At 62.2% G+C, this 114,103-nt stretch carries 99 protein-coding genes, 3 tRNA genes and 3 rRNA genes (2 of these 105 only partly in view); 49 read left to right on the top strand and 56 right to left on the bottom strand.

What is annotated here, in order from left to right:
• Positions 1–84: the end of a bifunctional DNA-formamidopyrimidine glycosylase/DNA-(apurinic or apyrimidinic site) lyase gene (gene mutM / locus FHR27_RS20030; RefSeq protein WP_042555938.1), read on the top strand. It extends 729 nt beyond the left edge of the window; the window shows 84 of its 813 coding nt (coding positions 730–813); the start codon falls outside the window, past its left edge; the stop codon is at positions 82–84.
• Between the two features lie 116 nt (positions 85–200).
• Complete coding sequence (locus tag FHR27_RS20025; RefSeq protein WP_042555939.1) at positions 201–542, top strand: hypothetical protein; 342 nt, start codon at positions 201–203, stop codon at positions 540–542.
• Positions 543–624: 82 nt separating this feature from the next.
• Here the strand turns inward: FHR27_RS20025 and ggt are convergent, their stop codons facing one another.
• The 9 genes from ggt to FHR27_RS19980 all read right to left on the bottom strand — a co-directional run bounded on the left by ggt (position 625) and on the right by FHR27_RS19980 (position 9,822).
• Positions 625–2,319, bottom strand: coding sequence for a gamma-glutamyltransferase (ggt, locus tag FHR27_RS20020; RefSeq protein WP_179539373.1), 1,695 nt, complete (start codon positions 2,317–2,319; stop codon positions 625–627).
• Between the two features lie 2 nt (positions 2,320–2,321).
• Positions 2,322–2,573 carry a YfhL family 4Fe-4S dicluster ferredoxin gene (locus FHR27_RS20015; RefSeq protein WP_042555940.1) on the bottom strand — a complete coding sequence of 84 codons (252 nt, stop codon included), beginning with the start codon at positions 2,571–2,573 and terminating at the stop codon, positions 2,322–2,324.
• Between the two features lie 152 nt (positions 2,574–2,725).
• Entirely contained in the window at positions 2,726–3,208 is a 483-nt protein-coding gene (gene coaD, locus FHR27_RS20010) for a pantetheine-phosphate adenylyltransferase (RefSeq protein WP_042555941.1), read from the bottom strand.
• Positions 3,209–3,329: 121 nt separating this feature from the next.
• Positions 3,330–4,757 (bottom strand): coniferyl aldehyde dehydrogenase, encoded by a 1,428-nt coding sequence (locus tag FHR27_RS20005; RefSeq protein ID WP_042555942.1) that lies wholly within the window; start codon positions 4,755–4,757, stop codon positions 3,330–3,332.
• Positions 4,758–4,768: 11 nt separating this feature from the next.
• Positions 4,769–5,797, bottom strand: coding sequence for a hydrolase (locus tag FHR27_RS20000; RefSeq protein ID WP_042555943.1), 1,029 nt, complete (start codon positions 5,795–5,797; stop codon positions 4,769–4,771).
• A 22-nt stretch (positions 5,798–5,819) separates the two neighbouring features.
• A complete protein-coding gene (locus FHR27_RS19995; RefSeq protein WP_179539372.1) occupies positions 5,820–6,386 on the bottom strand; it encodes a hypothetical protein in 567 nt (188 codons plus the stop codon).
• On the bottom strand, positions 6,379–6,984 hold the full coding sequence (rsmD, locus tag FHR27_RS19990; protein WP_042555945.1) for a 16S rRNA (guanine(966)-N(2))-methyltransferase RsmD: 606 nt from the start codon (positions 6,982–6,984) through the stop codon (positions 6,379–6,381). The genes FHR27_RS19995 and rsmD overlap by 8 nt, the downstream gene beginning before the upstream one ends.
• Positions 6,984–8,474, bottom strand: a complete 1,491-nt coding sequence (locus FHR27_RS19985) for a M16 family metallopeptidase (protein ID WP_179539371.1) — start codon at positions 8,472–8,474, stop codon at positions 6,984–6,986. The genes rsmD and FHR27_RS19985 overlap by 1 nt, the downstream gene beginning before the upstream one ends.
• Positions 8,467–9,822: a M16 family metallopeptidase gene (locus FHR27_RS19980; RefSeq protein WP_042555947.1), complete on the bottom strand. Its 1,356-nt coding sequence runs from the start codon at positions 9,820–9,822 to the stop codon at positions 8,467–8,469. Before FHR27_RS19980 ends, FHR27_RS19985 begins: the two co-directional genes overlap by 8 nt.
• Before the next feature lie 265 nt (positions 9,823–10,087).
• Here FHR27_RS19980 and ftsY point away from each other — a divergent pair, with 265 nt between their 5' ends.
• The 4 genes from ftsY to rpoH all read left to right on the top strand — a co-directional run bounded on the left by ftsY (position 10,088) and on the right by rpoH (position 14,168).
• Positions 10,088–11,497, top strand: a complete 1,410-nt coding sequence (ftsY, locus tag FHR27_RS19975) for a signal recognition particle-docking protein FtsY (protein ID WP_042555948.1) — start codon at positions 10,088–10,090, stop codon at positions 11,495–11,497.
• Positions 11,497–12,168 (top strand): cell division ATP-binding protein FtsE, encoded by a 672-nt coding sequence (gene ftsE, locus FHR27_RS19970; protein ID WP_042555949.1) that lies wholly within the window; start codon positions 11,497–11,499, stop codon positions 12,166–12,168. The genes ftsY and ftsE overlap by 1 nt, the downstream gene beginning before the upstream one ends.
• Positions 12,165–13,181, top strand: coding sequence for a permease-like cell division protein FtsX (ftsX, locus tag FHR27_RS19965; protein WP_179539370.1), 1,017 nt, complete (start codon positions 12,165–12,167; stop codon positions 13,179–13,181). Before ftsE ends, ftsX begins: the two co-directional genes overlap by 4 nt.
• A 132-nt stretch (positions 13,182–13,313) precedes the next feature.
• The gene (gene rpoH / locus FHR27_RS19960; protein WP_042555951.1) at positions 13,314–14,168 is read left to right on the top strand and encodes an RNA polymerase sigma factor RpoH; all 855 of its coding nucleotides are present in this window, start codon (positions 13,314–13,316) and stop codon (positions 14,166–14,168) included.
• A gap of 370 nt (positions 14,169–14,538) precedes the next feature.
• On the opposite strand, the gene mtgA is transcribed toward rpoH, so the two are convergent.
• Positions 14,539–15,261 carry a monofunctional biosynthetic peptidoglycan transglycosylase gene (mtgA, locus tag FHR27_RS19955; RefSeq protein ID WP_042555952.1) on the bottom strand — a complete coding sequence of 241 codons (723 nt, stop codon included), beginning with the start codon at positions 15,259–15,261 and terminating at the stop codon, positions 14,539–14,541.
• Between the two features lie 149 nt (positions 15,262–15,410).
• On the opposite strand from mtgA, the gene FHR27_RS19950 reads away from it, so the two are divergent.
• The 4 genes from FHR27_RS19950 to trmB all read left to right on the top strand — a co-directional run bounded on the left by FHR27_RS19950 (position 15,411) and on the right by trmB (position 17,709).
• Positions 15,411–15,782, top strand: a complete 372-nt coding sequence (locus tag FHR27_RS19950) for a DUF423 domain-containing protein (protein ID WP_179539369.1) — start codon at positions 15,411–15,413, stop codon at positions 15,780–15,782.
• 82 nt (positions 15,783–15,864) lie between these two features.
• Complete coding sequence (thiS, locus tag FHR27_RS19945; protein ID WP_042555954.1) at positions 15,865–16,065, top strand: sulfur carrier protein ThiS; 201 nt, start codon at positions 15,865–15,867, stop codon at positions 16,063–16,065.
• A 45-nt stretch (positions 16,066–16,110) separates the two neighbouring features.
• Positions 16,111–16,905: a thiazole synthase gene (locus FHR27_RS19940; protein ID WP_179539368.1), complete on the top strand. Its 795-nt coding sequence runs from the start codon at positions 16,111–16,113 to the stop codon at positions 16,903–16,905.
• Between the two features lie 87 nt (positions 16,906–16,992).
• Entirely contained in the window at positions 16,993–17,709 is a 717-nt protein-coding gene (gene trmB, locus FHR27_RS19935; protein ID WP_179539367.1) for a tRNA (guanosine(46)-N7)-methyltransferase TrmB, read from the top strand.
• Positions 17,710–17,813: 104 nt separating this feature from the next.
• On the opposite strand, the gene FHR27_RS19930 is transcribed toward trmB, so the two are convergent.
• Positions 17,814–18,698, bottom strand: a complete 885-nt coding sequence (locus tag FHR27_RS19930) for an EamA family transporter (RefSeq protein WP_042555957.1) — start codon at positions 18,696–18,698, stop codon at positions 17,814–17,816.
• Positions 18,699–18,851: 153 nt separating this feature from the next.
• Positions 18,852–19,631 carry an exodeoxyribonuclease III gene (locus tag FHR27_RS19925; RefSeq protein ID WP_042555958.1) on the bottom strand — a complete coding sequence of 260 codons (780 nt, stop codon included), beginning with the start codon at positions 19,629–19,631 and terminating at the stop codon, positions 18,852–18,854.
• A 93-nt stretch (positions 19,632–19,724) separates the two neighbouring features.
• On the opposite strand from FHR27_RS19925, the gene pyrE reads away from it, so the two are divergent.
• Both pyrE and FHR27_RS19915 read left to right on the top strand, forming a co-directional pair.
• Positions 19,725–20,366, top strand: a complete 642-nt coding sequence (gene pyrE, locus FHR27_RS19920; protein WP_042555959.1) for an orotate phosphoribosyltransferase — start codon at positions 19,725–19,727, stop codon at positions 20,364–20,366.
• Between the two features lie 27 nt (positions 20,367–20,393).
• Entirely contained in the window at positions 20,394–20,987 is a 594-nt protein-coding gene (locus FHR27_RS19915) for a hypothetical protein (protein ID WP_042555960.1), read from the top strand.
• A gap of 48 nt (positions 20,988–21,035) precedes the next feature.
• On the opposite strand, the gene FHR27_RS19910 is transcribed toward FHR27_RS19915, so the two are convergent.
• Positions 21,036–21,437 (bottom strand): acyl-CoA thioesterase, encoded by a 402-nt coding sequence (locus FHR27_RS19910; protein WP_179539366.1) that lies wholly within the window; start codon positions 21,435–21,437, stop codon positions 21,036–21,038.
• A 302-nt stretch (positions 21,438–21,739) separates the two neighbouring features.
• Here FHR27_RS19910 and FHR27_RS19905 point away from each other — a divergent pair, with 302 nt between their 5' ends.
• The 6 genes from FHR27_RS19905 (at position 21,740) to FHR27_RS19880 (ending at position 29,666) form a co-directional block, all read left to right on the top strand.
• Positions 21,740–22,708, top strand: coding sequence for a PstS family phosphate ABC transporter substrate-binding protein (locus tag FHR27_RS19905; RefSeq protein WP_042555962.1), 969 nt, complete (start codon positions 21,740–21,742; stop codon positions 22,706–22,708).
• 167 nt (positions 22,709–22,875) lie between these two features.
• Positions 22,876–25,161 (top strand): ABC transporter permease subunit, encoded by a 2,286-nt coding sequence (locus FHR27_RS19900; protein WP_042555963.1) that lies wholly within the window; start codon positions 22,876–22,878, stop codon positions 25,159–25,161.
• Between the two features lie 34 nt (positions 25,162–25,195).
• Positions 25,196–26,851 (top strand): phosphate ABC transporter permease PstA, encoded by a 1,656-nt coding sequence (pstA, locus tag FHR27_RS19895; RefSeq protein WP_444964388.1) that lies wholly within the window; start codon positions 25,196–25,198, stop codon positions 26,849–26,851.
• Positions 26,852–26,954: 103 nt separating this feature from the next.
• Positions 26,955–27,788: a phosphate ABC transporter ATP-binding protein PstB gene (gene pstB / locus FHR27_RS19890; RefSeq protein WP_042555964.1), complete on the top strand. Its 834-nt coding sequence runs from the start codon at positions 26,955–26,957 to the stop codon at positions 27,786–27,788.
• A 103-nt stretch (positions 27,789–27,891) separates the two neighbouring features.
• On the top strand, positions 27,892–28,620 hold the full coding sequence (phoU, locus tag FHR27_RS19885) for a phosphate signaling complex protein PhoU (protein WP_042555965.1): 729 nt from the start codon (positions 27,892–27,894) through the stop codon (positions 28,618–28,620).
• A 143-nt stretch (positions 28,621–28,763) separates the two neighbouring features.
• Positions 28,764–29,666: a response regulator gene (locus FHR27_RS19880; protein ID WP_042555966.1), complete on the top strand. Its 903-nt coding sequence runs from the start codon at positions 28,764–28,766 to the stop codon at positions 29,664–29,666.
• Positions 29,667–29,736: 70 nt separating this feature from the next.
• Here FHR27_RS19880 and FHR27_RS19875 read toward each other — a convergent pair whose 3' ends face one another.
• Positions 29,737–31,155, bottom strand: coding sequence for a DASH family cryptochrome (locus tag FHR27_RS19875; RefSeq protein ID WP_042555967.1), 1,419 nt, complete (start codon positions 31,153–31,155; stop codon positions 29,737–29,739).
• 171 nt (positions 31,156–31,326) lie between these two features.
• Between FHR27_RS19875 and FHR27_RS19870 the strand changes: the two genes are divergently transcribed.
• Positions 31,327–31,920 (top strand): MarC family protein, encoded by a 594-nt coding sequence (locus FHR27_RS19870; RefSeq protein ID WP_042555968.1) that lies wholly within the window; start codon positions 31,327–31,329, stop codon positions 31,918–31,920.
• The gene (locus tag FHR27_RS19865; protein WP_179539364.1) at positions 31,917–32,699 is read left to right on the top strand and encodes an N-acetylmuramoyl-L-alanine amidase; all 783 of its coding nucleotides are present in this window, start codon (positions 31,917–31,919) and stop codon (positions 32,697–32,699) included. The genes FHR27_RS19870 and FHR27_RS19865 overlap by 4 nt, the downstream gene beginning before the upstream one ends.
• 56 nt (positions 32,700–32,755) lie before the next feature.
• Here the strand turns inward: FHR27_RS19865 and FHR27_RS19860 are convergent, their stop codons facing one another.
• Both FHR27_RS19860 and algB read right to left on the bottom strand, forming a co-directional pair.
• Positions 32,756–34,540 (bottom strand): KinB sensor domain-containing domain, encoded by a 1,785-nt coding sequence (locus tag FHR27_RS19860; RefSeq protein ID WP_179539363.1) that lies wholly within the window; start codon positions 34,538–34,540, stop codon positions 32,756–32,758.
• On the bottom strand, positions 34,537–35,880 hold the full coding sequence (algB, locus tag FHR27_RS19855) for a sigma-54-dependent response regulator transcription factor AlgB (protein ID WP_042555971.1): 1,344 nt from the start codon (positions 35,878–35,880) through the stop codon (positions 34,537–34,539). The genes FHR27_RS19860 and algB overlap by 4 nt, the downstream gene beginning before the upstream one ends.
• A gap of 227 nt (positions 35,881–36,107) precedes the next feature.
• Between algB and FHR27_RS19850 the strand changes: the two genes are divergently transcribed.
• The 6 genes from FHR27_RS19850 (at position 36,108) to FHR27_RS19825 (ending at position 40,027) form a co-directional block, all read left to right on the top strand.
• A complete protein-coding gene (locus FHR27_RS19850) occupies positions 36,108–36,959 on the top strand; it encodes a BON domain-containing protein (RefSeq protein WP_042555972.1) in 852 nt (283 codons plus the stop codon).
• An 85-nt stretch (positions 36,960–37,044) separates the two neighbouring features.
• The gene (locus tag FHR27_RS19845) at positions 37,045–37,476 is read left to right on the top strand and encodes a PA2169 family four-helix-bundle protein (protein ID WP_042555973.1); all 432 of its coding nucleotides are present in this window, start codon (positions 37,045–37,047) and stop codon (positions 37,474–37,476) included.
• Between the two features lie 218 nt (positions 37,477–37,694).
• Complete coding sequence (locus FHR27_RS19840) at positions 37,695–37,970, top strand: hypothetical protein (RefSeq protein ID WP_179539362.1); 276 nt, start codon at positions 37,695–37,697, stop codon at positions 37,968–37,970.
• A gap of 61 nt (positions 37,971–38,031) precedes the next feature.
• The gene (locus FHR27_RS19835; RefSeq protein WP_013789335.1) at positions 38,032–38,196 is read left to right on the top strand and encodes a DUF1328 domain-containing protein; all 165 of its coding nucleotides are present in this window, start codon (positions 38,032–38,034) and stop codon (positions 38,194–38,196) included.
• 3 nt (positions 38,197–38,199) lie between these two features.
• The gene (locus tag FHR27_RS19830; protein WP_082045883.1) at positions 38,200–38,664 is read left to right on the top strand and encodes an inhibitor of vertebrate lysozyme family protein; all 465 of its coding nucleotides are present in this window, start codon (positions 38,200–38,202) and stop codon (positions 38,662–38,664) included.
• Positions 38,665–38,797: 133 nt separating this feature from the next.
• Positions 38,798–40,027 carry a nucleoside recognition domain-containing protein gene (locus tag FHR27_RS19825; protein WP_042555976.1) on the top strand — a complete coding sequence of 410 codons (1,230 nt, stop codon included), beginning with the start codon at positions 38,798–38,800 and terminating at the stop codon, positions 40,025–40,027.
• Here FHR27_RS19825 and FHR27_RS19820 read toward each other — a convergent pair.
• From FHR27_RS19820 to FHR27_RS19810, 3 genes are all read right to left on the bottom strand, one after another.
• Entirely contained in the window at positions 40,009–40,614 is a 606-nt protein-coding gene (locus FHR27_RS19820) for a hypothetical protein (protein WP_257026956.1), read from the bottom strand. The two genes, FHR27_RS19825 and FHR27_RS19820, sit on opposite strands and share 19 nt — an antisense overlap.
• Positions 40,553–41,662 (bottom strand): DUF2914 domain-containing protein, encoded by a 1,110-nt coding sequence (locus FHR27_RS19815; RefSeq protein ID WP_264650101.1) that lies wholly within the window; start codon positions 41,660–41,662, stop codon positions 40,553–40,555. The genes FHR27_RS19820 and FHR27_RS19815 overlap by 62 nt, the downstream gene beginning before the upstream one ends.
• 188 nt (positions 41,663–41,850) lie before the next feature.
• Positions 41,851–42,750, bottom strand: coding sequence for a LysR family transcriptional regulator (locus tag FHR27_RS19810; protein ID WP_179539361.1), 900 nt, complete (start codon positions 42,748–42,750; stop codon positions 41,851–41,853).
• Between the two features lie 158 nt (positions 42,751–42,908).
• Between FHR27_RS19810 and FHR27_RS19805 the strand changes: the two genes are divergently transcribed.
• Both FHR27_RS19805 and FHR27_RS19800 read left to right on the top strand, forming a co-directional pair.
• Positions 42,909–44,090, top strand: coding sequence for an acyl-CoA dehydrogenase (locus FHR27_RS19805; protein WP_179539360.1), 1,182 nt, complete (start codon positions 42,909–42,911; stop codon positions 44,088–44,090).
• A gap of 91 nt (positions 44,091–44,181) precedes the next feature.
• Positions 44,182–45,405, top strand: a complete 1,224-nt coding sequence (locus FHR27_RS19800) for a CaiB/BaiF CoA transferase family protein (protein WP_042555980.1) — start codon at positions 44,182–44,184, stop codon at positions 45,403–45,405.
• A 24-nt stretch (positions 45,406–45,429) separates the two neighbouring features.
• Here the strand turns inward: FHR27_RS19800 and hmpA are convergent, their stop codons facing one another.
• On the bottom strand, positions 45,430–46,611 hold the full coding sequence (hmpA, locus tag FHR27_RS19795; protein ID WP_179539359.1) for an NO-inducible flavohemoprotein: 1,182 nt from the start codon (positions 46,609–46,611) through the stop codon (positions 45,430–45,432).
• A 156-nt stretch (positions 46,612–46,767) separates the two neighbouring features.
• Between hmpA and norR the strand changes: the two genes are divergently transcribed.
• From norR to rrf, 6 genes are all read left to right on the top strand, one after another.
• Complete coding sequence (norR, locus tag FHR27_RS19790) at positions 46,768–48,330, top strand: nitric oxide reductase transcriptional regulator NorR (protein ID WP_179539358.1); 1,563 nt, start codon at positions 46,768–46,770, stop codon at positions 48,328–48,330.
• Between the two features lie 628 nt (positions 48,331–48,958).
• Positions 48,959–50,495: ribosomal RNA gene (locus FHR27_RS19785) — 16S ribosomal RNA — on the top strand.
• 64 nt (positions 50,496–50,559) lie between these two features.
• Positions 50,560–50,636: transfer RNA gene (locus tag FHR27_RS19780), tRNA-Ile, on the top strand.
• A gap of 31 nt (positions 50,637–50,667) precedes the next feature.
• A tRNA-Ala gene (locus FHR27_RS19775) sits at positions 50,668–50,743 on the top strand.
• 257 nt (positions 50,744–51,000) lie between these two features.
• Positions 51,001–53,891 (top strand): 23S ribosomal RNA (locus FHR27_RS19770).
• Positions 53,892–54,029: 138 nt separating this feature from the next.
• Positions 54,030–54,145: ribosomal RNA gene (gene rrf / locus FHR27_RS19765) — 5S ribosomal RNA — on the top strand.
• Together the 16S, 23S and 5S rRNA genes with 2 tRNA genes alongside form the textbook arrangement of a ribosomal RNA operon.
• 537 nt (positions 54,146–54,682) lie before the next feature.
• Here the strand turns inward: rrf and FHR27_RS19760 are convergent.
• From FHR27_RS19760 to FHR27_RS19720, 9 genes are all read right to left on the bottom strand, one after another.
• Positions 54,683–55,468 (bottom strand): HpcH/HpaI aldolase family protein, encoded by a 786-nt coding sequence (locus FHR27_RS19760; RefSeq protein WP_042552900.1) that lies wholly within the window; start codon positions 55,466–55,468, stop codon positions 54,683–54,685.
• Positions 55,469–55,477: 9 nt separating this feature from the next.
• Positions 55,478–56,281, bottom strand: a complete 804-nt coding sequence (locus FHR27_RS19755) for a carbon-nitrogen hydrolase family protein (RefSeq protein WP_179539357.1) — start codon at positions 56,279–56,281, stop codon at positions 55,478–55,480.
• Between the two features lie 275 nt (positions 56,282–56,556).
• On the bottom strand, positions 56,557–57,555 hold the full coding sequence (locus tag FHR27_RS19750) for a TRAP transporter substrate-binding protein (protein WP_179539356.1): 999 nt from the start codon (positions 57,553–57,555) through the stop codon (positions 56,557–56,559).
• Positions 57,556–57,580: 25 nt separating this feature from the next.
• On the bottom strand, positions 57,581–58,864 hold the full coding sequence (locus FHR27_RS19745) for a TRAP transporter large permease (RefSeq protein WP_042552903.1): 1,284 nt from the start codon (positions 58,862–58,864) through the stop codon (positions 57,581–57,583).
• Positions 58,864–59,403, bottom strand: a complete 540-nt coding sequence (locus FHR27_RS19740; RefSeq protein ID WP_179539355.1) for a TRAP transporter small permease — start codon at positions 59,401–59,403, stop codon at positions 58,864–58,866. The genes FHR27_RS19745 and FHR27_RS19740 overlap by 1 nt, the downstream gene beginning before the upstream one ends.
• Before the next feature lie 537 nt (positions 59,404–59,940).
• Positions 59,941–61,221, bottom strand: a complete 1,281-nt coding sequence (locus tag FHR27_RS19735; RefSeq protein ID WP_179539354.1) for a TRAP transporter large permease — start codon at positions 61,219–61,221, stop codon at positions 59,941–59,943.
• Positions 61,222–61,830, bottom strand: a complete 609-nt coding sequence (locus tag FHR27_RS19730) for a TRAP transporter small permease subunit (RefSeq protein WP_042552906.1) — start codon at positions 61,828–61,830, stop codon at positions 61,222–61,224. It abuts the gene before it with no gap.
• 71 nt (positions 61,831–61,901) lie between these two features.
• Positions 61,902–62,957 (bottom strand): TRAP transporter substrate-binding protein, encoded by a 1,056-nt coding sequence (locus FHR27_RS19725; RefSeq protein WP_179539353.1) that lies wholly within the window; start codon positions 62,955–62,957, stop codon positions 61,902–61,904.
• 132 nt (positions 62,958–63,089) lie between these two features.
• Positions 63,090–63,761, bottom strand: a complete 672-nt coding sequence (locus FHR27_RS19720; RefSeq protein ID WP_179539352.1) for an RraA family protein — start codon at positions 63,759–63,761, stop codon at positions 63,090–63,092.
• 108 nt (positions 63,762–63,869) lie between these two features.
• Here FHR27_RS19720 and FHR27_RS19715 point away from each other — a divergent pair, with 108 nt between their 5' ends.
• Positions 63,870–64,793 (top strand): LysR family transcriptional regulator, encoded by a 924-nt coding sequence (locus tag FHR27_RS19715; protein ID WP_042552909.1) that lies wholly within the window; start codon positions 63,870–63,872, stop codon positions 64,791–64,793.
• Between the two features lie 161 nt (positions 64,794–64,954).
• On the opposite strand, the gene FHR27_RS19710 is transcribed toward FHR27_RS19715, so the two are convergent.
• Both FHR27_RS19710 and FHR27_RS19705 read right to left on the bottom strand, forming a co-directional pair.
• Entirely contained in the window at positions 64,955–66,241 is a 1,287-nt protein-coding gene (locus FHR27_RS19710; RefSeq protein WP_179539351.1) for a HipA domain-containing protein, read from the bottom strand.
• Positions 66,238–66,489: a helix-turn-helix domain-containing protein gene (locus FHR27_RS19705; protein ID WP_179539350.1), complete on the bottom strand. Its 252-nt coding sequence runs from the start codon at positions 66,487–66,489 to the stop codon at positions 66,238–66,240. The genes FHR27_RS19710 and FHR27_RS19705 overlap by 4 nt, the downstream gene beginning before the upstream one ends.
• 295 nt (positions 66,490–66,784) lie before the next feature.
• On the opposite strand from FHR27_RS19705, the gene FHR27_RS26985 reads away from it, so the two are divergent.
• Entirely contained in the window at positions 66,785–66,955 is a 171-nt protein-coding gene (locus FHR27_RS26985; protein ID WP_257026953.1) for a hypothetical protein, read from the top strand.
• A gap of 208 nt (positions 66,956–67,163) precedes the next feature.
• On the opposite strand, the gene FHR27_RS19695 is transcribed toward FHR27_RS26985, so the two are convergent.
• The 4 genes from FHR27_RS19695 to FHR27_RS19680 all read right to left on the bottom strand — a co-directional run bounded on the left by FHR27_RS19695 (position 67,164) and on the right by FHR27_RS19680 (position 68,742).
• The gene (locus FHR27_RS19695) at positions 67,164–67,445 is read right to left on the bottom strand and encodes a hypothetical protein (protein WP_052493760.1); all 282 of its coding nucleotides are present in this window, start codon (positions 67,443–67,445) and stop codon (positions 67,164–67,166) included.
• Between the two features lie 453 nt (positions 67,446–67,898).
• The gene (locus tag FHR27_RS19690; RefSeq protein WP_179539349.1) at positions 67,899–68,228 is read right to left on the bottom strand and encodes a hypothetical protein; all 330 of its coding nucleotides are present in this window, start codon (positions 68,226–68,228) and stop codon (positions 67,899–67,901) included.
• Positions 68,225–68,422, bottom strand: a complete 198-nt coding sequence (locus FHR27_RS19685) for a helix-turn-helix transcriptional regulator (protein WP_257027135.1) — start codon at positions 68,420–68,422, stop codon at positions 68,225–68,227. Before FHR27_RS19685 ends, FHR27_RS19690 begins: the two co-directional genes overlap by 4 nt.
• Positions 68,423–68,505: 83 nt before the next feature.
• A complete protein-coding gene (locus tag FHR27_RS19680; RefSeq protein WP_179539347.1) occupies positions 68,506–68,742 on the bottom strand; it encodes a helix-turn-helix domain-containing protein in 237 nt (78 codons plus the stop codon).
• 264 nt (positions 68,743–69,006) lie between these two features.
• On the opposite strand from FHR27_RS19680, the gene FHR27_RS19675 reads away from it, so the two are divergent.
• Both FHR27_RS19675 and FHR27_RS19670 read left to right on the top strand, forming a co-directional pair.
• Positions 69,007–69,819 carry an NYN domain-containing protein gene (locus tag FHR27_RS19675; RefSeq protein ID WP_179539346.1) on the top strand — a complete coding sequence of 271 codons (813 nt, stop codon included), beginning with the start codon at positions 69,007–69,009 and terminating at the stop codon, positions 69,817–69,819.
• 113 nt (positions 69,820–69,932) lie between these two features.
• Positions 69,933–76,526, top strand: coding sequence for a hypothetical protein (locus FHR27_RS19670; protein WP_179539345.1), 6,594 nt, complete (start codon positions 69,933–69,935; stop codon positions 76,524–76,526).
• Between the two features lie 131 nt (positions 76,527–76,657).
• Here FHR27_RS19670 and FHR27_RS19665 read toward each other — a convergent pair whose 3' ends face one another.
• The 3 genes from FHR27_RS19665 to FHR27_RS19655 all read right to left on the bottom strand — a co-directional run bounded on the left by FHR27_RS19665 (position 76,658) and on the right by FHR27_RS19655 (position 78,977).
• A complete protein-coding gene (locus FHR27_RS19665; protein ID WP_179539344.1) occupies positions 76,658–77,548 on the bottom strand; it encodes a hypothetical protein in 891 nt (296 codons plus the stop codon).
• Between the two features lie 273 nt (positions 77,549–77,821).
• Positions 77,822–78,733 (bottom strand): tyrosine-type recombinase/integrase, encoded by a 912-nt coding sequence (locus tag FHR27_RS19660; RefSeq protein ID WP_179539343.1) that lies wholly within the window; start codon positions 78,731–78,733, stop codon positions 77,822–77,824.
• A gap of 167 nt (positions 78,734–78,900) precedes the next feature.
• Positions 78,901–78,977: transfer RNA gene (locus FHR27_RS19655), tRNA-Arg, on the bottom strand.
• A 348-nt stretch (positions 78,978–79,325) separates the two neighbouring features.
• Here FHR27_RS19655 and gabD point away from each other — a divergent pair.
• The 7 genes from gabD to FHR27_RS19620 all read left to right on the top strand — a co-directional run bounded on the left by gabD (position 79,326) and on the right by FHR27_RS19620 (position 89,749).
• Positions 79,326–80,774, top strand: coding sequence for an NADP-dependent succinate-semialdehyde dehydrogenase (gene gabD / locus FHR27_RS19650; RefSeq protein ID WP_179539342.1), 1,449 nt, complete (start codon positions 79,326–79,328; stop codon positions 80,772–80,774).
• 257 nt (positions 80,775–81,031) lie between these two features.
• Positions 81,032–82,312 (top strand): 4-aminobutyrate--2-oxoglutarate transaminase, encoded by a 1,281-nt coding sequence (gene gabT, locus FHR27_RS19645; RefSeq protein ID WP_042554202.1) that lies wholly within the window; start codon positions 81,032–81,034, stop codon positions 82,310–82,312.
• Positions 82,313–82,441: 129 nt separating this feature from the next.
• Complete coding sequence (locus FHR27_RS19640) at positions 82,442–83,656, top strand: HDOD domain-containing protein (RefSeq protein ID WP_179539341.1); 1,215 nt, start codon at positions 82,442–82,444, stop codon at positions 83,654–83,656.
• A 192-nt stretch (positions 83,657–83,848) separates the two neighbouring features.
• Complete coding sequence (locus tag FHR27_RS19635; protein ID WP_179539340.1) at positions 83,849–84,931, top strand: FAD-dependent oxidoreductase; 1,083 nt, start codon at positions 83,849–83,851, stop codon at positions 84,929–84,931.
• A 188-nt stretch (positions 84,932–85,119) separates the two neighbouring features.
• Entirely contained in the window at positions 85,120–86,685 is a 1,566-nt protein-coding gene (locus tag FHR27_RS19630) for a methyl-accepting chemotaxis protein (protein WP_179539339.1), read from the top strand.
• Positions 86,686–87,028: 343 nt separating this feature from the next.
• Positions 87,029–88,393: a glutamine synthetase family protein gene (locus tag FHR27_RS19625; RefSeq protein WP_179539338.1), complete on the top strand. Its 1,365-nt coding sequence runs from the start codon at positions 87,029–87,031 to the stop codon at positions 88,391–88,393.
• Between the two features lie 54 nt (positions 88,394–88,447).
• The gene (locus FHR27_RS19620; protein WP_179539337.1) at positions 88,448–89,749 is read left to right on the top strand and encodes an NAD(P)/FAD-dependent oxidoreductase; all 1,302 of its coding nucleotides are present in this window, start codon (positions 88,448–88,450) and stop codon (positions 89,747–89,749) included.
• 338 nt (positions 89,750–90,087) lie between these two features.
• On the opposite strand, the gene FHR27_RS19615 is transcribed toward FHR27_RS19620, so the two are convergent.
• Positions 90,088–92,043: an isoleucyl-tRNA synthetase gene (locus FHR27_RS19615; protein ID WP_042554208.1), complete on the bottom strand. Its 1,956-nt coding sequence runs from the start codon at positions 92,041–92,043 to the stop codon at positions 90,088–90,090.
• A gap of 111 nt (positions 92,044–92,154) precedes the next feature.
• Positions 92,155–92,832 carry a Crp/Fnr family transcriptional regulator gene (locus FHR27_RS19610; RefSeq protein WP_179539336.1) on the bottom strand — a complete coding sequence of 226 codons (678 nt, stop codon included), beginning with the start codon at positions 92,830–92,832 and terminating at the stop codon, positions 92,155–92,157.
• A gap of 87 nt (positions 92,833–92,919) precedes the next feature.
• Between FHR27_RS19610 and FHR27_RS19605 the strand changes: the two genes are divergently transcribed.
• Positions 92,920–93,441 carry an Mpo1 family 2-hydroxy fatty acid dioxygenase gene (locus FHR27_RS19605; RefSeq protein ID WP_179539335.1) on the top strand — a complete coding sequence of 174 codons (522 nt, stop codon included), beginning with the start codon at positions 92,920–92,922 and terminating at the stop codon, positions 93,439–93,441.
• A gap of 197 nt (positions 93,442–93,638) precedes the next feature.
• On the opposite strand, the gene FHR27_RS19600 is transcribed toward FHR27_RS19605, so the two are convergent.
• The 5 genes from FHR27_RS19600 to oscA all read right to left on the bottom strand — a co-directional run bounded on the left by FHR27_RS19600 (position 93,639) and on the right by oscA (position 97,798).
• Complete coding sequence (locus tag FHR27_RS19600) at positions 93,639–94,631, bottom strand: sulfate/molybdate ABC transporter ATP-binding protein (RefSeq protein ID WP_179539334.1); 993 nt, start codon at positions 94,629–94,631, stop codon at positions 93,639–93,641.
• 61 nt (positions 94,632–94,692) lie between these two features.
• Positions 94,693–95,559: a sulfate ABC transporter permease subunit CysW gene (cysW, locus tag FHR27_RS19595; protein WP_042554212.1), complete on the bottom strand. Its 867-nt coding sequence runs from the start codon at positions 95,557–95,559 to the stop codon at positions 94,693–94,695.
• 10 nt (positions 95,560–95,569) lie between these two features.
• The gene (gene cysT, locus FHR27_RS19590) at positions 95,570–96,382 is read right to left on the bottom strand and encodes a sulfate ABC transporter permease subunit CysT (protein ID WP_042554213.1); all 813 of its coding nucleotides are present in this window, start codon (positions 96,380–96,382) and stop codon (positions 95,570–95,572) included.
• 80 nt (positions 96,383–96,462) lie between these two features.
• Positions 96,463–97,464, bottom strand: a complete 1,002-nt coding sequence (locus FHR27_RS19585; RefSeq protein WP_042554214.1) for a sulfate ABC transporter substrate-binding protein — start codon at positions 97,462–97,464, stop codon at positions 96,463–96,465.
• A 151-nt stretch (positions 97,465–97,615) separates the two neighbouring features.
• Complete coding sequence (gene oscA, locus FHR27_RS19580) at positions 97,616–97,798, bottom strand: sulfur starvation response protein OscA (RefSeq protein ID WP_042554215.1); 183 nt, start codon at positions 97,796–97,798, stop codon at positions 97,616–97,618.
• A 316-nt stretch (positions 97,799–98,114) separates the two neighbouring features.
• Here oscA and FHR27_RS19575 point away from each other — a divergent pair, with 316 nt between their 5' ends.
• A complete protein-coding gene (locus tag FHR27_RS19575) occupies positions 98,115–98,696 on the top strand; it encodes an alpha/beta hydrolase (protein WP_042554216.1) in 582 nt (193 codons plus the stop codon).
• A gap of 101 nt (positions 98,697–98,797) precedes the next feature.
• Positions 98,798–99,748 (top strand): sigma 54-interacting transcriptional regulator, encoded by a 951-nt coding sequence (locus FHR27_RS19570; protein WP_042554217.1) that lies wholly within the window; start codon positions 98,798–98,800, stop codon positions 99,746–99,748.
• Between the two features lie 169 nt (positions 99,749–99,917).
• On the opposite strand, the gene modC is transcribed toward FHR27_RS19570, so the two are convergent.
• The 7 genes from modC to FHR27_RS19535 all read right to left on the bottom strand — a co-directional run bounded on the left by modC (position 99,918) and on the right by FHR27_RS19535 (position 107,054).
• Positions 99,918–101,012 (bottom strand): molybdenum ABC transporter ATP-binding protein, encoded by a 1,095-nt coding sequence (gene modC / locus FHR27_RS19565; RefSeq protein WP_179539333.1) that lies wholly within the window; start codon positions 101,010–101,012, stop codon positions 99,918–99,920.
• The gene (modB, locus tag FHR27_RS19560) at positions 101,009–101,692 is read right to left on the bottom strand and encodes a molybdate ABC transporter permease subunit (RefSeq protein WP_042554219.1); all 684 of its coding nucleotides are present in this window, start codon (positions 101,690–101,692) and stop codon (positions 101,009–101,011) included. Before modB ends, modC begins: the two co-directional genes overlap by 4 nt.
• A gap of 262 nt (positions 101,693–101,954) precedes the next feature.
• Entirely contained in the window at positions 101,955–102,713 is a 759-nt protein-coding gene (gene modA, locus FHR27_RS19555; protein WP_179539332.1) for a molybdate ABC transporter substrate-binding protein, read from the bottom strand.
• Positions 102,714–102,910: 197 nt separating this feature from the next.
• Positions 102,911–103,771, bottom strand: a complete 861-nt coding sequence (locus FHR27_RS19550; RefSeq protein WP_042554221.1) for a glycine betaine ABC transporter substrate-binding protein — start codon at positions 103,769–103,771, stop codon at positions 102,911–102,913.
• A gap of 215 nt (positions 103,772–103,986) precedes the next feature.
• A complete protein-coding gene (locus tag FHR27_RS19545; RefSeq protein WP_042554222.1) occupies positions 103,987–104,931 on the bottom strand; it encodes a choline ABC transporter substrate-binding protein in 945 nt (314 codons plus the stop codon).
• A 43-nt stretch (positions 104,932–104,974) separates the two neighbouring features.
• Positions 104,975–105,856: an ABC transporter permease gene (locus FHR27_RS19540; RefSeq protein ID WP_042554223.1), complete on the bottom strand. Its 882-nt coding sequence runs from the start codon at positions 105,854–105,856 to the stop codon at positions 104,975–104,977.
• Between the two features lies 1 nt (position 105,857).
• Positions 105,858–107,054, bottom strand: coding sequence for a quaternary amine ABC transporter ATP-binding protein (locus FHR27_RS19535; protein ID WP_179539331.1), 1,197 nt, complete (start codon positions 107,052–107,054; stop codon positions 105,858–105,860).
• Positions 107,055–108,328: 1,274 nt separating this feature from the next.
• On the opposite strand from FHR27_RS19535, the gene FHR27_RS19530 reads away from it, so the two are divergent.
• Positions 108,329–109,429 (top strand): GlxA family transcriptional regulator, encoded by a 1,101-nt coding sequence (locus tag FHR27_RS19530; protein ID WP_042554225.1) that lies wholly within the window; start codon positions 108,329–108,331, stop codon positions 109,427–109,429.
• A gap of 457 nt (positions 109,430–109,886) precedes the next feature.
• On the opposite strand, the gene FHR27_RS19525 is transcribed toward FHR27_RS19530, so the two are convergent.
• From FHR27_RS19525 to dgcB, 4 genes are all read right to left on the bottom strand, one after another.
• Positions 109,887–110,135, bottom strand: a complete 249-nt coding sequence (locus FHR27_RS19525) for a hypothetical protein (protein WP_042554226.1) — start codon at positions 110,133–110,135, stop codon at positions 109,887–109,889.
• Positions 110,136–110,174: 39 nt separating this feature from the next.
• A complete protein-coding gene (gene etfB, locus FHR27_RS19520; RefSeq protein WP_179539330.1) occupies positions 110,175–110,948 on the bottom strand; it encodes an electron transfer flavoprotein subunit beta in 774 nt (257 codons plus the stop codon).
• 77 nt (positions 110,949–111,025) lie between these two features.
• Positions 111,026–112,255 carry an electron transfer flavoprotein subunit alpha gene (etfA, locus tag FHR27_RS19515; RefSeq protein ID WP_179539329.1) on the bottom strand — a complete coding sequence of 410 codons (1,230 nt, stop codon included), beginning with the start codon at positions 112,253–112,255 and terminating at the stop codon, positions 111,026–111,028.
• A 124-nt stretch (positions 112,256–112,379) separates the two neighbouring features.
• On the bottom strand, positions 112,380–114,103 hold the 3' portion of the coding sequence (gene dgcB, locus FHR27_RS19510) for a dimethylglycine demethylation protein DgcB (RefSeq protein ID WP_179539328.1). Its footprint extends 235 nt past the window's final position; the window shows 1,724 of its 1,959 coding nt (coding positions 236–1,959); the start codon falls outside the window, past its right edge; its stop codon occupies positions 112,380–112,382.

Below are 114,103 nucleotides of genomic sequence, written 5' to 3'. Positions count from 1 at the left end.
TTCTGCAAGGTTTGTGGCAGCACGCTACGCGAGGTCAAGTTGGGGCAGCGGGCCAGCGTCTATTGCCCAAAGTGTCAGCGCTAGCCCATTCGTTCCTATGGAATGACCAGTTGCTCAGCGATTGACGGCCATCACGCGACAATCGCCCGCTCACTGATATAGTTACCTACATTGTCCGTATACCTTCGAAGGATCGCCCCATGAAACTGTTTCGCTCTTGCGCTGCTGTTGTGGCGCTGACTGCTGCCTCGCTGGCGCTGACTGCCAACGCGCAAGAAGTGCAGCAGAACGTCAGTGGAGACCCGCTTTACACCGTTCAGGCCCCGGATGGTTTCGCCATGATCGGTGACCTGCTGATCGCACGCCCGCTGCTGATCGGCGCTACGGCCATCGGCGCAGTCGCTTTTGTCGTCGCTCTACCGTTCACCGCGATGGGCGGCGGCATCGGCGCCACCGGTCGTGCGCTGGTGGTCGAACCTGGCAAGGCGGCTTTCGTGCGTTGCCTGGGCTGCACCGGGGATGGTTACAACCAGCGCCAGTAATTTTATGCGCGCGAACCAGAAGCCCCCTGACTCTCATCGAGTCAGGGGGCTTTTTGTTGAGTTTCGATCTGCCGGCTGAGCGTTACCGTGCCTTTTGCACGTCGCTGCTGCCGACGCCACGGGGGTCGCTGGCCGCTTCCACCTTGCCGCTGGTCTTGTTCCAGCGCAGCACCTGCTGATTGCCGTATGTCCGCTCCAGCGCCTTCAGGCTGTAGCCACGGGCCTGCAGATCGGCGATCTGCTCGGCGCTGAAGGTCTGCGGTTCGTGTTCGATGACGTCCGGCAGGTACTGGTGGTGATAGCGCGGTACCGCTGGCCAGCGCTCGATCGGTTGGCCGTCGAGGTACTCGAGGATCGACAGCAGCACCATGCTCGGAATACGGCTGCCGCCTGGCGTGCCGAAACTGGTGAATTCGCCGGGACTTTCCACGAAGGTCGGGCTCATGCTCGACAGTGGTCGCTTGCCGGCGGCGATGGCGTTGGCGTGGCTGCCGGTCAGGCCGTAGGCGTTGGCACCTGCCAGATCGGCGGCGAAATCGTCCATTTCATCGTTGAGCAGCACGCCGGTGCCGGGCACGGTGAAGGCGGCGCCAAACGGCAGATTGATCGACAGGGTGGCGCTTACCGCGTTACCGCTGGCGTCCAGTACGGTGAAGTGAGTGGTGTGGTCGCCTTCCTTCCAGGTACCGGCGGGCGGCAGTTCGCTGCTCGGCGTGGCCCGCTGCGGGTCGATGCCGTCACTCAGGCGCTGCAGATAGTCCGGGTTGAGCAGGCTGGCCGTTGGGCTGTCGACGAAATCCGGGTCGCCCAGCAGGCCGCGGTCGCGGTAGACGCGGCGCAGGGTTTCCACCACCAGATGGCTGCGCTGCACCGGTTCTGCCTCCCGCCAGGGCAGGCGCTGCAGAATCAGCAGGCTCTGAGCCAGAGCCAGGCCGCCGGCCGAGGGGGGCGGTGCGCTGATCAGCTCGCGGCCTTCGGCCAGCGGTACACGAATGGGTTGGCGCTGCACGGTTCGGTAGTCGGCCAGGTCCTGCAGCGTCCAGATCCCACCCGCAGCACGCACGCCGGCCACCAGCCGTTCGGCCAGTGGCCCGGCATAGAAGCCATTGCGGCCTTCGCGCGCAATTATCAGCAGGGTGTCGGCCAGCTCCGGCTGGCGCAGCAGCGTGCCCTCTGCGGGCACCGCGCCGTCGCTCAGGAACAGCCGTGCGGTTTCTGCATCGTCACGCATGGCCGCCAGGCGCATTTCGGCACGCTCGCGGTATATGCGGTCGACCGGAAAGCCTTCGCGGGCCAGGCGGATCGCCGGGGCCAGGCTGTCGCGCAACGGCAGGCGACCGTGTTGCTCAGCCAGTTCCACCAGCGCCGCAGGCAGGCCCGGGATGGCTGCTGCCAGGGCGCCATCGCGGGACAGCGCCGCCTGCACTTGCCCATCGCGTCGATAGAGGTCGGCATGGGCAGCGCCAGGCGCGCGTTCGCGGGCGTCGAGAAAATCGTAACTGGAGTCGGCCTTGCGCAGCAGGAAGAAACCACCGCCGCCGAGGCCCGAACCATAGGGTTCGACCACTGCGAGAGCCGCACTGATGGCGACTGCAGCGTCGAAGGCATTGCCGCCCAGTGCCAGGGTTTCTCGGCCAGCTACCGTGGCTGCCGGGTGCGCGGTGGTGATGGCGCTGCGCCCAGGCTGCTCGCTGGCCTGCAGGCCGAGGCTGCACAGCAGGAACAGCGTACTGAACAGCGCCGAGATGGCGTTCCGGCCGCGGGTGGAGCGGCCCACACTCACGCCTTGCCGGTAAGGATCTGGTACTTCTCCATCAACTGCTCCTTGCTCTCGACGTTGTTTTCGTCGAGGGGAATGCAGTCCACGGGGCAGACCTGCTGGCACTGGGGCTCGTCGTAATGGCCCACGCATTCGGTACACAGGTTGGGGTCGATCACGTAGATCTCCTCACCCTGGGAGATCGCCGCGTTCGGGCACTCAGGTTCGCAGACGTCGCAGTTGATGCAATCGTCGGTGATGATCAGGGACATGAAAGGCAAGCTCCTGCCGGGCCACTGGCCGCGACACATTCAAACAGGAATGCAGGATTGTGCCGGATTGTCGTCGCCAGCGCACGCTCGGGCGCCGTACGGAATGACGCCCCTGCGCAGCGTGTGGGATTGCCCGCGCGCTGCTTCAGGGATCACTGCGCCTTGAAGCGTTCGCTCAGGGCCTGTGCCACGGCGGGGTGGACGAACTTGGTGATGTCGCCGCCGAGGTTGGCGATTTCCCGCACCAGGGTGGAGGAAATGAACGAATACTTCTCCGATGGGGTGAGGAACAGGCTTTCCAGGTCGGGCGCCAGTTGGCGGTTCATGTTCGCCAGCTGGAACTCGTACTCGAAGTCCGATACCGCACGCAGGCCGCGCAGCAGGACGTTGGCCCCCTGTTCCTTGGCGAAGGAGGCGAGCAGCGTGGAGAAGCCGATCACTTCGACGTTGGGCAGGTGCCTGGTGACTTCACGGGCCAGCTCCACGCGTTGCTCGAGGGAGAACAGCGGGTTCTTCTTCGGGCTGGCAGCGACCGCGATGACGACACTGTCGAACAGGCGCGAGGCGCGCTCGACCAGATCGCCGTGCCCCTTGGTAATGGGGTCGAAGGTGCCTGGGTATAACACTCGATTCATCGTGACGTCCTGGCGGGAGCGTTGGGGATTGGGATGGTAGCGCAGCACGCCGGGGCGGGCCAAGTCGACGGTCTGCCGAGCGCTGCGGATGTGGGCGTTAATCGCGCTGCTGAACGGCGCATCAGCGGATGAACAGCTTGTAGACCAGCCTCTGCAGCGCCTTGCCATAGGGCGGGTAGATCAGGCGGGCGGGGTTGAAGCGTTGTTTGGTCAGTACGCCCTTGGCCTTGCTGAAGGTCAGAAAGCCCTCGTGACCGTGGTAGTGGCCCATGCCCGAGGCACCGACGCCGCCGAAGGGCATGTCGTCCTGAGCGACATGCAGCAGGGTGTCGTTCAGGCATACGCCGCCGGAGTGGCTGTGGTGGAGCACGTGTTGCTGCTCGCGGCGGTCGTAGCCGAAGTAGTAGAGCGCCAGCGGCCTTGGGCGCGCGGCGATGTACGCCAGCGCGTCGTCGAGCCTGTCGTAGGGCACGACTGGCAGCAGCGGGCCGAAGATTTCGTCCTGCATCACCTGCATGCTGTCGTCGACATTCAGCAGCAGGCTATGGGGCATGCGCCGGTCCGCGCACTCGGCGGCCAGCGGAATCACCATCGCGCCCTTGTCACGGGCGTCGTCCAGATAACCGAGCAGGCGCTGCCGCTGGCGGGCGTTGATGATGCTGGTGTAGTCCGGGTTGCCCTCGATCTGTGGATAGAAACGCTGCACCGCACGGCGATAGGCGTCGACGAAGCCCTCCATCCGCTGGCGCGGCACCAGCACGTAGTCAGGAGCCACGCAGGTCTGGCCAGCGTTCAGGGTCTTGCCGAAAGCGATGCGTTCGGCAGCGTGCTCCAGCGGGACGTCGCTGGACACGATTGCGGGTGATTTGCCACCCAGCTCCAGGGTAACCGGGGTAAGGTTCTCGGCGGCGGCTCGCATCACGTGGCGGCCGATGCTGGTGGCGCCGGTGAACAGCAGATGGTCGAACGGCAGTTTCGCGAAGGCCATGCCGACATCGGCTTCGCCGAGTACCACGCTGACCAGGTCTTCCGGGAAGATGCTCGCCAGCATGTCCTTGAGGCGCTGCGACGTCTGCGGGGTGGCCTCGCTGAGCTTGAGCATCACCCGGTTGCCGGCGGCCAAGGCGCCGACCAGCGGTGCGATGGCGAGAAATAGCGGGTAGTTCCACGGCACGATGATGCCGACCACCCCCAGCGGCTGATAGATCACCCGCGCCGAGGCCGGCATGAAGGGCAGGCCGACATGCCGACGCGAAGGCTTCATCCAGCGGCGCAGGCGTTTGCGGGTATAGCGGATGCCGTGCACGGTGGGGAGCATTTCGGCGAGCAGGGTTTCATCGGCGCTGCGATTGCCAAAGTCCTCGCTGATGCAGCGAACCAGCTCATCCTGATCGCTGAGCAGGCGAGCCTTGAGGCTGTCGAGCCAGGCGATGCGCTGATCGGCCGAGGGCATCGGGTTGGCCACGAAGGCCTCGCGCTGTGCCTCGAAGCGCTGGTGCAGCGCGTCGATTTGCTGCTCGTTCTGCACGAAACCTGGGTTGTCGGCCATACCTGGCTCCTCTACGAACCGATCGGGATGGCGGGTCGGGGTTGGATACTCCGATCCATCGCCAGCAGCCAGGCGGGGATGCGGCGCTCCAGGTAGTAACCGGGCTGGCGCGCGGTGCCATCGACGAAACCCACGTGACCGCCCCGGGCGTGCAGCTCGAAGGTGATGCAGGGCGCCAGCTCATCGGCCTCGGGCAGGCTGTGGGGGTATACGAACGGGTCGTCGCTGGACTGGATCAGCAGCGTCGGTGTCTGGATGCGCCCCAGGTAATAGCGGCTCGAGGAACGGCGATAGTAGTCGTCGGCGTTTTCGAAACCGTGCAACGGCGCGGTGATGCGGCCGTCGAAATCCCAGAAGGTACGCATGCCGTCCAGCGGGCCGAGCTTTTCCAGGATCGACAGGCGGTCTGCCTGGCCCTGATGGGCGAACAGACGCTGCTTGTCCTTCACGTAGGCGACCATGGCGCGCATGAAGTGCGCCTGATACACCCGAGAGAAACCGACGCCGATGCGATCCGCGCACTGATCGAGGCGAAAGGGCACCGACACCGCGGTGGCAGCCTGCAGGCCGCTTTCGGCGCCACTCTCGCCGAGGTACTTGAGCAACACGTTGCCGCCCAGCGAGTAGCCCACTGCATAGAGCGGCGCCATGGGGCGCTTGGCGCGCAGGTGACGCACGGTTTCGGCAAGGTCTTCGCTGGCCCCGGAGTGATAGCCGCGCGGCAGCAGGTTCGGTTCTCCCGAGCAGCCACGCCAGTTCAGCGCCACGCTGGCCCAGCCCTGGGTTGCCAGCTGGCGCTGGAGGCCGAGTACGTAATGGGAGCTCGATGAGCCGGTCAGGCCATGCAGCACCAGTACCAGAGGTGCATGGGCGTCGTGAGGGCCGTGCCAGTCGAGGTCGAGGAAGTCGCCGTCCTCCAGCCACAGACGCTCGCGTTGGCGTTCGAGGACCGGTGGGCGGCGGCATAGCGAGCCCCACAGCGTTTGCAGATGCGGCCCCGACAGCCACCAGGCGGGGGCGAAGCGCGGTGTGCTGGTCATCGGCAGACGCCTGGTACGCTCATTACCAGCCGAACTCTTCAGCCAGTGACCGTGCGGCAGCGCGCTCACCCAGCAGCGGCTGCAGAGCCGCGACCAGACGCTCGCGGTGCACCGGGTTGACGCTGAAGTCGTCGAGAAAGATGTCGTCGCCAGCGCTGTTCCATACCGCATCGAAGCAGGCCAGGCAGGCAAGCATCTGTTCCAGCCCGCTGAACACCGGCGAAGGCTGCCAGCCGCCAGCCCCGTGGCGATCGTGCAATACCTTGCCGCTGCTTATCTCGAAAATGAACGGGTCACCACCCTGATCGGCTACTACCAGCCAGTCATCGTGCCAGTCCGTCAGGCGCTCGCCGCTCACGCCATGCCAGCGGTAGCCCGCCTGCAGCCTCCACAGACGCGCCAGCGAAGGAATGAAGAACGGGTTGCCGCTGGTTTCCAGTGCGCAGTCATGCGGGCCGATCTCGCGGTAGAAGCGCGCGAGATCGGCAGGCAGGGGAATTTCCCCCTGCCACTCGTCAGCGCCTTGCTCACGCAGGTTCAGGCCCTGATCGACAAGGGCCTGGCGCAGTGCTCGAGTGGCCTCATGCATGGCTGCGCTGCCACAGTGCGTAATGCACCTGGCCGGCTTTCTGTTCACGGTGCAGGCGCCAGTTGCCGGGCATGCCCAGGCTCGACGGCGGCTGCTCGCTCTCGGTATAGACCCAGGCATCGTCGGCCAGCCAGCCGCGCCGTTCGAGCAGCTCGCAAGCAGGCAGGAGCAAGTCCTGGCTGAACGGCGGGTCGAGAAACACCAGATCGAAAGGCACTGCCGGCTGGCCTTGCAGGTAGGCGATGGCATCGCTCTGCAGCACCTGGCCGTTATCGCAGCGCAGGGTCGCCAGATGACCGCGCAGGCTGTTCACCGCTGCCGGGTTGAGATCCAGCGCCAGGGCGCTGCCCGCTCCACGTGACAGGGCCTCGAGAAACAGCGCGCCGCTGCCGGCGAACGGATCGAGGACCTTGGCCGCTTCGACGTAGGGGGCCAGCCAGTTGAACAGGGTTTCCCGCACGCGGTTGGGCGTCGGGCGCAAGCCGTGGGCCATGGGAAAGCCGAACTGCCGGCTGCGCCATTGACCAGCGATGATGCGCAACTGCCCGTCGCCACCATGGGCGACGGGTGGCTTGGCGGGAGTGGGTCGTCTGGCCATCAGTGCTCCGGAACGCCGGTCGGCAATTCGACTGGCTTGTCGGTGGGCGGCGGCAGCTCCTTCTGTTCGACCTCTGGTCCTGCCGTGACGATCACCAGCGCTTCGGGGTCGAGGTGCTTGGCCATGGCGGTTTTCACCTGCTCGACGCTGAGCGCCTGCACCTGGGCCATGAAGTCTTCCAGATAGGTCAGCGGCAGATCGTAGAAGCCGATGGCGCCGAGCTGGCCGACGATGGCGGCGTTACTCGCGGTGGACAGTGGGAAGCTGCCGGCCGTCTCGCGCTTGGCCGCGTCCAGCTCCTCCCGGGTCGGACCGTTGGCGATGAACGCGCCGAGCAGGTCCTTGACCAGTTGCAGGGTGCCATCGCTGAGCTCGGCACGGGTTTGCAGGTTGATCATGAACGGGCCGCGGGCCTGCATGGCACTGAAGCCGGAGTAGACACCGTAGGTCAGGCCGCGCTTCTCGCGCACTTCGGTCATCAGCCGGGTACCGAAACCACCACCGCCGAACACCTGATTGCCCAGGTACAGCGCGGCGTAATCCGGATCCAGGCGGTCGATACCGAGCTGGGCGATCAGCAAGTGGGTCTGGTTGGACGGAAAGTCGATGTGGGTCAGGCCGGCTTTCGGTTCCTCGGGAGCGATGGTCTTGGCCAGCGCCGGGCCCTTGGGCAACGCTGCGGAGACCTCCGCGGCCATCGCCTCGGCTTCTTCCCGAGACAGATCGCCGACCAGCGCGATCACCGCATTGCCGGCGGCATAGGCCTTGGCGTGGAAGGCCTGCAGCTGTTCGCGGCTGATGCCGGGAACCGAAGCGGGGGTGCCTTCGCTGGGATGACCATACGGGTGGTTGCCGTAGAGGCGCTCGAACAACTCGAGGCTGGCCAGCTTGCCGGGGTTCTGCTTCTGGAACTCGAAGCCCGCGAGTACCTGATTCTTGATGCGCACCAGGGAGTCGGCGGGGAAGGTCGGCTGGCCGATCACCTGCTCGAACAGCTTCAGGGCAGGCTGGCGCTGCTCGGCATCGCTGAGGCTACGCAGGCTGGTCACGGCCATGTCGCGGTAAGCACCATTGCCGAATTCGGCGCCTAGGCTTTCGAAGCCCGCTGCGATGGCGCCGACGTCCTTGCCGGGTACGCCTTCGTTGAGCATGGCGTTGGTCAGCATGGCCAGGCCCTGCACGTCACCATCCTGGCTGCTGCCAGCGGCATAGGTCAGGCGCAGGTCGAACATCGGCAGCTCGCGGGCTTCCACGAACAGCACCTTGGCGCCTTCGGCGGTCTGCCAGCTCTGGATGTCCAGCTTGCGCCGCTCGGGCGCCTTGCCATCCAGCTCGGCCAGGGATTGCAACTGGGTGTCATCGGTCTTCGGCGCGTCGGCGGCGGCCGGTGCGGCGTCGGGAGAGCGCTGCACGGTGAAGGTCAGGGCCACCAGCAGGGCGATCAGGAACAGCCCCAGCAGGGCGTAGCGCGGGCCGTTACGCTTACTCATCGCGCTTCTCCTCGGGCAGTACGTGGGCGACGCTGAGGCGGTCGCGGGTGAAATAGGTCTTGGCGGCATTCTGGATATCGGCCGGGGTCACGGCCTCCAGTTCGGCCAGTTCCTGGTCGATCAGTTGCCAGGACAAACCAACGGTTTCCAGTTGGCCGATCGCGGTGGCCTGGCTGGTGATCGAGTCGCGGTCATAGACCAGTTCGGCGATCAGCTGGGCACGCACACGGGCCAGCTCTTCGGCCGACGGCGGGTTCTTCTGCAGGTCTTGAAGCTCGCGCCAGATGCCTGCTTCGGTCTGCTCCAGAGTCTTGCCGGTTTGCACGTTGGGTGTGGCGGAGACCATGAACAGGCTGTCGCCGCGGGTGTAGCCGTTGTACCAGGCGCCTGCCCCGGAAACCAGTTCCTCGCCGCGCTCCAGGCGGGTTGCCAGGCGCGCGCTGTAGCCGCCGTCGAGCAGGGCGGCGATCAGGCGCAGGGCATGCACGTCGCGTGGCGCCTTGGCGGTGGGCAGACCAGGTACGTTGAAGCCCATCATCAGGCTCGGCAACTGGGTCTTGAGGTGCAGGGTGATGCGTCGCTCGCCCGGCGCCGGCAGTTCCAGCGGAATCTTGGCCGCCGGTACCTCACGCTTGGGAATCGCGCCGAAGTAGCGCTGGGCGAGGGCCTTGACCGCATCCGGGGTCACGTCGCCGACCACCACCAGGGTGGCGTTGTTGGGTACGTACCAGGTCTGGTACCAGTGGCGCAGTTCGTCCACGGTCATGCGATCGAGGTCGGCCATCCAGCCGATGGTCGGGATGCTGTAGCCGCTGGCCGGGTAGGCCATGGCCTTGAAGCGCTCGAAGGCCAGGCCCGAGGGCTTGTCGTCGGTGCGCAGGCGGCGCTCTTCCTTGATCACCTCGATCTCGCGGGAGAACTCGTCGGCCGGCAGGCGCAGGCTGGCCAGGCGGTCCGCTTCCAGTTCGAAGGCGACACCCAGGCGATCGCTGGCGAGCACCTGGTAGTAAGCGGTGTAGTCGTCGCTGGTGAAGGCGTTCTCTTCGGCGCCCAGATCGCGCAGCACCCTTGAGGCTTCGCCCGGGCCGAGCTTGCGGCTGCCCTTGAACATCATGTGTTCCAGGGCGTGGGACAGCCCGGTCTGGCCGGCGGTCTCGTAGCTCGAGCCCACCTTGTACCAAAGCTGAGAAACTACCACCGGGGCGCGGTGATCCTCGCGCACGACGACCTTGAGGCCGTTGTCGAGGGTGAATTCATGGGTCGGTTGCGGCGCCGCGGCCTGGGCTGCCAGGGGCAGGGCGCAGACTAGTAGCAGGCCGGCGAGATGGCGGGCGAGTGAACTGGACAAACCTCTCTCCTCGTTGAACCACGGCAAGCGTGGCGATTGCGGCAAGGGTGGGCCGCGCTGATGCAGTGTGCTCGCGCATCGCCGGACGGCGTGCTTGGCTTGGCCGTGAGCGGCGCGGAGGTGCTAGGATACGCATCCGTTTTACCGGCGACCACGTCTGTGCAGCGATGGTGTGCGAATCCCCCGTGCGCCTGCCGCCAAGCACCGCCCTCAGCCCGACCGTGCGAGGGCCATGGCGTTCGCCCCTCTGAGATAGCCGTCCTCCATGTTTGGTTCAAAAGACGACAACAAGATCCCGGCCCCTGATGCCAGCGCCGAACAGGGCGCAGAGAAAGCTACCGAGAAGCGCGGCCTGTTTGGCTGGTTGCGCAAGAAGCCTGTGGAACCCGCGCCTGCAGCGCCTCAGGCAGAGCCTGAACCACAGCCCGCTCTGGAGGCTCCCGAGCCGGTCGTGGCCGAGGTGCCTGCACCTGTAGAGCCGGTGATCATCGCCGAGCCAGAGCCAGAGCCAGAGCCAGAGCCAGAGCCAGAGCCAGTGGCCAGCGATCCGCTGCCGACCCGCCATGGCCCCGAGGCGCTGGACGAGCCGGTTGCCGAGCAACCGGCCGCCGCGCGTGCGCACCCGGTCGAACTGGCCAGCGGTAGCGACGTGCATCACGCTGTGCCGGCGACCCCGGCCGCCGTGCTGGCAGCGCCTGTCGAAGTGGCCGCGCCGGTCGCCGAGCAGAACAAGCCGTCGGACAACAAGGGCGGCTGGTTTTCCCGTCTGCGCCAGGGCCTGTCGAAGACCAGCGCCAGCCTGGGCGAGGGCATGGCCAGCCTGTTCCTTGGCAAGAAGGCCATCGACGACGATCTGCTCGACGAGATCGAGACCCGTCTGCTCACCGCCGATGTGGGTGTCGAGGCCACCACGGCGATCATCCAGAGCCTGACCCAGAAAGTCGCGCGCAAGCAGTTGACCGACAGCGAGGCACTGTACAAGTCCCTGCAGGAGGAGCTCGCCGCGCTGCTGCGCCCGGTCGAGCAACCCCTGCGCATCGATACCGGCAAGCAGCCCTTCGTGATTCTGGTGGTCGGCGTGAACGGCGCCGGCAAGACCACCACCATCGGCAAGCTGGCCAAGAAACTCCAGGGCGAGGGCAAGAAGGTCATGCTCGCCGCCGGCGATACCTTCCGCGCCGCTGCCGTCGAGCAGTTGCAGGTGTGGGGTGAGCGCAACAAGATCGCGGTGATCGCCCAGCACACCGGTGCCGATTCCGCTTCGGTGATCTTCGACGCGGTGCAGGCTGCCAAGGCCCGTGGCATGGACGTGCTGATCGCTGATACCGCCGGTCGTCTGCACACCAAAGACAATCTGATGGAAGAGCTGAAGAAGGTGCGCCGGGTAATCGGCAAGCTCGACGACACCGCGCCTCACGAAGTGCTGCTGGTACTGGATGCCGGTACCGGTCAGAACGCGATCAGCCAGGCCAAACAATTCAACCAGACGGTGAACTTGACCGGCCTGGCCCTGACCAAGCTGGATGGTACGGCCAAGGGCGGTGTGATTTTCGCCCTGGCCAAGCAGTTCGGCCTGCCGATTCGCTATATCGGCGTTGGTGAGGGCATCGACGATCTGCGCACCTTCGAGGCCGAACCCTTCGTTCAGGCGCTTTTCCAGCAACGGGAGCAGTGATGATCCGATTCGAGCAGGTCGGCAAGCGTTACCCCAACGGTCATGTCGGGTTGCATGAGTTGAGTTTCCGCGTCCGTCGCGGCGAGTTTCTGTTCGTCACCGGCCACTCCGGCGCCGGCAAGAGCACACTGTTGCGTTTGCTGCTGGCCATGGAGCGACCGACGTCGGGCAAGCTGTTGCTCGCCGGCCAGGACCTTTCGCAGATCACCAACGCGCAGATCCCCTTTCTGCGTCGGCAGATCGGCGTCGTGTTCCAGAACCATCAGTTGCTGTTCGACCGCAGCGTGTTCGACAACGTGGCCCTGCCGTTGCAGATTCTCGGCCTTTCCAAGAGCGATATCGGCCGCCGTGTCGGCGCTGCACTGGAACGGGTTTCCCTCAGCGACAAGGCCGAGCTGTACCCGGGCGACCTGTCCACCGGCCAGCAGCAGCGCGTCGGCATCGCCCGCGCCATCGTTCATCGTCCGGCCCTGCTGCTGGCCGACGAACCCACCGGTAACCTCGACCCGCGTCTGGCGGCGGAAATCATGGGCGTATTCGAAGACATCAACCGCCTTGGCACCAGCGTGCTGATCGCCAGCCACGACCTGGCCCTGATCGCTCGCATGCGCCATCGCATGCTCACCCTGCAGCGTGGCCGCCTGATTGGTGACGGGGAGGCCGCGGAATGAGTGCCTCTCGCGTACCACCACCCCAGCCAGCCCAGCGTGTCGGCGCGGCACCGAAGAACGCCGAGCCTCAAGGCCCGAACGATGAACCGGATTTCCGCACCCTGGCGCGCGCCTGGGCGGAAAACCACCGTGCCAGCCTGGTCGACAGCCTGCGCCGTCTCGGTAAGCACCCGATCGGCAGCTTCTTCACCTGCCTGGTGATGGCCGTGGCGCTGAGCCTGCCCATGGGCCTGTCGCTGCTGCTTGGCAATGTCGAGCGTCTTGGCGGCACTTGGGAGCGTGCCGCGCAGATTTCGGTGTTCCTCACCATCGACGCCAGCGATAGTCAGGGCCAGGCCCTGCGCGAAGAAATTGCCGGCATTGACGACGTCGCCGAAGCCGAATGGATCAGCCGCGACAAGGCCCTGGAAGAGTTCCAGCAGCAGTCCGGGCTGGGCGAAGCCCTCAAGGAACTGCCTAACAACCCGTTGCCCGGCGCTGTGCTGGTAACGCCCAAGGAAGTCGACAAAGCCACGCTCGAGGCGTTGCGTTTGCGGTTGGCAGAGCTGCCCAACGTCCAGCAGGCACAGCTGGACTTGGTGTGGGTCGAGCGTTTGAGCGCGATCCTCAAGTTGGGTGACCGTTTCGTTTTTGGTCTCACGGTTTTGCTGATCATGGCGCTGCTGCTGGTGATCGGTAACACCATTCGCCTGCATATCGAGAACCGTCGTACCGAGATCGAAGTGATCAAACTGGTCGGTGGTACCGACAGCTACGTGCGTCGGCCCTTTCTTTATATGGGCGCGCTCTACGGCCTGGGCGCCGGTGTGCTGTCCTGGCTGGTGCTGGCCTTCGGGTTGAACTGGTTGAACGATGCCGTGGTACGCCTGTCCGGTTTGTACGGCAGCGACTTCGCACTGGCCGGCGTACCACCGGCAGACGGCTTTTCCCTATTGCTGGGAGCGGTGCTGTTGGGGTATATCGGTGCGTGGCTGGCGGTGGCGCGACACTTGAGGGAGCTTGCGCCCCGCTGAGGCGCTAGCTTGACGCCTCGCCAAGTTATTGATTTGGTTGATATTGACTATTGACCGGGGAACCAGGATGGTGGCTTCCGGTCATATTGCGCAGTGCTACACTGCGTACGTTACGTGAATCGGAGGATTCAAATGTCCACTTCCTTGCAACCTGTTCATGCTCTGGTTCCAGGCGCAAACCTGGAAGCATACGTGCATGCGGTCAACAGCATTCCGCTGCTGACGCCCGAGCAGGAGCGCGAACTGGCCGGCAATCTCTTCTACAGCCAGGATCTCGAGGCCGCCCGCCAGATGGTGCTGGCCCACCTGCGTTTCGTCGTGCACATCGCGCGCAGTTATTCCGGCTATGGCCTGGCTCAGGCTGACCTGATCCAGGAAGGCAACGTCGGCCTGATGAAGGCGGTCAAGCGCTTCAACCCGGAAATGGGCGTGCGCCTGGTGTCCTTTGCCGTGCACTGGATTCGTGCCGAAATCCACGAGTTCATCCTGCGCAACTGGCGCATCGTCAAGGTCGCGACCACCAAGGCTCAGCGCAAGCTGTTCTTCAACCTGCGCAGCCAGAAGAAGCGTCTGGCCTGGTTGAACAACGACGAAGTCAATGCCGTGGCCGAAAGCCTGGGCGTCGAGGCCCGTGAGGTCCGCGAGATGGAAAGCCGTCTGACCGGTCATGACATGGCGTTCGATCCGGCTGCCGATGCCGACGACGACAGTGCCTTCCAGTCGCCCGCTCAGTATCTGGAAGACCATCGCTACGACCCGGCCAAGCAGATGGAAGACGAGGACTGGAGCGATACCTCCAGTGCCAACTTGCACGAGGCCCTGGAAGCGCTCGACGAGCGCAGCCGCGATATCCTCCAGCAGCGCTGGCTGGCTGAGGAAAAGGCCACGCTGCATGAACTGGCGGCCAAGTACAACGTCTCTGCGGAGCGTATCCGTCAGTTGGAGAAGAACGCGATGAACAAGCTCAAGGGCTCCATCGCCGCCTGATTCCGGCCTGCTGAACCCAAAACGCCCCGACATCGCTCGGGGCGTTTTCGTTTGTAGGCCGTTTGCGGATTGGCGCAAAGTGGCGGTAGCGGACATCGCCGAACTTTGTGGGAGCGCGCCATGCGCGCGAAGTCACGGGCATGGCCCGTTCCCACAAAAGCTCGGCGACAGCCCCACGCTCTCCGTTCGATCGCGTAGGGTGGGCTTCAGCCCACCATCACAACGCCCACAGCCCGCGGCGCTGAACCGCATGCGCTGTCGTCGGGTTGAATGGCTTTGGTGGGCTGAAGCTCCACCCTAGGGTTCATGCTCCTGGGGGCTTCGGCGCACCCATTGCACGCATCACGCTCATTAGGTATCCCGGTCCAGCCTACTTCTGCCACCAGCTTGGCCGTGGTGCCTGTAGCTGGTTCAGGTAGTGGCTGCCGCCGAGTTGGCGCATCTGCCGGCGGATCCAGTTGGCGCGCTGGTTGACGTAGCCGCTGGGGCGGCCTGCATCCAGCTGCCGCGGGTTGGGCAGTACGGCAGCCAGCAGGCTGGCCTGACGCGCCGAGAGGTACGACGCGCCGGTATTGAAGTGATGCTGCGCCGCCGCTTCCGCGCCGAATACGCCATCGGCCCATTCGGCGCTGTTGAGGTAGACCTCGAGAATGCGCTGCTTGGGCCACAGCAGCTCGATCAGCCCGGTGAACCACACCTCGAAACCCTTGCGCAGCCAGCTGCGGCCGGACCAGAGAAAGAGATTCTTCGCCACCTGCTGGCTCAGCGTGCTGGCACCGCGCACCGAACCACCCTGCTGGTTGTGCGATACCGCGGCCTTGATCGCGTCGACATCGAAGCCCCAGTGCTGGGCGAACTTCTGGTCTTCACTGGCGATGACGGCGATCTTCAGGTCGTCGGGCAACTGCTCCCAGGAGCGCCAGCTGCGCTGCAGGTCAATGGGCTGGCCGTCGATCCAGGATTCGATCTTGCGCTCGACCATCAGCGCCGTGCCCGGTGGCGGAATCCAGCGAAAGGCGAGCACCAGCAGGACCGAGCCGGCGATAGACCAGAACAGCAGCTTCAGCAGAACGCGGCGAATGGATCGGAGCATGCGCGGGGAGCCAGGCTTGATTGGCCGACCATTATACGGCTCCCTGCGCCGTTGCGGGCAACGCTGCGGGCGCTGCGGCAATCGGGAGCGCGCGTGGGGGCGGTCGAGGGCGTAAACTGCCTCATCCCTTGATGATCGGTGAGGACGTTATGGTTCGTCTGTGGTTGCTGCTGTCGGCCTTTGCCGGCTTTTCCGGGGTCGCTCTGGGGGCGTTCGCTGCCCATGGCCTGAAGAGCAGGCTGAGCCCCGAGTACCTGGCCGTGTTTCAGACCGGCACCCATTATCAGCTGATCCATGCCCTGGCATTGCTCGGTGTGGCGGTTCTCGCCCTGCTGGTGCCAGGCCGTCTGGTGAATCTGACGGGTAGCTTCTTCGCCCTGGGCATCGTGCTGTTTTCCGGCAGTCTTTATCTGTTGACCCTCAGTGGTGTCAGCAAGCTGGGTATCGTCACCCCGTTCGGCGGCCTGGCTTTTCTGGCTGGCTGGGCCTGCCTGGGGCTGCTCGCCTGGCGCATGGCCTGAGACGAATGGCCGGCCAGCGCCTTGGTCATCGCCGGTGATCGGGCTAGAATGCCGGCCCTTTCTCCTGTTGTGACGTGTCGCCATGCATATCCAGTTGAACGGTGAAGCCCTCGAGCTGCCCGACGGTGCCAGTGTCGCCGACCTGATCGAGCACCTGCAGTTGGCAGGCCGCCGCGTTGCAGTCGAGCGCAACCTCGATATCGTTCCGCGCAGCCAGTACGCCAGCACCGCGCTGGCCGAGGGTGACAGCCTCGAAGTGGTACATGCCATCGGCGGCGGCTGAGCCCTGCGCCACGCCCTTCCAACTCTCCCGTGCAGAGGAATCCCCATGAGCCACGTTGTCAGCGACAAGCCCTTCACCCTGGCTGGCCGTACCTATCAGTCGCGCCTGCTGGTCGGTACCGGCAAATACAAGGATCTCGACGAGACCCGTGCCGCCATCGAGGCCTCGGGCGCGGAGATCGTTACCGTGGCGGTGCGTCGTACCAACATCGGTCAGAACCCGGGTGAGCCCAACCTGCTCGACGTGATTTCGCCGGATCGCTACACCATCCTGCCGAACACCGCCGGTTGCTACGACGCGGTCGAAGCCGTGCGTACCTGTCGCCTGGCCCGTGAACTGCTCGATGGTCACAAACTGGTCAAGCTGGAAGTGCTGGCTGATCAGAAGACCCTGTTCCCCAACGTGATCGAAACCCTCAAGGCCGCCGACGTGCTGGTCAAGGAAGGGTTCGACGTGATGGTGTACACCAGTGACGACCCGATCATCGCCCGACAGCTGGCGGAAATGGGCTGCATCGCGGTGATGCCGCTGGCCGGTCTGATCGGCACCGGGCTGGGTATTTGCAACCCTTACAACCTGCGCATCATCCTTGAGGAGGCGACCGTTCCGGTACTGGTGGACGCCGGCGTTGGCACGGCCTCCGACGCCACCATCGCCATGGAGCTGGGCTGCGAGGCGGTGCTGATGAACAGCGCCATCGCCCATGCCCAGCAGCCGGTGCTCATGGCCCAGGCCATGAAATACGCCATCGAGGCCGGCCGCCTGGCCTACCTGGCAGGGCGCATGCCGAAGAAACTTTATGCCAGTGCGTCGTCGCCCCTGGAGGGCATGATCCGCTGAGCACAGCCTGCCGTACAGGTATCGAACGGGGACCGGCAGTCCCCGTTCGCGGTTTTCTCTTTCCCTATTCCGTGTCCCGAGTACTCCATGAGCGATATCGAACGAACCCCAGCCGAAGAAACCCCACGGCACATGCGCGCCATCAAGAGCTTCGTGATGCGGGCCGGGCGCATGACCGAAGGCCAGCAGCGCGGCTTCGATCAGGGCCTGCCGAAGTTCGGCCTGGCGTTGAGCGATGGCCTGCAGGATTTCGACGCGGTATTCGGGCGCAAGGCGCCGCGCACCTTCGAAATCGGTTTCGGTATGGGCCACTCCACTCTGGAAATGGCCGCCGCAGCGCCTGAGCAAGACTTCATCGGCGTGGAAGTGCACCGGCCGGGTGTTGGTGCGCTGCTCAACGGGGTGATGACCCAGAACCTCAGCAACCTGCGGGTGTACAGCTGCGATGCGCTGGAAGTGTTGCGTCAGTGCGTGGCCGACGCCAGCCTCGACCGCGTGTTGTTGTTCTTCCCGGACCCCTGGCACAAGGCGCGTCACAACAAGCGCCGTATCGTTCAACCGGCGTTCGCCGAACTGGTACGTCAGAAGCTCAAGGTCGGCGGTGTGCTGCACATGGCCACTGACTGGGAACCCTATGCCGAATACATGCTGGAAGTGATGAGCGTCGCACCTGGCTATCGCAACCAGGCAGCCGATGGCCGCTGCGTGGAGCGCCCGGCCGAGCGCCCGGTGACCAAGTTCGAGCGCCGTGGTGAGCGCCTGGGGCACGGCGTGTGGGACCTGAAGTTCGAGCGCATCGACTGATCGGGCCGATCAGTCGGATCGCCTGGTCCTTGCCGTCGATACCGTTGGCGGAGGCCGCGCGGAGCTGAAGGTTCAGCTCGGTCGCTGCCCCAGCGGTGTCCCCGTCAGGCCGAAACGCCGCGCAACTGCTGCAACAGGCGTGCGCCGAACACATTGATCAGCAACCCCAGCATGACCACGGCCGCTCCAATCCATTGTGCCGTGCTCAGGCCTTCGCCCAGCAGCAGCCAGGCCGAGCTGAGGCCGACCACCGGCACCAGCAGCGAGAAGGGCGCCACCTGGCTGGCCGGGTAGCGTGACAGCAGGCGGCTCCACAGGCCGTAGCCCAGCAGGGTGGCGATGAACGCCAGGTAGGCGATGGCCAGCAGCGAGTTGAGGGAAATCGTGCGCAGCGCCGTTTCGATCTGCGCCGGGCCCTCGAGCATCAGCGACAGCGCCAGGAATGGCAGCGGTGGAATCAGGCTGCCCCATACCACCAGGCTGACCAGATTCACCTTGCCGATGCGCTTGGTGACGATATTGCCCAGCCCCCACATCGCCGCCGCGCACAGGGTCAGCACGAAGCCGGCAAGGGTGAAGCTGCGCCCGCTTTCACTGCCGATCAGCAACAGCCCTGCGGCCGCCACGACCAGTCCGATCAGGCTGCTGCGACGCACCGTTTCGCCGATGAACAGCGCAGCGAAACCCAGGGTGAAGAAGGCCTGTGCCTGCAGTACGAGCGATGCCAGGCCGGCGGGCATGCCGACGTACATCGCCGAGAACAGAAAGGCGAACTGCCCCAGGGAGATGGTCAGGCCATACGCGAGCAGCCAGCGCAGCGGCATGTCCGGGCGGCGGATGAAGAGAATCGCCGGAAACGCCGCCAGCGCGAAACGCAGGGCGCCGAGCAGCATTGGCGGTACGCCTTCGAGGCCGACCTTGATGATCACGAAGTTGACGCCCCAGGCGACGATCACCACGGCAGCCAGCAGTATGTCCTTGGGTGTCATCGGCGCGGCCTCGTGTGGTGGTATGCGGACGCGCAGGCTAGCGCGGATGGTTCACGCTGGCACGTCACAGTTGGCGGCGTTTTTCCCAATACAGAACAGCGCAAATGAAAACGCCCCGAACAGGTCGGGGCGTTTTCGTGTCAGCGGCATCGATCAGACGGTCAGCGTCCAGTCGTAGTCGACGATCAGCGGCGCATGTTGGGAGAAGCGCGGCTGACGTGGCAGGCGAGCGGTGCGAACACTGCGACGCATGCCCGGGGTGAGCAACTGGTAGTCGAAGCGATAGCCCAGGTTGAGCATCTCCGCCTGTTCGTTGTCCGGCCACCAGCTGAACTGGTCAGCCTCGCGGTTGACCTCGCGCACGGCATCGACATAACCCATGGTGCCGGTGATCTCGTCCATCCAGGCGCGCTCGGGCGCCATGAAACCGGGTGATTGCTGGCAGTCGCGCCAGTTCTTCACGTCCAGCTTCTGATGGGCGACATACAGCGAGCCGCAATAGATGTAGTCACGGCGCTTGCGGCGCTGCTTGTCCAGGTACTTGGAGAAATCGTCCATGAACTTGAATTTCTGATTCAGGTTCTCGTCACCGCCCATGCCCGAAGGCAGCAGCAGCGTGGCGATACTCACTTTGTCGAAATCTGCCTGCAGGTAGCGCCCGTAGCGATCGGCCGTTTCAAAGCCGAGTCCGCTGATTACCGCCTTGGGTTGCAACCGCGAGTAGAGTGCCACGCCACCTTGGCTTGGCACTTCTGCATCGCAGGCATAGAGGAAATAGCCATCCAGTTGGAGGGCTTGGTCGTCCAGCTCAAAGGCGGAGGCACGGGTATCCTGCAGGCAGATCACGTCGGCATTCTGTGCTTGCAGCCAACTGAGCAAACCGCGCTCGACTGCAGCATGAATACCATTCACGTTCACACTGATGATCCGCATAAATGGCCCCCAAAAACACGTGCGTGTATGATACCTGAGCTAGACGCCATTTAGTAATTCCAAGCCACATCCAGTGCCGCCTCAGGGTCATTAATGCAAACGTATCAGCGCGATTTCATTCGTTTCGCCATCGAGCGAGGCGTTCTTCGCTTCGGCCAGTTCACCCTCAAGTCGGGACGCGTCAGCCCTTACTTCTTCAATGCCGGGCTGTTCGCCAGTGGCCTGGCGCTGGCCCGCCTCGGGCGCTTCTATGCGGCCGCGGTGGTCGACAGCGGCATCCCCTTCGACGTGCTCTTCGGCCCGGCCTACAAGGGCATTCCGCTGGCCGCCAGCACAGGCGTGGCGCTCGCCGAGCACCATGACCTCGACCTGCCCTGGTGCTTCAACCGCAAGGAAGCCAAGGATCATGGCGAAGGCGGCACGTTGGTCGGCGCGCCATTGGAAGGCCGCGTGCTGATCATCGATGACGTGATCACCGCTGGTACCGCGATCCGTGAGGTGATGCAGATCATCCAGGCGCAGAACGCCCAGGCGGCCGGTGTACTGATCGCGCTGGACCGTCAGGAGCGCGGTCGTGGCGAGCTGTCGGCGATTCAGGAAGTGGAGCGCGACTTCAATATTCCGGTGGTGAGCATCGTTTCTCTGCAGCAAGTGCTGGAATATCTGGCCGATGATGCTGAACTGAAGCAATACTTGCCTGCTGTGGAGGCCTATCGGGCCGAGTACGGCATCTGAGTCTGACGAGCCGAGAGAGCGCGCTCCATGTTCAAATCGCCCATCATGCGTCGCACCCTCTGGCTTGGTCTGCTGCTGCCGCTATGGGCGAGCGCCAGCGAGATGTATCGCTACACCAATGCCCAGGGCATCACGGTGATCGACCGCCAGGGTGTGCCCAGCGAGTTCATCGGCAAGGGCTATGACGTGCTCAACGAGCAGGGGCGTGTCGTGCGTGTGGTGCCGCCAGCGCCGACGGCCGATGAAATGAAGAAGCTGTTGGCTGACCGCGAGCGGGCCAAGTCCGATACCCAGTTGCTGCGTCTATATAGCAGCCCCGAAGACGTCGACCGTGCCCGCGCCCGCAAGTTGGCCGAATTGGATGGGCTGATCGGTGTGGCCAATGGCAACCTGCAATCGGTTCGCTTGCAGCAGGCCAACCTGCAGAAGCAGGCGGCGGATCAGGAGCGGGCAGGGCGTCAGGTGCCGGAGCAACTGCTTGCCCAGATCAACGGTCAGCGTGATGAGCAGGTTCGTCTGAAGAAGGACATCGAGCGTCACCAGGCGGCGCGCAAGCAGGCGGAGAGCAGCTTCGCAGCGGATCGCGCGCGGGTCAGCGAGCTGATCGGGCAGGGCCGCTAAGGACTGAAGAAGCGGTCATGCAGTGGGCTTACGCGCGGTCGGTTGCACTCAGCGGCGCGGTGGCACCGAGCGGGTGCGGCCACTGCCGTCGATGGCGACGAACACGAATACCGCTTCGGTGACCTTGCGCCATTCGCTGGAAAGCGGGTCATCGCTCCACACTTCCACCAGCATCTGGATCGAGCTGCGGCCGATCTCCAGTGCCTGGGTATAGAAGGACAACTGCGCACCCACCGCCACCGGAACCAGAAAGGCCATGCGATCGATGGCCACGGTTGCCACGCGGCCGGCAGCGACCTTGCTCGCCATTGCCGTGCCGGCCAGATCCATCTGCGAAACCAGCCAGCCGCCAAAGATATCGCCGAAACCATTGGTCTCGCGTGGCAGAGCGGTGATCTGCAGTGCCAGATCGCCCTGAGGTATCGGGTCTTCCTGTTCGAAGTCTTTCATCTGTTCACGGCTCGCGGCGCTGTGGTGGGCCCGTTGATGGGGCCGGGAAAGTATACCGACTGGGTGGTCGCCCCGCGACCTTAGCGCGTTGCGCCCGCCCATGCACCCGTATTCGCATCGCCGACGTCCCTCCTGCGCCGTCATCCAACTGTCATATTGGTTACATAGAGTGGTCACATGGGCTGACGATACTGAGCCCCGTTCCAACCAACACGACCCCAATCGTGAGAAGGCGGTAAATCGGGCGCTACGACCACGGCACGCCGGCCTTCCAATGATTACCACTCTGCTAGGAGCAAGGCATGAAACTGAAGCGTTTGATGGCGGCCATGACATTTGTTGCAGCTGGCGTCGCCACTGCCCATGCGGTTGCCGCTGTCGATCCGGCTCTGCCGACCTATGAGAAGACTTCGGGCGTATCGGGCAACCTGTCCAGCGTTGGCTCCGATTCCCTGGCCAACCTGATGACCCTGTGGGCTGAGAACTACAAGCAGTCCTACCCGAACGTGAACATCCAGATCCAGGCCGCCGGTTCCTCCACCGCGCCACCTGCGCTGACCGAAGGCACCGCCAACCTCGGCCCGATGTCGCGCGCCATGAAGGACAGCGAAATCCAGGCTTTCGAACAGAAGTACGGCTACAAGCCGACTGCCGTTCCAGTCGCCATCGATGCCCTGGCCGTGTTCGTCCACAAGGACAACCCGATCAAGCAACTGACCATGCAACAGGTCGATGCGATCTTCTCCAGCACCCGTCTGTGCGGCGAGCCCAAGGAACTGAAAACCTGGGGCGAGCTGGGTCTGAGCGGTGAGTGGGCTACCAAGCCGATCCAGCTGTTCGGTCGTAACTCGGTATCCGGCACCTACGGCTACTTCAAGGAAGAAGCCCTGTGCAAAGGCGACTTCAAGTCCAACGTCAACGAGCAGCCAGGTTCGGCTTCCGTGGTGCAGTCTATCTCCAGCACCGTCAACGCCATCGGTTACTCGGGCATTGGCTACCGTACCGCCAGCGTCCGTGCCGTTCCCCTGGTGAACAAGAAGGGCGAAGTCGAGGAAGCCAACGAGAACAACGCGCTGTCGGGCAAGTACCCGCTGGCTCGCTTCTTCTACATCTACGTGAACAAGGCGCCTAACAAGCCGCTGAGCCCGCTGGATGCAGAGTTCCTGAAACTGATCCTGTCCAAGCAGGGCCAGGACGTCGTGGTCAAGGATGGCTACATCCCGCTGCCGCTCAAGGTCATCGAGAAGACCCGCAAGGAGCTGGGGCTGTAAGCCTCTAGCAACCTGCAATTCGCGAAGCCCGCCTCTCTCCGAGAGGCGGGCTTCGCCACGTCACCGTGCTGTAACTTTTCTGTCACACGAACGCGCTAGATTGGCCGGGCTCGTGAAACGGACTGAAAATACGGCGCGCTCATGGCCGCGCAGAGACGCTCTCCACTATGAATGACTTGGCAAGTGAACCCATGACCGCCTCTCCAAATTCCCTCGGGCTGGACTTCAATACTCCGGCTCTGCAACGCAAGCGCCGCATACGCGCCTTCAAGGACCGCCTGGCCCGCTGGTGCGTGTCGATCGGTGGCCTGGCGGTGCTTGGCGCCATCACCCTGATCTTCTTCTACCTCGCCTATGTCGTGCTGCCGATGTTCCAGGGCGCCGACATCGAGAAACGTGACGCCATACAGCCAGCCTGGTTGGCCGATGCCGGTGAGCCGCTGCTGATGGCGCTCGAAGAACAGAATCAGGTCGGTATGCGCCTGTCTGGCGACGGCAAGATCCAGTTCTTCGATGCCAAGAGCATGGCCGCACTGACCAGCATCGACCTGCCCCTGCCTGCCGGCAGCCAGGTGGTCTCCGTCGGTGAAGATCAGCCGGGCAGCCACCGTGTTGCCCTTGGCCTGTCCAATGGCCAGGCGCTGGTGTTCGAGCACGCCTACCGCATTTCCTACCCGAACGACGTGAAGACCATCACCCCGTCCATCGTCTACCCGTTCGGCGAGGCGCCGCTGACCATCGACCCCGAAGGTCGCCCGCTTGAGCACATGGGCATCAGCGTGAACAGCGGTACGCTGCTGATCGCCGGTTCGGTGGGGAGCGAGCTGCAGGTGCTGAGCCTGAGCCGCGACGAGAACATGATGACCGGTGAGGTCGAGGTCAGCGAAGAGCGCCTGTCGCTGCCGCAGATCGCCGAGCCGATCAAGGAACTGACCATCGACCCACGTCAGCACTGGCTGTTCGTGATCAACGGTCGCGCCACTGCCGATGTATTCGATCTGCGCAGCAAGGCTCTCAACGGTCGCTACAAACTGTTCAACGATGGCAACCGCGAAATCACCTACGCGACCTCCCTGCTGGGTGGCATCTCGCTGTTGACCGGTGATAGCACTGGCGGCATCCAGCAATGGTTCATGGTGCGTGACGAAGATGGCAATTCTTCGCTCAAGCCGGTTCGTGAGTTCAAGCTCGCCGACAGCCCGGTCACCCAGATCATCTCCGAGGAGCGTCGCAAGGGCTTCATCGCCCTGGACGACAAGGGCAACCTGGGTATTTTCCACAGTACCGCGCACCGCACCCTGCTGGTCGAGCCGGTCGCCGAAGGTCACAACATCGCCGCGCTGTCGCCGCGCGCCAACCGGGCTCTGGTCGAAGCCAATGGCAAGATCGAGCGCATCCTGATCGATAACCCGCACCCGGAGATTTCCTGGAGCTCGCTGTGGGGCAAGGTCTGGTACGAGAACTACGACAAGCCTGCTTACGTCTGGCAGTCCACGTCGGCCAACACCGACGCCGAGCCGAAACTGAGCCTGGCACCCCTGGCGTTCGGTACTCTCAAGGCCGCGTTCTACGCCATGTTGCTGGCCGCTCCGCTGGCCATCGCCGCGGCGATCTACACCGCGTACTTCATGGCGCCGGCCATGCGCGGCAAGGTCAAGCCGGTCATCGAATTGATGGAAGCGCTGCCGACCGTGATCCTCGGCTTCTTCGCCGGTCTGTTCCTCGCTCCTTATGTGGAGGGACACCTGCCCGGCATCTTCAGCCTGCTGATATTCACGCCGATCGGCATCCTGCTGGCGGGCTTCCTGTGGAGCCGCCTGCCTGAGTCCGTGCGCCTGCGCGTGCCGGATGGCTGGGAAGCGGCGCTGCTGATCCCGGTGATTCTGCTGGTCGGCATCGTCTCGCTGAGCATGAGCGGCTACCTGGAGAACTGGCTGTTCGATGGCAACATGCGTGCCTGGCTGAGCGACGACCTGGGCATACCCTTCGATCAGCGCAACGCGCTGGTGGTCGGTCTGGCCATGGGCTTCGCGGTGATCCCGAACATCTACTCGATCGCCGAAGACGCCGTGTTCAGCGTGCCGAAGAGCCTGACGTTCGGTTCCCTGGCCCTGGGTGCCACGCCCTGGCAGACCCTGACCCGCGTGGTGATCCTGACCGCCAGCCCGGGCATCTTCTCGGCGGTGATGATCGGCATGGGCCGTGCCGTCGGTGAGACCATGATCGTGCTGATGGCCACCGGCAACACGCCGATCATGGACATGAACATCTTCGAAGGCCTGCGCACCCTGGCAGCTAACGTGGCGGTGGAAATGCCCGAGTCGGAAGTCGGCGGTACCCATTACCGGGTGCTGTTCCTCTCCGCCCTGGTGCTGCTGTCGTTCACTTTCGTCATGAACACGTTGGCCGAGCTGGTGCGTCAGCGCCTGCGCGTCAAGTACGCTTCGCTCTGAGGACTGCAAGACTATGTCCGTGAAACAGCACAACATGAAATCCTGGTTCAAGAGCGGTTCGCCCTGGATCTGGATGAACGCCGGTGCGGTATCCATCGCCATCATCATGACCCTGGGTCTGCTGGCCGTGATCGCTACCCGTGGCCTGGCCCACTTCTGGCCGTCCGACATCATCGAGGCCACCTACCAGATCCCTGGTCAGGAAGCCAAGATCATGGCGGGCGAGGTGGTGCAGAAGGAAGAGATTCCCCGTGCCCGCCTGGCCTCCGCCGGGTTGCCGGTAAATGTCGACGGCGGCGAGTTCATGACCCGCGAGCTGCTCAAGGTCGGTAACCGTGATCTGTACGGCGCCGACTTCTCCTGGGTGGTCGGCGAATGGCTCGGTGAGCAGCGCAGGCCTGAAACCCTGAGCGCTTTCGAGCGCCGCGAGTGGGGCAACTTCTACGGCTACCTGATCAACGTCAAGGAAGACGGCAAGCTGATTGCCGAAGGCGACGCTGCCTGGGCGGAGCTGCAGAAACGCATCGCCCGCGTCGACGGCCTGCACAGCCAGATCGTGCAACTCGAGAAGCGTGACATCGGCCGTATCAACGCCGGTCTCGAGCGCGTACGTCTGGAGACCCGCAAGCTCGAACTCAGCGGTGAGCTGACCGAGGCCGCTCAGGCTGACCTCGCTGCCGAACGCGCCCGCTGGGATGCCGAATACAAGGTGCTCGAGGCCGAGCTGAATGCGCGCCACCAGCAGTTCAATCGCGACAGCATGACCGTGCGTTCCGCCGATGGCCGCGAGCTGGAAATCAGCCTCGGCAAAGTGGTCCGCGCGTTTCGCCCGAACGCCATGTCGAACCTCGACAAGCTGAGCTTCTACGGCAGCAAGCTGTGGGAGTTCGTCAGCGACGATCCGCGTGAGGCGAATACCGAGGGCGGCATCTTCCCGGCGATCTTCGGCACCATCATGATGACCCTGATCATGGCGGTCATCGTCACCCCGTTCGGTGTGATCGCTGCGATCTATCTGCGTGAATACGCCAAGCAGGGGCCGCTGACCCGGGTCATCCGGATCGCGGTGAACAACCTGGCCGGTGTCCCGGCAATCGTCTACGGCGTGTTCGGTCTGGGTTTCTTCGTCTATGTGCTCGGTGGTTCGATCGACCGGCTGTTCTTCCCTGAATCGGCTCCGGCACCGACCTTCGGTACGCCTGGCCTGTTGTGGGCCTCGCTGACCCTGGCACTGCTCGCCGTGCCGGTGGTGATCGTCGCCACCGAAGAAGGCCTGGCGCGGATTCCGCGGGCACTGCGCGAAGGTTCTCTGGCGCTGGGTGCCACCAAGGTCGAAACGCTATGGCGCGTGGTGCTGCCAATGGCCAGCCCGGCGATGATGACCGGTCTGATCCTCGCCGTGGCCCGCGCTGCGGGTGAGGTGGCGCCACTGATGCTGGTTGGTGTGGTCAAGCTGGCCCCGAGCCTGCCGGTGGATGGCAACTACCCTTACCTGCACCTCGACCAGAAGATCATGCACCTGGGCTTCCATATCTATGACGTGGGCTTCCAGAGCCCCAACGTCGAAGCGGCGCGACCGCTGGTTTACGCCACCGCACTGCTGCTGGTAATGGTAATCGCGATTCTCAACCTGACGGCCGTCTACCTGCGCAACCGCCTGCGCGAGAAGTACAAGGCCCTGGACCACTAAATCCGAGCCGCAAGCCCCAAGCCGCAAGCTTCAAGCAGAAGCGCGGCGAACGGGCTTGCAGCTTGCAGCTTGCAGCTTGGCGCTGCGAACGGAGTGAGCACTTATGCAACACGAAACCGCTTCCCACGGCATCGACATCTCGGCCCTTGGCCGCGACAAGCAGAGCCTGAACCTGGCCAACGAAACCGTGGCCATCGAAGTACCCGGCCTGAACCTGTTCTACGGCGACAAGCAGGCCCTGTACGACGTCAAGATGAACATCCCCAAGCAACGCGTGACCGCCTTCATCGGCCCGTCCGGTTGCGGCAAGTCGACCCTGCTGCGTACCTTCAACCGGATGAACGATCTGGTCGACGGTTGCCGCGTGGAAGGCGAGATCAACATCGATGGTCGCGACATCTACCGCAAGGGTGAAGACGTCGCCGAACTGCGCCGCCGTGTCGGCATGGTGTTCCAGAAGCCCAACCCGTTCCCCAAGAGCATCTACGAGAACGTGGTCTACGGCCTGCGCATCCAGGGCATCAACCAGAAGCGTGTGCTCGACGAGGCCGTGGAATGGGGTCTTAAGAGCGCGGCGCTGTGGGATGAGGTCAAGGATCGCCTGCATGATTCGGCCCTCGGTCTGTCCGGTGGTCAGCAGCAGCGTCTGGTGATCGCCCGTACCGTGGCAGTGCAGCCGGAAGTCCTGCTGCTCGATGAGCCGTGCTCGGCCCTCGACCCGATCTCCACCCTGAAGGTCGAAGAGCTGATCTACGAACTGAAGTCCAAGTACACCATCGTCATCGTTACCCACAACATGCAGCAGGCTGCGCGGGTTTCCGATTACACGGCGTTCATGTACATGGGTAAGCTGATCGAATTCGGCGATACCGATGCACTGTTCACCAACCCGGCCAAGAAGCAGACCGAAGACTACATCACCGGTCGTTACGGCTGACAGTCGCTAGGGCCGCGAGTGTTACGCGGCCATCCTGGGTGATTCGCAGACAATGACTTGTAGCTTGAAGCTCGGAGCTTGAAGCCTTCGCGGAGCGAAACAGATGATCAACAAAGACAGCCTGACCCATCATATTTCCCAGCAGTTCAACGCCGAGCTGGAGGAGGTCCGCAGCCACCTCCTGGCCATGGGCGGCCTGGTCGAGAAGCAGGTCAACGACGCCGTCACTTCTCTGATCGAGGCCGACTCCGGCCTGGCCCAGCAGGTGCGCGAGATCGACGACCAGATCAACCAGATGGAGCGCAACATCGACGAGGAGTGCGTACGCATTCTCGCCCGTCGCCAGCCGGCGGCCTCGGACCTGCGTCTGATCATCAGCATTTCCAAGTCGGTGATCGATCTGGAGCGTATCGGTGACGAGGCGACCAAGATCGCCAAGCGCGCGATCCTGCTGACCGAGGAAGGCGAGTCGCCGCGCGGCTACGTCGAGGTTCGCCACATTGGCGATCAGGTTCGCAAGATGGTGCAGGAAGCACTGGACGCCTTCGCCCGTTTCGACGCTGACCTGGCGCTTTCCGTGGCGCAGTACGACAAGACCGTCGACCGTGAGTACAAGACCGCACTGCGTGAGCTGGTCACCTACATGATGGAAGACCCGCGTTCGATCTCCCGCGTGCTCAACGTGATCTGGGCCCTGCGCTCGCTGGAGCGCATCGGCGATCACGCCCGCAACATCGCCGAGCTGGTCATCTATCTGGTACGCGGCACCGACGTCAAACACATCGGCCTGACTCGCATGCAGGAAGAAGTGCAGGGCGGCGCCAAGGAGTGATCCTGGTTGCTCTGGCACCCTGAGCGCGCGTGAATGCCCGGCACCGGTCGGTTGCCTTCACGCGTTCCCGCAGGGTTACGCTTTAGTATTGGCCTTAGGCCAGTGCGGGCGTCTATGCTAATGGCCATTCGAGGGAGTGGTCGATGAGCAAAGTCAGTGTATTGGTGGTGGACGATGCCACCTTTATCCGCGATCTGGTGAAGAAGGGGCTGCGCGACCATCTTCCCGGTATCCAGATCGAGGAGGCGGTCAACGGGCGCAAGGCCCAGCAGGTGCTCGGCCGCAACCCGATCGACCTGATCCTCTGCGATTGGGAAATGCCCGAGATGTCGGGTCTCGAGCTGTTGCAATGGTGCCGTGAGCAGGAAACGCTCAAGGGCGTGCCCTTCATCATGGTCACCAGCCGTGGCGACAAGGAAAACGTCGTGCAGGCCATTCAGGCTGGCGTTTCCGATTTCATCGGCAAGCCGTTCTCCAACGAGCAACTGATCACCAAGGTCAAGAAAGCCCTGCAGCGCAGCGGCAAGCTGGCCGCACTGATGTCGGCCGCACCGCCGAAAATGCTCAGCACCGGGGCTTTCGCCAATGATTCGCTGGCCGCGCTGACCGCCGGCAAAGCAGAAACCGTCCGTCCGGCCGCTGCGCCTCAGCCAGCGGCGGCGTTCAGTGCCAGCCCGGCTCCTGCCAAAGCCGCTTCAAGCACGCCCATGGGCCGCAGCCAGGGCCAACTGCGCCTGCCGGGCGGCACCATGGCTTGCGTCGTCAAGGCACTGAGCCTCAAGGAAGCATTGTTGGTGGTCAAACGTGGCGAGCTGATTCCACAAGTGCTGGAAAGCGTGGTGCTCGATCTGGAGCAGGGCGAGTCGTCCGAAGTGGCGCGCCTCAACGGCTATCTGCACAGTGTCGCCGCCTTCGAGCCGAAGCCTGACAGCGAGTGGCTGCAGGTGGTGTTGCGCTTCGTGGACCGTGATCCACAAAAGCTGGATTACCTGTCCCGGCTGATCGCCCGTGGCACCACTCAGAAGCACTTCACCCCAGGCGGCTGAGCCGCACCAGCACCATCCTCGGTAGGCAGGTCAACGCTGAGCAGTCCGTCAGGGCCGCTCGGTTCTCCCCTCAGGCCACGGCGTGAAGGTGCGGCTGCCAGGATTCGGGAATCTGCTCCAGCCTTGGGTAGTTGATCGCCTCCAGCTGCAGATGCGGTAGCAGGAACGGCGTGTGGCGCAGGTGTTCGGGCAGGCTGCGCAGCTCCGGTATCCACAGGCTGACGTATTCCCCCTGAGGATCGTACTGACGAGCCTGCTTGAGGGCATTGAACATGCGCTTGAGCCGCGGATCGCTGCCGACGCCTGCCAGGTACGCCCAGTTGCCCCAGTTGCTGGCCGGGTCATAGTCGATCAGATGCTCCTCGAACCAGGCCGCACCATGACGCCAGTCCTGCTCCAGATCACTGACCAGGTAGCTGGCTACCACCTGGCGCCCCCGATTGGACATGAAACCCGTGGCGATCAGCTCGCGCATGTTGGCGTCGACCAGCGGCATGCCGGTACGCCCTTGAGCCCAGTGCTCGAATCGCTCGTCGATCTGCTGCGGCGCGCGTTCGGTGGCTTTCAAACCGCCTGCTTCGAACAGCGCCTGGCCGTGGCGCTGCAAGGTGCAACGAAAGAACTCGCGCCACAGCAGTTCCAGCCATAGCCAGTAAGTGGATTCGTTGGCGCCATAGAGCGATTCGTGGCGGCGCAGCTCGGCTGCTGTGCGGCGTGGCGACAGGCTGCCGTTGGCCAGCCAGGGCGAGAACTTCGACGAATACTCGCTGCCGATCATGCCATTACGGGTTTCCTTGTAGCGCCTGACCCCCTGGCTGTCCCACAGGTAATCACGCAGTCGGGCCTGGGCCGCTGCCTCGCCACCCGAGAAGGGAAAGGCGCTCGGCGCGATGCTCAGGGCATCGCCAAGGCCGAACTGGGACTGGGTGGGCAGGCCGAACTCCGGGGCATCGGCGCCATCTGGCAACGGCGGCAGTTGATCCGGCGCTGCTTGCGGCTGGAACACGTACTGGCGCGCATCGACCAGTGCGCGGAACTGGCTGTACACCTGAGGCAACTGCGCCAGCGGGCAAGGCAGTTCGGCTTCGCTGAACAGGCTGTTGCTTTGCGCCGTGCGCAGGGGAACGCCACCAAGGCTGTCGCGTACACGAGCGAGCAGAGCGAGTTCCTGAGGGGCGATTTCGTCGAGGGTCAGCACCTGCTGCAGGTCGAACTGCTCGACCACCTGCACGACCACCTCTTCCGGCTTTCCGGTGATGACCAGAAGTTTCGAGCCACGCTGGCGCAAGGCGCTGTCGAGCGCTGTCAGGCTTTCCAGCAGAAAGCGCGCGCGGTGCACGCCAATGCGTCGGCTGCCGAACTCGTCGAGTTGCAGCAACGCCGGATCGAGAACATACAGAGGCACAAGATGATTGGCACCGAGGGCAGCCTGCAGCGCGGGGTGATCGTCGAGGCGTAAGTCCTGTTTGAACCAGAGCAGCGCACGCATGGAATGTTCCCTCATAGTCGTCTGATTATGGATCGTTTAGAGGTACGACAAGTTCAGCGCCGTCCGGCGCCGACCAGTGGCAGGCGTTGCCCGGTAATACGAAGGCGCATTGCTGACAGACGGCAGCTCCTACAGACACTAGACTGTGCGGCTGTTTTCTGGAGCCCGAACATGGACATCTTCAGCATCGCCGTGCTGCTCTTCCTGGTCACCGATCCGTTTGGCAACATTGCCATCTTCATTGCCGCCCTGAAGAACGTCGCCCCCGAGCGGCGCCTGTGGGTGGCCGCGCGCGAGCTGCTGTTCGCCCTGGGATTGCTGCTGCTGTTCCTTACCTTTGGTGACAAAGTGCTCAGCTCGCTTGGCCTGTCGCGGGAGGCAACCGCCATCGCGGGGGGTATCATCCTGTTCGTCATCGCCATGCGGCTGATTTTCCCCAGCCCGCACGGCGTGCTCGGGGACGTCCCGGACGGTGAACCGATGCTCGTGCCGCTGGCCACGCCTGCAGTGGCCGGGCCATCTGCACTGGCGGTGCTGATGACCCTGCGTAACACCCACGAAGGCGAGCTCTGGGAGCTCTACCTCGCGCTGATCCTGGCCTGGGCCGCGACAGCGTTCATCCTGTTGCAGGCTTCGTTCCTGCAGCGTTTCCTCGGCCCTCGCGGGCTGACCGCAGTGGAGCGGCTGATGGGCATGCTGTTGATCATGCTCAGCGTCGACATGCTGTTGGACAATCTACAAAGCGTATTGCATATCCAGCCATGAAATTCCTAAGTCTTGTCCTGTTCGCCCTCCTGCTCGCTGGTTGCGCCAGCGGGCCGCGCATCGATCACAGCTACACCTCCAGCGGCCAGAGCAGCCGAGTGCAGTACATCGTGCTGCACTACACCTCGGCCGACCTGCCACGCTCGCTGGAGCTGCTCACCAAGGAAGAGGTCAGCGCTCACTACCTGATCAACGCCGTGCCGCCGACCATCTACCAATTGGTCGATGAGGATCGCCGTGCCTGGCACGCCGGCGTCAGCGAGTGGCAGGGGCGCACCTGGCTCAACGGCACCACCATCGGCATCGAGCTGATCAACCAGGGTTACTTCGATACGCCCAAGGGCCGTTACTGGCAGCCCTATGCCCAGCAGCAGATCGACGCGCTGATCGTGCTGCTCAAGGACATCATGGCGCGTCACCACTTGCCGCCTGGCAGCATCATCGGCCATAGCGATATCGCGCCGCAGCGCAAGGTCGATCCGGGCCCTCTGTTCCCCTGGAAGCAACTGGCCGATGCTGGCCTGATGCCCTGGCCGGACGCCGCCGCAGTCGCCCGTGAGCAGGCCGTTTACACCCTCAGCCTGCCAGACGTCGCGTGGTTCCAGCAGCAGCTGGCTGCGCAGGGCTACGTGGTGCCGGATAGCGGCGTGCTCGACGAAGCGACACGCAATGTGATCCGGGCATTCCAGATGAAGTACCGGCAAAGCCTCTACGACGGTCAGCCGGACGCGGAAACCGCCGCGCTTCTTCTGGTGCTCAACCGCATGGGCAAGGCCTGACACCAGGCCGGCGGGGAGGGCGCCTGAAGCTCTGGCGCCCTTGCCTTGATTGCCGCTTAAAGCGGCAGGGAGATATGGAAGCGTGCGCCCTGGCCCGGCTGGGATTCGGCGCCGATGCGCCCGCCGTGCAGCTGGACGATTTCCTTGCACAGCGCCAGGCCGAGCCCGGCTCCGCCCTTCTTGCGACCGATCTGCACGAAGGGTTCGAACAGCCTGGCCTGCTGGCCGTAAGCGATGCCCTCACCTTCATCTTCGACACTGATCAGCAGCCTGTCCTCCTGACGTTGCGCGAGCAACCGGATGGTGCCTGACTCTGGGCTGTGGCGCAGTGCGTTATCGATCAGGTGATCGAGTACCCGGTCGATCTGCGCCTGATCCAGATGAATGCGTGGCAGCCCCTCGGCGCTTTCCAGCGCCAGGCTGACCTGTCGCGCCTGGGCCTTGCCGACATGCCGGGCGGCCGCCTGCCTTAGCAGGTCGGGAATGTCGCAAGGCGCCAGTTCGAGTTTCTGCACGCCGCTCTGGTAGCGGGAGAAATTCAGCAGATCCTCGATCAGGTGCACCAGACGCTCCATTTCCTCGTCGACGATACTCACCAGATCCGCTTCGCGGGACTCTTCGGCGAACTTGCTGCGCTCGCGCAGCAGGCCGAACGCCATGTGCATGCCGGTTACCGGGGTGCGCAGCTCGTGGGAGGCGCGCAGCACGAATTCGTTTCTGGCCCGTTCGAAGGCACGCTGCTCGGTCACGTCATGCAGCACCATCACGGCACCGAGGATTTGCCCCTGGCCCTGGCTGACCGGTGTCAGGCTGTAGTTGAGCAGGCGGGTTTCGCCATTCGCCTCGACCTGCAGGTCCGCCAGGCGCTGTTCCAGGCTGTGGCCCTGCAGTACGTGCTGCAGTTGATCATCCAGCTCCGGGCGAGACAGGGCCTGGCTTGGGCTCTGGCCGAGGGGCTGGTCATGCCAGCCAAGCTGGCGCTGGGCGACCGGATTGAAATGTTCGAGCAGACCGTCGCGACCGAAGATCAGCAGGCCGTCGTCGATGCTGTCGAGCACGGCCTGCAGGCGGTGCTGCTCAGCCATCAACGCTTCGACGTTGCTGCTCTTTAGCTGGCGCAGGCTCTCCGCCATGAGACCGAAACGGCGGCTCAGTGCGGACAGTTCGGCAACCGGGGTAATCGGCAAGGTCACCTGAAAGTCGCCGCGGCCGATCTGGTCTGCAGCGCGGGCCAGGGCATCGATCGGCTGACCGACTCGGCGGGCGATGGTGTGCGCGGTGATGAAGCCGATCACCAGCACGGCGAGGCCGACCAGCCCCAGCAATCCGGCGATCAGCCAGGCACGGTCACGGGCTTCGGCTTCCGACTGCTGGACGGCCGTCACGTAGCTCACCTGCAGGGCGTTGAGGCGGTCACGAACGGTCTCGATGGTTCTGGCGAAATCATCGTTGGTAAGCAGTTGGCCGCGTACGGTCAGTGGGTCTTCCAACAGGCGGCTGAAGTTCTGGTAGGCGGCCTGGATATCGACGATCGCCTGACGGTCGGCTTCCGTCGGGCTGGCCTGCAAGCCATCGTCGATCCATCTGCGGATGCGTTGGTCGGACTCCTTCAGGCTCTGCACCGTCTGCTGGTCGAAGTCCTCGCCAAGCATCATGAATAGCTGCTTGCCCAGCTCCTGGCGGAGATCGAGGCTATCGCTGATGACTTCCAGATTGTGCGCCAGCGTGCGGTTTTGCGACTGAGTGAGCTGCAGCACGCTGAAAATGCCCAGCATCAGGCCCAGCAAGGCAACGGTGAGCAGGGCGCTGGTGCTGAGGAACAGCTTGCTGCGCAGCTTCATAGGCCGAGCTGCTTTCGTTTGCGATATAGCGTCGAGGCGTCGATGCCCAACGTCTTGGCTGCCTGGTCGAGGGTTTCGCTGTTGGCCAGCACCGCCGAGATATGCGCCTTCTCCAGCTCCTCCAGGCTCAGGTCGGCGCCCACACGCGGGGCGCTGTTGGTGACCGATGCACTCATCCCCAGATGAGCGACCTCTACCCATTCACCGGGGCAAATGATGCTGGCGCGCTCGATCACGTTGCGCAGCTCGCGGATGTTGCCGGGCCACTGGTAGTCGAGCAGCGCCTTCAGCGCCTCTTCGCTGAAACCGCGGGCCGGGCGGGCGTAATCCTTGACGAAGCGAGCGAGGAAACGGTCGGCCAGGGTAAGGATGTCATCGGCGCGCTCGCGCAGTGGCGGCAGGTTCAGGGTGATGACGTTGAGGCGGTACAGCAGGTCTTCACGGAAGTGTCCTTCCTTGACCATGTCAGCGAGGTCACGGTTGGTCGCCGCGAGGATGCGTACATCGGCGTGACGGGTCACCGGGTCGCCTACGCGCTCGTATTCCTTGTCCTGGATGAAGCGCAGCAGCTTGGGCTGCAGGGTCAGCGGGAAGTCGCCGATCTCGTCGAGGAACAGCGTACCGCCATCGGCCTGATTGACCCGCCCCAAGGTACTTTCGCTGGCGCCGGTGAAGGCGCCGCGGCTGTGACCGAACAACTCGCTTTCCATCAGCTCGGCGGTCAGCGACGGGCAGTTGATGGTCACGCAGGATTTCTTGGCACGGCGGCTCCAGCCGTGAATGGCGCGCGCCAGCTCGCCTTTACCGGTACCGGATTCGCCGAGGATCAGGATATTGGCATCGGTGGTCGCCACCTGCCGGGCGGTTTCCAGGATCGCCATCATTGCCGGGCTGTGCGAGTCGATGCCATCGCTGGGCTTGCGCACTTCGCCTTCCAGGGCTTCCAGGCGTGCGGAGAGTTGCCGTACTTCCAGTTGCTTGGCAGCGGCCAGGCGCAGTTGGTCCGGGCTGCATGGTTTGACCAGATAATCCGCAGCGCCTGCCTGCATGGCATCCACGGCACTGTCGATGGCCGAGTGCGCGGTGACGATCACCACGCGCATCCAGGGCGCGAGGATGCGCATCTGCGCCAGCACGTCGAGGCCGTTCTCATCGCCAAGGCGCAGGTCGAGGAAGCACATGTCGAATACCTGCCTCTGCAGCAGTGACTCGGTTTGCGCTGCGCTGTTGGCAGTGGTGACCTGATAGCCCTCGTCTTCCAGGCAATAGCGGAAGGTACGCAGGATAGCCGCTTCGTCGTCGACCAGCAGGATGCGCCCGCTCTGACCTGTTGCTTCCATTTACATGCTCCATGGGGTGAATGGCAGAGATTAGTCTGGGAATCTTCGTGCAAGTTGCACGGCAAGTATGACGTGATCTTGCATCGTGCAAGCGGCCAGCTGCCATGACTTGGATTTAAACAACTGATTTTAGTTGGTTTTTATTTTTTTGGCGGCTGGCATAACGCTTGCGACTCCTTCCTGACCGCATTGCTGCGGCATTCGTGAATCACAGGAGGAGGCGTTACATGCTGTTGAGACAATCCGCACTGGCCATTGCCATCACCGGTCTTATCACCCTGGCACCGCTTGCACAGGCGGCCGAGGAGGGGATTGATCGGCAACTGAGCGATGCCCGGCAGCAGGGTGCCATCGATACGGCATTCGCCCTGAACCGGCACCTCAATCCCTTCGAAATAGTGGTCTCGGTAGATGGCGGCACCGCCACGCTGAAGGGGGCGGTGGAAAACTCCGCCGAGCGCGAGCTGGCCGCCGAGCTGGCTGGCAGTATCGACGGCGTTCGTGAGGTGAACAATGAGCTCGAGGTCGATCCTGCCATCGAGGCTGCAGTTGTCGACGAGCAGGCGCGAATCACCACCGACAAGACGCTGGCCCAGCGTTTCGATGATGCCACCCTGGCCGCAACGGTGAAATCCAAGTTGTTGTGGAACAGCAACACCGAGGGCCTGGACATTCAGGTGCGTGCCGAAAACGGCGTGGTCAGCCTGAGTGGCAATGCGGGTACCCCGGTGGCCAAGGAGCTGGCCGGTGAGCTCGTCACCAATACCGAAGGCGTTCGTGAGGTGCACAACCACCTCAGCATCAACACCGCCGACAGCGCGTCGGCCGAGGCGCAGAACGCTGCCAACGACGCCGCTGCGTCGATCAGCGACACCTGGATAACCGGCAAGGTGAAGTCCAGCTTTCTGTACAGCCGCAACCTCGACAGCCTGAACATCAAGGTCGATACCCGCGAGGGCTTCGTGAGCCTCAGCGGCACCGTGCTGAGCAATGCCGAGAAGCGCCTCGCCGTCGAGACCGCGCGCAACATTCGTGGCGTGCGTGGAGTCGATGCCGACGCCCTGCGCATCGCCAGCTAAAGAGCAGCAAGGGAGGTGGTCGCCAGCGACCGCCATTCTATGCAGGGCCGCTGACGGCACTGCCTATAAAGACAGGAATATCGCCATGAGCAACAAGACCGAGCAACTCAACGAACTGATCGCAATCATCCGTGACGGCCAGCGCTTCTACGAGCACGCCCATGATGAGGTCAAGGATGTGCGCCTGCAGGCACTGTTCCGTGACATGTCGCAAACCAAGAACCAGGTGATTCAGGCCCTTTCGGTCAAGGTCGCCGCCAATCAGGAGGAGCCCACCTCCAGCGGCACCGTGGTGGGCAAGCTGCGTCAGGCCTATGCCGATGCTCGCGCCACCCTGTCCAGTGATGAAGAGGCCACCTACGTGGCTCAGTTGGAAGAAGCGGAAGACCGCATCCTGCACGCCTTCGAGGATGCGCTGGAGAGCGCTGAGCCGGACGTGCGCGCATTGCTCGCCGTGGAAATGCCCAAGGTACGTGCCTGCCATGACCGTATGCGTGACCTGAAACACGCCATGTAACCCCACCTGGCACAGGGATGTGCCGCCCCTGGCGTCGTGCAGAACGCCCGAGCTTTGTAACGCGATCGTGCAGGATGCCAATGATGGCACTTGGTTTTGTTTTTTAAGTTGTTGATTTTTAAGTATTTTATTTTTATTTCGAGCTGGCACGCAGGCTGCAATTACCTAGTCATGAAAAGAACGCTTAGCCGTTCGGCAACGACCTTGAGGAGCCTTACATGAACCTTCACCGCGCCCACACCGAGATTCTGATCATTGCGGTTGCCGCTGTTCTGGTCCTGATGATGAGCGTGTCGTTCAAGGCTCCCCAAACCAAGGCTGTCGAGTCGCCGGTTTCCAGCCAGGCCCATGTGCCGGCTAGCGTTCAACCTGCTGCCGCTTCCGCTGCTCCGGCCTCGTTGCAGACCGTAAGTGCACAGACCCAGACCACGGGTGACTGGGTTCGTGCCGAAGCCGTGGAAGCGCCGGTCAAGCAAACCCGCTGGGTGTTCTGAGACGCCTACCGATTTTTAACTGTTACACCCGCAAGACCTCAAAAAACCAAGGAGAAACGCCATGCTGAGTTGGGCCATTACCTTTCTGATCATCGCCATTGTCGCTGCCGTTCTGGGCTTCGGTGGTATCGCAGGCACTGCCACAGGTATCGCGAAAATCCTTTTCGTGGTGTTCCTGGTCATGTTCATCGTTTCGTTCATCATGGGTCGCCGCCCTCGGGGCTAGGCCATGACGATGAATCGATTCAAGACGCTCGTTGCCGCCCTGATGCTGGGCGGTAGCGCGGCGGCCTTGGCCGCCAACGATGGGGAATTCCGTCTGAACGATCTGCTTGGGAGCAATCCTGACTATCGTGAAGCCTGGAAGGAGCTCATCCAGGACGAGGAGCGTTTGCCCGAGTGGGTGATCAACCTCAGCGGCGTTGCCACGCCGATGAAGACGCTGGAAGAAGACGGCGACCAGTATCTGGTCGGGCAGTTGTGCGAAACATCCAATTGTTTCAACCAGCGCCTGTACGTCGCCTTCACGCCGGACCGGGACGATGCGTACGCACTCTGGGTGCAGTTGCCCGAGGGTTTACCCGAGGACAAGACGCCCAGTGAGCATGCTGATTTGCGTTGGCTCGGTGAGCCGGACGACGGGATCAAGCAACTGCTGCAGGAACAGTTGAAGAAAGACCCCAACTGGTACTGATGCTGCTGACGGCGCCCTCTGGCGCCGTTGCTCTATCTGTAGTCCGGTAAAACGTCTCGACCCCCTATCTCTCCCTTCCACATCCCCTGCCTGGCCGCGTTATCATCAGCCGCTATGTTCTAGGGGGTGACTTATGCTCAACGGCTTGTGGCTGAGCTTTTTCGTGGTAGCGGCGGTAGCAGGGCTCAGCCGCTGGCTGCTGGCTGACGATCCGGCGGTGTTCGGGGCGATGGTGGAAAGCCTGTTCGCCATGGCCAAACTGTCCGTCGAGGTGATGGTACTGCTGTTCGGTACGCTGACCTTGTGGCTTGGCCTGTTGCGCATCGCTGAGAAAGCCGGGCTTGTGGACGCCCTGGCGCGTGTGCTCGGCCCGCTGTTCGCACGCTTGATGCCTGAAGTGCCGCGCGGCCATCCGGCCCTGGGCCTGATCACCATGAACTTCGCCGCCAACGGCCTGGGGCTGGACAACGCGGCCACGCCCATCGGTCTCAAGGCCATGCGCTCCCTGCAGGAACTCAACCCCAGCAGCACCACGGCGAGCAACGCACAGATTCTCTTTCTGGTACTCAATGCCTCGTCGCTGACGTTGCTGCCCGTGACCATCTTCATGTACCGCGCCCAGCAAGGTGCGCCGGACCCGACGCTGGTGTTCCTGCCGATTTTGCTGGCGACCAGCGTTTCCACCCTGGTCGGCCTGTTTTCCGTGGCCATCATGCAGCGCCTGCGTCTGTGGGACCCGGTCGTGCTGGCCTACATGATTCCCGGCGCGCTGCTGCTCGGCGGTTTCATGGCGATGCTCGCCGGCATGTCCGCCACCGCCCTGGCAGCCCTGTCATCGCTGCTCGGTAACCTGACGCTGTTCGGCATCATCATCGCCTTCGTGGTGATCGGAGCGCTGCGCAAGGTGCAGGTCTACGAGCAATTCATCGAAGGGGCCAAGGAAGGCTTCGACGTGGCCAAGAGCCTGCTGCCGTATCTGGTGGCGATGCTCTGCGCGGTGGGTGTGCTGCGTGCATCCGGTGCTCTGGAGCTGGCGCTCGACGGCATCCGCTGGATCGTCGCCTGGGGCGGCTGGGATACCCGCTTCGTCGACGCGCTGCCGACCGCCATGGTCAAGCCATTCTCCGGAAGCGCGGCGCGGGCCATGCTGATCGAAACCATGCAGACCCAGGGCGTCGACAGCTTTCCGGCTCTGGCTGCGGCAATCATTCAGGGCAGTACCGAGACCACTTTCTACGTGCTGGCCGTCTACTTCGGCGCGGTGGGCATTCAGCGTGCCCGGCACGCCGTGGGTTGTGCGCTGCTGGCCGAGTTCTCCGGCGTGGTCGCCGCGATCGCCGTGTGCTATTGGTTCTTCGGCTGAGAGCTGCCGCCGAACAGGCCTCCGGCCCAGGTCACCAGCGGGTCACGCGGCTTGAAGTCGTGTATCCGCTGCAGGCGCGGGGCGATGAAGTCCTCGAACTGCTCGGCCTGCTCGAAGTACACCCCGGTGAACAGGATGAACACACTCTTGTTCGCCACCCGGGTGAAGAACAGATTGCCGACCGGCTCGCCGCCTCTGGTGAGCAAATCGAGGCTGGAGTCCTTGGCGTGGCCTGGGCTCAGGGCCAGCGCGCGCTTTTCCAGGCCGTTGCTCTTCAATGAGTAGCTGGCGCCGAAATTACCCGCATAGCCACTGACCAGTGCATCGCCAGCCGTGGGGTAGATGGTCACGGCGCTGTACAGGTAGAAATTGTCGTCGGTGTTGTGGGTGTAGCTCAGCTCGACGGTGCGTGTCAGGTATTGCACGTTCTTGCTGTAGTGGCCGCCCCGGCCCTTGCGCAGATGAGCGAAGTCCCGGTCGGCGAGCAGCAGTTCGCGCTCCTCATCCACTGGAACGGCATTGAAGTCACAGGCGCTGATCGTCAGCGTCAGGATCAGCAGCAGGGGGCTGCTCAGGTAGCGGTTCATTCAATCCTCCTTGATTGCCCGTCTGTGCAGTGGCGTCGGGTGTCACTTCGAAACGCAGTACGCCGATCATCTGGCCAGCGTCGGTGAGCACCTGGATCTGCCAGTCACCTTCCACGTCCTGCGGGAAGTTCTTCTTGTGCGTCCAGGCGCGATAGCCTTTCTCGCGACCGCCGTGGATATCCAGTGCGATGCGCTCCAGCTCCTGGCCGTTGTGCTCCCAGACGTGATAGATGCGCTCATCGAGGCCGCGCGGGGCGTTGATCGCCGTGTAGGCATAGATACCCGTACTGCGCAGCTGGCTGGCGCTCAATTGATCGACCCCTTCGCCGGGCGAGCGGTTCTGGTTGTCGAACTCGGTGGTGATCGCCACCTCGGTCAGCCATAACGTGGCCGGCGGCACCCAGGTTCGGGTTACCCAGCCAAATGCGCCAATAGCCAGGGTCAGGCCGACCAGCAGCAGGCCGCGCCACCATTTGCGTACGGTGATGATGCTGAACAGGCTGGGGAACGACAGCAGCACGGCGGCCGCCAGCGAATACTGATAGCTCTCGGTGGTGTTGAGCTTGAAGATGATCGGCAGCGCCGTGAGCATCACCGCGAACAGCGCCAGGGTGTGATAGGCGAGAAAGATCCAGCGCCGTGGTGCCAGCCACCGGTAGTAGAGCGGGTCGGTGATTGAGACCAGCGCCGCCGCGGCCAACAGCCCGCTGAACAGGGCCTGGCTGCTGTTCCAGGTGGTGGTGATGAAGAAGAACGGCAGGACGAAGAACAGACTTTCCTGGTGGATCATCTGCGTGGCGTAGCGCAGCAGCGGGCGCGGTAGCTCGAAGCCGAAGCGGGCGGCGATGCGTTCGCGCAGCACGTTTTCCAGAATGAGCCACAGCCAGCTGACCAGCAGCACCAGAGCCAGCACCTTGGCCAGCCCGGCCTGGCGGTCGACCAGTACGAAACTCGCCAACCCGGACAGAAAACCGAATATGGCAATCGCTCCGGGATGGCGCTGCATCAGCGCGATGATCCGGAAAACGAGACTTTTGCTGGAGGTGATTAGAGACAAGGCGGTTCTGGCAGTGGTCAAGAACGACACGCAGGATACTGCATTTGCCGCACACGTGCGGCTTCCTCCGATCAGGCGTGCAGTTGCATTCGTCATCGGGGCGCTGAGGCCGACAGTTGGTGGGCTTCAGCCCTGCAAGTCGACCGGCGCCGCCTTCCTTCGCTGCCCCACCGCGCCGCTCAGGCCGATGCCCCATAGTGCCGGGCCTCAACCAACAACCAGTCACGGAAGGCCTTGAGCGCCGCGGACTCGACCTTGCGCTCCGGTACGGTCAGGTAATAGGCGCGGCCGTTGTCCGGCACCGGTCTGTCGAGGGCGACCACCAGGCTGCCGTCGGCCAGCTCGCGCTGGATCAGGAACGGTGGAATCAGCGCCACGCCCATCTCGTGGCAGGCCGCCTGGGCGAGCATCGAGAACAACTCCAGACGCGGGCCGGTCATGTCGCGGCCGACATTCAGCCCCTGCGCTGCGAACCACTGGCGCCAGGCGTAAGGCCGTGTGCTCTGCTGCAGCAGCGGCAGTTCGGCGATCCGCTCGGCGCTCACCGCGCCACCGTCGAGCAGCGCGGGGCTGCACACCGGCATCAGGTGTTCGTGCATCAGAAAGTACGCCGCAGTGCCTGACCAGTCGCCGTCGCCGAAGTAGATCGCTGCGTCGAAACCGGTATCGGCGAACAGGAAAGGGCGGGTGCGGTTGGTCAGGTGCACGGTGACCTCCGGGTGCAGGCGCTGGAAATCCGCCAACCGTGGCAGCAACCATTGGGTGGCGAAGGTCGGCACCACGGCCAGCTCCAGGCTCATGGCGCCCTGAGCCCCCATCAGCGCAAGGGTGTCGCGCTCCACGGCATCGAGCTGGGCGGCGACCTTGCCAGCATAGGCAGTGCCCGCTTCGGTAAGCACTACGCCCCTTCGCGAACGGCGGAACAGCTCCACGCCAAGAAACGCCTCCAGCCCGGCGATCTGCCGGCAAACGGCGCCCTGAGTCAGCGCCAGTTCGTCCGCTGCGCGAGTGAAGCTTTGATGGCGTGCCGAGGCCTCGAAGGCGATCAACGCTGCCGTGCTGGGGATCTTGCGGCGCATATATGCGAACACCTCACTAATCGGTGCTTTTATAGGCTGTTCAGGCTATCTCGGAGTGAGCATGGTGCACAACTGCGTGCGAATTACTCGTTTGCCGAGAGGCGGCTAGCTGCCTAGGCTAAGCCCAACAAGACCTGTTCATGCACGAGGATTCTGCGATGGCCGCCAAGGCAAGCTTCAACTGGATCGACCCGCTGCTGCTCGATCAGCAACTCACCGAAGAAGAACGCATGGTGCGCGACAGCGCCGAGCAGTTCGCCGCCGACAAGCTGGCGCCGCGGGTTCTCGAGGCCTTCCGTCATGAGAAGACCGACCCGGCGATTTTCCGTGAGATGGGAGACACCGGTCTGCTCGGCGCGACCATCCCCGAAGCCTATGGCGGCAGTGGTCTCAACTATGTGTGCTACGGCCTGATCGCCCGCGAAGTGGAACGTGTGGATTCCGGCTACCGCTCGATGATGAGCGTGCAGTCGTCCCTGGTGATGGTGCCGATCAACGAATTCGGCAACGAAGCCACCAAGCAGAAGTACCTGCCCAAACTGGCCACCGGTGAATACATCGGCTGCTTCGGCCTCACCGAGCCGAACTACGGTTCCGATCCGGGCTCGATGATCACCCGGGCGAAGAAGGTCGACGGCGGCTACCGCCTGAGCGGCAGCAAGATGTGGATCACCAATTCGCCTATCGCGGATGTCTTCGTGGTCTGGGCCAAGGATGACGCCGGCGAGATCCGCGGCTTCGTGCTGGAAAAGGGCTGGGAAGGGCTGTCGGCCCCGGCGATCCATGGCAAGGTCGGCCTGCGCGCCTCGATCACCGGCGAGATCGTCATGGACAACGTGTTCTGTCCCGAAGAGAACGCCTTCCCTGACGTACGTGGTCTGCGTGGCCCGTTCACCTGCCTCAACTCTGCCCGCTACGGCATCAGTTGGGGAGCGCTGGGGGCCGCCGAGGCGTGCTGGCACACCGCGCGTCAGTACACCCTGGACCGTCAGCAGTTCGGTCGCCCGCTGGCTGCCAACCAGTTGATCCAGAAAAAACTGGCCGACATGCAGACCGAGATCACCCTGGCCCTGCAAGGCTGCTTGCGCCTGGGCCGAATGAAGGACGAAGGCACCGCTGCGGTGGAAATCACCTCGATCATGAAGCGCAACAGCTGTGGCAAGGCGCTCGATATCGCCCGCATGGCTCGCGACATGCTCGGCGGCAATGGCATCAGCGACGAGTTCGGCGTGGCCCGTCATCTGGTCAACCTCGAGGTGGTGAACACCTACGAAGGTACCCATGACGTGCACGCGCTGATCCTCGGCCGCGCGCAGACCGGGATCCAGGCGTTCTTCTGACTGTTGATCGTTCCCATGTCGAGGCGTCGAACCGTCCGCGTGGGAACGCCGCCGGTGACGCTCCGCGTCACGCTTGCACGAGGCCTCCGCGATGTCCGGTGCTCTTTCCCATCTCCGTGTGCTCGACCTGTCCCGCGTGCTCGCCGGGCCCTGGTGCGGGCAGAACCTCGCCGACCTCGGCGCCGAGGTGATCAAGGTCGAACGCCCGAAAGTCGGCGACGACACCCGCCACTGGGGCCCGCCCTACCTGCGCGACGATGAGGGGCGCGATACCAGCGAAGCGGCCTACTTCCTGTCGGCCAACCGCAACAAGCAGTCGCTGACCCTCGACTTCACACAGGCGGAAGGGCAGCGCCTGGTGCGCGAGCTGGCAGGCAAGTCGGACATCCTCATCGAGAACTTCAAGGTCGGCGGCCTGGCTGCCTACGGGCTGGACTACGCCACCCTGAAGGCGATCAACCCACGGCTGATCTACTGCTCCATCACCGGTTTCGGCCAGAGCGGCCCCTATGCCAAGCGGGCCGGCTACGACTTCATGATCCAGGGGCTTGGCGGGCTGATGAGCCTCACCGGCCAGCCCGATGGCGGGGAGGGCGGTGGGCCGGTCAAGGTCGGCGTCGCGCTCACCGATATCCTTACCGGGCTCTACGCGACGGTCGCCGTGCTGGCCGCCCTGGCCCACCGGGAAAAGACCGGTGAAGGCCAGCACATCGACATGGCGCTGCTCGACGTGCAGGTCGCCTGCCTGGCCAATCAGGCGATGAACTACCTGACCACCGGTGTGTCGCCGAAGCGCCTGGGTAATGCTCACCCTAATATCGTCCCCTATCAGGCGTTCCCCACCGCCGATGGCGACCTGATCCTCACGGTTGGCAATGACAGCCAGTTCCGCAAGTTCTGCGACGTGGCCGGGCATCCCGAGTGGGGTGTCGATCCACGTTTCGCCAGCAACGGTCAGCGCGTCGCCCATCGTGCCGAGCTGATCCCGCTGATCCGCCAGGCCACGGTGTTCCGCACCACGGTCGAGTGGGTCGGCCTGCTGGAGGCGGCAGGTGTGCCGTGCGGGCCGGTCAACGACCTTGAGCAGGTCTTCGCCGACCCTCAGGTGATCGCCCGCGGTTTGCGTATCGATCTGCCACACCCCCTGGCCGGTAGCACGCCGCAGGTAGCCAGCCCGTTGCGCCTGTCGGCCAGCCCGGTGGAGTACCGCCAGGCACCTCCGCTGCTGGGCGAGCATACCGAACGCGTCCTCGCCGAAGTGCTTGGGCTGGACGTCAGCCAGATCGAGGCGCTACGCCGTCAGGGAGTGATCTGACCCGCTTCTATTAGTAAGCGCGCGTCAGGCATCCAGCTCGGAGGCCGGGCCGAAGAACTCGTAGTGGCACTGCTCCGCTGGTACGCCGAGTTCCCGCAAGTGACGCTTCACCTGAGCCATGAAGGGTTTCGGACCCAGGAAGTAGGCATCCATGTCGCGCTCTCCAGGCAGCCAGCCGGCCAGTTGCTCGCGGCTGATCACGCCCTGGCCGTGTGGCCTGTCGCCATCGCGCGGCGCGCTGTAGCAGAACCGATAGCTGATCTGCGGGTAGTCGCGGCTCTGTTCTTCGATCCATTGCCTGAAGGCATGTACACCGCCATGGCGCGCGTAATGGATGAAGTGGATGGGGCGTCCGTTTTCGCGGGCTGCTTCGACCATCGCCAGTGCCGGCGTGATGCCCACGCCTGCAGTGATGAGCGCCAGAGGCTTGTCCGACTGACGCAGCACGAAGTCACCGGCTGGCGGGAACAGCTCCAGGGTATCGCCGACCTGGACGTGGTCGTGCAGGTAGTTGGAGACCTTGCCGCCTGCCTCGCGCTTGACGCTGATACGGTACTCACGGCCGTTGCCCCGCGCGGACAGCGAGTAGTTGCGGCGCTGCTCCTTGCCATCGATGATCAGGCGCAGGCCGATGTACTGGCCGGGCTGCTGAACCAGCACGTCACCGCCATCGACGGGCGCCAGATGGAAGGAGGTGATCTCCTCGCTTTCCACGGTTCTGGCCACCACCTTGAAGTCCCGCGAACCACGCCAGCCGCCCGGCGCCTGCTCGTGTTCGCGGTAGGCGCTTTCCTCGGCACCGATCAGAATGTCTGCCAACTGCCCGTAAGCGGCAGCCCAGGCGTCGATCACCTCATCGGTAGCGATCTCCTCGCCCAGTACCTCGCGAATGGCGCGCAGCAGGCAAGTGCCGACGATGGGGTAATGTTCCGGCAGGATCTGCAGGGCCACGTGCTTGTTGACGATGCGGCCCACCAGCGGCCCGAGTGCTTCGAGCTGGTCGATATGCCGGGCGTACATAAGCACGCCGTTGGCCAGGGCACGTTGCTGGTCGCCGCTGGCCTGGTGGGCCTGGTTGAACAGCGGGCGAACCTGGGGATACTCCTTCAGCATCATGGCGTAGAAGTGTCGGGTCAGCGCTTCACCGCCGGTTTCCAGTAATGGGACGGTGGCTTTGATAAGGGTGCGTTGTTGGCTGGTCAGCATGGTGATGGTTCCTGTCGCAAGGCATGAAGATTGGTTGCCTTGGTCATTACAGATCCCGTGCCAACTCGCAAAGCCGCTGGATTGCTGGGCTTGCGCGTGCTATGAGTCTTTTCGACCCGTTCTATTTAGCGTCTATATGACTCTCTTGGTGTCTTTATGACCTCCAGCCCCCTGCTTGTCTCTCTGCTGCCATTGGTCGATGACCTGTCCCGTGAACTACCCGAAAGCGAGCGCTATCGTCGGCTGCTTGCTGCGCTGCGGCAGCTGTTTCCCTGTGATGCGGTGGCACTGCTCAGGCTCGATGGCGACGTGCTGGTGCCGCTCTCGGTGGAGGGGCTCAGTGCCGATACCATGGGCCGGCGTTTCAAGGTGAGCGAGCATCCCCGTTTGCACGAGTTGCTGCAGCACCGTGGCCCCACCCGCTTCGCCGCAGACTGCGAACTGCCCGATCCTTATGATGGGCTGCTCGACGGGCAGCATGGCCATCTCGAGGTTCATGACTGCCTGGGTTGTCCGCTCTATATAAAGGAGCAGCTCTGGGGGCTGCTGACTCTGGACTCGCTGCAGTCGAGCAGCTTTGGCCGTGTCGACCTCGGCATGCTGGAGGCTTTCGCCAGCCTGGCCGCCGCGACGGTGGCTGCCGCCGAGCGGATCAGCCTGCTGATGGGGCGCGTGGAGGACGAACAGCGCCGCGCCGAACTCTATAAGCAGGCGGCCGACGCCGTGCGCCCCCGGGAGATGATCGGTCAGAGCTCCAGGCACAAGGCCCTGCTTCAGGAGATAGCGCTGGTCGGCGGCAGTGACCTGACCGTCCTCATCAGTGGCGAAACCGGTGTGGGCAAGGAACTGGTCGCCGAAGCACTGCATGCGGCATCCGCGCGTGCATCGCGGCCGATGGTCAGCATCAACTGTGCGGCGTTGCCCGATACCTTGGTGGAGAGCGAGCTGTTCGGTCATGTCCGTGGGGCATTCTCGGGGGCTGTCAGTGAGCGGCGTGGCAAATTCGAGGTGGCCGATGGCGCCACCCTGTTTCTCGATGAGGTGGGCGAGCTACCGCTTGCCGTGCAGTCGAAGCTGTTGAGGGTGCTGCAGAGTGGCCAGCTACAACGGGTAGGCTCGGACCGCGAGCACCGTGTGGACGTGCGGGTGCTGGCCGCCAGCAACCGTGACCTGGCCGAAGAAGTGCGCGCCGGGCGCTTTCGCGCCGACCTCTATCATCGCCTTAGCGTGTACCCGCTCAAGGTGCCGGCACTACGCGAGCGGGGGCGCGATGTGCTGCTACTCGCCGGCTACTTCCTGGAAGATAACCGGGCACGGCTTGGGCTGCGTAGCCTGCGTCTCGCGGCCGATGCTCAGAAAACCCTGTTGCAGCATGACTGGCCGGGCAATGTCCGGGAACTGGAGCACCTGATCGGCCGCGCGGCCATCAAGGCGTTGTCGGCCTGCGTGGAACGCCCGCAGATACTCACCATCGATAGCCGCGCACTGGACCTGCATCCATCCACCGTGACTCCAGGGCAAGAAGAGCGCCCCGTGAGCGATGCTGCCGAAGCGTCGAGCGCTGGCCTAGGGCTGCGCGATGCAGTGGATGACTACCAGCGGCGCCTTATAGAGGCTGCACTGGCTCGCCATGCCGGGCGCTGGGCCGATGTAGCCCGCGAACTGGATATGGACCGTGCCAACCTGCAGCGCCTGGCCAAGCGCCTGGGACTCAGATAGCGGCTTCTGAGCTGCTGCTTATATAGAGGGAAAGCCGACTGAGCGGTTTTATTGCAATTGGATGAAATAAGCCCTTGACCTGATTTCGTGGGGGCCTATAATGCGCACCACTTCCGGCGCGGCCTGATCTGAAAACTCCTTGCTAAACAATGAGTTAGACGAAAATAAAGGTTGCACGGACGGCGAATTCGAGTAGAATGCGCCGGCATCGACAGGGTGGTTTGAGTGGTTCTGTTGATGGTTCGATCAGGTTTGATCGAAGGCGGTAAAGAGGGTGTTGACAGCGGTTTGTAACGCTGTAGAATGCGCCTCCCGCTGGAGAGAAGATGATCTGGTGGGGCGCTGCAAGGTGTTGAGAAGAAAGAAAAAGTTCTTCAAAAACAGCTTGACAGGAAATGAGGCTGCTGTAAGATGCGCGCCTCGGTTGAGACGAAAGACTTAACCAAACGTTCTTTAACAACTGAATCAAGCAATTCGTGTGGGTGCTTGTGGGTTAAGACTGAGTGATCGCAAGATTATCAGCATCACAAGTAAACACTCGTTAATTCGAGAGTTAACTCTCTAGCGATAGAGGGGTTTGCGATTGCTGAGCCAAGTTTAGGGTTTTCTCAAAACCCAATGCAGTATTGAACTGAAGAGTTTGATCATGGCTCAGATTGAACGCTGGCGGCAGGCCTAACACATGCAAGTCGAGCGGTTGACGGGAGCTTGCTCCCTGATTCAGCGGCGGACGGGTGAGTAATGCCTAGGAATCTGCCTATTAGTGGGGGACAACGTTTCGAAAGGAACGCTAATACCGCATACGTCCTACGGGAGAAAGCAGGGGACCTTCGGGCCTTGCGCTAATAGATGAGCCTAGGTCGGATTAGCTAGTTGGTGGGGTAAAGGCTCACCAAGGCGACGATCCGTAACTGGTCTGAGAGGATGATCAGTCACACTGGAACTGAGACACGGTCCAGACTCCTACGGGAGGCAGCAGTGGGGAATATTGGACAATGGGCGAAAGCCTGATCCAGCCATGCCGCGTGTGTGAAGAAGGTCTTCGGATTGTAAAGCACTTTAAGTTGGGAGGAAGGGCAGTAAATTAATACTTTGCTGTTTTGACGTTACCGACAGAATAAGCACCGGCTAACTCTGTGCCAGCAGCCGCGGTAATACAGAGGGTGCAAGCGTTAATCGGAATTACTGGGCGTAAAGCGCGCGTAGGTGGTTTGTTAAGTTGGATGTGAAAGCCCCGGGCTCAACCTGGGAACTGCATCCAAAACTGGCAAGCTAGAGTACGGTAGAGGGTGGTGGAATTTCCTGTGTAGCGGTGAAATGCGTAGATATAGGAAGGAACACCAGTGGCGAAGGCGACCACCTGGACTGATACTGACACTGAGGTGCGAAAGCGTGGGGAGCAAACAGGATTAGATACCCTGGTAGTCCACGCCGTAAACGATGTCAACTAGCCGTTGGAATCCTTGAGATTTTAGTGGCGCAGCTAACGCATTAAGTTGACCGCCTGGGGAGTACGGCCGCAAGGTTAAAACTCAAATGAATTGACGGGGGCCCGCACAAGCGGTGGAGCATGTGGTTTAATTCGAAGCAACGCGAAGAACCTTACCTGGCCTTGACATGCTGAGAACTTTCCAGAGATGGATTGGTGCCTTCGGGAACTCAGACACAGGTGCTGCATGGCTGTCGTCAGCTCGTGTCGTGAGATGTTGGGTTAAGTCCCGTAACGAGCGCAACCCTTGTCCTTAGTTACCAGCACGTTATGGTGGGAACTCTAAGGAGACTGCCGGTGACAAACCGGAGGAAGGTGGGGATGACGTCAAGTCATCATGGCCCTTACGGCCAGGGCTACACACGTGCTACAATGGTCGGTACAAAGGGTTGCCAAGCCGCGAGGTGGAGCTAATCCCATAAAACCGATCGTAGTCCGGATCGCAGTCTGCAACTCGACTGCGTGAAGTCGGAATCGCTAGTAATCGTGAATCAGAATGTCACGGTGAATACGTTCCCGGGCCTTGTACACACCGCCCGTCACACCATGGGAGTGGGTTGCACCAGAAGTAGCTAGTCTAACCTTCGGGAGGACGGTTACCACGGTGTGATTCATGACTGGGGTGAAGTCGTAACAAGGTAGCCGTAGGGGAACCTGCGGCTGGATCACCTCCTTAATCGAAGATCCCAGCTTCTCATAAGTACCCACACGAATTGCTTGATTCATTGCGAAAGACGATTGGGTCTGTAGCTCAGTTGGTTAGAGCGCACCCCTGATAAGGGTGAGGTCGGCAGTTCGAATCTGCCCAGACCCACCAATTGTTGAGGGTGCAGGCCTTGGAAGTATTTGGGGCCATAGCTCAGCTGGGAGAGCGCCTGCCTTGCACGCAGGAGGTCAGCGGTTCGATCCCGCTTGGCTCCACCACTTACAGCCGTTGTTGATGTGAATTAGAGTTCAGAAATGAGCATTCCTGTTTAGGCAGAAGAGTGTTGATTTCTGGTCTTTGACCAGTCAGAAAAATCGTTCTTTAAAAATTTGGGTATGTGATAGAAGTGACTGATTGATTACTTTCACTGGTAATTGATCTGGTCAAGGTAAAATTTGCGTTGTTCTCAAGTGCAAATTTTCGGCGAATGTCGTCTTCACGTTATAGACAGTAACCAGATTGCTTGGGGTTATATGGTCAAGTGAAGAAGCGCATACGGTGGATGCCTTGGCAGTCAGAGGCGATGAAAGACGTTGTAGCCTGCGATAAGCTTTGGGGAGTCGGCAAACAGACTGTGATCCAGAGATCTCTGAATGGGGGAACCCACCTAGCATAAGCTGGGTATCATGCACTGAATACATAGGTGCATGAGGCGAACCAGGGGAACTGAAACATCTAAGTACCCTGAGGAAAAGAAATCAACCGAGATTCCCTTAGTAGTGGCGAGCGAACGGGGACTAGCCCTTAAGTTGATTTGAGATTAGTGGAAGGCTCTGGAAAGTGCCGCCGTAGTGGGTGATAGCCCCGTACACGAAAATCTCTTTTCAATGAAATCGAGTAGGACGGAGCACGAGAAACTTTGTCTGAATATGGGGGGACCATCCTCCAAGGCTAAATACTACTGACTGACCGATAGTGAACTAGTACCGTGAGGGAAAGGCGAAAAGAACCCCGGAGAGGGGAGTGAAATAGATCCTGAAACCGTATGCGTACAAGCAGTGGGAGCAGACTTGTTCTGTGACTGCGTACCTTTTGTATAATGGGTCAGCGACTTATATTCAGTGGCGAGCTTAACCGAATAGGGGAGGCGTAGCGAAAGCGAGTCTTAATAGGGCGTTTAGTCGCTGGGTATAGACCCGAAACCGGGCGATCTATCCATGGGCAGGTTGAAGGTTGGGTAACACTAACTGGAGGACCGAACCGACTACCGTTGAAAAGTTAGCGGATGACCTGTGGATCGGAGTGAAAGGCTAATCAAGCTCGGAGATAGCTGGTTCTCCTCGAAAGCTATTTAGGTAGCGCCTCGTGTATCACTGCTGGGGGTAGAGCACTGTTTCGGCTAGGGGGTCATCCCGACTTACCAAACCGATGCAAACTCCGAATACCAGCAAGTGTCAGCACGGGAGACACACGGCGGGTGCTAACGTCCGTCGTGAAAAGGGAAACAACCCAGACCGTCAGCTAAGGTCCCAAAGTTATGGTTAAGTGGGAAACGATGTGGGAAGGCTTAGACAGCTAGGAGGTTGGCTTAGAAGCAGCCACCCTTTAAAGAAAGCGTAATAGCTCACTAGTCGAGTCGGCCTGCGCGGAAGATGTAACGGGGCTCAAACCATACACCGAAGCTACGGGTTCATCTTAGGATGAGCGGTAGAGGAGCGTTCTGTAAGCCTGTGAAGGTGAGTTGAGAAGCTTGCTGGAGGTATCAGAAGTGCGAATGCTGACATGAGTAACGACAATGGGAGTGAAAAACTCCCACGCCGAAAGACCAAGGTTTCCTGCGCAACGTTAATCGACGCAGGGTGAGTCGGCCCCTAAGGCGAGGCAGAAATGCGTAGTCGATGGGAAACGGGTTAATATTCCCGTACTTCTAATTACTGCGATGGAGGGACGGAGAAGGCTAGGCCAGCACGGCGTTGGTTGTCCGTGTTTAAGGTGGTAGGCTGAATGCTTAGGTAAATCCGGGCGTTCAAGGCCGAGAGCTGATGACGAGTTGTCCTTTAGGACGATGAAGTGGTTGATGCCATGCTTCCAGGAAAAGCTTCTAAGCTTCAGGTAATTAGGAACCGTACCCCAAACCGACACAGGTGGTTAGGTAGAGAATACCAAGGCGCTTGAGAGAACTCGGGTGAAGGAACTAGGCAAAATGGCACCGTAACTTCGGGAGAAGGTGCGCCGGTGAGTGTGAAGGGTTTACCCCGTAAGCACATGCCGGTCGAAGATACCAGGCCGCTGCGACTGTTTATTAAAAACACAGCACTCTGCAAACACGAAAGTGGACGTATAGGGTGTGACGCCTGCCCGGTGCCGGAAGGTTAATTGATGGGGTTAGCTAACGCGAAGCTCTTGATCGAAGCCCCGGTAAACGGCGGCCGTAACTATAACGGTCCTAAGGTAGCGAAATTCCTTGTCGGGTAAGTTCCGACCTGCACGAATGGCGTAACGATGGCGGCGCTGTCTCCACCCGAGACTCAGTGAAATTGAAATCGCTGTGAAGATGCAGTGTATCCGCGGCTAGACGGAAAGACCCCGTGAACCTTTACTATAGCTTTGCACTGGACTTTGAGCTTGCTTGTGTAGGATAGGTGGGAGGCTTTGAAGTGGGGACGCCAGTTCTCATGGAGCCAACCTTGAAATACCACCCTGGCAACCTTGAGGTTCTAACTCTGGTCCGTTATCCGGATCGAGGACAGTGTATGGTGGGTAGTTTGACTGGGGCGGTCTCCTCCTAAAGAGTAACGGAGGAGTACGAAGGTGCGCTCAGACCGGTCGGAAATCGGTCGTAGAGTATAAAGGCAAAAGCGCGCTTGACTGCGAGACAGACACGTCGAGCAGGTACGAAAGTAGGTCTTAGTGATCCGGTGGTTCTGTATGGAAGGGCCATCGCTCAACGGATAAAAGGTACTCCGGGGATAACAGGCTGATACCGCCCAAGAGTTCATATCGACGGCGGTGTTTGGCACCTCGATGTCGGCTCATCACATCCTGGGGCTGAAGCCGGTCCCAAGGGTATGGCTGTTCGCCATTTAAAGTGGTACGCGAGCTGGGTTTAGAACGTCGTGAGACAGTTCGGTCCCTATCTGCCGTGGACGTTTGAGATTTGAGAGGGGCTGCTCCTAGTACGAGAGGACCGGAGTGGACGAACCTCTGGTGTTCCGGTTGTCACGCCAGTGGCATTGCCGGGTAGCTATGTTCGGGAAAGATAACCGCTGAAAGCATCTAAGCGGGAAACTTGCCTCAAGATGAGATCTCACTGGAACCTTGAGTTCCCTAAAGGGCCGTCGAAGACTACGACGTTGATAGGCTGGGTGTGTAAGCGTTGTGAGGCGTTGAGCTAACCAGTACTAATTGCCCGTGAGGCTTGACCATATAACACCCAAACAATTTGGCTGTTAGACGGTAGAAGTCGACAGTAATGCCGAAAATTTGCAAGAACACGCAATACCAACTGATATCACATACCCAATTCGGGGAAGCGACCTAAACATCGACTCCCCAACCGGATTGCTTGACGACCATAGAGCGTTGGAACCACCTGATCCCATCCCGAACTCAGTAGTGAAACGATGCATCGCCGATGGTAGTGTGGGGTCTCCCCATGTGAGAGTAGGTCATCGTCAAGCTTCTACCAGAAACCCCAGATCTCGACAGAGGTCTGGGGTTTCGTCTTTTCGGCGCCAGAAAAGGCTGTGGCGGCCCGCACGTAGGCGCGAGCTTGCTGGCGAGCCGCGGTTAAGAGCATCGCCAGCAAGCTGGCTCCTACAGCAGGCTGTCCTGCTCGTGGGGCAGTGGTGGAAGGGTGGGGCGTCTTCCATCCTACGGATAGCGCCCCAGGTTTCGCGTCGCCAGCCCAGGCTACGGAGCACGTGTAGGAGCCAGCTTGCTGGCGAGCCGCGATCAAGAGCATCGCCGGCAAGCTGGCTCCTACAGCAGGTCGTCCTGCGCGTGGGGCAGTGGTGGAAGGGTGAAGCGTCTTCCACCCTACGGATAGCGCGCCAGGTTTCGCGTCGCCAGCCCAGGCTACGGAGCACGTGTAGGAGCCAGCTTGCTGGCGAGCTGCGGTCAAGAGCATCGCGGCAAGCCGGCTCCTGCAATGGCCCGTTTCTCTAAAACGACGAAGCCCGCTTTATGCGGGCTTCGTTGTTTGGCGCTTTACTCGGTTATTGCAGCTGTTCCTTGACCGCAGCGATGCTGCGCCCGCCCTGGTTGAGCCAGGACAGGTCGCTGCCCATAAGCAGCATGTCGCTGCCCATCTCGAGCAGGCGTTTGGCGGTTTCGCCGTCGGCGGGGAAGCAGGGCACCATGACCTGTATCGAGCGGGCGTGGCATTTCTCGATCAGCAGCTCCAGGCGTTGCAGCACTTCAGGGTTGCCCAGTCGATAGTCGACTGGCAATTGGCGCGACAGGGAGTAGTCGGCTGGGCCGAAGTGCACGGCGTCGATACCCTCGACGTCGAGGATCTCGTCGATGTTGTCGAAGAACTCGTAGCTCTCCGCCATCGGTACGATCACGCTGCGTTCATTCTCTGCCTGGGTATAACTGCCCCAGTCGAAGTTCGGCCCTGCGTAGTTGGCCGAGCGCACCGAGCTGTCACCGCCACGGCGCCCCATGGGCGGGAATTTGCTGTAGCGGATGATGGTGCGCATCTGCTCGGCGTTGTGCACCTGCGGAATGATCACCCCCGAAGCGCCCATTTCCAGCGCCTTGCGGATATCCCACTCGAGGGTGCCGCGTACCCGCACCAGGCTATGAATACCCGAGCACTTGGCTGCCAGGATGAGCTTTTCCATGTCGCGGTCGACACCCAGCGAAGTGTGCTCGGCATCGATGAAAACGAAATCCAGGCCCCAGTTGCCCGCCACCTCGATGGCCATCGACGACGTGCCGTAGATGTTCATGCCGTAGGTGTGCGAGCGGGCCATCAACTGTTTGAGCGTGCTGGTCATCGGGTCACCTCAGATGCGGTAGGTATCGGGCAGGCGATCGCGGAAGGGATGCACTTCGAACACGCCGGGTTCACGGATCAGCGACTTGTTGCGGGCCTTCTCGACGTCGATCTCGACGGTGAACACACCATCTTCCGCGCCAGCACGTACCAGCGTCTTGCCGGACGGCTCGATGATGTGGCTCATGCCGATGAACTGCATGCCGCCATCCATGTCGTTACGGTTCGGGGCCACGAAGTAGACGATGTTCTCGGCTGCCCGCACGGTGCTGAAGATGTCCGGCAGCATGCGCGCCTGCTCTGGCCAGGCGGCCGGCAACACGACGATGTCGGCGCCTTCCAGGGCCAGGGTGCGTACCACTTCCGGGAAACGGATTTCATAACAGATGGCCATGCCGATGCGACCGATCTCGGTATCGAACACCGGCGGTGTCCACTCATCCGGGGTATCGGTGAAGCGGTCACCGATCATGAACGGCAGGTGACGTTTGCGATGCAGGCCCACGACACCTTCGGGGCCGATCAGCGCTGCCGTGTTGAAGATGGCGTCCGGGCGGCGTTCGTAGAAGCCGGCGATGATGTAGATACCCGTCTCCGCGCTCACGGCCAGCAGCGGGGCCAGCGCTTCGATATCGATAGCGCCACGCTCCAGATCTTCACGGCTGTCGAACGAGCCGCCGGTGAGCAGGCATTCTGGGAAGGCGATCAGGCGCGAGCCTTCGAGTGCCGTCTGGCGTGACAGCTCGGCGACTTTCTCGATGGTCTGGGTCGGGTTGCCGGGAATGGGGTGTATCTGCGCGACCGAAATTTTCATGGGTTTCCTCTATGACAGGCAGAACGCGCCCGAGCGATCGGGCGCGCTTGTTCGTGCAGCGACGCTGCGGTGCTTAGGGACTGTTCACGATCGTTGTGTGCATGACGTGGCAGCTCCAAGGCAGAAGTAGCCATTGATGCAGTACCTGTGGGAGCGGGCCATGCCCGCGAAATCACGGGCATGGCCCGCTCCCACAAGGGGCGATCAGCCGTCAGCTCCCGCCCCTTGGCTACCAAAATCGACGAACCTGGGGGCGGAAGATCATGAACAGGTGTTCAGGGCTGGGCGACGTCCATGGCCTCGTAGACTTTCTTGACGAGCTCGGGATTGATCTTGGCGGCGTACTTGTCGACGACCGGGCGGATCTTTTCCTGGATACGGGCGACTTCTTCATCCGGCAGCGCGTTCACCGTCATGCCCGACGCTTCCAGTTCGGCGATAGCCTTGCTGTCCGCTTCGCGGGAGATCTGCCGCTGCTCCAGGCGCACCTCCATGGCCACCTCGCTGATCAGCTTCTTCTCGTCGTCGTTGAGCGTGTCCCAGAAGGTCTTGCCGATCAGGACGATCTGCGGGTTGTAGTTGTGATGGGTGAGACTCAGGTACTTCTGCACCTCGTTGAACTTGGAGGCGAGGATCAGCGCGGCCGGGTTCTCCTGCCCGTCGACCGTGCCGGTCTCCAGCGCCGTGTGCACTTCGGTGAACGGCAGCGGCGTCGGGTTGGCGCCGAGTGCCGACCACACATCGAGGAACAGCGGCGATTGCTGCGCGCGGATCTTCAGGCCGGCGATGTCTTCGAGTTTCGCCACCGGGCGCTTGTTGTTGGTCAGGTTGCGCACCCCCAGCTCCCAGAACGCCAGGCCGACCAGGTTCTGCTGCGGCAACTGGTCGGTGAGCATCTTGCCGACTTCGCCATCGAGCATGGCGTCGACCTTGGCGGTGTCGGTGTACAGGAACGGGAAGTCGAGGATGCCGAAGTCGGTGACGTGGTTGAGCATCAGCCCGGCGTTCCAGGTCATCATCTCGATCACCCCGCCCTGCAGCGACGACAGTACCTGCACGTCGCCGCCCAGCACGCCATTGGGGAAGGTGCGCACCTTGATCTTGCCGCCGCTGCGCTCGCTGACTTTCTTGGCGAACAGTTCCATGCCGATGGCTGGCGGAGTGCCCTTCGGGCTGGTGGCGGCGAATTTGATGGTGTGCGAGTTGTACTCGGCGGCGAAGCTCAAACTGCTGGCGAAGAGCAACGCGGCGAGTGCGGTCAATTTCATCTTCATGATGGAATCCTTGTTGTGGTTGTTGTTATTTGGCGAACCATTCGGCCGGCACGGTGACCAGCTGCGGAAAGGCGACGAGCAGGAACAGCACGATGATTTCGGCGATCAGGAACGGGAAGGTGCCCTTGAGCAGCGCTTCGTAGCGCATTCGTCCGATACCGCAGACGACGTTGAGCACCGTACCCACGGGCGGGGTGATCAGGCCGATGGAGCAATTGATCATGAACAGCACGCCGAAATAGATCGGGTCGATACCCGCCGCCGTCACCACCGGTACCAGGATCGGCGCGAGCAGCAATACGGTGGGCGTCAGGTCCATGACCATGGAGATCACCAGGATCAGCAGCATCAGCACCAGGATCAGCAGCTTCGGGTTGTCCATCACCGGCGCGATCAGGTCGATGATCTGGCCGGGAATGTCGGCGATGGTGATCATCCACGCCGGGATCGATGCCGCCGCGACCAGGAACATCACCGCTGCGGTGGTCTTGCCGGCGCGCAGCAGCAGCGCGTTGAGGTCCTTGAGGTTCAGCTCGCGGTACACCAGTGCGGAAACCAGCAGCGCATAGACGCTGGCCACGGCGCCCGCTTCGGTCGGCGTCACCACGCCGAAGCGCAGGCCGACGACGATGATCACCGGCAGCATCAGCGCCCAGATGCTGTCGACGAAGGCCTTGGCGCGCTCCTTGCCGGATGCCTTGGGGCTCAGCTTCACGTCGGTGTCGCGGCGTGATACCAGCCACCAGGCCACGCACAGCGCCACGGCGATCATCAGCCCCGGAGCGATGCCGGCGAGGAACAGCTTGGTGATCGACAGGCCGGACGCCACGCCCAGCACCACGAAGCCGATGCTCGGCGGGATGATCGAGCCAAGCACCGAGACCGAAGCGATCAGGCCACCGGAGCGGTTCTTGTTGTAGCCGGCGATGACCATCATCGGCAGCAGTAGCGCGGTCAGCGAAGCCGCGTCGGCCAGTGCCGAGCCAGACAGGCTGGACAGCAACACGCCCGCGAAGATGGTCACGTAGCCGAGGCCACCACGCAGGTGGCCAACCATGGCGATGGCCAGGTTGATGATGCGTTTGGACAGCCCGCCGCTGTTCATCACCTCACCGGCGATGATGAACAGGGGAATGGCCAGCAGGGGGAAGCTGCCGGCGGAGTTGATGATGTTCTGCGCGATGATCTGCCCATCGAACAACCCCAGCAGCCACATCAGGGCCACGCCACAGAGAATCAGGGCGTAGGCGATGGGGGCGCCGATTAGGATGGCGGCCATCAGCACGCCGACGAAGACGGTGAGGGCCATTACTTCAGTACCCCTGCTTGGGTGGTGGGTGCGACATGGGTGTCGGGTTCGGCGGTCTGCGGCTTGTAGCTACCCGCGGGTTTTCTCAGGTTGTCGATCATCTGCATGGTGATCAGCGCAGCGCTGAGCACCGAGAACACCAGCCCTGCGCCGTAGAACAGCGCCATGGACACGCCAGTCGATGGCGCACCGACATGCAGGTTGATCAGCGTCTGCTTCCAGCTGCCCTCCAGGAACAGCCAGGTGACGTAGAGCATCAGCACCTGGGTGAGCAGCAGCAGGTATTTGCCGACGGTTGGCGATACGCGACTGGTCACGATATCGACGCCGATATGGCCGTTCTCATGGAGCATCAACTGGGCCCCGGCGAACACCAGCCAGACGAATGCCAGCCGCGAGATCTCCTCGCTGAAGAACAGCCCGGAGTTGAAGCCGTAGCGCAGGACGACGTTGAAGAAGATCAACAGGGTGATACACACCAGGCTGGAAACGATCAGCACTTTCAGCGCGGTGAAGTAGATAGTCAGAATGTTTTTCACGGTGCTCTCTCCAGCGAATGGGCAGATGAGCGAAGTAAGGAAGTTGCTTGATCATTGTTTTCGGCACTCGTGAAAGTGTCCGATACGGCAGCGTTGGCCGTGATGAAATAGGCGGGCATGTATCACCTTTTTGTTATTAGTCGTATGTTGTCATACGCGGTGATTGATTCTTTTCTCATTGCCATCGAGTGTCAACGGCACTACCAGAAGAGTCGGATTCAATGTTTTTATTAGGCTGATAAAAACCGCAGATAGTGATGCTCAATGCACTTCCATGGCGCGCACGCACCAATAAGTAACGCGATTTAGCGCGTTATTGTCTTGCAAATTTCAGCCGTTTGTAAGCGCTCAGGCAGCCGAGCGCCGCCGCGGGTTGGGCGGGCTGTAGTGAGTGGGCTGTGGTGGCCGGCAGGGTTTCTGATCGGCGTCGCGAAATAAGATGGGTAATAGTGCAAGTCCTTTTGCAGCGTATCTTAACTAATCAGTCGTTTTAATTTGTCCAGTTAGTATTCGTGTATCGCGCAGGTATCAATAGCGTCACGCGAATTGTGGAAGCCACAGTGCAAGTTGCGGGAACAGGATCAATAGCGCGATAAGTAACAGTAGCACCAGGCAGAACGGCAACGCCCCATAGATGACATCCATGAAGTTGCCTTTATTGCGAATGCTCTGCACCACGAACAGGTTCATGCCGAACGGCGGTGTTATCTGCCCCATCTCGCAGAGCACGATCAGGATCACCCCGAACCACAAAGGGTCGAAACCCAGCGCCACGATCACCGGCACCACCAGCGGCGCGGTGGTGATCAACATCGCCAGCGTATCCATGAAACAGCCGAGCACGATGTAGAACAGGATGATCGCCAGCAGCGTGGCCATCGGTGACATGTCCAGGTCGGTGACGAAGCTGACCAGCGTCGGCGTCAGGCCGATGGCCGACAGTACGAAGTTGAGGAAGAACGCCGACAGGGTGATGAAGATGATCATCCCGCTGGTGCGCATGGTGGATTCGAATGCCTGGCTCAGGTTCTGCAACGTGAAGGTCCGGCGCCACAGGCCCAGGCCGAACGCAGCCAGCACACCCAGTGCCGCCGACTCGCTGGCGGTGGCGAAACCACTGTAGATGGCGCCGACCACCAGCACGAAGATCGCCAGCGGCGGCAGCAGGTCGGGGATGCTCGCCAGGCGTTCGGCCCAGGTGGCGTGCTGCCGGGTGCCGCCGAGTTTCGGCCAGATCATGCAGGTGATCACGATCATCGCCACGAACATCACGCACAGCAGCAGGCCGGGAATGGTCGCCGCCAGATAGAGCTTGGGTACCGAGAGGTTGGCGATCAACGCGAACAGGATCATGTTGATCGACGGCGGAATCAGGATGCCCAGAGTGCCGCCCGCCGCGATGGAACCGAGGAACAGCGGTGCCGGGTAGCCTTTGCGCTCCTGCTCCGGCAGGGCGATGGTCGAAATGGTCGCCGCCGTGGCCACGCTGGAGCCGCTGGTGGCGGAAAACAGTGCCGAGGCTCCGATGTTCGAGTTCATCAGGCCGCCTGGCAGCCACGACAGCCACTTGTCGGCGGCGCTGTACATGCGCCCGGCCACGCCCGAGCAGACCAGCAACTCGCCCATCAGGATGTACAGCGGAATGGCCACCAGCAGGAATTCGGCGCCGGTACTCCAGGCGATTTCGCCCATGGCGTTGCTCAATGGCAGCGCCGAGAACAGCTCGGCCAGCGACATGCCCAGCAGGCCCACGCTGACCGCCGCAGCGACGCTCAGGCCGAGCAGGCCCAGCAGCACGATAAGGGTGAAAGCCAACATTTAGCGGCCCTCCCGGGTAATGTCGTGAGGGCGGCCGGAGTGCGATTCTTCCTCGATCTCCTCCTCGACGGAGTTGATGCCGATCAGTGCGTTGGCCGCCGCCCAGCGTTGCTGACGCAGCTGAATCACGCTGTTGTAGGCCAGCACCAGGATGGTGGTGGCGAAGAACAGGTACCCGGCGAACCACAGTGACTGGGGAATCCACTGCGGCACCTGCAGCGGCGTGGTGGAAATCGAGCGATAGGCGATGGAATCCCACAGCACCCCGCCGACATGGAACAGCAGCGTGCCGACGAACAGCGCCATGCCAGCCAGTGCCAGCAGATCCAAGCCGACCTTGGGCTTGAGCGACAGGCGCGAGTAGATGATGTCCACGCGCAGGTGGGAGCGTTTGAGCAGCGCGATGGGGAACGCCCAGGCGCTGACGATGGCCAGTACGTAGCCGGCGATCTCGTCAGCGCCGCCCATGGAAAAGCCCAACAGGCGGCGCAATAGCAGGTCGATGCTGATCATCAGGGCCGAGCCCATCAGGGCTATGCCGCCCACCCAGGCACTGACCTTGGCGATGCGATTGATGAGCCGCAGGCTCGGGGTGTCGGTACGTTGCATGAGCAGGTTTCTCCGCGAACGGTTGCAGGGCAGCGCGGCAAGTGCCGCATCGGGCGAGGCCTTCGCCGTGCTCAGGGATCTTTCAGGCTGATGCCGATCGCCTTGCCCGCCGTGGCATTCCACTGCTGCACGCAGTCGGCGCCGCACCGCGTGCCCCAGTCATTGGCGATGCGCAGCACCACGGCGCGCAGCTTGGCGCGCTCCTCGTCGCTGGGGGCATTGGCCTGCATGTCGGCAGGGTGGTGAATCTGGCAGTCGGCGGCACCGGTGTTGCAGGCCAGCGCATAGCGGTTCTCCCTGGCGGTTTCCGTCCACAGGGCATCCTCCAGCACCTGCGCCTGGGTCTGCAGCAGTTGCTGCACCTGAGGGGAAAGCTGTTGCCAGCGCTGCAGGCCCATGGCGTAGAAACCGATCGACCAGTCCACCGGCAGATCGTAGACATGGCCCGCCACGTCGTACCACTTGGCGGCATTGCCCGAGCCCATGCCGGTTACCGCGCAGTCGATGACGCCGGTCTGCATCGCCGTGACCACCTCGGCGAACGGCAGCGTAACCGGTGAACCGCCGAGTGCGCCGACCATGTCGGCCATGTTGCGGCCACGTACCCTGACCTTGCGGCCCTTGAGATCGTCGAGGCCATGCACGGCATCGCGGCAGAAGAACACCTGCGCGGTATAGGGCACGGTGGCCAGCAGCTTGACGCCGTGGCGCTCGGCCATGCGTGCCTCCAGCACCGGCTTGTAGGCATTGGCGATCTTGTGCGAAGTCTCGATGTCGGCGGCCATGCCGGGCAGGTCGATGCCCTCGAAGGCGGCATCGTCGCCCGCCACGAAGGCGAACACGCCCATGCCGATCTCCACAGCGCCGGAGCGCAGCACGCGAACCATCTCCGGGCCCTTGAGGCCGCTTTCCGAAAGGCCCATCAGGCGTGCGGTGACCTTGCCGCCCGAGTTGGCGGGCAGGGTTTCATTCCAGAACGGTCGCTCGACGGCGCGAAAGGTGTAGTTGTGGCTACCGCCACCGACCACATTGAAATGGATGGACGACGCATCGTCCGCAAGCGCGCTGGCGCCAATCGAGCAGCCCAGCGCAGCCAGGATCACCCTGGGGAGCGAGTACAGTTTCATGGTAGTCCTGTTGTTCTTTTGGGGGAGCTACGGGGCAGAAACCTGATGAAGAGTGCAGCGGGTCAGTATTGGAATTGTCGTGGCGCCTGACCTTGCGCGCAGTGATGCCGGTTTATCGATGGAACGGCGCTATCAGCGTGCTTTGCCGATGGCCGCGTCGATCAGCGGGCGCGAGCCCACCACGTCGGGAAACTTCTCGCCGCGAGCCAGGCGCGCCAGCGTGTGCTTCTCGTTTTCCTGGAACTCGATGGCGCGGCGGGCCAGGGCCAATGCCTGGGCGGGTGGCAGGATAACGATGCCGTTCTCGTCGGCTATCACCGCATCACCCGGCCGAACTACGACGCCACCGCACTGCACCGCGGTACAGAATTCGCCTTCCTCGCCCTTCACCCGCGTGGTGATGGCGCTGGCGCCCCAGGACCAGACCGGTACGCCGTGCTGACGAATCTCGCCCAGATCGGTGACGTAACCGTCGATGACGATCCCGGCAATGCCCGCCTGCTTGGCGGCATAGGCCATGGCGCCGCCCATGGCAGCGGTCACGCTTTCGCCGCAGCGATCGACCACCAGAAAATCGCCAGGCCTCGCGCAACCCATCGCGTAATGTAAGATCCCGCCGTCGGCGCCGGGCATCTTCACCGTGACGGCAGTGCCAACGGTGCGCAGATTTTCGAAATGCGCCCGTATCTGTGGGCTCAATATGCCGGTGGTAATGAAGTGCCCGATAGTCGCGGGCTCGGCGCGCAAAAGAACGGAAAGTTCTTCTGGATCAATCGCTTCAGGAAGTGCTTCGATAATATACATGCGCTATTTAATTATTCGTTCTGGGCAAGAAAGTTAGCCCGATCCTAGCAAGCATGTTTTTCTGGCGATAATAAAAATCAGCGAACAGAAGAGGGGAAGATTTTTATCATGCGTATTACCCTGATGCAGATCGAGGCCTTCTACTGGACTGCCCGATTGGGCGGTGTACATGCTGCATCACGCCACCTTCACCTTACCCAGCCGGCCATTTCCTCGCGCATTCGGGAGATGGAGTCGCTGCTCAGCGTCAAGCTGTTCGACCGCAGCAAACAGCGCATGACCCTCACCGCCGATGGCCATATCGCCCTGCGCCACGCCGAGCTGGCGCTCAACAACAGCGTGAAACTCGAGCAGTTCGCCGCCAAGCAGAAGCAGCACCGCAGGCTGCGCCTGGGCGCCGACGAATGCTCGGCGATGGTCGGCCTGACCGCCGTGATCGCCGAGATCAAGGCACACTTTCCCGAGATCACCCTGGAAATCACCATCGACGTCGGTGCCGTGCTCAACCGCAAGCTCAACGACCACGAACTCGACCTGGCGCTGCTCACCAACCCCGCCACCCGTGAAGACGTCACCGACATCTTCATCGGCTGGATGACCTTCCAGTGGGTCGCCTCACCGCAACTGGCCATCGACGCCGACCCCTTCCTGCCGGAACATGCGGCCGGCCACCCCATCGTCAGCCACTCCGCCCCCTCGACCCTCTACTCGGTGGTCGAGAACTGGCTGAAGGGCGGCAACGCACCGTCGGAAGCCTTTCACTCCAGCAACTCCCTGAGCTTCATGGCCAAACTGGTCTCCGCCGGCCACGCCATCGGCATCCTGCCCGTACCGCTGATCCGCGAAATGCTCGCCCTCAACCTGCTGAAAACCCTGCCTTGCGACCCACCCATTCCCCCAGCCAGGTTCTGCCTCTCCTACATGACGGAAATGCCCGACATGCAGATCGATGCGCTGGTCGCGATAACCCGTGAGACGTTATTGCGGCAGAAGTTTCTGGTGGGGGCGGAGGTTATGGGTGGGATTGAATGACAGCGTAGGAAATTAAAGCTGCTGATGTATCGAGGTTGTGATTGTTACGAGATCGCCTGATCTTTTTATCGAGATGCATGAAGTGCGTTGTTTGCTCTGCAGGCTAATGCCGCACAGGCCAATGACATGTAAAAGAAATGCGATTTTTCACACGTTCTGCTTCAACGCAGCCGGGCAGCCTGCTCCGCAACCAGGGCCCGTATCATCCGTAGGCAGCGCATCTCACCGGCAAACGTAGCGCGCAGCTCCGGGCGGCCTGCCGAAAGCGCTGCATTTTCCTGCTCCGTTTCCGCCAACAGTGCATCCGCCTCGACGACTATACGTCCCTGCATGCGTTGCAGTTGCGCGTTGGCAGGTGTGCGTTTGATACCAAGGGCTTCGGCGGCGTCGAGCAGGTGATTGCGGTCAATGCGGGCCAAGTGGCTTTCACCGAGGATCGGCCAGGCCAGGGTGGTTGCCTGCGGCCAGCGATCCTGGTCGAAAGCGCGGGTCTCGAAGACCGCAGTGCAGAGCAGGTCATAGAACGGTGCCAGTTGTTGACCGCGGCCGCTGACCAGAAAACCGATGTTCTTGAGATGAGCATCGGTATTGCCGACCAGTACGTTGAAGACCAGCCAGCCGAACAGGCGTGTACGTGCCACGGCTGGCGATGTGGTCAGCGTCAGCAGCTCCGTGAGGCGTTCGATGCTACCGGCCTGGTACTTGAAATGGCGATCCAGCGCGAGCATCTGGCAGGCATCGATGCTGTGCAGGCGTTGCCATTCTTCTCCGCGCTTCTTTCGGTCGAAACGTTCGATCAGATAGACCGGCTGTGGCACATAGCGGCGGCTGACTTCGGGTACCGAAAGGCCGACGCGTGCAGCCAGGCGCATGGTGAACCATTCGTTGATCACCGAGTGTGCGAAGGCCCGCTCGGGGTGATCGGGTTTGAGTATGTGGGTCGATGGCCAGGCGCCAACCGGCTCGTACAGCTCGCCCTGATCGAGCACCACCGCCAGCTTGTGCTGGGCACCAGCCAGCGACATGCGTTTTTGCGCCTCGTGGGTCAGCGGCAGGCGTGGCACGGCTTCGATACGCCTTGCCAGGTCGGCGTCTGCCAAGGGGCGCAACTCGCCTTTCGGCAACTGCTGCCCAGGTGCGAGCAGGGTCAAGGAGCCTGCCGACTCGGCGCCGTAATGAGCGAGCAGAGCAAAGGCGTCGCTGGCGTCCAGGCGGGCATCGCCGGCCAGCAATTGGCGTTGGCCTTCCTCGGGCAGCAGGTTGTCGAAATACCACTGCACTGGGCGGTGGCTGCTGCCGTCGACGATGGTTTGGCTCTTGGCCGGTAGATTCGGACAAAGGTCGAAAGCGTCCCAGTCATCTGCATAACTGAAACGCCAGATGCCGTTCTCATCGTAGAGGTGCCCGACCAGACGTTCGCCGATCCAGGCCTGCAGTTCGCGCCTCATGCGTCGTGCTCACCGGGTAGTGTTTCGACTTCATCCGGCAGATCGACAATCAGTCGCAGACCCAGACCTTCGAGTACTTGAAACAGCTTGCCCCACTGCACGCTCTCGCTGCCGCGTTCGACCTTGCCAAGGAAATTCTCGCTGACGCCAATGCTACCGGCGGCATCGTCCTGACGGATGTTTTGGGCCTTGCGCGCGAGGCGAATAAGGGCGCCGAGCTCGGTGGCGTTTTTGAGAGTCGTCTGCATATAGAATCCTCATGATCGTGAGGAATTTGGCACGTAAATGCTGCTTAGGCAAATAAATCCGCATGACTGTGCGGATTCTTGTGATTGTTCACATCCGGCAAGGTTAATCCTTACGATTGTGAGGATTATTTGCGCCTGGTAAAGCCAAGGGAGGGGTGCCAGCTCCAGTGGCGATCAGTCAAAGTACCGCTGTCATTACGCTCACACGCGAGGCTCACACGCCCATAGCGCACGGCACAGGCGCGAAGCCCCATCCCCTTTTGTGCGGCCAGTGCCGCCAGTTCGCTCCGCCCCCTTGACCCTCTACTCAGTGGTCGAGAACTGGCTGAAGGGCGGCAGCGCACAGTCGGAAGCCTTTCCCTCCAGCAATTCCCTGAGCTTCATGGCCAAACTGGTCTCGGCCAGCCATGCCATCAGCATCCTGCCCGTACCTCTGATCCGCGAAATGCTCGTCCTCACCTGCTGAAAACCCTGCCCTGCGACCCACTCACTTCCCCAGCCAGATTCTGCCTCTCCGACATGCCGGAAATGCCCGACATGCAGATCGATGAACTGGTCGCGATAACCCGGGAGACGTTATTGAGGCAGAAGTTTTTGGTTCGGGCGGAGGCGACGTCCCCATGAGCCGTCCTTGGCGTCTGATCGGCATTCTTCGCTACGTAGCGCCTGGCGACTTACTCCTTGCTCCGACGCACCTCGCGCATCGCTGCCTTGTGCGCGGCCCTGACCAGGTCGCAGGCATCTTCGGTGAGCAGGTAGGCGGCTTCACTGAGGTTCTGCACGTCGATGGCGTCTGCCTGGGTGATCTTCATGGCGGCGAGGCTGTGCAGCAGGCCGCGTACGGCGTTCAGGCGTTGCGTGGCGCTTTCCTGCAGGTCGAGGTAGGAGTTGTTGGTGTCGATCAGCAGCACCGGTGTGGTGGTTGGGTTGCTGGACAGGGGGAGAAGGTCAGTCATGGTGCTGGCCTCCGTTCTGGTATTCGGTGGGGCAGGTTACGGACGTATAAAGGGCGTGCGTGTGCTTCATGGTGTGAGGCTCCTAGAGTTCGGGAGCTGCCATCGTTTGCGGCCAAGCAAATTAGGGTGGCAACTGTACGCGGGTTGGCCGACCGGGACTCTAGGCACCCGGCACCCCCGAAGGAGTCCCACGCACAGCTGCCATAACACGAAGTTGCAGGCACAAAAAAAGCGCCTGCTTTCGGATGGTGGGCGCCTGTGCGCCTAGAGATAGTCGAGCGGCCAAGCCCGGTCACTGAATTTGCAGCGACATGGGCAGATTAGTCTGGGGGATGCTAGAGCGCAAGCTGGCGCTTTCCACGAGCGCATTGCACGACGCCGGGCCTTGTCATAGAGTAATTGGGCACAGTGATTTACCTCAGACGCCTCCGGTTGCAGCCGGGGGCGTTTTCGTTAGTGGGTCGTCGGTGGGTGTTCGAGCTTTAGCCAGGTGAGGTGCTTGCCTAGCTGAGCTTTCTGATGCATCTGCTCCAGCAGCTCAGGGTTGGCCATGACGTTGGGCACCAACTGCCTGGCGTCCTTGATCACCACGTCCCTTGGCGTCTCTACCGCCAGCATTCCCCAGGCCAGCGTTGGCCAGATCAGCACGAGCACATGAGCGCCCCGGTCGAGGGCTTGGTCTCGGAGTTTCCGCAGGTTGGCCAGGCGTTCTCTGTTGGGTGCGACTGAGCCAAGTTCGTCCAGCGCTTCCAGGGCTTCGTGAGGGAGAAAAACCGGTGTCATGCCGCGTCCCTCCCACGTGCCGCGATGCGTGCACGCACCCAGGTTTGAACCTCGCTCAGAACCCAGGCCACTGGCGCGCCACGGGCAGTGCTGTCGCTCAGTTTTACCGGCAGCGGAAAGCCACTCTCCGGTTGGCGCATCAGCTTGTAGATGGTCGGCCTGGCCAACCCGACGATGCTTTCTACTTCGGGCATACGAATCAGTGTCGTCGCTGGATCGAGCTGGGTCAGATCGATAACAGCGGGTTTGCGCTTGGCCTTCGCCAGCGACTCGGCACTCATGCCACACCGCCTTCAGTGCGGCGGCGCGCTTCGAGATAAGACGCCACATCCTGGCGGCGATAGCGCACACGGCTACCCACCTTGACGTAGGGCAGCGGGTCACGACGCGAGCTGCGCCAGGCTGCCAGGGGGCGGTGGGAGAGTCCCAGCGCTGCTGCCACCTGATCAGGCGTGAGCAGGTCAGTGGGGGAGAATGGTAGTAGCTTCGGTGGGCGACTTGAGGGGGGAGTCAACAGTAGCGTTCCTGATCTTAGTTAAGGTAGGAGCGAGGCTACTGAGCGGAAAAAAAGGCAGTCACTACATTTTTTTTGTGCAATTTCCCCTGCGGAAATTACGCCCAAAGCCTGTACTGAATCAGGCTGAAGCAATAGGAAAGAGGTGGCACGTTGACATGCTCTGCGGGCCATGTGCATTGTCTGAGTATCCAGAGGGAGACAGGCTGAAACTGCAGATCATCGGATGCCTGTCAATTTGATGTAATTCAGCAAGGAGCAGGAATGGCGGTTTTGACTCCGGCAGGAGAGGCACGTGTAGCTGTCCTCGTGGACTGCGACAATGTATCCCCAGAAATACTTGAGCATGCTCTTCGTGTCGTCGCTCAATTCGGGCGCGTTGTACTTCGCAGGGGATACGGAAACCACGGCACGTTGGCGAACAGGTGGCAAGAAGCCTTGGTGCGTTTGGCTTTCACGCCGTGCCTTCAGTATCAGTACGCGGCAGGCAAGAACACTTCGGATATCGCGCTGGCACTCGATGCACTGGAGGCCCTCTTTGACCACCGTGCAGATACCTTCTGCTTGGTTACAAGCGACTCAGACTTTGCCTATCTCTGCCGGAAGCTTCGAGAGCGTGGCGCCACTGTTTGTATCGTCGGTGAGAACAAAACGCCTGCCGCGCTGCGTAACGCCAGCGACCAGTTTTTCGAGTGGCGCCGTGACGATCATGTCCAAGAGCAAGGCGCAGAGCACGCGGACAGTCGCGAGCCGATGTCCAGAGCTGAAGCCAACAAACACGATGCAGCGAAAGTCGAGCCAGAGAAGCCCGTCGTAAAACGCCGACCGAAATTCGTCGTCGATGCGGTCGCTCTGCTTGCCGGAGGAACCAGCGAAGGCAAGGTAACGCTGAGTGCCCTTGGCCAATATCTCAAACGAACCGACCCCGCCTTTTCGCCAAACTCGTATGGGCATTCTGGGTTGCTCGACATGACCAGAACGTACGATCTGCTAAATCTTGTTCAGGAGACTGGCGGCCATTGGAGTGTTGGTTTAGCAGTTAACGAGAGGGAGCGAGAGATTAGGCCTTGCCAATAATCCTTCGCGCTAATGCGACCTGGAGCCTGGACCATTAATGACCCGTCGTCGATGGTGGTGCCCTGGCTGGGATATGAGATCCGGACGATTTGAAGAGATGCGCCAGGCCAATCATGAGTGACGAAAAAACCGATACGGTAACGATTGCAATCGACAAAACTCGTGCATCGAAGGCAGGGCATGCTTTTCATGAGGCTTGGGCTGCTCGAACAGCCCTTGAGCTTTTGCCGCCGTCTTCCGAGCTTACTTCCATAACACTCGAAGGATTTGATGAGCAAGACGAGCAAAGCTTGGGAACCGGTGCCGTCGAAATCGCCGATCTTGTGCGGTACTACGGTGCCACTGATGTCGCCAGTGCGAAGCGAGTTACGGTCGTTCAGTTCAAATACTCGATCGCGAACGCTGATACGCCAATTCGAGCGGCTGACTTGGCATCAACTTTGGCTAAATTTGCCACAACTGATGCAGAGCTTAGAGCGAAGCATGGTGATGACCATGTGGATTCCGTTGTCCGGTACGAGTTTGCGACGAATAGGCCTATTCACGGCAATTTAGGAGAGGCCATCTCGACCGTTGTTGCCGGCAACCAAGAAATTGGCGATGTGGGCCATCAGGCAGTCCAGCTCCGGGAGGCTCTCAAAGGGTACCACTACCCCTTTTCCGACTTGCTGCCGCGGTTGGAGCTGGTCGGTCGCAAAGGAAGCTTGGTAGAGGCGGAGCGTGAAGTCTCAACGCTGCTCGCGGCTTGGAGTGAACCAAGCGATCCGGATGCGGAGAAACGCCTGCTCAAGCTGCGTAACCTCATCAGGATAAAGGCTGGGCCCGGTAGCGAAACGGACAAGCGAGTTGATCGGGTGGCGGTTCTGGCTGAGCTGGAGGTGGAGCACGAGGATCGCTTGTACCCCACACCTGACGCGTTTCCCGAAGTCGAGTTAGTCATTCAGCGTGACGTTCTTGGAGATATTGCAAACCTCTCCCGGGAAGCTGGCCGTCCTCTAGTTGTACATGCAGCTGGCGGTATGGGAAAGACGGTCTTGATGCAGGGTCTTGCCGATCTACTGCGAGCCGATGGCCCTGTGGTGCTTTTCGATGGCTTCGGCGCAGGGCGCTGGCGGGATCCGGCCGATGGTCGCCATCTTGCCGAAAGGACACTCGTGCACCTTGCTAATCTCATGGCCGGGCAAGGCTTGTGCGATATTTTATTGCCAGTGGCGGACGTCACTGGCTTGCTGAGGGCTTTCCGCCGACGGCTCGCCCAATCAGTAGAAACGGCTCGGCGAACTTGCAACGACGCACATGTTTCGCTTGTGCTCGACGCGATCGACCACGCAGGGCTTGCCGCGCGTGATGGCGCGACGTCGTCGTTTGCACACCTTCTCATACGAAGCATCAGCATCGATCCGATTGATGGCGTTCGCGTAATCGCATCTTGCCGAACTGAGCGGCTCGAGCTGGCAACCGGCATTGCCTCGCATCGTTCCTTCACCATTCCACTGTTCACTGACGCGGAGGTACGTTGCCTTGTTGAGAGGCGTGTACCAAACGCCTCGGCTGACGAGATCGCGGCTCTACAGACACGGTCAGGTCGCAACCCTCGCTGTCTCGACAACTTGATTACGACTGGACGACCGTTTGATCCGGTGTGTTTCCCTCGCACGCCAGCAGAGCCCAAAGATGTGCTCGACGCTCTGCTTCTCAGGCGCCTTGATGAGGCGCGCGAAACTGCACGTGCTCGCGGTGCTAGCGATGCGGATATTGACCTCCTGCTCACAGGTATCGCCTTGCTGGCTCCCCCAGTTCCCGTCGAAGAGCTGGCTGCGGCACACGGATTGATCGCGGAGCAAGTTGAGAGCTTTGCGGCCGACCTAGCCCCTTTGCTTGAGCGCACGTTACACGGTCTGATGTTCCGAGATGAACCGATCGAAACGCTGATACGAACGAGCTACGGTACGAGGCAAGCGGGTCGAGACCGCGTAATCGCCGCTCTCCAAGAACGGCAGCTCACTTCAAGTTATGCAGCCCGGGCGCTACCCGCATTGCTCACCTCGTTACGCGATGCTGATCAGCTCATCTGTCTGGCCTATGACCTGCGTGTTCCCCGAGGCGCTTCTCGAGTCAGTGTGCGTGACATCCGCCTATCTCGCATTACTGCCGCGATAGCACTGGCGGCGGAGCTGAGTCGGCGTGATGACCTTCTACGCTTGCTACTGGAGGCGTCGCTCGTAGCTGCGGGTCATGAGAGATCCGACCGGTTTCTTTATGAGCACCCTGATCTGACTGCAGTGTCGGGTGACCCGGAAGCCCTGCGACGTCTTTACGCGACCAATGTTGGATGGACTGGGGGTAAACATTCCGCGCTTGCACTTGCGAGCGCTTTTGCAGGCGACCAAGATGAAGCTCGCCGCCATGCTCGCCGATCAATCGATTGGCACAATTGGGCTGCCCAGAATAAATCCAGAGCGCGCGTTAACGAATCGAGCATCTCAAGACAGTGGGACGATGTTGGCTTCGCCTACGCTGAGATGCTGGCGGGTAACGATGTGCGCGTTGCTGAGCTCTTCGCTCGCCGTGATGAGGTTTCTGCCTTCGCTAAGTTTCAGGACTTATTCGATCTCCTCGAGCGACACCAATGTTCGGCGCATCCACCGAAAACGCGCTTTTTAGCGCGACTGTTACGTTGTCGGCTACGGTCTCGCGCACTCTATGCAGCCGCACTCGCGTTTGTCGGTCATGACCCATTGCACGTTAGACGACTTGTCATAGCACTTGCTGCCACATCTTCTGATAACGGCAAAAACGGAGGCTTTGAGACGGCCTGCGTGCTGGCAACAGCGCGGGCTATTGATCTCGGAATGGAGAAAGAGGCAGCAAGAATCCTTGGTGGAACTGCGCTTACAACGCCATCCATTTATGACTATTCCAGCCAACATCCGAGTGATCGCTCGATCCACGGCGTCGTACTAGCCGCCGGCGTTCGAGCTGTCTTGAACCGTAAGCGCGCCGCGTTGATTGACATAGCTCCAGTGGAATTCATCGCATTGGTGCCTGCAGGCGCTCTGTCTCGGGGCGATGCGGCCTTCAGGCGCGTGCTTGACCAGAAGTTGGCAGCTCCGAAGTATGACGGCACTTCTCACCGGCGAAAGCGCCGCGATGGACTCGACGAGGAAAATCGATCGAGTTACTCGCGTGCGCTTGGCAGTCGGATCTTGCCGATGCTGAGTTATGCGCAGGATGTCGCTGACATCATCCTGCCTCCGAACGGAAAGACGCGGGGCGAGCTGCTAACCACGGCGTTTGAGCGGCTTGTCCATGACGTCGAAAAAACATCGAACTACCCTTATCGAGATGGGAAAGCATATCTCGCGCGTACTGGATTTCGAGTGATTTTTGGTCTTGCTGATGCGTTAGGTGCGCTCAATACCACACTTGCCAATCGTATGGCGGAGTGGGCAGCTAGTGCTCCAGGATTATTCACACCGGAGCTTACCAATACGGTTGCTCGGCTATCGCGAGTTCCTCAATGCCATGATGCTGCACTCCTGCTGGCAGGCCATATCGAGCGCAGAATTCAGCTTGATACCAACGTCGGAACCAGAATCTCTTTCTACGGTGATCTCGCTCGCGCAGCATGGCGAGTAAGCACTGAAGAAGCTGCGGCGTATTTTCGCCGTGCGCTCGATCTTGCTGAGGCAATTGGGTCGGATGATTTTGACCGTACGAATCATTTGTTGGAGCTAACCGGCCATTATTCGGGATCTGAACTTTCGCCTGCAGCGGTGCACACCCTATCGCGGATCCTTGAGTTAAATCAGAACGAGGACAGCAACTTTCCCTGGACTGAATACGCAAATGCGATGGTATCGATAGCTGGCCGGGCTACGTTAGCTACCCTAGCGCGGTTAGACGATCGTGACGCTGCTCGTCTCGGACTGTCACTTGGTCCAGCGTTGACTGTCCTCGTTCGCGATTCGAAGCTTTCAGCTGAAGCTGCCGCTGCTTTGATCGGCTTGGCCACTCCCACTGAAACCTGGACTTGGCGTATATCAAGCTTCGCGTCAGAGGTAATTATTCGCCTCCCAAAAGAGAAAAGGGAGTGGTTCTTTAGCATTCTTCTTGTCGAGATTGATCGTGAGGATCAATTGTCGCCGGCACGGGAGACCATCGAGCGTTTACATGCCCTCGCTGAGCGTAGCCTTCCTGCATCCTCTCATGCTCGCACTCGAATCGATGGTTTGCTCGTTCGCCTTGGATCCAAACCTATATCGGAAAAGGTGAGGCATCTGCCGGCCGTAACGGAGCCACTGCACGCTCTCCCGATAAATCTAACGGACTCGGATGAGATCGACCGTCAAATACTCAACCAGAAGGTTGAGTGGTCGGGGCGGCGCTCGTCAGTTTCCACACTTATCGACTTAGCCAAGCGAGCAAGCTCTCCTTCCGAGCGCCTCGGATTCGTCCGCGCGGTTGTGGAAGCGACTGCCGCCACGCTTACTGAAAAAGTCTACGGGTTGGAAGACTATTTAAAGGAGTGGCGTAATTCATCAGCTGCAATGCGCGATGCTCTGCCTAGTTTGGGTTTGCGATTGGCCACCAAGCACGCTGCCGAACTTGCAAGTTCAAGCTCCGACGCGTGGGTCGGCTGGCGGGGCTTGGAGCAACATTTCCATGCCGGCCGCGCAGCCCTTGTCGAGCAGGTTGTTGCAGCGCTTCGGAGCACTGCGGATGAACTTGGTGGTAGCGCCTGGCTCGCCCTAGCAACGAAGTTGGCGCCTGACGCTGGTGCTAGTGCAATTGCGGTCGGCCTCGAACGGCTTTTGGCGAATTCAGGTGAAAAGCTACCCGCAGAAGTTGGGGATGGGCCGTGGGGTGCACGATTTGCGGTTCCAGCCGATGAAGGCACATGCGTAGCAGGGCTTGTGTGGGCCAGGCTTGGCAATCCCTCCGCAGCAATGCGCTGGCGTGCTGCACATGCGGTTAGGCGCTTGGTAGCGTCCGGGAGCGTTGATATCGTTGAACGGCTTATCGAGCGTTTTGAATCTACTTCAAGCTTGCCCTTCAGCGATGCGAAGCTTCCTTTTTATGTAATGCATGCGCAGCTATGGCTGCTGATCGCGTTCGCTCGCGTAGCAAAAGACGCAGCTCCGATATTTTCTTCTCATCGTGTGTTTTTCGAACGAATCGCCTTTTCAACTGAGTTCCCGCACGTTGTCATGCGTGCGTTCGCGATAGACGTGCTTCGTGAGCTAATGTCCGTGCTTGCATTCGAAGACGGCAAACGGTTGCTTGCCAAACTTGGCTCCGCAAACCGGTCGCCCTTTCCATCGGCGCCCCGAAGCGACTATAGCGAGCTCCGGTATGTATCCAGGCCAGAAGGCTCGCCGCGCACACAGGATGGTTTTCACCTCGACTATGAATTTAACAAACATCAGGTCGAGCGTTTGTGCCACGTTTTTGGTTGTCCAGGTTGGGAGATAGAAGACCGCATAAGCGCGTGGGTGCAGCGTTGGGATGAAACCGTGCGTTCTATGCACGATTGCCCACGGAGCATTGACGAGTCATGGTCTTCTGGGGAAGTTCCGGGCCGAGATCGGTATGGGGTGTATCTGGGATGGCATGCACTCATGCTGGTTGCCGGTGAGTTGCTGGCAACCCAGGTAGTTGTCGGCGAGGACTGGGGTGGGGATGCTTGGGCGGCGTTCCTTAGGGAGTACACTCTGTCGAGAACCGATGGCTTCTGGCTTGCCGATCTCACCGATCCATTTCCGCTCGACCTACCCAAGGAGGCGGATTTGCCCATGCCGGAGGGCGGTGAGAAGGGCGCCATTCGTGAAGACAGCAAGCTGCTTTCACCATTGCTCGGCTTGCGGGACGGCAAGATGGTAGCTGACTGGCTTCCAGTCGCAGGGAGTTGGTCGATCGGGCGAGACACTACTGTCACGCTTCGAAGCGTACTGGCCAATTCCAACGATGCGCGATCTGTAGTCATGGCTGTACTGTCAGCTGATGCATTCTTTAGGTGGCTGCCAGACAACGAAGAGGAGATTACGCGTCAATTGGGCGATGACGGTCACTCGGTTCAGCAATGGATTACAAAGGCGTCCCACCCCGAGCTACAGCTAGACCGACATGATCCTTATGCTGCTGCGGTGGCTCTTGACAGGCATTTTCCATCAGATGAAACGCGAAACCTAATGAAGACTGTCGCGGATGATCAGATAGGCCGTTGTTGGTCTATCGACGGGAGGGCAGCTTATCGTGCAGAGGCCTGGGGAGCCGAGGGTGGGCGGGGGGACTATGCTTGGAGCAAGACTGGGTATCGCATGTTTGCCGCTCGTGGCTCATTACTGTCCATGCTTAAGTTATCCGAGCGTAACCTAGTCGTCGCACTCACGCTTCAGAAATACCATAGAACAGAGTCGAGCAGAGGGCTTGGAGGCACCAACAGCTTTAGTCATAGATCTCTGCTGGTAGTCATCGACGAACGAGGACAGGTTTGGTCGCCGCGAGGACTCTCTCGAAAAGCTAAAGAATCTCTTGGGATGCTAGAGCCCGGTCAATGCCAAGATTTCTATCCGAGGTTCCGCGCCATTGCCGGGTTACCAGATGAAAAAGCCGTTCGCCTCAACAAATCACTACCGAATTACGAAGAGCTATATCGTGAATTTTTAAAAATTGGTCCGCCCGATAAATCAGATGAGGAGTTTTGATTTCAACTGGAGGGCAGTAGATTCATGAGAACCTTAATCGGGATAGGCGCCATGCACAGAGAATGACTTTCTGTGTAATAGCTAACAGTAGGCTTAGGTTCACTCTAATACGCCGCAAAATTTTTAATTGATTACAGCCTTTTTTTGTCTGGATAAAGACCCAGTGAGCGGAGGTGTTTTCTGATTGTAGGTGGGCTTAGATTCTTCGTTTCACAAAGCCTGGCAACGAACTCCGAGGGACTGATATGCGGATCGAGTCGTTTCAAGCGCCCTTCCTCAGTGCATATCAACCTGGCATTCTCAGTAGCTTGAGCTCTGTTTGTCTTCGCACCCTTAGCTCCTCCTGCACTGGATCGAGATAGGTTAATTGCTGAAAGCATCTTATCGCCTATTCGATAGCCTCTAGGTGCTCTGTATCGGCTCTCTGCATAGTGATGAATGCCAGCGGCAAACATCGCGAGGCGTGCTTCGCCCACGTAGTCGGCGTGGCTTACTCGCGCGTTTATTTCATTGAGCACTAGCTTCGCTCTGGCGCGCTCAAGCTGGACTTGGCGCAGATCCGGAAACTCGCCCGTCAAGTTCTTTGGGACGGATGTGATGTGACTTTGGCTCAGTTCGATTTGGTAGTCGTAGACCTCTCTCAGGCCTTCGACTGCATAGCAGATAGCAAGCGCCGCCATCAAGCCGGAGTCTTTAGCCGATTTGCTCGGATGGATACACCGGCGAACTGTGTGCGCCAAGGCATTTAAATCGGAGAACTCGATCTCCTGTACTGCTGAGTCGAAACCGTGCCACACGGCGAGAATGTCTTTGGCTGCCCTGGCCCTGTTCTTAGGCTCAGCCTCGGCATTCACCCAATACGCACGAGCGGCATTCATCATGTCGAAAGAATCGTCGAGACGATCAGCTAGCTCAGCATAGAGGTCAAGCCCCTTGAATCGCTCCTCTAACTTATCCAAGTTTTCCATCAATGGATCAAGGTAGATGCCGGCAATGTAAATACCGACTCCCGCTTCAGTCATCTCTCAACCCCGCGCCCAGCGATGCCACGTAGAAGCCTGCGATCAATTGCTGTCGTGTAGTTTTTCGCTGAGGTATGGGGCCGGCAGCTGCGCAAGGCGTGGTGCTGTGTTCTCTCATTTCATTACACCAGTGGTGTAAAAAACACGTTGTGTATGGGCTGTTTAGAAAAGGTGTAAAAGCACCGTAGCCCATGGTATGCGGGGATCTCAGCGCTGCGATTACACTTCCTACACCACTTATACCGGATTTGAACGGGTGCCGAAGTTGCATCCTCAAACTACCTTGCCGAAGTTGACCGGCACCACATTCCCTCGCTTCAAATCATCGAGGTGATCGGCGTACCACTGCATCATGCTGCGACGTTGTTCCAGATAGATGGCCTTGTTGTAGACACCGGCGATTCCATCTTCTGAATGGGATAGTTGTGCTCCTACATGCTCCTTCGCAAAACCGTGTTCACGCAGGGTCGTGGAGGCCGCATGGCGGAAACCGTGGCCTGTCTGTTGGCCGGCATAACCCATTCGTCGTAGTGCCATGTTGAAGGCCATGTTGCTACGCGGCTTGGTGCGGCTGTTGCGACCAGGGAACAGCAGCGGATTGTGAACCGCCCGGCCGGTGACGCGGGCCAGGTCGTATACCTCTTTGCATGAGCGGCGTACCCGGCTCATCTGCTCAATGATGCCTTTCTGTTCCATGCTTCTGAAGAACTCCATCCACTCGATAGGGAGGATCTCGTTATAGAGGCGGCGACCGAACACGGGGAAGACATGCAGCTCTAGCGCGCCGACGTTGCGCTTCGCTGTTGTCGGTGCCCAGGTTGCAACGCGAATATCAATCCACTCTCGGGCAAGTGCCTCGAAGGTATTGGTGGCTGCCTCTAACGCAGCAGCTTTCCTGGCCTGCTTGCTGACGATGGGGTTTTTGCCACCAGCAAGGTCTGTGCGTAGCTCGGCTGCCTTCTGCCTGGCTGCAGATCCGCTCACCTCGGGGTAACTTCCAAGGCCAAGCCATGACCATTTACCGTCCGGTTTCTTATAACGGAGGTTCCACGACTTTTGCCCGTTGGGCTTTACCCGGAAGTACAGCCCGCCACCATCCAGTTCCCTGTAGGGCGCGCCCTCTGGCTCCAGGCCAGCTAGGGTCGTATCCGCCAGGGGGCGGCGCTTGATATCGCTGCGCTTCATGCCTTGTACACCACGGGTTCTAATTTGAGTCAGGTGTACACGCTGGTGTACACGGTGGTCAGGTATAGGGGTAGACAGAGGTATACAGGCAGATACAAGAAAGCCCGCACAGAGCGGGCTTTTCAGGGTGTTCTGTAGACTGCTGGAGACAGCGGTAAACAGCTATTTGGCGCACCAGGCGGGATTCGAACCCACGACCCCTGCCTTCGGAGGGCAGTACTCTATCCAGCTGAGCTACTGGTGCGTTGCGGGGCGCAATCATACGCATGTCGCTGGCGTGCGTCCATGCTGCTGGTGGGGCTCGTCTGGCGGGTGGGGAAGGCGGGCTTCGGCTATAAAGAGGGACGGTGCGAATGCCGGTGATCGGCTGGGTTGTTAATTTTCTCGAACGGCCTATTGCCCTTTAACCCTGCTGATCTTAGGATCTGTTTGATATTTCAAACGGTGCATGTGGTTACGCTGAACTCTGGGCGTTACACCCCGTTCGAACGGCCAGGCAGTGGCTAATCTGTCGCTCTACCCATACCTGGGTTCGCTCCCAGCTTCTTTCGTCATCTTCTGGTGCCGTGGTGCCAGGATAGAGGAGACCGCCATGCAACTGAAAGACGCTCAACTGTTCCGCCAGCAGGCTTTCGTCAACGGTGCCTGGGCTGATGCCGACAGCGGCCAGACCATCAAGGTGACCAACCCGGCCACCGGTGACGTGATCGGTACCGTGCCGAAGATGGGTGCGGCCGAGACTCGCCGTGCCATCGAGGCGGCCGACAAGGCGCTGCCGGCCTGGCGTGCTCTGACTGCCAAGGAGCGTTCCGCCAAGCTGCGTCGCTGGTATGAGCTGATGCTGGAGAACCAGGAAGACCTGGCGCGCCTGATGACCATCGAGCAGGGCAAGCCACTGGCCGAGGCCAAGGGCGAAATCGCCTACGCGGCGTCCTTCATCGAGTGGTTCGCCGAAGAAGCCAAGCGCGTCTATGGTGACACCATTCCGGGGCACCAGGCCGACAAGCGCCTGATCGTCATCAAGCAGCCGATCGGCGTTACCGCGGCCATCACGCCGTGGAACTTCCCGGCCGCGATGATCACCCGCAAGGCCGGCCCTGCGCTGGCCGCTGGTTGCACCATGGTGCTCAAGCCGGCTTCGCAGACACCGTATTCCGCTCTGGCCCTGGCCGAGCTGGCCACCCGTGCCGGTATCCCGGCTGGCGTGTTCAGCGTGGTGACCGGCAGCGCTGGCGACATCGGCAGCGAGCTGACCGGCAACCCGATCGTGCGCAAACTGTCGTTCACCGGCTCCACCGAGATCGGTCGCCAACTGATGGCCGAGTGCGCCCAGGACATCAAGAAAGTGTCGCTGGAGCTGGGTGGCAACGCGCCCTTCATCGTCTTCGACGATGCTGACCTGGACAAGGCCATCGAAGGCGCGATCATCTCCAAGTACCGCAACAACGGCCAGACCTGCGTGTGCGCCAACCGCATCTACGTGCAGGACGGCGTCTACGATGCCTTCGCCGAGAAGCTCAAGGTCGCGGTCGAGAAGCTGAAGATCGGCAACGGTCTGGAAGACGGCACCACCACTGGCCCGCTGATCGACGAGAAGGCCGTGGCCAAGGTCAAGGAGCACATCGAGGACGCCGTTTCCAAAGGCGCCAAGATCCTCTCCGGCGGCAAGGCCCACGCTCTGGGTGGCACCTTCTTCGAGCCGACCATTCTGGCTGACGTACCGAAGAACGCGCTGGTCTCCAAGGACGAAACCTTCGGCCCGCTGGCGCCGCTGTTCCGTTTCAAGGACGAGGCCGAAGTGATCGCCATGGCCAACGACACCGAGTTCGGTCTGGCTTCCTACTTCTACGCCCGTGACCTGAGCCGCGTGTTCCGTGTGGCCGAGGCGCTGGAATACGGTATGGTCGGCATCAACACCGGCCTGATCTCCAACGAAGTGGCGCCGTTCGGCGGCATCAAGGCCTCGGGCCTGGGCCGTGAAGGTTCCAAGTACGGCATCGAGGACTACCTGGAAATCAAGTACCTCTGCCTGAGCATCTAGGTAGTCGCTACTGCGCTTCGGTGATGCTGCGTTGGCGGGGCCGGGAAAAATGCTCATTGGCAACAGCCAACTCCGCTTTTTCCCGGCCCCGCCGCCTTGCCTGACCTTCGCTCGCTACGCTCCGATAGTGCGTGAAAGCAAAAATAGTCCCTGTGATCGGGGCGAGTGTTGCAGTCGATCATCGTATGCTGCGACGGCGCTGACCCGGTCATTTCATCCTTGAACCACACCGACGATGAGCGGTGAATGAGGAAGCCATGAGCAAGACCAACGAATCCCTGCTGCAACGCCGCCAAGCCGCCGTACCGCGTGGCGTCGGCCAGATCCACCCGATCGTCGCCGAGCGCGCCGAGAACGCCACCGTGTGGGACGTCGAAGGCCGTGAGTACATCGACTTCGCCGGCGGTATCGCCGTACTGAACACCGGCCACCTGCACCCGAAAGTGGTCGCCGCCGTTCAGGAACAGCTGACCAAGCTGACCCACACCTGCTTCCAGGTGCTGGCGTACGAACCCTACATCGAGCTGTGCGAAGAAATCGCCAAGCGCGTACCGGGCGACTTCGCCAAGAAGACCCTGCTGGTCACCTCGGGCTCCGAAGCCGTCGAGAACGCCGTGAAGATCGCCCGTGCCGCTACCGGCCGTGCTGGCGTGATCGCCTTCACCGGCGCCTACCACGGCCGCACCATGATGACCCTGTCGCTGACCGGCAAGGTGGCGCCGTACTCCGCCGGCATGGGCCTGATGCCTGCTGGTGTGTACCGCGCCATCGCGCCGTGCGAGCTGCATGGCGTCAGCGAAGACGAGTCCATCGCCAGCATCGAGCGCATCTTCAAGAACGATGCCCAGCCTCAGGACATCGCCGCGATCATCATCGAGCCGGTGCAGGGCGAAGGGGGCTTCTACGTCAACTCGCCAGCCTTCATGCAGCGCTTGCGTGCCCTGTGCGACCAGCACGGCATTCTGCTGATCGCTGACGAAGTGCAGACCGGCGCTGGCCGTACCGGTACTTTCTTCGCCACCGAGCAACTGGGCGTCGTGCCGGACCTGACCACCTTCGCCAAATCCGTCGGCGGCGGCTTCCCGATCTCCGGCGTCAGCGGCAAGGCCGAGATCATGGACAAGATCGCTCCCGGTGGCCTGGGCGGCACCTATGCCGGTAGCCCGATCGCCTGCGCCGCGGCCCTGGCCGTGCTGAAGGTGTTCGACGAAGAGAAGCTGCTGGATCGTTCCAACGCCGTGGGCGAGAAGCTCAAGGCCGGCCTGCGCGACATCGCTGCCAAGCACAAGGTGATCGGTGACGTACGTGGCCTGGGTTCGATGATCGCCATCGAGCTGTTCGAAGGCGGCGACCACAGCAAACCGGCTGCCGAGCTGACGGGCAAGATCGTCGCCAAGGCGCGCGACAAGGGCCTGATCCTGTTGTCGTGCGGCACCTACTACAACGTGGTGCGCTTCCTGATGCCGGTCACCATCCCGGACGCCCAGCTGGAAAAAGGCATCGCCATCGTTGCCGAGTGCTTCGACGAACTGGCTTAAGCCACGCCGTTGAAAAGGACCCGCTTCGGCGGGTCTTTTTTTGCCTGCGTTTTCCCTGTCGGGCTGCGGCAGAGCGCTCGCTGACCTGTCTATACTGAGCCTCTTACACCTATGTGAAGAGGTTCATGGATGTCTGCAGCGGCCAGCGCACCGGAAGTTCTCATCGCCGATACCGATCCGTGGACGGCCGATCTGCTCGAGCAACTGGTGCTCGACGTGCGCTGCGACGCCGTGGTGATCCGTGTCAGCGATGGTCAGGCGGCCATGGCACGCTGCAAGCGACGTTTGCCGGAACTGGTGATCGCCGACAGCGAGCTGCCGGGTGTCGATGGCCTGGAGTTGCTGCGCCAGTTGCGCCGCCACCCGCGTACTCCGGCGTTGCCGTTCATTCTCATCAGCGGCCGCCTGGATGCCAACAGCGTGCGCGCCGCCAAGCCGCTGGCGCCCACCGCCTATCTGGCCAAACCCTTCAACGCCGAAGCACTGCGCCAGCGCCTGGCCGGGCTGTTGCTCAGCGAGGGCGAGGAGCTGCTGTGCCCGATTCGTCCGCTGCTGGTGAACCGCCTCGAAGATTACCTGGACGCCATGCGCGAAGAAGGGCAGGGCGCGCCGCTATTGGCCTCGGTGCGTGACTCGGTCAGCCAGTACCTGAACAGCAGCGAGCCGAGCCTGCGTGAGCTGGAGCAGGTGTTCACCCGTGACCCGCAGATCACCGCCTGCCTGATCGCCGCCGCCAACAGTGCCGCTCACCACAACGGCTCCCCCTGTCAGACCCTGGCCCAGGCCCTGCCGCGCCTGGGGGTGGCACGCACCCTGAATCTGGTGCTGGGGCTTTCCGTGCAGCGCAACGCCCGGCTCAGTGACCCGCGCCTGGCCGAGCAGGGCGTGCGCACCTGGGCCGCCGCCCAGCGCAGTGCCGAGGTCGCTCACTGGCTGGCCTGCGAACTGTCGCTGGATGCCGAGCTCTGCTACACCGCCGGCCTGTTGCACAACATCGGCGAGCTGGCACTGTTGCGCTGCATGCAGGACTGGCAGGACGCTGGCGGCAGCCTCAGTGATGAGGAAATCGAACAGGCCATCCGCCTGCGCGCCGCCAGTTTCGGCTCGGCGCTGCGTATTCGCTGGCGCCTGCCGTTCGGGCTGCGCGAGTTGGTGGCGGCTTATTACAGCCTCAACAGCGGGGTGTTCTCCCGCGAGGCGCTGGTGCTCAACCTCGCCGGGCAGGTGGTCGCGCTCGATGCGTCGCAAAGCCCCAGCGAGCTGCGCGAGGCCCGCTGCGTGCGCCTGTTGCGCCTCGACCCCGGGGTGCTGGAGCGGCTGCCTGCCCAGGCATCCGCCGCATGATTTCGGCATAAATCGCGCTGTAAAAATGTGTCGAAAGCCTGCCCCAAGCGTCTCTTCTCTTGCTCGAAACGGCTCGCTGCCGCCATGCTCGGGGAGCGCCGGATCATTCCGGGCGCGTTTCGGTCAAAGCTCGCTCTGCTTTTCGCAGCGCGGCTTGTCGCTCTGCTCAGGCTCACAAGGATATCGGTGTAGATGACTGACTACGATCTGTTGCTGGTAGGCGCAGGCCCGGCCCATCTCGGGGTTCTGCGGCGCTGGGCGCTGATCGAGCGGCCGGTGGGTCGCATCGCCCTGGTGGCCAGCGCCGCGCACACCTGGTACGCCGGCATGTTGCCGGGGCTGGTAGCGGGGCGTTACAGCGCCGAGGACTGCCAGATCGGCCTGGCCGCGCTGTGCCAGGCTGCCCAGGTCGAACTGATCGTCGCGCCGGTGGCTGCTCTGGATGCCGCCACGCGGCAACTTAGCCTGGGCGATGGCCGCGTGCTGCAGGGCAACTGGCTGTCGCTGAATGCCGGCGACCGGGTCGCCTGTCCGCCCCGTGAAGGCGACGCGATGGATGTGCTGGCGGTGAAGCCGGTGGACAGCTTCATCGCTGGCTGGAAGGCCTGGCAGCGCGAGCCTCAGCCTCTGGCGATTCTCGGTGGCGGCGTGGCCGGGGTGGAAATGGCCCTGGCCCTGGCACTGGCCGATCAGGTACCGCAGCTGGCGCTGTTTTGCGGCGAGCCGCTGCTGGCTGGCCACTGTGCCGGGTTGCGGATGCGCGCCTGGGGCCATCTGCGCATGCGCCGGGTGCAGGTGCGCGAGCATTGTCCGATCAGCCGCATCGACGGTGATTGCCTGATCAGCGGCGACGCGGCGGTGTGGCGTGGCGGTCGGCTGCTGCTGGCCAGCGGCGCCCAGGCATTCCCGTGGATCGCCGACAGCGGCCTGAGCTGCGATGGCGATGGTTTCGTGCACACCGCGCCGACCCTGCAGAGCCATTCCCATCCGCAGATTTTCGCCGTGGGTGATTGCGCCAACCTGCCTGGCGTGCGCAAGAGCGGCCTGTATTCCATGCGCCAGGTGCCGGTGCTGGCCGCCAACTTGAGCGCGGCACTGCGTGGCGGGCCGCTGCGCGACTTCAAGACCAGCGGCCAGCGCCCGCTGCTGCTGGCCAGTGGCGATGGCGGTGCCTTGTTCGGCTGGCGTCAGTGGAGCGCCGGCGGGCAGTTCTACGGGCGCTGCAAGGACTATTTCGACCGCGCCTTCGTCAAGCGTCACAGCCTCAAGCGCTGATCGGCACTCTCCCGGAAGTCGACCCTCTGCTACCAAAGTGCCATAGCCCGGCGCATGATGAGATGGTCAACTCGGCCAGGCGGCTGCCGCGCCTCTACAGATACGCCCTGCGCTGCCGATGAGCTGAAACAAGGCTCGGCGCTTGCTGCGCCCGATATCCCGGCACCATAAAAACAATGAGGTTCGCCATGGGTTCTGGTTTTACGCATGACCGGCTGGCATTGGCCCTGCACGTGCTCGGCCTGCTCGCGTTGCTGGTGGTCTGGCAACAAGTGCACCTGCCGACCTATCTTGGCGTCATCGCGCTGTTGTCGCTGGCCCTGTGGCCGTGGCTCGGGCCCTGGCGCAAGGTTGCTGCGCCGCCTGTCGACGCTGCGCCGGCGGCCTCGCTGGATGAGCTGAGCCAGAGCCTGTCGCAGCACACCTGCCATAACGCCCTGTCGGCCGCCCAGGTGGCCTTCACCGTGCAGCAACTGGCCGGCAAGCTGCAGTCGCAACTGGCGGCGGTCGAACAGATCGGCGAAGGTGCCCACGCCGTGACCCGCACCGAACAGAGCAACGCCGAGCGCGCCGGCCAGACCCTTGGTGCGGCGCAGACCGTGCGCACCAGCAGCGCCACCGGCCAGGCCGAACTGCAGCAGGCGATCAGCCGCATGCAGCAGCTCAGCGCCCAGGCCGCCGCCAGCCGCGAGCTGATCGATGGCCTCGGGGCGCGTACCGAGCAGATCGAGCAGGTCACCCAGGTGATCCAGTCCATCGCCAGCCAGACCAACCTGCTGGCGCTCAACGCCGCCATCGAGGCTGCCCGCGCCGGTGAACAGGGCCGCGGCTTCGCGGTGGTCGCCGACGAGGTGCGCAGCCTGGCCGGGCGTACCGCCACCGCCACGGGAGAAGTCGGGCAGATGGTCGCCGATATCCGTCAGCAGAGTTCGGCGGTGGTCAACCATATCCAGCGTCAGGCCGAAGAGCTGGAAGCGGCCGCCCGACAGATCGAATTCACCGGCGAGCAACTGCGCGGCATCGCCGACCTGGCGGCCGATGTCGACACCCAGGTGGCGCAGATCAGCGCCGGCACGGCGAGCAACCACGAACACCTGGCCGAGCTGCTGGTGGCGGTCGAGCAACTGCGCGGCGACGTGCGCAGCAGCGAGGACCAGACCCGACAACTGGGCAAGGCTGCCGAACAACTGGTCGGCCAGGCGGAAAGCGTCAGCGAACAGCTGGCCAGCGTCGGCCTGGACAGCTATCACCAGCGCATCTACGACCTCGCCCTGGAAGGCGCCGCCGCGATCGGTCGGCAGTTCGAGGCGGATATCCAGGCCGGGCGTATCAGCCTGGCGGATCTGTTCGACCGTCAGTACCAGCCGATTCAGGGCAGCTTCCCGGCCAAGTTCCGCACGCGCTTCGACAGCCATGCCGATCAGGTGCTGCCCGCCATCCAGGAGCCGCTGCTCAAGCGCCACGAAGGCCTGGTGTTCGCCATCGCCACCACGCCGGAAGGCTACGTGCCGACCCACAACGAGGCGTTCAATCATCCGCCCACCGGTGACCGCGCCGTGGATACCGTGAAGAGCCGCAGCAAACGGATGTTCAACGACCGCACCGGCATCCGCTGCGGCAGCCACAAACAGCGCCTGTTGTTGCAGACCTACATGCGCGATACCGGCGAACTGATGCACGACCTGTCGGTGCCGATCCATGTGCAGGGCAAGCATTGGGGAGGCCTGCGACTGGGCTATAAACCCGAGCCGTGACAGGCCATTGTTTAGCCGCTGGCTATCTGAAGGTGCGGTAATAACGATTTAACCTGACTATGGCGGCGTGCGAGCCTCGCTGGCATGTCTATCCCGGTCTGCATCTTTGCCCCAGCCATCGCCCTGCCAGCCCTGCCAGCCCTGCGCTTGCGGGGCCGGGCGCCCGAACCCACGGGGCTGCCGCAGACCCTCGCCTTCTGGGCACTCTGGCATTGTCGCCATGCCCGCCCGCCGGATGTTCTTCTCGTCTTCTGATGACACCCATGGCCGCCTGTGCGGCCGAGAAGTCGATCCGGGCCCACTGTCCGCCGTGACGGTCGCCCGTGGCCCATGAGAAGCCATCATGCAATTCGCGCCCTTGCAAGACGCCGAGGATTTCCTCGCGCAGAACCCCGATATCGAGCTGTTCGAACTGTTCATCATCGACGCCAACGGCGTGCCGCGCGGCAAGCTGTTGCACCGTGACGAACTGCTCGCCGTTTACCGCAGCGGCCGACCGCTGCCGAGCACCATCCTTGGTCTGAGCATCAACGGTGATGACGTCGAGGATTCCGGGCTGGTCTGGGACGTCGGCGACATCGACTGCCGGGCCTATCCCCTGGCTGGCAGCCTGGTGCGCCTGCCCTGGCGGCTGATCCCCACGGCGGCGGTGCAGGTCAGCATGCACCCGCAGGACGGCATGCCGGCCAGCATCGCCGACCCGCGCCATGTGCTGGTGCAGGTGATCGAGCGGCTGCAGGCCGAGGGCTTTCACCCGGTGATGGCCTGCGAGCTGGAGTTCTACCTGCTCGATGCCAAGCGCGACGCCCGTGGCCACCCGCAGCCGGCCCTGGATGCCGATGGCGGGCGGCCGCGCAGTACCCAGGTCTATGGCCTGCGCGAGCTGGAGCAGATCGAGCCGTTTCTGGCTGACCTGTACGCTGCGTGCAAGGCCCAGGGCATCCCCGCACGCACGGCGATTTCCGAATACGCGCCGGGGCAGGTGGAGATCACCCTGGAGCATGGCGATGCGTTGCAGGCCATGGATCAGGCGGTGCGCTACAAGCGCCTGGTCAAGGGCGTGGCGCATCGGCATGGCATGCAGGCCTGCTTCATGGCCAAGCCGTTCGATCATCTGGCGGGCACCGGCATGCACATGCACGTCAGCCTGAACGACGCGGCGGGCCGCAACCTGTTCGCCAGTGAGGCACCCGCAGGGACCCCGCTGCTGCGTTACGCGGTGGGCGGCATGCTCGCCAGCCTGCTCGACTCACTCCTGCTGTTCTGCCCCAACGCCAACTCCTACCGGCGCTTCCAGGCCAACAGCTACGCGCCGCTGGCGCCGACCTGGGGTGTGGATAACCGCACCGTGAGCCTGCGCGTGCCGGGCGGCCCGGCGTTCACGCGGCATATCGAGCACCGTATCTGCGGCGCCGATGCCAACCCCTATCTGGCCGCTGCGGCGATCCTCGCCGGCATTCACCGTGGCATCCGCGAAGAGCTGGACCCCGGTGAACCTATCGAGGGCAACGGTTATGCCCAGGCCAAGACCCTGCTGCCCACCGATTGGCTGACCTCGCTGTGCGCGCTGCAGGCCTCGACCTGGGCACCCGAGGCCCTGGGGGCGGAGTTTCTGCGGGTGTACCTGGCGGTCAAGCGCGAGGAGCAGCGGCGCTTCATGGGGGAAGTCGGCGAGCAGGACTGGCGCTGGTACCTGAATCAGGCGTGAGCTTGCACAACATGATTATCGTGGCGCGCTCAGGCGGGCCGCTAAGGAACGGACATGAAAGACACGACGACGGCAGCCGAGCGCAGCCCGTCCTATTACAGCGCGAGCATCGATCAGGACAGCGACTACCCGAGCGTGCAGGGTGAAGTGCGGGTCGATGTGGCAATCATCGGCGGCGGCTTCACCGGCGTGGCCACGGCGGTCGAACTGGCCGAGCGTGGTTTCAAGGTGGCCGTGGTGGAGGCCAATCGCATCGGTTGGGGCGCCAGCGGCCGCAATGGCGGGCAGGTTACCGGCAGCCTGTCTGGCGACGCCGCCATGGCCAAGCAGATGCGCAAGCGGCTGGGTGGGGAGGTCGACGATTTCATCTGGAACCTGCGTTGGCGCGGCCACGACATCATCGAGCAGCGGGTGCGTCGCTACGGCATCGCCTGTGACCTCAAGCACGGCCACTTGCATGCGGCGATGAAACCCGCCCACCTCGACGAACTGCGTGCCTCCCATGACGAGGCGCTGCGCCGTGGCATGGAGGCCGACGTGACCCTGCTCGATGCCGGTGGCGTACGTGCCCACCTGGCCAGCGACCTGTACCTTGGCGCGCTGAAGAACACCCGTAACCTGCATCTGCACCCGCTGAACCTGTGTCTGGGCGAAGCGCGGGCGGCCCATAGCCTGGGCGCGCTGATTTTCGAGCACTCGCCGGTGCTGGAGATCGTTCACGGCGCTACGCCGACGCTGGTTACGGCCGAAGGGCGGGTGGTCGCCAATCAGGTAATGCTGGCCGGCGACGTGTACCACAAGCTGGAGCCTGGAAAGCTCAAGGGCATGATCTTTCCGGCCATGGGCGGCATCGTCACCACCGCGCCGCTGGGCGAGCTGGCGGCGCAGATCAACCCCCAGGACCTGGCCGTTTACGACTGCCGCTTCGTGCTCGACTACTACCGCCTGACTGCCGACGGGCGCCTGCTGTTCGGCGGCGGCGCCAACTACTCCGGGCGCGACTCGCGGGATATCGCGGCCGAGTTGCGGCCCGGTATCGAGCGGACTTTCCCGAGCCTCAAGGGCGTGCCCATCGAGTTCCAGTGGAGCTGCGCCATGGGCATCGTCATGAACCGCATCCCGCAACTGGGCAAGCTGTCGCCCAACGTCTGGTACTGCCAGGGCTACTCCGGCCACGGCATCGCCACCAGCCACGTGATGGGCGAGATCATGGCCGAGGCCATGGGCGGCGAGCTGGCACGTTTCGAGACCTTTGCCGGCTGTTCGCACATCAAGGTGCCGATGGGCGACGTGTTCGGCAACCCGATGCTGGCGCTGGGCATGTGGTACTACCAACTGCTGGAGAAGCTGCGCTAGGCGACCCGGCAAGCGCAGCCCCCTCCGCGGCGGCGAATAGGGGCACACCGCCGTTTTTGCAGGATGGCCGCAATCGTTTCGCCCCGAGGTCGGGGCTCCTACGGGCTGAGGATTGCACGATCCTGTAGGAGCTGCGCCCCCGCAGCGAATGGTGGACTCGCCGCCGTTTTTGCAGGATGACTGCTATCGCTTCGCCCCGAGGTCGGGGTTCCTACGGGGCTGAGGATTGCACGATCCTTTAGGAGCTGCGCCCCCGCGGCGAATGGTGGTCACACCGCCGTTTTTGCAGGATGACTGCTATCGCTTCGCCCCGAGGTCGGGGTTCCTACAGGGGGCGCTTATGCGCGCTTGGGTTCTTCGTTTGGCTCTGGGGCTTCGTCGCGGTCGTCGATGAATTCGGTGCGGGGCGAGCCGTCGGCGTTGAGCTGGAACACGCGGCTGGGTTGGCCGGCGGCGTTGAACAGCACCTGGCCGAGGCCTGCTGAGTTCCACAGGCGTTCGCCTGCCTTGCTCTGTTTGGGGATGTGCGGGAACACCTGCATGCGGCGGCGTTTGGTCAGCCAGTTGAGGGGCGACCAGGGGGCATACAGCCAGCGGTTGAGGCGGTCGAAGAGGTTCAGCAGGCGCTCCGGGAATTCGTTCTTCACGCCGCTGCTGGTGATCTGCCAGATGGTCGGGCCCTGGTGGCGGTCGCGGATTCTCACCTCGTAGAAGAACGAGTAGTGCACGTCGCCGGAAAGCACCACGTAATCACCGGGGGTGCGCGAATGGCGGAAGATGTTGAGCATCACCTGAGCGGCGCCGCGGTGCGCCATCCAGTTTTCCGCATCGACCATCAGCGGGTGCCCGGCCCAGCTGAACACGCGTTGCACCGCTTCGATCAGCTTGACCCCGAACATCGGCGCCGCTGACACGATGATCGCGGCGGGGTGGTCGAGCAGGTCCTGCTGGAATTCGCTCAGGGCTTCCCAGTCGAGCAGCCCGGAGGGGCGTTTGATATTGCGCTCGCTGCGCCAGCGCCGCGTGCGCGTGTCGAGTACCAGCAGCGCCGGTGTGCTGGGCAGCACGTAGTGCCATTGCTGAAACTTCATCAAGTCGTCGATCAGACGATCCTGAGCCGGGCTGCCGAAGCCTCGTTCCCTGGCCTGCTCACACAGTTCGCGGGTATTGCTCAGCGGCTCGGCGAAGGCGTCGGGATTGTTGCCCCAGCCCTGGCACAGCAGGTAACCGATCAGTGCGTTGCCGATGATGCGCTTGGAGAAGGGATGGCCGTAAGCGGTCTCTTCCCACTGGGCGGAGAGGTTCCAGTCATCGGTGATGTCGTGATCGTCGAAGATCATCAGGTTCGGCAGGTGCGCCAGCACCCGGCCAACCTGGCCCAGGCTGGCGACGAAGGCCTCGATGCAGACCTGCTCCTTGCGGTAGCGCTCGGCATCCTCGTCGCTCAGTTCCGGCTGGTCGAGATCGATCAGCGTCCAGGGCGTCGGCGACCAGACCAGCAGGTACATGGCCAGCACTTCGGCCAGGGTCACCAGGTGGTTGTCGGCGTTGCTGCTGGTGAAGATGGGCTTTTCGGTACCACCGAAGAAGCGTTCGCGCAGGGTTTCGTTGGCCTTCAGCGCCGGCAGCAGGTCGGCACGGTGGAAGTAGCTGGCCGGGTGCACGTAGAGGTCGGCGCTGTCTTCGACCACCGCGCCCTCGAGCTTCTCGTGGTACAGGCCCAGGCGTTCGATCAGCTTGTGGACGGCGCGCAGCATCGGCCCGGCGACGTCATCGGCATACACCTGATCACCGCTGTGCATCAGCAGTGCAGGGCGCTCGTGGGGCTCATGGGCAGTGGCCAGCAGGCGATCGGCGCAGAGCAGGCCATCCTTGGACGGGTGATGAGGTTTGCGGCAGGAGCCGTGCAGCAGATTGTCGATGCGCGAACGCAGCACGAAGTTGGCTTGCGCTGCGCCGTCGTACAGCAGGTGTGCGGCCCAGTCGGCGATGCCCTGTTGGCCGTCGACCAGCAGGTCGTAGTCGATCCGTTCGTCCTGGGGCAGCGGGGTGTCGAGATGCAGGTCGATCAGGTGGATGACCGCATGCTCGCCGATCACCAAGCGCTGACACGCATCGTCACCCAGCGGGTAATCGCGAGCGGCCTGTTCACTTGGCGCGAGGCGCAGGGTCAGTTGCAGCTCACGGCTGCCGACCAGCCACAGCACCAGGCGGCCGGGCTCCAGGCGCCGAAGGATCGGGCCAGCGAGTACGGCAGGCAGGTCGGTGAAGTCTTGAGGTTCTGGCAACGGCATCCGGGATCGCTTCCGGCCAGCTCGGGGTCAGCCGGCGGGCCTGTATTTCAGGGAATGAATAAGGACATGGCTCTTAGCCATTGGTTCGGCTGTCATAAAAGCTTCATGTGGTTACTGAGCGGCCTGTCGCAGGCCATCGAGGTCGAGAATTTCGATCTCACCGTAGGTCAGTCGCACGATGCCGCGGGCTTGCAGGTCCTTGAGCACACCGTTGGCGGTCTGTCGGGAGATGGCCAGCATCGCGGCCAGTTGCTCCTGCGCCAGGTGAATGATGCGCCGGGGGCCCTGGGTTTCGCCATAGTCTTCGGCGATCAGCAGCAGCCGTCTGGCCAGCCGCTGCGCAGCGGGCAGCAGGCTCATCTCTTCCAGGGCGATGAACGCCAGGCGTACCTTGTGGGCCATCAGCAGGGCGATATCGCGCCAGTATTCAGGGTGGGCATCGAGCAGGCTCAGCAAGCCTGCCTGGGGAACGTGCAGCAGGGCGCTGGCGCCCTCGGCGAAGGCATCATGGGTACGCGGCTGGCCGTCGAACAGGGCTATTTCGCCGAACCAGTGCGGCGCCTCCACCAGAATCAGCAGCGCTTCCTTGCCTTGCGCATCCACCGTACCGACGCGCATGGCGCCGGACAGCACGGCATACAGGCCGCTCGGCGAATCGCCACGGCTGAACAGGCGTTGCCCGGCCTCCAGATTCAGTTGCCGACCCTGCGTCACCAGCGCCTGCTGCAACGCCTGCGGCAGGGCGGCGAACCATTGGCCTTGAAGCAGAACGGCATGCAGATCGGTCATGGATGTTCCGGTTTGTCGGCTAGCTGACAGTGCTGGCGAGATGGCAGCGCCATTATGCGATGACACGCACCCGTGAGGATAACAACAATGAAAACCCTGGTGGATCACCTCGCCCAATACGCGGCCTACCACCGCGATCGGCGCAATATCGTCACCCATTTCGTCGGCATCCCCATGATCGTCCTGGCGGTCACCGTGCTGCTGTCGCGCCCAGGCGTGGCGGTCTCGGGCCTCTGGCTGTCACCGGCGCTGGCCGTGGCGTTGGTGACGACACTGTTCTACCTGCGCCTGGACTTTCGCTTCGGGGTAGTCATGGGGGCGCTGCTGGGCCTCTGCCTGTGGTTCAGCGCCGGGCTGGCCATGGGAGGCACGGCACTGTGGCTGAGCGCGGGGCTGGGACTGTTCGTAGTGGGCTGGATCATCCAGTTCGTTGGCCATTTCTACGAAGGCCGCAAGCCGGCGTTCGTCGACGACGTCATGGGGCTGATGATCGGGCCATTGTTCGTGGTCGCCGAAGCCGCCTTCCTCCTTGGCCTGCGCCAGGAGGTCGAACACGAAGTGGTCAAGCGCGCCGGCCCGACCTGCATCCGCGAACGCAAGACGGCTTGATGGGAGCGTCCATCACTGGATCGTTCCTCACGCTCCGCGTGGGAATGCCTTCATGGGCGCTTCGCGCCCGGTTTTTAGCCCGAATGGGCGCACTGGCCTGGGTGCCCACGCTGGAGCATGGGCACCATCAGAAGAGTCGGTTGGTGGGCTGAAGCGGATATCCGCCCGGCCCACCCTACGTTTCGGACGTCTGCGGATTAACTAGCCGCAGTAACCGGCTTGCCGCCCTTGGGTTTGAAGTACAGGGTGGTGCCGCGGCTGAGGTTGTCGAGGCTGAGGTGATCCTTGGCCACTTCGGCTTCGATCAGTTCGTCCTGGCCTTCGACCTTCAGGGTGATGCGGGTGATGGCTCCGAGCAGGCGAATGTCACGCACTTCACCGGCCTGGTGGCCTTCCAGTGCTTCCGTCGACAGGCTCACTTCGTGCGGGCGGAACAGCACGTGGTGATCGTCGCCGACATAAAGACGGTTGGCGTCACCGAGGAAGTGGTAGACGAAGTCGCTGGACGGCTTCTCGTAGACTTCGGCCGGCGAGCCGATCTGTTCGACCACGCCCTTGTTCATCACCACGATGCGGTCGGCCACTTCCATGGCTTCTTCCTGGTCGTGGGTCACGAACACGCTGGTCAGGTGCACTTCTTCGTGCAGGCGCGCCAGCCAGCGGCGCAGCTCTTTACGCACCTTGGCGTCGAGGGCGCCGAAGGGCTCGTCGAGCAGCAGTACCTTGGGTTCCACCGCCAGGGCACGGGCCAGGGCGATACGCTGGCGCTGGCCACCGGAGAGCTGTTCCGGGTAGCGGTCGGCCAGCCAGTCGAGCTGCACCAGGTCGAGCAGGTCGTGGACCTTCTTCTTGATCACGTTCTCGTTCGGACGCTCGCCCTTGGGCTTCATGCGCAGGCCGAAGGCAACGTTGTCGAACACCGTCATGTGACGGAACAGGGCGTAGTGCTGGAACACGAAGCCGACCTTGCGATCACGCACGTCGTGCTCGGAAACGTCTTCACCGTGGAACACGATGCTGCCGGTATCCGGGACTTCCAGGCCGGCGATGATGCGCAGCAGGGTGGTCTTGCCGCAGCCGGACGGGCCGAGCAGGGCCACCAGCTCACCGCTGTTGATGTTGAGGTTGATGTCGTTGAGCGCCTTGAACTGGCCAAAGTGCTTGTTGATGCCTTGAACTTGAATACTCATGGGGTGCACCTGTCGTTCTGTCTGGCCGGTTCGCGCAGGAGCGCGGCGCCGGCGGAATGATTCAATCGTCCTGATTCGTCTTGAACTGCCGGCTCAAGCGCGCTTCGCTCCATTGGCGAAGCAGCAACACGACCAGGGCCATGACCAGCAACAGGATGGCCACGCTGAACGCGGCGACGATGTTGTATTCGTTGTAGAGAATCTCGATGTGCAGTGGCAGCGTGTTGGTGTAACCGCGGATGTGCCCGGAAACCACCGAGACCGCGCCAAACTCGCCCATCGCCCGCGCCGTGCAGAGCACCACGCCGTAGACCAGCGCCCATTTTACGTTAGGCAGCGTCACATGCCAGAACATCTGCCAGCCGTTGGCGCCGAGCAGGCGTGCGGCTTCTTCTTCGGTGGTGCCCTGTTCCTCCATCAGCGGGATCAGTTCGCGCGCGACGAAGGGGAAGGTGACGAAGATGGTCGCCAGCACGATGCCCGGTACGGCGTAGATGATCTGCAGGTTCTGATCCTGCAGGTATGGCGCCAGCTTGCTCTGCGCGCCGAACAGCAGCACGTAGATCAGGCCGGCGACCACCGGCGATACCGAAAACGGCATGTCGATCAGGGTGACCAGCACGCTCTTGCCGCGGAACTCGAACTTGGTCACCGACCAGGCCGCCGCGACGCCGAACACCAGGTTCAGCGGTACGGAAATGGCCGTGGCCAGCAGGGTCAGCTTGAGTGCGGAAATGGCGTCCGGCTCGCGGATCGCCTCCCAGAAGAATTCCAGGCCACGGCTCAGACCCTGGGTGACGACGATGTACAGCGGCAGCACGAGGATCACCGCGAACACCGCCCAGGCGATGACGATCAGGGCGATGGCGCCGGGGGAGCGGCGTACCGGGCGCGCAGCCGCGTTCTTGCTAAGGGTTGCAAGGCTCATGACGGGCTCCTCAGATTTGCGGCTGGATGCGGCGCTGCAGCAGGTTGATCAGCAGCAGCAGAATGAACGAGACCACCAGCATCAGCACGCCAATGGCGGTGGCGCTCGGGTAGTCGTACTGATCCAGCTTGGAGACGATCAACAGCGGCAGAATCTCGGTCTTCATCGGAATGTTGCCGGCGATGAACACCACGGAGCCGTACTCACCGACTCCCCGGGCGAAGGCCAGGGCGAAGCCGGTGATCCAGGCGGGCAGCAGGCTTGGCAGCAGCACGTGCCAGAACACCTGCAGGGGTTTGGCACCCAGGCAGGAGGCCGCTTCTTCGACTTCCTTGGGAAAGTCGGCGAGTACCGGCTGCAGGGTGCGCACCACGAACGGCAGGGTCACGAACACCAGCGCCAGGGTGATGCCCAGCGGGGTGTAGGCGATCTTGAAGGGGAACAGCGAGCCGATCATGCCGTTGGGCGCGTACAGCGCGGTCAGGGCGATACCGGCGACCGCGGTGGGCAGGGCGAATGGCATGTCGACCATGGCATCGATGATGCGTCGGCCGGGGAAGGTATAGCGCACCAGTACCCAGGCGATGATGGTGCCGAGGATGCCATTGAGCAGCGCCGCCGCCAGGGCGGTGCCGAAGGAAAGCTTGAGGGAGAACAGCACCTGGCGATTGGTGATCAGGTTCCACCACTGCTCCAGCGACAGCTGCAGCGAGAACAGGAACATGGCACCCAGCGGAATCAGCACGACCAGGGCGAGGTAGGTCAGGGTGTAGCCCAGAGTCAGCCCGAAGCCGGGTATGACCGAGGAAGTTCGACGAGACATGGAGAGTCCTTTTAATCAGGTCCGCAGAGCGAAGCCCGCCATTCCTTCAGGAGTGGCGGGCTTCGTCGATAAGGCGTGGCTTACTGATTGATCTTCTTGAAGATGTCGTCGAACACGCCGCCGTCGTCGAAGTACTTGGGCTGTGCGGAGCTCCAGCCACCGAAGTCCTTGTCGATGGTGACCAGTTCCAGATCCTTGAACTGATTCTTGAACTCGGCCGCCACTTCGGCGTTGCGCGGACGGTAGAAGTTCTTCGCGGCGATGCGCTGGCCTTCTTCGCTGTACAGGTACTGCAGGTAGGCTTCGGCGGCCTTGCGGGTGCCCTTGCGGTCGACGTTCTTGTCGACGACGGCCACCGGCGGCTCGGCGAGGATGGACAGCGACGGGGTGACGATCTCCAGCTGGTCGCCGCCTTCTTCGGCCAGCGACAGGTAGGCTTCGTTCTCCCACGCCAGCAGTACGTCGCCCAGGCCACGTTGTACGAAGCTGATGGTCGAACCACGGGCACCGGTGTCCAGAACCGGCGCGTGACGGTACAGCTCGGTCACGTATTCCAGGGCTTTTTCGTCGCTGCCGTATTTCTTCTTGGCGTAAGCCCAGGCGGCGAGGAAGTTCCAGCGTGCACCACCGGAGGTTTTCGGGTTCGGGGTGATGATTTCGACGCCATCCTTGACCAGGTCATCCCAGTCCTTGATGCCTTTCGGGTTGCCCTTGCGCACCAGGAACACGATGGTCGAGGTGTACGGTGTGCTGTTGTCGGCCAGGCGTTTCTGCCAGTCCTTGTCGATCAGCGGCTGGTTCAGGTTGATCGCGTCGATGTCGCCGGACAGCGCGAGGGTCACCACGTCGGCCTGCAGGCCGTCGATCACCGCACGAGCCTGTTTGCCCGAGCCGCCGTGAGACTGCTGGATGGTCAGGGCTTCGTTGCCTTGTTCCTGCCAGTGCTTGTTGAACGCCTTGTTGAATTCGACGTACAGCTCACGGGTCGGGTCGTAGGACACGTTGAGCAGGGTCTGGGCAGAAACCGGGCCGGCTACCAGGGCGCTGGCGAGTGCAGCGAGTGCGAAACGGCGAATGGACATGGTGGAGCTCCTCGATACTGAATACGGTGCTGTGCGTGTTTGGCGTGCTCTGTTATTCGATGCCTGCTCTAGGCAGGCATTCGTGGGTTACATCGGGAGTAGCGATAGGGATTCATGCTGGCGGCCCGTGGTCGGGTTGGCGGAATGGTGATCAGGCGTTCTTGCTGCCGGATTGCTGAAGGCGGAATTTTTCCTTGCGCTCGATCTGCACGACCTGACCGTTGTGCACGGTGATCTCTACCGAGCCGAATTTCAGGCCGTTCAGGGCGCTTTGGATCTCACGCAGGATGGTGGCGTCATCCTGGCCTTCCAGGTTGCGAAGGGTTGCGGTCATGGCTAAAGGCTCCTTGCCCTCGTTCTCGGTGCGACGGCTGTCGGCTGCGGGGCGTGGAGCGGATACTAGGGAATCTGAAATATTCTTAAAAATACTGTTTAAGAACATTTATATTTCTTCTGGATATATAGCCGTTTTGCGGTCGTTACAGATCGTTATTTGCTTATGAGGAATAAGCAAAGAAGTTCTTATTCTTTTTAGTCTCGTTCTTGGCCTCCTACACTGCACGCCATGCAGACGTGATGCACAGGGTGCAGATGCACTTGCACACGGTGCACTGACTACTGCACGACAGGCAGACACGGGAGGCGCCGCGATGCGCAGTGAAGCGATTCGATACCTGATAGTGCCGGGCTGGCAGGGCTCGGGCGATGACCATTGGCAGAGCCACTGGCAGCGCAGCCTGCCCAATAGTGCGCGGGTCGAGCAGCTGGACTGGCTGACGCCGCGCCGCGAGGATTGGGTTGCCGCTCTGGAACGGCAGATCGTCGCCGACCCGAGGCCGGCGATTCTCATCGCCCACAGCCTGGGCTGCGTCACGGTCGCCCACTGGGCGGCGCAGGCGCCCGTGGCGTCGCTGCGTCGCGTGCGCGGTGCGCTGCTGGTCGCACCGGCCGATGTGCAGCGCCCCAACTGCCCCGAAGCGCTGCGTAATTTCGCGCCGATTCCTCCGCACCTGCTGCCATTCCCCAGCCAGTTGGTCGGTTCCGACAACGACTCGGCCGCCAGTGCCGCGCGCGCCATCGAACTGGCCCGTGATTGGGGCAGCGAGACCGCCATCCTCAGTGGCGCCGGGCACATCAACGTGAAGTCCGGGCACCAGCGCTGGGAGCAGGGCTTCGCCTATCTGTTCCGGCTGCAGAACCGCATCGAGCAGCAAATGCGTCGCCGCGCCTGACAACGGCATGCCGCCGCGCCCTGCCGGGCGCAGTTCGAGGGCGCGTCGCCAATCCCATCTTCCCACGGTCGCTCGCGGCCTGACGTCAAAGAGAGTGAGTTATGAGCCTGTCATCGGCTGGCGATCAGTCGCTGCTGATTTTCCCCGATGCGGACAAGAGTCCGCTGAGTATTCGTGCCAAGGCGCTGGTGTTCATCGACCCACGGACCCGGCAGTTACGCGAAGAAGTCGAGCGTCTGGCCGGTTTGCCCGTACCCATCCTGATCCAGGGTGAAACCGGTACCGGCAAGGAACTGCTGGCGCGCCACATTCACCGGGCCAGCGAGCGCCCCGGGCTGTTCGTCGCCCTGAGCTGCAGTGGTTTGAGCCTCAACCACGCCGAGGCCGAGCTGTTCGGCTACGTGGCCGGCGCCCATCAGGGCGCGCCGAGCAGCCGCGCCGGCTGGCTGGGCTCCGCCAACGGCGGCACGCTCTATCTGGACGAGATCGCCGACCTGCCGCTGCCCCTGCAGGATCAGTTGCTCAGTGTGCTGGAGACCGGCGAAGCCTGGCGAGTTGGCGCTGCACAGCCGACCCCGCTGGACGTGCGCCTGGTGGCCGCCACCAGCATCGACCTGTGGCAGGCCGTGAAGGCTGGCAAGTTCGACGAGCGCCTGGCCCATTACCTGAGCGATGGCCGCCTCGAGTTGCCGCCGCTGCGCGAGCGGGTTGGCGACGTGCTGCCGCTGGCCGAGTACTTCCTGGGTATCTACGCCCAGCGTCTGCGCCTGCCACTACCTGGTATCAGCCTCGCCGCCCAGGCCGTGCTCGAGCGGCATGACTGGCCGGGCAATACCCGCGAGCTGGAGAACGTGGTGCACTTCGCCCTGCTGGTCTCCGGCGCCGACGAGATCGACGCGCAACACCTCAACCTGCCAGCCGCACCGCCGTTGAAGCGCATCGAACACGCCCTCGATCAGTTGCTTGACGAGGGTGACACCCGGCAACTGGCCGCGCTTCGTGAATTGCTGCGGCGTGCTGAGGCAAGGGCGCCGGTGCTGGCGGCTTCCTGATACGACACTGGGTGAGTGGGTGGTTAAAGACAAAAGCGGACATCGGCGCAGTATCTGTGGGAGCGGGCCATGCCCGCGATTTTCGCGCGCATGGCGCGCTCCCACAGTGGATCGGCGAATGGCTGCTTTCGCCACCTTTCAGCCATCTGCATGACTGAGCCCATTGCGCCTATGAGGCCAGCAGCGACACCGACTTGACCTGCACCCACAGCGGTTGCCCGGCGCGTATATCCAACTGGTCGAAGGAGTAGCGGGTGATGCGCGCGATGATGCGTTGCTCAGCGAGCTGCAGTTCGACCAGGCGGTGCGCCGGGTTGGGCAGTTCGAACCAGCGTTCGACCGTCGCTGGCAGCAAGTTGAGCACGCTGCTGTCGCGGGCCTGTTCCAGGCTCAGGCTGACGTCACGGGCCTTGATCTTGATGCGCACCTGACGCCCTGCCGGCAACGGCGCGTGGGCCAGCCGCAGGCAGGCCGTGCTGCCAGGCAGCCTGATATCGAGCAGGTCGTAGTGCGCGTCGTGCCGCTCGACCTGGCCTTCGATCACCGCCTCGGCATCGTCCTCGAAGATGAATGGCAGGTCGCTGCGAATCAGCGTTTCCTTGAGTGGCCCGCTGGCCGTGACCCTGCCTTCGTCGAGCACCACCAGATGATCGGCAAGACGTGCCACTTCGTCCGGTGCGTGGCTGACGTAGAGGATCGGGATATCCAGCTCGTCATGCAGGCGCTCCAGGTACGGCAGCACCTCGCCCTTGCGTTTGAGATCCAGCGCCGCCAGTGGCTCGTCCATCAGCAGCAGACGCGGGCTGGTGAGCAGGGCGCGGGCCATGCCGACGCGCTGGCGCTCACCGCCGGAGAGGCGGTCCGGCAGGCGTTCGAGCAGGTGCTCGATGCCAAGCAGCTCGACCGCCTGCTCCAGCGGTACACGGCGCTCGGCCTTGGCGATGCGTTTGAAACCGAACTCGAGGTTGCGCAGCACCGAGAGGTGGGGAAACAGGTTGGCGTCCTGGAACACGTAGCCGACCGGGCGCTGGTGGGCTGGCAGCCAGACACCGCTGGCGCTGTCCTGCCAGGTTTCGCCATTGATCTGCAGGTAACCGCTGCCCGGTCGTTCCAGGCCGGCGACGCAGCGCAGCAGGGTGGTCTTGCCCGAACCGGAGTGGCCGAACAGGGCGCTGACACCGCGCCCGGGCAAGTGCAGGTCGACATCCAGGGTGAAGCCGGGATGCGTGAGGTTGAAACGGGCGTGGATCCGGGAATCGCTCATGTCCAGGCCTTCTGGCCGCGGCGGCCGCTGGAGTAGAGCGCAAGCAGCACCAGGAAGGAGAACGCCACCATGCCGCCGGCCAGCCAGTGGGCCTGGGCGTACTCCATGGTTTCCACGTGGTTGTAGATCTGCACCGAGGCCACCTGAGTCTTGCCGGGAATGTTGCCACCGATCATCAGCACCACGCCGAACTCACCGACGGTGTGGGCGAAACCGAGGATCGCCGCGGTGAGAAAGCCCGGCCTGGCCAGCGGCAGCACCACGCTGAAAAAGGTGTCCCAGGGGCCGGCGCGCAGCGTTGCCGCTGCCTCCAGCGGTGCACGGCCCATGGCTTCGAAGGCGTTCTGCAACGGCTGCACCACGAACGGCAGGGAATAGAACACCGAGCCGATAAGCAGCCCGGCGAAGGTGAAGGTCAGGGTACCCAGGCCGAGTGCCTGGGTCAGTTGGCCGAAGAAGCCGTTGGGGCCCATGCTGATCAGCAGGTAGAAGCCGATCACTGTCGGCGGCAGCACCAGCGGCAGGGCGACGATGGCGCCGATCGGTCGCTTCAGCCAGGAATCGGTACGCGACAGCCACCAGGCGATGGGCGTGCCGACCAGCAGCAACAGCACCGTGGTCAGGGTGGCCAGTTCCAGCGTGAGGAGAATGGCGGCGAAATCGTTGGGCCCCAGGGGCATGCAATGGCCTTTCAGCTGTGGTGGACGGGGAAAAGTGCCGGAGCAGGCTGCTGATCTTCCGACGTGGGCGCCGGCATTTCAAATCGATGGCTGCAAAGTGGCGAAAGCGGACCTTCGATTTGGTGGGCTAAAGCCCACCCTACAGCCTGTGGGAGCGGGCCATGCCCGCGATTTTTCGCGCGCATGGCGCGCTCCCACATTGGAGCGGCGAACCGCCGCTATCGCCTTGCTGCATCCGCTCGCAAGGTCGTTGACAGGCCATTCAAAGCTGGTAGCCGTAGGCCTTGATGATTTCGGCGGCTTTCGGGCCCTTCAGGTAATCGACCAGTGCCTTGGCTGCCGGGTTGGTGGCGCCTTTCTTGAGGATGAGCGCGTCCTGGCGGATCGGCTCGTACATCGTTTCGGGCACTACCCAGGCCGAACCACTGGTGATCTGGTCATCCTTGTACACCTGGGAGAGGGCGACGAAGCCCAGCTCGGCGTTGCCGGTGGAGACGAACTGCAGCGCCTGGGTGATGTTCTGGCCTTCGACGATCTTGCCCTTCAGGGCGTCGCTCAGGCCCAGCTTGGCCAGGGTCTGAGTGGCGGCCAGACCATAGGGCGCAGCCTTCGGATTGGCGATGGACAGGTGCTTGAAGTCGCCTTTCTCGAGCACGGCGCCCCTGTCATCGACGACGCCGTCTTTCGGCGACCACAGCACCAGCTTGCCGATGGCGTAGGTGAAGCGCGAACCGTCCACGCTCTGGCCTTCTTTCTCGAGCTTGGCCGGGGTGCTGTCGTCGGCCGAGAGAAAGACCTCGAAGGGCGCACCGTTGCTGATCTGCGCGTAGAACTGCCCGGTGGCCCCGTAGGAGGCTTGCACGCTGTGCCCGGTGTCCTTCTCGAACGCGCTGGCAATGGCCTGCATCGGCGCGGTGAAGTTGGCGGCGACCGCCACCTGTACCTGATCGGCCAGGGCGTTGCCCGCCATGGCCAGGCTGGCGCAAAGAACGAAAAGTGGATGAACGAGGCGGTTGCGCATGGACGGCTCCTGAGGGTGTGGGCCACCAACGGCGGCCACTTGCGGTAACGCTATATACAAAAATATATGGCGATAGGGAAGCGAAACCGTCAGGTTGCCCAGCGCAATGGGTCGATCCTTTTCAGGCGTGAGAACGAAAAATGCCAGTCAGATCACCTGACTGGCATTTTCGAGACCCCCGGCAGCGGGGTGTCAGATCACTTCAGCCATTCGGCGACGCGATCCGGGTTCTTGGCGATCCACTGCTTGGCCGCTTCTTCCGGCTTCACGCCGTCGCGGATGGACAGCATTACCGCGCCCACTTCCTCGGCGCTCCAGGACAGCTTCTTGAGGAAAGCCACGGCTTCCGGCGCCTTGGCTTCCAGGGCCGGGTTGGCGACGGTGTCGACGTGCTCGGCTTCGCCGAAGACGTTTTTCGGGTCTTCCAGGAAGCGCAGCTTCCATTGCGCGAACATCCAGTGGGGGATCCAGCCGGTCACCACGATGGGCTTCTGGGCTTTCTCGGCGCGGGTCAGGGCGGTGGCCATGGCCGGGCCCGAGCTCGGCATCAGCTTGATGCTCTTGAGGTCGTATTCCTTGATCGCGTCTTCGGCACGGCGCATCACGCCAGCGCCGGCATCGATACCGGTGATCTTGCCGTCGAAGTCCTTGGCGTATTTTTCCAGGTCAGCGATGGTCTTGGCTTCCACGTAGTCCGGCACGATCAGACCGATCTTGGCGCCGTCGTAGTTGGTGCCCAGGACGGTGACCTTGTCCTTGAGCTTCTCGAAGTATTCGCCGTGGGTGGCTGGCAGCCAGGCGGAGAGGGTCACGTCGAGGTCGCCGCGGGCCAGGCCCTGCCACATGATGGCGGGTTCTACCGGCTGCAGGGTGACGTCGTAACCGAGTTTGGTCTTGAGAATTTCGCCCGCGACGTGGGTGACGGCGACGCTGTCGTCCCAGCCATTCACGTAGCCGATCTTCAGGGCGGGTTTGTCCGCTGCCATGGCGCTGGACATGCCCATGGCCAGGGCGGCGACGCCGAGGCTCTGCAGGCAGAGGCGTTTGAATCTTTGCATAGGTCTTGCTCCGTCAGTGAGTGGCAGTTCTGGGGGTTTACTGGCTCGTTCTGATCGCGGGCCTTGCGGCACCGGCTGTGCAGAGCAGGGCATGGCCCTGGTGAAACCGGGCGCATGGGAGGCGCGCCTCCCGGCGGACAGGCTACGCACCGTGCGTTGCCTGTCTGTACCTGACCCGGCTGCCAGCAGCCGGGTCGCGGTGAGTGCGGGCTCGTTCAGAGCCCGACGAATTTCTTCACTGCAGCAACGCCATCCTGGCCATCGAACGTGGTCACGCCTTCCAGCCAGGCGTCGAGCGCCTGCGGGTTAGCCTTGATCCACTCCTTGGCCACCTCGGCCGGGTCTTTCTTCTCCAGCACTTTTTCCATCAGCTGGCTTTCGATATCGACGTTGAACTGCAGGTTGTTCAGCAGTTTGCCGACGTTGGCGCAGCGCGCTTCGTAATCCGGCGGTACCACGGTGTAAACCTTGGCGGCGCCATAATCCGGGCCGAACACGTCGTCACCACCGGACAGGTAGGTGATGTCCTGCTGGGTGTTCATCGGGTGCGGTGCCCAGCCGAGGAAGACCACCGGCTCTTTCTTGCGAATCGCGCGCTGCACCTGCACCAGCATGCCGGCCTCGCTGGACTCGATCATCTTGAAATCGCCGAGATCGAAGGTGTTGCCCTTGATCATGCCTTCGATCAGCAGGTTGCCGTCGTTGCCCGGCTCGATGCCGTAGATCTTGCCGCCCAGCTGATCCTTGAACTTGGCGATGTCCTGAAAGCTCTTCAGGCCCGCTTCGGCTGCATAGGTCGGCACGGCCAGGGTGTACTTGGCGCCTTCGAGGTTGGCCTTGGGCAGGACCTTGACGCTGTTGTCCTTGGTGAACGGCTCGATCACCGAGTCCATGGATGGCGCCCAGTAACCGAGGAACACGTCGATCTGCTTGTTCTTCACACCGGTGAAGGCGATTGGCACCGAGGCCATGGTCTTGCGCGGCTGATAGCCGAGGCCTTCGGTCAGCGTCATGGCCACACCGGTGGTAGCAGCGATGTCGGCCCAGCCGATCTCGGCGAAACGCACCTGCTTGCAGCTTGCCGGCTCTTGAGCCCAGGCGCCCTGCATCAGCACGCAGGACAGCACACCTACGCCCGCCACCTTGTAAAAGTTGTTCATCCGCGGATCCTTGTAGAGTTGAAAGAACGCTGAGTATGGCCGCTTACTGACGTTGCAGACGAGCGCTCAACCAGTTCAGCCAGCCGGCACGGTTCGCCGCGGTTTGCGGGGTGCCGAAACTCTCGGTGATGCGGTCGAGGATGATCGCCAGCAGGACCACGGCCATGCCGCTTTCGAAGCCCAGGCCGATGTCCAGACGCTGGATACTGGCCAGCACGTCGTTACCCAGGCCGCCCGCGCCGACCATGGAGGCGATGATCACCATCGACAGGGCCATCATGATGGTCTGGTTGACGCCCGCCATGATCGACGGCATCGCGTTGGGCAGCTGCACCTTGAACAGCAGTTGGCGACCGTTGCAGCCGAACGACTGGCCAGCCTCGACGATTTCCTTGTTGACCTGGCGGATGCCCAGGCTGGTCAGGCGTACCGCAGGTGGCATGGCGAAGATCACCGTGGCGATGATGCCGGGCACGCGACCGAGGCCGAACAGCATGGCCGCGGGGATCAGGTAGACGAACGCCGGCATGGTCTGCATGAAGTCCAGAATCGGCCGGATGATGGTCGACACGCGCTCGCTCTTGGCCGCCCAGATGCCCAGCGGAATACCCATCAGCAAGCTGATCAGGGTCGCCGAGAAGGTCAGGCCGAGGGTCACTACCGTCTGCTCCCAGAAGCCGGTCATGACGATCAGCACGAAGGCGATGGCGGTGAACACCGCGAAGCGAAAGCCGATACGCCACAGGCCGAGGGCCACGAAGATGGCGATCAGCAGCCAGGCCGGGGGCAGCATGAGTACCGCCTCGATACCTTCGGAAAAGCCGCTGACCACGCTGCCGATGCTGTCGAAAGCGCCGCTGTAGTTATCCAGCAGGTGTTGTACGGAGTCGTTGACCCAGCTTCCCAGATCCAGTTTCTCGCTCATGTCATTCTCCCTGCAGACGAGTCAGGAGGCGGCCTTTGCTGATGGCGCCACTGTAATTGCCGTCCTGGTCGACCACCGGGATCGGACCCTCGTTGTCCACCAGGCGACCGATCACCTGATCCAGTGGCATGTCCTCGGGAACCGGATTGATTTCCTTGAGCACGGCCTGGTTCAGGGAGCAGGATTCGCCGCCTTCGACCAGCAGGGCGATCTTCTCCAGGCTGATGGAGCCTTGGAACTTGTTGTCTTCGTCGACGATGAAGGCGTAGTGCTTGTCCTGTTCCTGCAGCTCACGGCAAACGGTTTGCGCATCGGGCGCTTTACCGTTGTGCACGTAGATCGGCACGCTGTCGGACTTGAGCTGGCCAGCGGTGAGATAGCGGCTGGTGTCGACCGTATCGAAGAAGTTGCGCACGTATTCGTTGGCAGGATTGTCGATGAGTTCCTGTGGCGTGCCGACCTGAATCAGCTTGCCGCCTTCCATGATGCCGATGCGACTGCCGATGCGCATGGCCTCTTCGATATCGTGAGACACGAAGATGATGGTGCGGCGGTCGGTCTTCTGCAGCTCGAGCAGGATGTCCTGCATCTCGCGGCGCTTGAGTGGGTCGAGGGCCGAGAAGGCCTCATCCATGATGATCATCGAGGGGTCGACTGCCAGGGCGCGAGCCAGGCCGACGCGCTGTTGCATGCCGCCCGAGAGCTCGTGGGGGAATTTGCTGGCGAAGGTATCCAGACCAACCTGGGTGAGGACCTGCATGGCGCGCTCTTCGCGCTCCTTGCGGCCCTTGCCGGCCACTTCGAGGCCGAAGGCGGCGTTGTCCAGAACGGTGCGCGAGGGCATCAGTGCGAATGACTGGAAGACCATGCTCATGTCGCGGCGGCGCAGTTCGATCAGTTGATCCTTGGGCAGCTTGGCGACGTTCTGCCCGTCGATGAAGACGTCTCCGGCAGTCGGTTCGACCAACCGGTTGATCAGGCGGATGAGGGTGGATTTACCGGAGCCGGAGAGGCCCATCAGTACGAAGATTTCACCTTCCTCGACGCTGAACGAGACGTCGCTGACGCCAATGACGGCGCCTTTCTCGGCGAGAATTCTGTCCTTGCTCCAACCTTGCTTGAGCAGGTCGATGGCTTCTTGCGGCTTGTCGCCAAACACCTTGTAGAGGTTCTCGACGACGATTTTTCCAGACTGCATGGGATGGTTCCCCTTCAGTAGACATCCAGAGCAGCTACACGCGGCCTGCCGAGCGCCCACCGGGCGTTCGTCAGGCGATGTCGACTGTTCTTGCTTGTGGGTATATACACGGTTCCGAGGTTTGGACAGCGTTCTGTTACATGGCGTTCTGCTGGCACTCGCGCACGCTCCCAGAGACCTGCCCTGGCTGCTCGCAGCCCCCGGCATTCCTGGATTTCGTGTCGAATGAATAATGCATTGCCGTGCTGCAAACTGCTTTCCAAACCCTCTGGCAGTGTTACGAAGCCCAGTCCTTTGGGAATTCACATCTCATCCGAGATGCGCGTACATCCGAAATTTCTTGTTGGACTGGCGCCCTGTTGCGGTAGCCAGCACTTATCTGTTCTTCGGTCCGGAGCGGAGGGCTCCGGTCTGCCACTCTGGTCAAGAGCGACAGCGACGAAATCGGCTGACTCAACGATATAGTCTTGCGGTCGCGGCAATTATCGAATTGCGACCCTGACGTGTTGGGCGACGACACCAAGGTGCGTCGCCTAAAAAACCATAACAGATTTTTTCTACCCTTGGCCAAAGCTGGAGGCCGCATGTGGCGCGGTTCTCAGCTTTTCAGCCGGCCTTAGGCTAGGTGAACCGGGGGCTGTAGCGAATTCGAAAAAAAACGTATGTAAGCCTGTCGGTCGCTGCAAAAGCGTCGCTGAACGTGCGTTTTTTACACTGTACTGGTCGTCTGCTGGCCATGTAGGCGGCAGGGATCCGAGAGCCGATGGCTGTCGATGGATCGAGATGAGCCGGCTTTGATAATGCCGTGCCGGCCGTTCGCCATGATCGTCGATGGGCGCGGCAGATAGAAGGAAATCCTGACTGTCGCCCGTGGGCGCTTTTTGCTCAGATGACCGGTCATCCGCCAGCTTTTGGTGCAGGTGAAGCGCGGGCCGAATCGTCATTGCCGTGACTACTCGGTCACAGCCTCCGTTACTGTCGGCAGGTAACCCTCACAAATGTACGGGAACACCCATTGGCGGCAGTGCTACCAAAATGCTCAGGCCCTTGTGGCAGGGCACTTCACGGCTATTTCACGAAGCATCTGCGAGCCCCCGCGGCTCGCTCTGCCGGGGCGTTCCAGCCTGGTGCACGTTTTTGTTGAACGACCGTTCAATGTCGGCATGACCTTTGCGTTGCATAGGCCATCTGCTTGACTGCCTTGTGCCGTGAATACAAGAAAATCAGAGCCTCGCGATGAAGGCTCACAACGTGCTTAGCGTGAGGGTTCACCGATGTCACAGTTCAATCAAGGAGCGCAGCTCCAGAGCCGTGTTCCCCAATCCATCGGGTTTCTCCTGTTGGACAATTTCACCCTGATCTCCCTGGCGTCTGCCGTGGAGCCCCTGCGCATGGCCAACCAGCTCTCCGGCAAGGAGCTGTATCGCTGGCACACCCTGACCCTCAATGGCTTGCCGGTGTGCGCCAGCGACGGTCTGCAGATCACCCCGGATGCCTGTACCGCCAACGCGCCAGCCCTGAGCGCGGTGATCGTCTGTGGCGGTGTGGACATCCAGCGCAGCGTCACCCGCGAACACGTGCAGTGGCTGCAGGCCCAGGCTCGTCAGGGCCGGCAGATGGGCGCGGTGTGTACGGGCAGCTGGGCGCTGGCCAAGGCCGGTTTGCTCGACGGCTACGATTGCAGCGTGCACTGGGAGTTTCTTGCCGCGATGCAGGAGGCCTTCCCCCGTGCGGCCATCACCACGCGGCTGTTCTCCATCGACCGCAACCGCAATACCTCGTCCGGCGGCACTGCGCCGATGGACATGATGCTGCACCTGATCGGCCGCGAGCATGGTCGCGAACTGGCAGCGGCGATCTCCGAGATGTTCATCTACGAGCGCATTCGCAACGAGCAGGATCATCAGCGCGTGCCGCTCAAGCACATGCTCGGCACCAATCAGCCGAAACTGCAGGAAATCGTCGCCCTGATGGAAGCCAACCTCGAGGAGCCCATCGACCTCGATCAACTGGCGCTCTACGTGGATGTTTCGCGTCGCCAGCTGGAACGGCTGTTCCAGAAGTACCTGCACTGCTCACCGTCGCGCTATTACCTGAAGCTGCGCCTGATACGCGCCCGGCAGTTGCTCAAGCAGACCTCGATGTCGATCATCGAAGTCGCCTCGGTCTGCGGCTTCGTCTCCACCCCGCACTTCTCCAAGTGCTACCGCGAGTACTTCGGCATTCCGCCGCGCGATGAGCGCGCCGGCAGCAGCTCGAACGTGATTTCCCTGGTGCCGATCCATGACGACCTGATGCACGAGTCGTCTTCCGCCATGTCCGCGCTCAGCCGTGCTCAGGGTGAGTCGACCTTCGCCAGCGTACGCATCCTCTGATCCGAATGGCGGTGACGGCTTCTGGCCGTTACCACCGGATGCATGCTGAGCGAAAAATCGCCTGGGGCGATTTTTGCCGTCGCTTGTGACGACCCAAGGGTGGTCGCCAGGGATGCTGAGTACAAAAAAGCACCAGCCGCTCGAAAGCCATGTGTCACCGGGCTTTCAGCGCTTTCCAAACAGCTTATCCACAGCCACGCACACAGTATTTGTGCGCAAGCTATTGGTGCTGAAGAAAACGCTGCTCGTTCTTCGCGTTCATCACGGCAAAGGCCCTGGAAAGGGCCTCTCGGCGATACCGTCGAGAGAAGCATGGACAAAAAACGGACAACTGCCTGCAGCGCCCGTGCTGGCGGGCGGCTGGCAGTTATTCAACAGTTTATCCACAGGCGCATGCACAGTATTTGTGTGCAACGCGTGGCGGTTTGCCGAGCAGGACGGCTGCGCTTGCCCAGCCCTAGCGGCGTGGCACGAGCGCCGGCAGCAGGGTGCGGGAGATGGCTTCGCGCACGGTCGGCAGCACGGTGGCGCTACCGGCGAGTATGTCTTCGACCATGCGGCGCAGGGCCACGGCGCGTTCCGGGCACAGGCCGGTGACCGCGTACTCGCAGGCCTGCTCGGCGCTGGCGCCGCTGGGAATGCTGATGCCCAGGGCTACCAAGCGTTCGCGGAGATCTTCCTGGTCGATCAATTCGGCGTGCATCATCGTCCTGTCCTCGTGGAGTGTGTGAAGATCGGCGCCCCGTCAGCGCAGTACGCCTTCGTCCAGCAACAACTTGAAGATAGCCTCTGCGCCCTCCTGTGGCGAGACGCCGTTGAGCACCTGGCCTGCGCCACCTGAAGCCTTGGCCGTGGCCGCCTTCATGCGCTCGGCACCGGTCTTGGCCTTGATCACCTTCAGGCGCTTGGGTCGCGGACGGGCCGGTTGCCACTGGGCATCGGCATAGAGCGGGTCGTCGACCAGCTCCACCGATTCATTATCCACAGTGCCGCGGCGGGCCGGGCCGAATGCGCTCTGGCGAGCGGCCGGTGCCGCACCGTCGACGCTGGCGACGAAGGGCAGGCGTACCTTGAGCCGGCGCCGTTGCCCCCGGGGTAGTGCCTGCAGCACCTGGGCGCTGCCGCCTTCGATGCTTTCCACTTCCGCCAGGCCAACGATCAGCGGCCAGCCCAGACGCTCGGCCAGCAGGTAGGGCAGCATGCCCGAACCTTCACCGGTTTCCGCCTGGCTGCCGGTCAGCACCAACTGTGCCTTGGCGCGTTGCAGGTGCTCGGCCAGGGCCGGCAGGGCATCGGCCTCGCGAGTCTGTTCGAGGACGCTGAGGCCGGGCAGGCCCATGCCCAGGTAGGCGCGCAGGGTTTCTTCGTGCGGATCGCCGGCATGCACCACATTGAGCTTTTCACCTGCCAGCTTCAGGCCCAGTTCCACGGCGCGGGCATCCTGCTCGGCGCGCCGCGGCCGTCCCGATGCCGGGTGCGCGCCGATGGAGACGAGGGCAACGACGTTCAATTCAGCCATGCTGGAACTCCACCGATACTTGGGATTTCGCGGGCATTTCAATCTCGTGGGAGCGGGCCATGCCCGCGATAGGCTGCTCATGCGGCATCGCGTCTGGCTCCCTGGCGATGGGCTTCGACCCGTTCCATCAAGGCCTGGAGGATGGCGGCGGAGTCGCCGATCACTGCCATGTCCGCTCGCTTGATCATGTCGCAGCCAGGGTCGAGGTTGATCGCCACCACCTTGTCGCAGGCGCCGATGCCTTGCAGGTGCTGGATCGCGCCGGAGATGCCGACCGCCATGTACACGCGGGCGGTGACCCAGGTGCCGGTGGCGCCGACCTGGCGGCCGCGAGGCATGTGGCCGTCGTCCACTGCCACCCGCGAGGCGCCTTCGGTGGCGCCGAGCGTCGCGGCGGCGCGATGGAACAGGGCCCAGTCCTTCACGCCATTGCCGCCGGAGAGGATGAACTCCGCTTCGGCCATGGGAATCTGCGCCGGGTCGACGGCCACCGAGCCCAGGTCTTCGATACGCGGCAGGTTGCGCGCGACCTGCGCCGACAGCTCGACCCGCCGCGCTTCGTGGCGACTTTCGCTGACCGGTTCGGCGCATTCCGCAGCGGCAAGAATGAGGCGGGGTGCTACCTGGGCGATATCTTCGCGGCCCGCGCCAGCACGGCCTGTACTTTGCCCGTCCCGGACCTGCCAGACACGCGTCGCCGGGCGCTCGCCGAGGCTGGCAGCCAGGCGTCGGCCCAGTTCGCCGCCGCCGTTGCGGCTGTCCGGCAGCAACCAGTGACGCGGCGCGAACTGGCTTTCCACGGCACGCAGGGCAAGCACGCGCTGCTCCGGTGAGTAGCCTGCGTACTCATCGCCATCGAGGTGGACCAGACGGTCCACGCCTGCGGTCTCGAAGGTGCTTTCGCGGATTTCGCCAAACACCACGGCAAGTACCGCGCCGTCGTTGCCAGCCAGTTGGTGGGCGAGGCCAAGCAGATCCTTGTCGTGGCTGCTCAGGCGGCCGCCGACCATGTCCGGCACCACGGCGATGACGAACGCTGGCTGCTCGACCACGTGCAGTGGCAACTGCACTTCCGCGCTGGCGCTCTGGCGCTTGTTCGAGCCGCCCTGCTGCGTGCCGCTGCGGTCGATGCGCTTGAGTCCGGCCGGGCCGATGAAGCCGGCGGCAGCGGCGTGCGGATTCTTGCGTACCAGGCCGTTGGGGCCGAGCCACTGGGTCTGCTGAGTCTGCAGGGCGGCGTGCAATGGATGCAGGCGATTGCGTGCGATCCATTCGGCGCGCGGGTCGCGGCGGATCAGGTCACTCATGTCGGCATCTCCACGGCGCTTTTTTGTAGGAGCCGGCTTGCCGGCGATGCGATCTCATCGTTGGCGCAGCGTGTGGCCACTACCGCCCGCAAGCGGGTTCCTACGTGAGTGGGGTGTTCCATCATCACGGCACCTCCGCCAGTTCACGTCGCGGCGCTGGTTGCTTTTGCAGTACGTCGTTTTCGATCAGTACCTCGGCCACCAGCTCGGCGATGTCCTTGATCTGCGGGCGCGGTTCGACCACGCCTTCGAGCATCACGGTGCATTGCGGGCAGCCGACGGCCACCAGTTCGGCACCGGTTTCCTTGATGTCTTCCATGCGCATGTCGGGAATCCGCTGCTTGCCGGGGATGTCGGTGATCGGCGCACCGCCGCCACCGCCACAACAGCGTGAGCGGAAACCGGAACGGGCCATTTCCCTGACTTCGATGCCGATGGCCTTGAGCACCGTGCGCGGCGCCTCATATTCGCCGTTGTAGCGGCCCAGGTAGCAGGGGTCGTGATAGGTCACGCTGCCGCCCTTGTGTTGACCGAGAGGCAGCAGGTCGCGCTGCATCAACGATTCGATGAAGGTGCTGTGGTGCATGACCTGATAATGGCCGCCCAGGGCGCCGTACTCGTTCTTCAGCACGTGAAAGCTGTGCGGGTCGCAGGAGACGATGGTCTTGAACTGGTACTTGGCCAGGGTGGCGATATTGCGGTTGGCCAGTTGCTGGAAGGTCGCCTCGTCGCCGAGACGGCGCGCCACGTCACCGCTGTCGCGTTCCTCCAGGCCGAGCACGGCGAAGTCCACCCCGGACGCCTTGAGGATCTTCACGAAGGCGCGCAGGGTGCGCTGGTTGCGCATGTCGAAGGCGCCGTCGCCGACCCAGAACAGCACGTCGGTGCGTTGTTTCTCGCTGAGCAGCGGCAGGTTCAGGTCAGCGGCCCAGTTCAGCCGTCCGCCCGGTGCGAAGCCGCCCGGGTTGTCGGTGGCGATGAGGTTTTCCAGTACCTCGGCACCCTTGTTCGGCGTCGAGCCTTTCTCCAGGGTCAGGTGGCGGCGCATGTCGACGATGGCATCGACATGCTCGATCATCATCGGGCACTCCTCCACGCAGGCGCGGCAGGTGGTGCATGACCACAGGGTGTCGGCATCGACCAGCGCCTTGCCCTGCAGCGAGACGATGGGCTGATGCGGGCCGCCGCTGTGCTCACCGAGTGGTTTGCCAGGATAGGGCGAGCCGGCGAACTTGGCGTCGCTGCCACCGGCCAGGCCGATGACCATGTCCTGGATCAGTTTCTTCGGGTTCAGTGGCTGGCCAGCCGCGAAGGCCGGGCACATGGCCTCGCACTTGCCGCACTGCACGCAGGCGTCGAAGCCGAGCAACTGGTTCCAGGTGAAGTCGGTGGGTTTTTCCACACCCAGCGGTGCTTTGCGATCGCTCAGGTCGAGTGCCTTGAGGCCGGTGGAGCGACCCCCGCCAAAGCGTTCGCTGCGGCGGTGCCAGGCCAGGTGCAGGGCGCCGGCGAAGGCATGCTTCATCGGCCCGCCCCAGGTCATGCCAAAGAACAGTTCGCACACCCCCCAAGCCACGCCCACGGCCAGGAGTGCCGCAAGCACCCAGCCGCCGAAGTCGGTGGGCAGAATGCCGGCCACCGGCAGCGTGGCGATGAAGAAGCTCGCGGAGAACATCAGCAGGCTTTTCGGCAGGCGCATCCACGGGCCTTTCGACAGCCGCGCCGGCGGATTGCGTCTGCGTTTGGCGACGAACAGGGCGCCAACGAACATGCAGGCCGTCGCGGCCAGCAGGGCGAAGCCAAGGATGCGGTTGTGCAGGCCGAAACCATGCACGACGATCGCCAGCA

Origin of the sequence: Pseudomonas flavescens (assembly GCF_013408425.1) — a bacterium.
GTDB classification, from domain to species: domain Bacteria; phylum Pseudomonadota; class Gammaproteobacteria; order Pseudomonadales; family Pseudomonadaceae; genus Aquipseudomonas; species Aquipseudomonas fulva_A.
This window is presented reverse-complemented; position numbering and strand designations above follow the sequence as displayed.

Coding starts and splice junctions, on each gene's coding strand:
- algB (WP_042555971.1), bottom strand. CDS start 35,880: ATGGAAGCAACAGGTCAGAGCGGGCGCATCCTGCTGGTCGACGACGAA.
- FHR27_RS20000 (WP_042555943.1), bottom strand. CDS start 5,797: ATGACCAGCACACCGCGCTTCGCCCCCGCCTGGTGGCTGTCGGGGCCG.
- FHR27_RS19575 (WP_042554216.1), top strand. CDS start 98,115: ATGCGCAGTGAAGCGATTCGATACCTGATAGTGCCGGGCTGGCAGGGC.
- FHR27_RS19625 (WP_179539338.1), top strand. CDS start 87,029: ATGCAATTCGCGCCCTTGCAAGACGCCGAGGATTTCCTCGCGCAGAAC.
- coaD (WP_042555941.1), bottom strand. CDS start 3,208: ATGAATCGAGTGTTATACCCAGGCACCTTCGACCCCATTACCAAGGGG.
- cysT (WP_042554213.1), bottom strand. CDS start 96,382: ATGTCTCGTCGAACTTCCTCGGTCATACCCGGCTTCGGGCTGACTCTG.
- FHR27_RS19805 (WP_179539360.1), top strand. CDS start 42,909: ATGGCCGCCAAGGCAAGCTTCAACTGGATCGACCCGCTGCTGCTCGAT.
- FHR27_RS19910 (WP_179539366.1), bottom strand. CDS start 21,437: ATGAAAGACTTCGAACAGGAAGACCCGATACCTCAGGGCGATCTGGCA.
- ftsX (WP_179539370.1), top strand. CDS start 12,165: ATGAGTGCCTCTCGCGTACCACCACCCCAGCCAGCCCAGCGTGTCGGC.
- FHR27_RS19605 (WP_179539335.1), top strand. CDS start 92,920: ATGAAAACCCTGGTGGATCACCTCGCCCAATACGCGGCCTACCACCGC.
- mtgA (WP_042555952.1), bottom strand. CDS start 15,261: ATGCTCCGATCCATTCGCCGCGTTCTGCTGAAGCTGCTGTTCTGGTCT.
- FHR27_RS19705 (WP_179539350.1), bottom strand. CDS start 66,489: ATGCAGACGACTCTCAAAAACGCCACCGAGCTCGGCGCCCTTATTCGC.
- hmpA (WP_179539359.1), bottom strand. CDS start 46,611: ATGCTGACCAGCCAACAACGCACCCTTATCAAAGCCACCGTCCCATTA.
- pstB (WP_042555964.1), top strand. CDS start 26,955: ATGCAACACGAAACCGCTTCCCACGGCATCGACATCTCGGCCCTTGGC.
- FHR27_RS19525 (WP_042554226.1), bottom strand. CDS start 110,135: ATGATGCACGCCGAATTGATCGACCAGGAAGATCTCCGCGAACGCTTG.
- FHR27_RS19615 (WP_042554208.1), bottom strand. CDS start 92,043: ATGCCGTTGCCAGAACCTCAAGACTTCACCGACCTGCCTGCCGTACTC.
- FHR27_RS19870 (WP_042555968.1), top strand. CDS start 31,327: ATGGACATCTTCAGCATCGCCGTGCTGCTCTTCCTGGTCACCGATCCG.
- FHR27_RS19535 (WP_179539331.1), bottom strand. CDS start 107,054: ATGCAGTCTGGAAAAATCGTCGTCGAGAACCTCTACAAGGTGTTTGGC.
- modB (WP_042554219.1), bottom strand. CDS start 101,692: ATGCCCCTGGGGCCCAACGATTTCGCCGCCATTCTCCTCACGCTGGAA.
- FHR27_RS19880 (WP_042555966.1), top strand. CDS start 28,764: ATGAGCAAAGTCAGTGTATTGGTGGTGGACGATGCCACCTTTATCCGC.
- FHR27_RS19570 (WP_042554217.1), top strand. CDS start 98,798: ATGAGCCTGTCATCGGCTGGCGATCAGTCGCTGCTGATTTTCCCCGAT.
- FHR27_RS19635 (WP_179539340.1), top strand. CDS start 83,849: ATGACTGACTACGATCTGTTGCTGGTAGGCGCAGGCCCGGCCCATCTC.
- FHR27_RS19660 (WP_179539343.1), bottom strand. CDS start 78,733: ATGAAGCGCAGCGATATCAAGCGCCGCCCCCTGGCGGATACGACCCTA.
- trmB (WP_179539367.1), top strand. CDS start 16,993: ATGAGCGATATCGAACGAACCCCAGCCGAAGAAACCCCACGGCACATG.
- FHR27_RS19820 (WP_257026956.1), bottom strand. CDS start 40,614: ATGAACCGCTACCTGAGCAGCCCCCTGCTGCTGATCCTGACGCTGACG.
- FHR27_RS19620 (WP_179539337.1), top strand. CDS start 88,448: ATGAAAGACACGACGACGGCAGCCGAGCGCAGCCCGTCCTATTACAGC.
- FHR27_RS19530 (WP_042554225.1), top strand. CDS start 108,329: ATGTCACAGTTCAATCAAGGAGCGCAGCTCCAGAGCCGTGTTCCCCAA.
- modC (WP_179539333.1), bottom strand. CDS start 101,012: ATGAGCGATTCCCGGATCCACGCCCGTTTCAACCTCACGCATCCCGGC.
- pstA (WP_444964388.1), top strand. CDS start 25,196: ATGAAATCCTGGTTCAAGAGCGGTTCGCCCTGGATCTGGATGAACGCC.
- FHR27_RS20005 (WP_042555942.1), bottom strand. CDS start 4,757: ATGGCCGACAACCCAGGTTTCGTGCAGAACGAGCAGCAAATCGACGCG.
- FHR27_RS19750 (WP_179539356.1), bottom strand. CDS start 57,555: ATGAAGATGAAATTGACCGCACTCGCCGCGTTGCTCTTCGCCAGCAGT.
- FHR27_RS19690 (WP_179539349.1), bottom strand. CDS start 68,228: ATGACACCGGTTTTTCTCCCTCACGAAGCCCTGGAAGCGCTGGACGAA.
- FHR27_RS19600 (WP_179539334.1), bottom strand. CDS start 94,631: ATGAGTATTCAAGTTCAAGGCATCAACAAGCACTTTGGCCAGTTCAAG.
- FHR27_RS19830 (WP_082045883.1), top strand. CDS start 38,200: ATGACGATGAATCGATTCAAGACGCTCGTTGCCGCCCTGATGCTGGGC.
- oscA (WP_042554215.1), bottom strand. CDS start 97,798: ATGACCGCAACCCTTCGCAACCTGGAAGGCCAGGATGACGCCACCATC.
- FHR27_RS19665 (WP_179539344.1), bottom strand. CDS start 77,548: ATGACTGAAGCGGGAGTCGGTATTTACATTGCCGGCATCTACCTTGAT.
- FHR27_RS19550 (WP_042554221.1), bottom strand. CDS start 103,771: ATGCAAAGATTCAAACGCCTCTGCCTGCAGAGCCTCGGCGTCGCCGCC.
- FHR27_RS19850 (WP_042555972.1), top strand. CDS start 36,108: ATGCTGTTGAGACAATCCGCACTGGCCATTGCCATCACCGGTCTTATC.
- FHR27_RS19610 (WP_179539336.1), bottom strand. CDS start 92,832: ATGACCGATCTGCATGCCGTTCTGCTTCAAGGCCAATGGTTCGCCGCC.
- FHR27_RS19685 (WP_257027135.1), bottom strand. CDS start 68,422: ATGCCCGAAGTAGAAAGCATCGTCGGGTTGGCCAGGCCGACCATCTAC.
- FHR27_RS19985 (WP_179539371.1), bottom strand. CDS start 8,474: ATGAGTAAGCGTAACGGCCCGCGCTACGCCCTGCTGGGGCTGTTCCTG.
- FHR27_RS19995 (WP_179539372.1), bottom strand. CDS start 6,386: ATGCATGAGGCCACTCGAGCACTGCGCCAGGCCCTTGTCGATCAGGGC.
- rsmD (WP_042555945.1), bottom strand. CDS start 6,984: ATGGCCAGACGACCCACTCCCGCCAAGCCACCCGTCGCCCATGGTGGC.
- gabT (WP_042554202.1), top strand. CDS start 81,032: ATGAGCAAGACCAACGAATCCCTGCTGCAACGCCGCCAAGCCGCCGTA.
- gabD (WP_179539342.1), top strand. CDS start 79,326: ATGCAACTGAAAGACGCTCAACTGTTCCGCCAGCAGGCTTTCGTCAAC.
- pyrE (WP_042555959.1), top strand. CDS start 19,725: ATGCAAACGTATCAGCGCGATTTCATTCGTTTCGCCATCGAGCGAGGC.
- FHR27_RS19545 (WP_042554222.1), bottom strand. CDS start 104,931: ATGAACAACTTTTACAAGGTGGCGGGCGTAGGTGTGCTGTCCTGCGTG.
- FHR27_RS19695 (WP_052493760.1), bottom strand. CDS start 67,445: ATGACTGACCTTCTCCCCCTGTCCAGCAACCCAACCACCACACCGGTG.
- cysW (WP_042554212.1), bottom strand. CDS start 95,559: ATGAGCCTTGCAACCCTTAGCAAGAACGCGGCTGCGCGCCCGGTACGC.
- FHR27_RS19930 (WP_042555957.1), bottom strand. CDS start 18,698: ATGACACCCAAGGACATACTGCTGGCTGCCGTGGTGATCGTCGCCTGG.
- FHR27_RS19800 (WP_042555980.1), top strand. CDS start 44,182: ATGTCCGGTGCTCTTTCCCATCTCCGTGTGCTCGACCTGTCCCGCGTG.
- FHR27_RS19745 (WP_042552903.1), bottom strand. CDS start 58,864: ATGGCCCTCACCGTCTTCGTCGGCGTGCTGATGGCCGCCATCCTAATC.
- FHR27_RS19675 (WP_179539346.1), top strand. CDS start 69,007: ATGGCGGTTTTGACTCCGGCAGGAGAGGCACGTGTAGCTGTCCTCGTG.
- FHR27_RS19755 (WP_179539357.1), bottom strand. CDS start 56,281: ATGAAAATTTCGGTCGCGCAGATACACCCCATTCCCGGCAACCCGACC.
- FHR27_RS19730 (WP_042552906.1), bottom strand. CDS start 61,830: ATGCAACGTACCGACACCCCGAGCCTGCGGCTCATCAATCGCATCGCC.
- FHR27_RS19940 (WP_179539368.1), top strand. CDS start 16,111: ATGAGCCACGTTGTCAGCGACAAGCCCTTCACCCTGGCTGGCCGTACC.
- phoU (WP_042555965.1), top strand. CDS start 27,892: ATGATCAACAAAGACAGCCTGACCCATCATATTTCCCAGCAGTTCAAC.
- FHR27_RS20015 (WP_042555940.1), bottom strand. CDS start 2,573: ATGTCCCTGATCATCACCGACGATTGCATCAACTGCGACGTCTGCGAA.
- FHR27_RS19905 (WP_042555962.1), top strand. CDS start 21,740: ATGAAACTGAAGCGTTTGATGGCGGCCATGACATTTGTTGCAGCTGGC.
- FHR27_RS19720 (WP_179539352.1), bottom strand. CDS start 63,761: ATGTATATTATCGAAGCACTTCCTGAAGCGATTGATCCAGAAGAACTT.
- FHR27_RS19725 (WP_179539353.1), bottom strand. CDS start 62,957: ATGAAACTGTACTCGCTCCCCAGGGTGATCCTGGCTGCGCTGGGCTGC.
- thiS (WP_042555954.1), top strand. CDS start 15,865: ATGCATATCCAGTTGAACGGTGAAGCCCTCGAGCTGCCCGACGGTGCC.
- FHR27_RS19640 (WP_179539341.1), top strand. CDS start 82,442: ATGTCTGCAGCGGCCAGCGCACCGGAAGTTCTCATCGCCGATACCGAT.
- FHR27_RS19950 (WP_179539369.1), top strand. CDS start 15,411: ATGGTTCGTCTGTGGTTGCTGCTGTCGGCCTTTGCCGGCTTTTCCGGG.
- FHR27_RS19900 (WP_042555963.1), top strand. CDS start 22,876: ATGAATGACTTGGCAAGTGAACCCATGACCGCCTCTCCAAATTCCCTC.
- FHR27_RS19810 (WP_179539361.1), bottom strand. CDS start 42,750: ATGCGCCGCAAGATCCCCAGCACGGCAGCGTTGATCGCCTTCGAGGCC.
- norR (WP_179539358.1), top strand. CDS start 46,768: ATGACCTCCAGCCCCCTGCTTGTCTCTCTGCTGCCATTGGTCGATGAC.
- FHR27_RS19715 (WP_042552909.1), top strand. CDS start 63,870: ATGCGTATTACCCTGATGCAGATCGAGGCCTTCTACTGGACTGCCCGA.
- ftsY (WP_042555948.1), top strand. CDS start 10,088: ATGTTTGGTTCAAAAGACGACAACAAGATCCCGGCCCCTGATGCCAGC.
- rpoH (WP_042555951.1), top strand. CDS start 13,314: ATGTCCACTTCCTTGCAACCTGTTCATGCTCTGGTTCCAGGCGCAAAC.
- FHR27_RS20025 (WP_042555939.1), top strand. CDS start 201: ATGAAACTGTTTCGCTCTTGCGCTGCTGTTGTGGCGCTGACTGCTGCC.
- FHR27_RS19845 (WP_042555973.1), top strand. CDS start 37,045: ATGAGCAACAAGACCGAGCAACTCAACGAACTGATCGCAATCATCCGT.
- FHR27_RS19630 (WP_179539339.1), top strand. CDS start 85,120: ATGGGTTCTGGTTTTACGCATGACCGGCTGGCATTGGCCCTGCACGTG.
- FHR27_RS19670 (WP_179539345.1), top strand. CDS start 69,933: ATGAGTGACGAAAAAACCGATACGGTAACGATTGCAATCGACAAAACT.
- FHR27_RS19760 (WP_042552900.1), bottom strand. CDS start 55,468: ATGACCAGCACGCTCAAACAGTTGATGGCCCGCTCGCACACCTACGGC.
- etfB (WP_179539330.1), bottom strand. CDS start 110,948: ATGGCTGAATTGAACGTCGTTGCCCTCGTCTCCATCGGCGCGCACCCG.
- FHR27_RS19825 (WP_042555976.1), top strand. CDS start 38,798: ATGCTCAACGGCTTGTGGCTGAGCTTTTTCGTGGTAGCGGCGGTAGCA.
- FHR27_RS19840 (WP_179539362.1), top strand. CDS start 37,695: ATGAACCTTCACCGCGCCCACACCGAGATTCTGATCATTGCGGTTGCC.
- FHR27_RS19735 (WP_179539354.1), bottom strand. CDS start 61,221: ATGTTGGCTTTCACCCTTATCGTGCTGCTGGGCCTGCTCGGCCTGAGC.
- FHR27_RS19860 (WP_179539363.1), bottom strand. CDS start 34,540: ATGAAGCTGCGCAGCAAGCTGTTCCTCAGCACCAGCGCCCTGCTCACC.
- FHR27_RS19865 (WP_179539364.1), top strand. CDS start 31,917: ATGAAATTCCTAAGTCTTGTCCTGTTCGCCCTCCTGCTCGCTGGTTGC.
- FHR27_RS19710 (WP_179539351.1), bottom strand. CDS start 66,241: ATGAGGCGCGAACTGCAGGCCTGGATCGGCGAACGTCTGGTCGGGCAC.
- ftsE (WP_042555949.1), top strand. CDS start 11,497: ATGATCCGATTCGAGCAGGTCGGCAAGCGTTACCCCAACGGTCATGTC.
- etfA (WP_179539329.1), bottom strand. CDS start 112,255: ATGAGTGACCTGATCCGCCGCGACCCGCGCGCCGAATGGATCGCACGC.
- modA (WP_179539332.1), bottom strand. CDS start 102,713: ATGCGCAACCGCCTCGTTCATCCACTTTTCGTTCTTTGCGCCAGCCTG.
- FHR27_RS19540 (WP_042554223.1), bottom strand. CDS start 105,856: ATGAGCGAGAAACTGGATCTGGGAAGCTGGGTCAACGACTCCGTACAA.
- FHR27_RS19925 (WP_042555958.1), bottom strand. CDS start 19,631: ATGCGGATCATCAGTGTGAACGTGAATGGTATTCATGCTGCAGTCGAG.
- FHR27_RS19835 (WP_013789335.1), top strand. CDS start 38,032: ATGCTGAGTTGGGCCATTACCTTTCTGATCATCGCCATTGTCGCTGCC.
- FHR27_RS19915 (WP_042555960.1), top strand. CDS start 20,394: ATGTTCAAATCGCCCATCATGCGTCGCACCCTCTGGCTTGGTCTGCTG.
- FHR27_RS19875 (WP_042555967.1), bottom strand. CDS start 31,155: ATGCGTGCGCTGCTCTGGTTCAAACAGGACTTACGCCTCGACGATCAC.
- FHR27_RS19585 (WP_042554214.1), bottom strand. CDS start 97,464: ATGTCCATTCGCCGTTTCGCACTCGCTGCACTCGCCAGCGCCCTGGTA.